The organism is Corynebacterium sp. HMSC076G08 (assembly GCF_001811515.1).
GTDB lineage: Bacteria > Actinomycetota > Actinomycetes > Mycobacteriales > Mycobacteriaceae > Corynebacterium > Corynebacterium hiratae.
In genome coordinates this window covers 324-87,758 of the sequence record NZ_KV805048.1, presented here as the reverse complement: position 1 = coordinate 87,758, position 87,435 = coordinate 324, and the positions used below count along the sequence as shown (strand labels likewise).

General features: G+C 60.3%; 82 protein-coding genes and 5 tRNA genes. 40 read left to right on the top strand and 47 right to left on the bottom strand.

The window, feature by feature from the left end; genetic code table 11:
* Positions 1–81 precede the first annotated feature (81 nt).
* From HMPREF2806_RS06610 to HMPREF2806_RS06595, 4 genes are all read right to left on the bottom strand, one after another.
* A tRNA-Cys gene (locus HMPREF2806_RS06610) sits at positions 82–152 on the bottom strand.
* A 31-nt stretch (positions 153–183) separates the two neighbouring features.
* Positions 184–259 (bottom strand) — tRNA-Gly (locus HMPREF2806_RS06605).
* Positions 260–297: 38 nt separating this feature from the next.
* A tRNA-Val gene (locus HMPREF2806_RS06600) sits at positions 298–369 on the bottom strand.
* A 61-nt stretch (positions 370–430) separates the two neighbouring features.
* A tRNA-Gly gene (locus HMPREF2806_RS06595) sits at positions 431–506 on the bottom strand.
* A gap of 288 nt (positions 507–794) precedes the next feature.
* Here HMPREF2806_RS06595 and HMPREF2806_RS06590 point away from each other — a divergent pair.
* The 5 genes from HMPREF2806_RS06590 (at position 795) to msrB (ending at position 4,352) form a co-directional block, all read left to right on the top strand.
* Positions 795–869 (top strand) — tRNA-Val (locus tag HMPREF2806_RS06590).
* 269 nt (positions 870–1,138) lie between these two features.
* Positions 1,139–2,026 (top strand): TDT family transporter, encoded by an 888-nt coding sequence (locus HMPREF2806_RS06585; protein ID WP_070516908.1) that lies wholly within the window; start codon positions 1,139–1,141, stop codon positions 2,024–2,026.
* A gap of 57 nt (positions 2,027–2,083) precedes the next feature.
* Positions 2,084–2,734, top strand: a complete 651-nt coding sequence (locus HMPREF2806_RS06580) for a dihydrofolate reductase family protein (RefSeq protein WP_049157483.1) — start codon at positions 2,084–2,086, stop codon at positions 2,732–2,734.
* Positions 2,735–2,745: 11 nt separating this feature from the next.
* The gene (locus HMPREF2806_RS06575) at positions 2,746–3,942 is read left to right on the top strand and encodes a glycosyltransferase family 87 protein (protein WP_070516907.1); all 1,197 of its coding nucleotides are present in this window, start codon (positions 2,746–2,748) and stop codon (positions 3,940–3,942) included.
* Positions 3,939–4,352, top strand: a complete 414-nt coding sequence (msrB, locus tag HMPREF2806_RS06570) for a peptide-methionine (R)-S-oxide reductase MsrB (protein ID WP_070516905.1) — start codon at positions 3,939–3,941, stop codon at positions 4,350–4,352. The genes HMPREF2806_RS06575 and msrB overlap by 4 nt, the downstream gene beginning before the upstream one ends.
* Positions 4,353–4,386: 34 nt before the next feature.
* Here the strand turns inward: msrB and hemQ are convergent, their stop codons facing one another.
* The gene (hemQ, locus tag HMPREF2806_RS06565; protein ID WP_049157489.1) at positions 4,387–5,088 is read right to left on the bottom strand and encodes a hydrogen peroxide-dependent heme synthase; all 702 of its coding nucleotides are present in this window, start codon (positions 5,086–5,088) and stop codon (positions 4,387–4,389) included.
* A 125-nt stretch (positions 5,089–5,213) separates the two neighbouring features.
* Here hemQ and HMPREF2806_RS06560 point away from each other — a divergent pair, with 125 nt between their 5' ends.
* On the top strand, positions 5,214–5,879 hold the full coding sequence (locus HMPREF2806_RS06560) for a DUF3000 domain-containing protein (protein WP_049157491.1): 666 nt from the start codon (positions 5,214–5,216) through the stop codon (positions 5,877–5,879).
* A gap of 1 nt (position 5,880) precedes the next feature.
* Entirely contained in the window at positions 5,881–7,128 is a 1,248-nt protein-coding gene (locus HMPREF2806_RS06555) for an HRDC domain-containing protein (protein WP_049157492.1), read from the top strand.
* Here HMPREF2806_RS06555 and dxs read toward each other — a convergent pair.
* The 5 genes from dxs to dut form a co-directional block, all read right to left on the bottom strand.
* Positions 7,109–9,037 (bottom strand): 1-deoxy-D-xylulose-5-phosphate synthase, encoded by a 1,929-nt coding sequence (gene dxs, locus HMPREF2806_RS06550; protein ID WP_070516982.1) that lies wholly within the window; start codon positions 9,035–9,037, stop codon positions 7,109–7,111. The two genes, HMPREF2806_RS06555 and dxs, sit on opposite strands and share 20 nt — an antisense overlap.
* Before the next feature lie 113 nt (positions 9,038–9,150).
* Positions 9,151–10,467 (bottom strand): class I SAM-dependent RNA methyltransferase, encoded by a 1,317-nt coding sequence (locus tag HMPREF2806_RS06545; protein WP_070516903.1) that lies wholly within the window; start codon positions 10,465–10,467, stop codon positions 9,151–9,153.
* Positions 10,454–11,152 carry a DUF3159 domain-containing protein gene (locus HMPREF2806_RS06540; RefSeq protein ID WP_070516979.1) on the bottom strand — a complete coding sequence of 233 codons (699 nt, stop codon included), beginning with the start codon at positions 11,150–11,152 and terminating at the stop codon, positions 10,454–10,456. The genes HMPREF2806_RS06545 and HMPREF2806_RS06540 overlap by 14 nt, the downstream gene beginning before the upstream one ends.
* A gap of 182 nt (positions 11,153–11,334) precedes the next feature.
* Positions 11,335–12,252, bottom strand: a complete 918-nt coding sequence (locus tag HMPREF2806_RS06535) for a DUF3710 domain-containing protein (RefSeq protein WP_070513160.1) — start codon at positions 12,250–12,252, stop codon at positions 11,335–11,337.
* 39 nt (positions 12,253–12,291) lie between these two features.
* Positions 12,292–12,768: a dUTP diphosphatase gene (gene dut / locus HMPREF2806_RS06530; RefSeq protein WP_070516901.1), complete on the bottom strand. Its 477-nt coding sequence runs from the start codon at positions 12,766–12,768 to the stop codon at positions 12,292–12,294.
* A 124-nt stretch (positions 12,769–12,892) separates the two neighbouring features.
* Here dut and HMPREF2806_RS06525 point away from each other — a divergent pair, with 124 nt between their 5' ends.
* The gene (locus HMPREF2806_RS06525) at positions 12,893–13,429 is read left to right on the top strand and encodes a DUF3093 domain-containing protein (RefSeq protein WP_070513157.1); all 537 of its coding nucleotides are present in this window, start codon (positions 12,893–12,895) and stop codon (positions 13,427–13,429) included.
* Between the two features lie 44 nt (positions 13,430–13,473).
* Here HMPREF2806_RS06525 and HMPREF2806_RS06520 read toward each other — a convergent pair whose 3' ends face one another.
* A complete protein-coding gene (locus HMPREF2806_RS06520) occupies positions 13,474–13,764 on the bottom strand; it encodes a DUF4193 domain-containing protein (RefSeq protein WP_070513154.1) in 291 nt (96 codons plus the stop codon).
* Between the two features lie 321 nt (positions 13,765–14,085).
* Between HMPREF2806_RS06520 and ppgK the strand changes: the two genes are divergently transcribed.
* Entirely contained in the window at positions 14,086–14,883 is a 798-nt protein-coding gene (gene ppgK / locus HMPREF2806_RS06515) for a polyphosphate--glucose phosphotransferase (protein ID WP_046648180.1), read from the top strand.
* A gap of 202 nt (positions 14,884–15,085) precedes the next feature.
* Positions 15,086–16,558: an RNA polymerase sigma factor gene (locus HMPREF2806_RS06510; RefSeq protein WP_070513148.1), complete on the top strand. Its 1,473-nt coding sequence runs from the start codon at positions 15,086–15,088 to the stop codon at positions 16,556–16,558.
* A 92-nt stretch (positions 16,559–16,650) separates the two neighbouring features.
* Here HMPREF2806_RS06510 and HMPREF2806_RS13785 read toward each other — a convergent pair whose 3' ends face one another.
* From HMPREF2806_RS13785 to HMPREF2806_RS06470, 8 genes are all read right to left on the bottom strand, one after another.
* Positions 16,651–17,037 (bottom strand): hypothetical protein, encoded by a 387-nt coding sequence (locus tag HMPREF2806_RS13785; protein WP_141745900.1) that lies wholly within the window; start codon positions 17,035–17,037, stop codon positions 16,651–16,653.
* Positions 17,038–17,157: 120 nt separating this feature from the next.
* On the bottom strand, positions 17,158–17,868 hold the full coding sequence (dhaM, locus tag HMPREF2806_RS06500) for a dihydroxyacetone kinase phosphoryl donor subunit DhaM (protein ID WP_070513142.1): 711 nt from the start codon (positions 17,866–17,868) through the stop codon (positions 17,158–17,160).
* 3 nt (positions 17,869–17,871) lie between these two features.
* Positions 17,872–18,537: a dihydroxyacetone kinase subunit DhaL gene (gene dhaL / locus HMPREF2806_RS06495; protein WP_070513139.1), complete on the bottom strand. Its 666-nt coding sequence runs from the start codon at positions 18,535–18,537 to the stop codon at positions 17,872–17,874.
* A gap of 10 nt (positions 18,538–18,547) precedes the next feature.
* Positions 18,548–19,549 carry a dihydroxyacetone kinase subunit DhaK gene (gene dhaK, locus HMPREF2806_RS06490; protein ID WP_070513136.1) on the bottom strand — a complete coding sequence of 334 codons (1,002 nt, stop codon included), beginning with the start codon at positions 19,547–19,549 and terminating at the stop codon, positions 18,548–18,550.
* Between the two features lie 124 nt (positions 19,550–19,673).
* Positions 19,674–21,302: an MFS transporter gene (locus HMPREF2806_RS06485; protein ID WP_070513133.1), complete on the bottom strand. Its 1,629-nt coding sequence runs from the start codon at positions 21,300–21,302 to the stop codon at positions 19,674–19,676.
* 2 nt (positions 21,303–21,304) lie between these two features.
* On the bottom strand, positions 21,305–21,751 hold the full coding sequence (locus tag HMPREF2806_RS06480; RefSeq protein ID WP_070513130.1) for a DUF2871 domain-containing protein: 447 nt from the start codon (positions 21,749–21,751) through the stop codon (positions 21,305–21,307).
* 162 nt (positions 21,752–21,913) lie between these two features.
* The gene (locus tag HMPREF2806_RS06475) at positions 21,914–23,704 is read right to left on the bottom strand and encodes a DEAD/DEAH box helicase (RefSeq protein ID WP_070513127.1); all 1,791 of its coding nucleotides are present in this window, start codon (positions 23,702–23,704) and stop codon (positions 21,914–21,916) included.
* 102 nt (positions 23,705–23,806) lie between these two features.
* The gene (locus HMPREF2806_RS06470) at positions 23,807–24,058 is read right to left on the bottom strand and encodes a DUF3039 domain-containing protein (protein WP_046648196.1); all 252 of its coding nucleotides are present in this window, start codon (positions 24,056–24,058) and stop codon (positions 23,807–23,809) included.
* 48 nt (positions 24,059–24,106) lie between these two features.
* Between HMPREF2806_RS06470 and HMPREF2806_RS06465 the strand changes: the two genes are divergently transcribed.
* The 6 genes from HMPREF2806_RS06465 (at position 24,107) to galE (ending at position 29,840) form a co-directional block, all read left to right on the top strand.
* The gene (locus tag HMPREF2806_RS06465) at positions 24,107–24,568 is read left to right on the top strand and encodes a DUF3099 domain-containing protein (protein WP_118779511.1); all 462 of its coding nucleotides are present in this window, start codon (positions 24,107–24,109) and stop codon (positions 24,566–24,568) included.
* An 85-nt stretch (positions 24,569–24,653) separates the two neighbouring features.
* Complete coding sequence (locus HMPREF2806_RS06460) at positions 24,654–26,195, top strand: DUF7782 domain-containing protein (RefSeq protein WP_198531325.1); 1,542 nt, start codon at positions 24,654–24,656, stop codon at positions 26,193–26,195.
* 77 nt (positions 26,196–26,272) lie between these two features.
* The gene (gene dtd, locus HMPREF2806_RS06455) at positions 26,273–26,749 is read left to right on the top strand and encodes a D-aminoacyl-tRNA deacylase (protein ID WP_070513120.1); all 477 of its coding nucleotides are present in this window, start codon (positions 26,273–26,275) and stop codon (positions 26,747–26,749) included.
* A 139-nt stretch (positions 26,750–26,888) separates the two neighbouring features.
* Positions 26,889–27,884 (top strand): sigma-70 family RNA polymerase sigma factor, encoded by a 996-nt coding sequence (locus HMPREF2806_RS06450; RefSeq protein ID WP_046648202.1) that lies wholly within the window; start codon positions 26,889–26,891, stop codon positions 27,882–27,884.
* A 287-nt stretch (positions 27,885–28,171) separates the two neighbouring features.
* Entirely contained in the window at positions 28,172–28,852 is a 681-nt protein-coding gene (locus HMPREF2806_RS06445; protein ID WP_046648203.1) for a metal-dependent transcriptional regulator, read from the top strand.
* Between the two features lie 4 nt (positions 28,853–28,856).
* Positions 28,857–29,840 (top strand): UDP-glucose 4-epimerase GalE, encoded by a 984-nt coding sequence (galE, locus tag HMPREF2806_RS06440; protein ID WP_070516899.1) that lies wholly within the window; start codon positions 28,857–28,859, stop codon positions 29,838–29,840.
* On the opposite strand, the gene HMPREF2806_RS06435 is transcribed toward galE, so the two are convergent.
* Positions 29,797–30,945, bottom strand: coding sequence for a DUF4192 domain-containing protein (locus HMPREF2806_RS06435; RefSeq protein ID WP_070516897.1), 1,149 nt, complete (start codon positions 30,943–30,945; stop codon positions 29,797–29,799). The two genes, galE and HMPREF2806_RS06435, sit on opposite strands and share 44 nt — an antisense overlap.
* A gap of 335 nt (positions 30,946–31,280) precedes the next feature.
* Between HMPREF2806_RS06435 and HMPREF2806_RS06430 the strand changes: the two genes are divergently transcribed.
* The 5 genes from HMPREF2806_RS06430 (at position 31,281) to HMPREF2806_RS06410 (ending at position 37,444) form a co-directional block, all read left to right on the top strand.
* The gene (locus HMPREF2806_RS06430) at positions 31,281–32,300 is read left to right on the top strand and encodes a PAC2 family protein (protein WP_070516895.1); all 1,020 of its coding nucleotides are present in this window, start codon (positions 31,281–31,283) and stop codon (positions 32,298–32,300) included.
* Positions 32,301–32,402: 102 nt separating this feature from the next.
* Positions 32,403–34,976, top strand: a complete 2,574-nt coding sequence (locus HMPREF2806_RS06425; RefSeq protein ID WP_070516893.1) for a DEAD/DEAH box helicase — start codon at positions 32,403–32,405, stop codon at positions 34,974–34,976.
* A gap of 82 nt (positions 34,977–35,058) precedes the next feature.
* Positions 35,059–36,183 carry a PTS sugar transporter subunit IIC gene (locus HMPREF2806_RS06420; protein ID WP_070516891.1) on the top strand — a complete coding sequence of 375 codons (1,125 nt, stop codon included), beginning with the start codon at positions 35,059–35,061 and terminating at the stop codon, positions 36,181–36,183.
* Between the two features lie 28 nt (positions 36,184–36,211).
* Complete coding sequence (locus HMPREF2806_RS06415; RefSeq protein ID WP_049157524.1) at positions 36,212–36,589, top strand: hypothetical protein; 378 nt, start codon at positions 36,212–36,214, stop codon at positions 36,587–36,589.
* Positions 36,590–36,733: 144 nt separating this feature from the next.
* Positions 36,734–37,444: a VIT1/CCC1 transporter family protein gene (locus HMPREF2806_RS06410; RefSeq protein WP_070516890.1), complete on the top strand. Its 711-nt coding sequence runs from the start codon at positions 36,734–36,736 to the stop codon at positions 37,442–37,444.
* 132 nt (positions 37,445–37,576) lie between these two features.
* Here HMPREF2806_RS06410 and HMPREF2806_RS06405 read toward each other — a convergent pair whose 3' ends face one another.
* Together HMPREF2806_RS06405 and HMPREF2806_RS06400 are read right to left on the bottom strand one after the other, a co-directional pair.
* Entirely contained in the window at positions 37,577–38,110 is a 534-nt protein-coding gene (locus HMPREF2806_RS06405) for an alkylhydroperoxidase, AhpD family (RefSeq protein ID WP_070516888.1), read from the bottom strand.
* Positions 38,111–38,154: 44 nt separating this feature from the next.
* Entirely contained in the window at positions 38,155–38,748 is a 594-nt protein-coding gene (locus HMPREF2806_RS06400; protein ID WP_046648222.1) for a peroxiredoxin, read from the bottom strand.
* A gap of 173 nt (positions 38,749–38,921) precedes the next feature.
* Here HMPREF2806_RS06400 and HMPREF2806_RS06395 point away from each other — a divergent pair, with 173 nt between their 5' ends.
* Positions 38,922–39,881 carry a hydrogen peroxide-inducible genes activator gene (locus HMPREF2806_RS06395; protein WP_070516885.1) on the top strand — a complete coding sequence of 320 codons (960 nt, stop codon included), beginning with the start codon at positions 38,922–38,924 and terminating at the stop codon, positions 39,879–39,881.
* 164 nt (positions 39,882–40,045) lie between these two features.
* Here HMPREF2806_RS06395 and HMPREF2806_RS06390 read toward each other — a convergent pair whose 3' ends face one another.
* Positions 40,046–41,128 (bottom strand): hypothetical protein, encoded by a 1,083-nt coding sequence (locus HMPREF2806_RS06390; protein ID WP_070516883.1) that lies wholly within the window; start codon positions 41,126–41,128, stop codon positions 40,046–40,048.
* Positions 41,129–41,238: 110 nt separating this feature from the next.
* On the opposite strand from HMPREF2806_RS06390, the gene hrpA reads away from it, so the two are divergent.
* Positions 41,239–45,114 (top strand): ATP-dependent RNA helicase HrpA, encoded by a 3,876-nt coding sequence (gene hrpA, locus HMPREF2806_RS06385; protein WP_070516881.1) that lies wholly within the window; start codon positions 41,239–41,241, stop codon positions 45,112–45,114.
* 4 nt (positions 45,115–45,118) lie between these two features.
* On the opposite strand, the gene nrdR is transcribed toward hrpA, so the two are convergent.
* Positions 45,119–45,577 (bottom strand): transcriptional regulator NrdR, encoded by a 459-nt coding sequence (nrdR, locus tag HMPREF2806_RS06380; RefSeq protein ID WP_046648225.1) that lies wholly within the window; start codon positions 45,575–45,577, stop codon positions 45,119–45,121.
* A gap of 777 nt (positions 45,578–46,354) precedes the next feature.
* On the opposite strand from nrdR, the gene lexA reads away from it, so the two are divergent.
* Both lexA and HMPREF2806_RS06370 read left to right on the top strand, forming a co-directional pair.
* Entirely contained in the window at positions 46,355–47,077 is a 723-nt protein-coding gene (gene lexA, locus HMPREF2806_RS06375) for a transcriptional repressor LexA (protein WP_046648227.1), read from the top strand.
* Positions 47,078–47,449: 372 nt separating this feature from the next.
* Positions 47,450–48,232, top strand: a complete 783-nt coding sequence (locus tag HMPREF2806_RS06370; protein WP_046648229.1) for a DeoR/GlpR family DNA-binding transcription regulator — start codon at positions 47,450–47,452, stop codon at positions 48,230–48,232.
* A 105-nt stretch (positions 48,233–48,337) separates the two neighbouring features.
* Here the strand turns inward: HMPREF2806_RS06370 and ptsP are convergent, their stop codons facing one another.
* On the bottom strand, positions 48,338–50,032 hold the full coding sequence (ptsP, locus tag HMPREF2806_RS06365; protein WP_070513104.1) for a phosphoenolpyruvate--protein phosphotransferase: 1,695 nt from the start codon (positions 50,030–50,032) through the stop codon (positions 48,338–48,340).
* A 236-nt stretch (positions 50,033–50,268) separates the two neighbouring features.
* Between ptsP and pfkB the strand changes: the two genes are divergently transcribed.
* The 3 genes from pfkB to HMPREF2806_RS06350 are packed head-to-tail and all read left to right on the top strand — an operon-like array spanning position 50,269 to position 53,676.
* The gene (pfkB, locus tag HMPREF2806_RS06360) at positions 50,269–51,240 is read left to right on the top strand and encodes a 1-phosphofructokinase (RefSeq protein WP_070513101.1); all 972 of its coding nucleotides are present in this window, start codon (positions 50,269–50,271) and stop codon (positions 51,238–51,240) included.
* Between the two features lie 23 nt (positions 51,241–51,263).
* A complete protein-coding gene (locus tag HMPREF2806_RS06355; RefSeq protein WP_070516879.1) occupies positions 51,264–53,348 on the top strand; it encodes a PTS fructose transporter subunit IIABC in 2,085 nt (694 codons plus the stop codon).
* Between the two features lie 58 nt (positions 53,349–53,406).
* Positions 53,407–53,676 (top strand): HPr family phosphocarrier protein, encoded by a 270-nt coding sequence (locus HMPREF2806_RS06350; protein WP_010190265.1) that lies wholly within the window; start codon positions 53,407–53,409, stop codon positions 53,674–53,676.
* A 364-nt stretch (positions 53,677–54,040) separates the two neighbouring features.
* Here the strand turns inward: HMPREF2806_RS06350 and HMPREF2806_RS06345 are convergent, their stop codons facing one another.
* Complete coding sequence (locus HMPREF2806_RS06345; protein WP_012715094.1) at positions 54,041–55,321, bottom strand: uracil-xanthine permease family protein; 1,281 nt, start codon at positions 55,319–55,321, stop codon at positions 54,041–54,043.
* A gap of 34 nt (positions 55,322–55,355) precedes the next feature.
* Positions 55,356–56,834 (bottom strand): GTPase HflX, encoded by a 1,479-nt coding sequence (hflX, locus tag HMPREF2806_RS06340; RefSeq protein ID WP_070516877.1) that lies wholly within the window; start codon positions 56,832–56,834, stop codon positions 55,356–55,358.
* 122 nt (positions 56,835–56,956) lie between these two features.
* On the opposite strand from hflX, the gene HMPREF2806_RS06335 reads away from it, so the two are divergent.
* Positions 56,957–57,739, top strand: a complete 783-nt coding sequence (locus tag HMPREF2806_RS06335) for a hypothetical protein (protein ID WP_070516875.1) — start codon at positions 56,957–56,959, stop codon at positions 57,737–57,739.
* 21 nt (positions 57,740–57,760) lie between these two features.
* Positions 57,761–58,294, top strand: coding sequence for a hypothetical protein (locus HMPREF2806_RS06330; protein ID WP_070516873.1), 534 nt, complete (start codon positions 57,761–57,763; stop codon positions 58,292–58,294).
* 18 nt (positions 58,295–58,312) lie between these two features.
* Here the strand turns inward: HMPREF2806_RS06330 and dapF are convergent, their stop codons facing one another.
* Genes dapF through HMPREF2806_RS06315 form a run of 3 tightly spaced genes read right to left on the bottom strand, consistent with a single transcriptional unit; the run spans position 58,313 to position 60,719 of the window.
* Complete coding sequence (dapF, locus tag HMPREF2806_RS06325) at positions 58,313–59,149, bottom strand: diaminopimelate epimerase (protein ID WP_070516871.1); 837 nt, start codon at positions 59,147–59,149, stop codon at positions 58,313–58,315.
* Between the two features lie 11 nt (positions 59,150–59,160).
* Complete coding sequence (gene miaA / locus HMPREF2806_RS06320) at positions 59,161–60,087, bottom strand: tRNA (adenosine(37)-N6)-dimethylallyltransferase MiaA (protein ID WP_070516869.1); 927 nt, start codon at positions 60,085–60,087, stop codon at positions 59,161–59,163.
* The gene (locus tag HMPREF2806_RS06315; RefSeq protein ID WP_070516867.1) at positions 60,087–60,719 is read right to left on the bottom strand and encodes a hypothetical protein; all 633 of its coding nucleotides are present in this window, start codon (positions 60,717–60,719) and stop codon (positions 60,087–60,089) included. Before HMPREF2806_RS06315 ends, miaA begins: the two co-directional genes overlap by 1 nt.
* Before the next feature lie 131 nt (positions 60,720–60,850).
* On the opposite strand from HMPREF2806_RS06315, the gene HMPREF2806_RS06310 reads away from it, so the two are divergent.
* On the top strand, positions 60,851–62,167 hold the full coding sequence (locus tag HMPREF2806_RS06310; protein WP_070516865.1) for a DUF349 domain-containing protein: 1,317 nt from the start codon (positions 60,851–60,853) through the stop codon (positions 62,165–62,167).
* Positions 62,168–62,181: 14 nt separating this feature from the next.
* Positions 62,182–63,258 carry a GNAT family N-acetyltransferase gene (locus tag HMPREF2806_RS06305; RefSeq protein WP_070516863.1) on the top strand — a complete coding sequence of 359 codons (1,077 nt, stop codon included), beginning with the start codon at positions 62,182–62,184 and terminating at the stop codon, positions 63,256–63,258.
* Here the strand turns inward: HMPREF2806_RS06305 and HMPREF2806_RS06300 are convergent.
* Genes HMPREF2806_RS06300 through miaB form a run of 3 tightly spaced genes read right to left on the bottom strand, consistent with a single transcriptional unit; the run spans position 63,240 to position 66,572 of the window.
* Positions 63,240–64,328: an alkene reductase gene (locus tag HMPREF2806_RS06300; RefSeq protein WP_070516861.1), complete on the bottom strand. Its 1,089-nt coding sequence runs from the start codon at positions 64,326–64,328 to the stop codon at positions 63,240–63,242. The two genes, HMPREF2806_RS06305 and HMPREF2806_RS06300, sit on opposite strands and share 19 nt — an antisense overlap.
* Before the next feature lie 28 nt (positions 64,329–64,356).
* The gene (locus HMPREF2806_RS06295) at positions 64,357–64,989 is read right to left on the bottom strand and encodes an Rv2732c family membrane protein (protein ID WP_049157551.1); all 633 of its coding nucleotides are present in this window, start codon (positions 64,987–64,989) and stop codon (positions 64,357–64,359) included.
* Positions 64,990–65,009: 20 nt separating this feature from the next.
* Positions 65,010–66,572 carry a tRNA (N6-isopentenyl adenosine(37)-C2)-methylthiotransferase MiaB gene (miaB, locus tag HMPREF2806_RS06290; protein WP_083295550.1) on the bottom strand — a complete coding sequence of 521 codons (1,563 nt, stop codon included), beginning with the start codon at positions 66,570–66,572 and terminating at the stop codon, positions 65,010–65,012.
* A 138-nt stretch (positions 66,573–66,710) separates the two neighbouring features.
* Here miaB and gluA point away from each other — a divergent pair, with 138 nt between their 5' ends.
* The 4 genes from gluA to HMPREF2806_RS06270 all read left to right on the top strand — a co-directional run bounded on the left by gluA (position 66,711) and on the right by HMPREF2806_RS06270 (position 70,092).
* Positions 66,711–67,439, top strand: coding sequence for a glutamate ABC transporter ATP-binding protein GluA (gene gluA, locus HMPREF2806_RS06285; protein ID WP_046649369.1), 729 nt, complete (start codon positions 66,711–66,713; stop codon positions 67,437–67,439).
* Between the two features lie 68 nt (positions 67,440–67,507).
* Positions 67,508–68,392, top strand: a complete 885-nt coding sequence (locus HMPREF2806_RS06280) for a glutamate ABC transporter substrate-binding protein (protein WP_070513069.1) — start codon at positions 67,508–67,510, stop codon at positions 68,390–68,392.
* A gap of 75 nt (positions 68,393–68,467) precedes the next feature.
* The gene (gluC, locus tag HMPREF2806_RS06275) at positions 68,468–69,154 is read left to right on the top strand and encodes a glutamate ABC transporter permease GluC (RefSeq protein WP_046649360.1); all 687 of its coding nucleotides are present in this window, start codon (positions 68,468–68,470) and stop codon (positions 69,152–69,154) included.
* Positions 69,154–70,092: an amino acid ABC transporter permease gene (locus HMPREF2806_RS06270; RefSeq protein ID WP_046649359.1), complete on the top strand. Its 939-nt coding sequence runs from the start codon at positions 69,154–69,156 to the stop codon at positions 70,090–70,092. The genes gluC and HMPREF2806_RS06270 overlap by 1 nt, the downstream gene beginning before the upstream one ends.
* Before the next feature lie 6 nt (positions 70,093–70,098).
* On the opposite strand, the gene recX is transcribed toward HMPREF2806_RS06270, so the two are convergent.
* The 3 genes from recX to HMPREF2806_RS06255 all read right to left on the bottom strand — a co-directional run bounded on the left by recX (position 70,099) and on the right by HMPREF2806_RS06255 (position 72,602).
* Positions 70,099–70,692, bottom strand: a complete 594-nt coding sequence (gene recX, locus HMPREF2806_RS06265) for a recombination regulator RecX (protein ID WP_070516857.1) — start codon at positions 70,690–70,692, stop codon at positions 70,099–70,101.
* 9 nt (positions 70,693–70,701) lie between these two features.
* The gene (recA, locus tag HMPREF2806_RS06260; protein ID WP_046649357.1) at positions 70,702–71,835 is read right to left on the bottom strand and encodes a recombinase RecA; all 1,134 of its coding nucleotides are present in this window, start codon (positions 71,833–71,835) and stop codon (positions 70,702–70,704) included.
* Positions 71,836–72,092: 257 nt separating this feature from the next.
* Complete coding sequence (locus HMPREF2806_RS06255) at positions 72,093–72,602, bottom strand: hypothetical protein (protein WP_141756286.1); 510 nt, start codon at positions 72,600–72,602, stop codon at positions 72,093–72,095.
* Positions 72,603–72,713: 111 nt separating this feature from the next.
* Between HMPREF2806_RS06255 and HMPREF2806_RS06250 the strand changes: the two genes are divergently transcribed.
* The 3 genes from HMPREF2806_RS06250 to HMPREF2806_RS06240 are packed head-to-tail and all read left to right on the top strand — an operon-like array spanning position 72,714 to position 74,603.
* Entirely contained in the window at positions 72,714–73,286 is a 573-nt protein-coding gene (locus HMPREF2806_RS06250) for a biotin transporter BioY (protein WP_070516853.1), read from the top strand.
* A gap of 5 nt (positions 73,287–73,291) precedes the next feature.
* Complete coding sequence (locus tag HMPREF2806_RS06245; RefSeq protein ID WP_070516851.1) at positions 73,292–73,984, top strand: energy-coupling factor ABC transporter ATP-binding protein; 693 nt, start codon at positions 73,292–73,294, stop codon at positions 73,982–73,984.
* Between the two features lie 4 nt (positions 73,985–73,988).
* Positions 73,989–74,603, top strand: coding sequence for an energy-coupling factor transporter transmembrane component T family protein (locus HMPREF2806_RS06240; protein ID WP_070516849.1), 615 nt, complete (start codon positions 73,989–73,991; stop codon positions 74,601–74,603).
* A 3-nt stretch (positions 74,604–74,606) separates the two neighbouring features.
* Here HMPREF2806_RS06240 and HMPREF2806_RS06235 read toward each other — a convergent pair whose 3' ends face one another.
* The 4 genes from HMPREF2806_RS06235 to pgsA all read right to left on the bottom strand — a co-directional run bounded on the left by HMPREF2806_RS06235 (position 74,607) and on the right by pgsA (position 77,015).
* Positions 74,607–75,443, bottom strand: a complete 837-nt coding sequence (locus HMPREF2806_RS06235) for a PspA/IM30 family protein (protein ID WP_070516847.1) — start codon at positions 75,441–75,443, stop codon at positions 74,607–74,609.
* 106 nt (positions 75,444–75,549) lie between these two features.
* On the bottom strand, positions 75,550–75,897 hold the full coding sequence (locus HMPREF2806_RS06230) for a helix-turn-helix domain-containing protein (protein WP_049157573.1): 348 nt from the start codon (positions 75,895–75,897) through the stop codon (positions 75,550–75,552).
* A gap of 45 nt (positions 75,898–75,942) precedes the next feature.
* Positions 75,943–76,428 (bottom strand): nicotinamide-nucleotide amidohydrolase family protein, encoded by a 486-nt coding sequence (locus HMPREF2806_RS06225; RefSeq protein WP_049157575.1) that lies wholly within the window; start codon positions 76,426–76,428, stop codon positions 75,943–75,945.
* Complete coding sequence (pgsA, locus tag HMPREF2806_RS06220; RefSeq protein WP_198531099.1) at positions 76,425–77,015, bottom strand: CDP-diacylglycerol--glycerol-3-phosphate 3-phosphatidyltransferase; 591 nt, start codon at positions 77,013–77,015, stop codon at positions 76,425–76,427. Before pgsA ends, HMPREF2806_RS06225 begins: the two co-directional genes overlap by 4 nt.
* A gap of 47 nt (positions 77,016–77,062) precedes the next feature.
* On the opposite strand from pgsA, the gene HMPREF2806_RS06215 reads away from it, so the two are divergent.
* Entirely contained in the window at positions 77,063–77,353 is a 291-nt protein-coding gene (locus HMPREF2806_RS06215; protein WP_010190299.1) for a YciI family protein, read from the top strand.
* 17 nt (positions 77,354–77,370) lie between these two features.
* On the opposite strand, the gene HMPREF2806_RS06210 is transcribed toward HMPREF2806_RS06215, so the two are convergent.
* The 7 genes from HMPREF2806_RS06210 to dapB all read right to left on the bottom strand — a co-directional run bounded on the left by HMPREF2806_RS06210 (position 77,371) and on the right by dapB (position 87,200).
* Positions 77,371–78,489, bottom strand: coding sequence for a TerC family protein (locus HMPREF2806_RS06210; RefSeq protein WP_070513055.1), 1,119 nt, complete (start codon positions 78,487–78,489; stop codon positions 77,371–77,373).
* Positions 78,490–78,668: 179 nt separating this feature from the next.
* Positions 78,669–81,899: a DNA translocase FtsK 4TM domain-containing protein gene (locus HMPREF2806_RS06205; protein ID WP_070516845.1), complete on the bottom strand. Its 3,231-nt coding sequence runs from the start codon at positions 81,897–81,899 to the stop codon at positions 78,669–78,671.
* Between the two features lie 77 nt (positions 81,900–81,976).
* On the bottom strand, positions 81,977–82,615 hold the full coding sequence (locus tag HMPREF2806_RS06200; protein WP_070516843.1) for a TIGR03085 family metal-binding protein: 639 nt from the start codon (positions 82,613–82,615) through the stop codon (positions 81,977–81,979).
* Positions 82,616–82,658: 43 nt separating this feature from the next.
* Positions 82,659–84,722, bottom strand: a complete 2,064-nt coding sequence (locus HMPREF2806_RS06195) for a ribonuclease J (protein ID WP_083295551.1) — start codon at positions 84,720–84,722, stop codon at positions 82,659–82,661.
* 2 nt (positions 84,723–84,724) lie between these two features.
* Positions 84,725–85,633, bottom strand: a complete 909-nt coding sequence (gene dapA, locus HMPREF2806_RS06190; protein ID WP_049157584.1) for a 4-hydroxy-tetrahydrodipicolinate synthase — start codon at positions 85,631–85,633, stop codon at positions 84,725–84,727.
* 71 nt (positions 85,634–85,704) lie between these two features.
* Positions 85,705–86,454, bottom strand: a complete 750-nt coding sequence (thyX, locus tag HMPREF2806_RS06185; protein WP_070513046.1) for an FAD-dependent thymidylate synthase — start codon at positions 86,452–86,454, stop codon at positions 85,705–85,707.
* A complete protein-coding gene (gene dapB, locus HMPREF2806_RS06180) occupies positions 86,454–87,200 on the bottom strand; it encodes a 4-hydroxy-tetrahydrodipicolinate reductase (protein WP_070513043.1) in 747 nt (248 codons plus the stop codon). Before dapB ends, thyX begins: the two co-directional genes overlap by 1 nt.
* Positions 87,201–87,435: the final 235 nt, after the last annotated feature.

Here is an 87,435-nt window from a genome sequence, read left to right as displayed (position 1 = left end):
AGTGACCTCTTCCGTGTCAGGGAAGCGCTCTCCCGCTGAGCTAAACGCGCTCGCAGCGCCCTGTTTGGGCGCCAGCATTTGAGGTGGAAACGGGAATCGAACCCGTGTGCACGGTTTTGCAGACCGTTGCCTCACCACTCGGCCATTCCACCGTGGCGATACCGCCTCACACACTACATGTGCTGGAGCGGATGACGAGACTCGAACTCGCGACCCTCACCTTGGCAAGGTGATGCGCTACCAACTGCGCTACATCCGCATTCGAAACCAGGCCCGGTTTCTAGGACAAAGTCCTTGTGCGCGATACTGGGATTGAACCAGTGACCTCTTCCGTGTCAGGGAAGCGCTCTCCCACTGAGCTAATCGCGCATATGTATTTATCAAGACCCTCCACTCACTTATGCCAAAAAGTTTGGCGTCAAGAAAGTCTTGGAGCGGATGACGAGACTCGAACTCGCGACCCTCACCTTGGCAAGGTGATGCGCTACCAACTGCGCTACATCCGCATTGCACGTTCCCGGCCGGTATGCCGTGGTGCGAGAAGAAACTTTATCGTGCGCCGCCGTAGTTTCCAAATCCGCAGCCCACGGCACTAATCCCCAGACTCCCCAAAGCCTGCGGATTACATCAGTGTGATTGAGACTGCAGTTACAGCGAGCGGCGGCGATGACAACAAGAGACCCCCTACCGATTCCACCACGACAGCCAGCGCCCACACATACAGCTTAAAGCGCGTTTGAGCTGGACGATTAGGGGGTTACTACACGCGCGGTGTACCTTAAGTGCTGCACCAAGGTTCTATAGCTCAGTGGGAGAGCGTTCCGTTCACACCGGAAAGGTCGCTGGTTCAATCCCAGCTAGAACCACCATCATAACTGCAGGTCAGAGACCTGCAGCATGTGGCACAAGCCTTCGCGTGGATACTATGTGGATTATAAATCTACATTAATGGTTTCTCGCGGGGGCGTTTTCTCATTGTGCCTCATCTTGGCCACAAGGGCTAGACGAAAACCTCGACGCGTTGGGGACACGGCACGGTTACACAAGACTGCATGACATTGAACCTGTCCCCCTCGCACACTTATCCGATTGCTCCATAAGGGTTCGATAGCAACAAGTGCAGGAATAGGGTGATTTTATGCGGTTGCCAAAGTGCGGCCCGGCCTGGGCCGGTGCCTTGATGGGTACCTCGATTGCATCGACTTTGTCGGGGTTGCATGGTTTAGGCGTAGCGCAGTTCGTCTTCGCTTTTATCGCAGCGGTGCTGCTGGTGATTGTTACCGCGGGGACGAAGAATGAGCCTCCCCGGCACCAGAACATGGCGGCGTGGGGCATGTACACGATGGGGCTGCTGGCGTGCGGCTCGGCATGGACCGCGCTTACCGGAAGCGATGCCTTCCAGTTGGCAAGTTGGTGGATTGGTGCACCGCTATCGGTGGTGGTCTGTTTGTGGCAGCTATGGGGGTTGTTCGAACAGCCGCACCTCTACGACAAGCCCGCTTTTCCTTGGGGCCTGGCACTTGTTTCTCCCATGGTGGCGGCGACCTCCGCAGGTCAGTTGGCTATCAACCACGGGCAGTTCTACCACTTTGCCGGCGAGTTATGCTTCTTCCTCACGTTCATCACGGCAATTCCACTCTTCGCCTACTGTTACTGGTCCCTTGCACAACGCCGAGATAGGCCGCGCGGGGCAGCTGCAGGGACAGCGTGGATCCCGCTCGGCGTGGTTGGACAGTCAACGGCGGCCTCGACACTGCTTTTTGACGCCCACCTCTACGGCATCATCATGTTCATCATTGGAGCACCCTGCGTCGCATTCGCAATGTACTGCTTCTACCGAGCGGTCTTCGAGTGGACTCCCTACAGCCCCGGCTGGTGGGGCTCGACCTTCCCGGTCGGAACACTGTGCCTAGGTTCATGGGATGAAGGCTGGCACCGGTTGTCCTTCGTTCTCTTGGTGCTCTTATTGCTTCATTGGGGAGCCTGCGCGCTGCGCTTCAGCGCTTGGCGGCTCCAGCGCCCCTAATGGCATGAGATCCACCTCCCCAGGCGGTAACCGCCCTTTGAGGTACCGTGGGGCGCCATGAGTGAGACTGCGCTGACAGAACGCCTACTGGGGCCAGACCGAGAAGGAATCCGCTTGATTGCGGTGAGTACGCTCCACGGCTCCGCCACCATCGATGGCACTTCCGGCCCCATGGGTAACGACACTGACGCCGAGCTCTTCGCGGCTTTACGCGAGTGGGCCGATATTGCCGTCGTCGGCTCAGCCACGGTGAAGGCGGAGGAATATGGGCCGTCGACAAGCACGCGCCTCGCCGTGCTTAGCCACTCCCTCGAATTTGCCGGTTTCGAGGATTTCATTGCCGCAGGCCCCATCGTGCTTACCCCGGCAGAGCGCGCGTCTTCGCCCGAGGCACAGCGCTTGGCCGACGCCGGCGCCGAAGTCATCAGCACAGGTACCGGAACCATGAGCGAGGCTGTTTCAGCTCTTCACGCTCTAGGCGCGCGCCGCATCAGTTGCGAAGGTGGCCCATCCGTTTATTCCGCCTTTATCGCAGAAGGCCTCGTCGACCAGCTTTATCTGACGCTCGATCCGCACCTTTCCCCTTCCGTCGAAAAGCCCGTCGTCGACGGCGAGGCCACCTCCCCCGCGCTCAAGCTCGAGCTGGAGAACGTCGACACCGTCGACAGCACGGTGTTTCTGCGCTACCGGCGCGCACAAACCCCGTAAACTTTGCTGCCGTGACTTCTCCGGCTCCCTCATTCCCAGCTTCCGCGCGACTGTGGACGGCCGCCGCGTGGCCCGCCGCCATCGTCTTAGTCCTTCACCGCGTGTTCGTGCTCGCTGTTAACGGCTCGGTGACTGATGACTTCGGCACCGTCTACCGCGCGATCCGGAGGTTGTGGGAAGGCAACCCGGTTTATGAACAGAACTATTCCTTCGTCGAACCGCTTTATCTCTATAACCCTGGGGCCACCGTCTTTCTGTCCCCCTTGGGGCTTATCTCCGAAGAACACGCGCGCATCGCCTTCATTCTGGCCAACGCCGCCGCCATCGTCGCTGCGCTAGCCGTGTTGACCCGCTTCGTAGGCCACAGCCTGCGGGGCCCGCTGTGGCCGGTCAGCATCGCCGCAGCCTTCGCTACCGAAACAGTCATCAACACGTTGGTCTTTACCAACATCAACGGTTTGTTGCTACTCGCGATGGTGGCGTTCCTAGCTTTGTTGGATAAACACGGATGGGCCGCTGGACTCTGCATCGGGCTGGCAATCTTGGTCAAGCCGCAGTTTGCCCCGCTACTCTTCCTCGCACTGGTGCGCAAGCGCTGGCTCACCTTAGGTCTGGGTGTAGCTGTACCGCTGGTAGCCAACCTTGCAGCTTGGCCGTTCGTCCCCGGCGTGGAGGGCTTCCGCGCCAACCTTCTTCCTTACCTGTCCACCACGCGCGATTATGCCAACGCCTCATGGCCAGGTGTGCGCGCCTACTTCGATCTCCCCGGCGTCATCTACTACCCCATCTGGATCCTTTTCGCGGCGCTAGCCGCAGTGGCGATCCTCGGTCTGCTGCGCTGGCGCGACAGCGAGCCGACCTTCTGGGCGCTGAGCACCAGTGGCGCCATCATGGTCGGCATCTTCTTCCTTTCCTCCTTGGGACAGCAGTACTACTCCATGTGGCTTATCCCAATGCTGTTTACGGTGGTGCTGGGCCGCTCGGTCTTCCACACGTGGGGAGCATGGTTGGCCGCATTTTTATTCTTGGCGCCGCTCGAGTGGACGTCGTCCAGCATGCCCACCGCCGCGCACTGGATGAGCGTGTTCATCGCCACCATCGGGTGGGGCCTGCTCATCGTCGTGACCGCTGCCTCCGTGGCCGGCTGGTGGAGCGCGGAGCGAGGCACTAGCCCCAAGCCTCAGGCGAGCGATAAACTCCCTGCATGACTGATTTCAAGCTCATTGCCGATACCGAATGGCGCCAGCGCCTGAGCCCTGAGGAGTACCACGTCCTGCGCGAGGCCGGCACCGAGGCACCGCACGTCGGCGAATACACCAACACCACCACCGAAGGCGTGTACTCCTGCCGAGCCTGCGGCGCCGAGCTCTTCCGCTCCACGGAAAAGTTTGAATCGCACTGCGGATGGCCGTCCTTCTTCTCCCCTTTGGCTGGTGACGCCATCATTGAGCGCGAAGACAATTCACTGGGCATGCGCCGGATCGAGGTGCTGTGCGCTAACTGCGAGTCCCACCTCGGCCACGTCTTCGAAGGTGAGGGCTACGATACGCCGACGGACCTGCGCTACTGCATCAATTCCATTTGCCTCAACCTAGAAGAAAAGCCGGTCGAGGACTAAACCCTCAACCGGCTTCCGGCGCTATAGCGACCCTTTAAGGCAAAATCGCGATGAGCTCAGCCACATCCTTCACGCGGCGACCGGTGTGGAAGGGAATCTCCTCGCGCACGTGGTGGCGCGCCTCGGTGTAGCGCATGAGGTACATCAGATCCACGATGCGGTGCAGCTCCGGGGCCTCAAAGGCCAGGATCCACTCGTAGTCACCCAGCGCGAAGGCCGGCACGGTGTTCGCGCGCACGTCCGGATAATCGCGCGCCTGCATGCCGTGCTCCATGAGGATGCGGCGGCGCTTTTCCTCGTCCATGGTGTACCAGTCGTAAGAGCGCACGAAGGGGTAAACGGAAATCCACTCGCCGGGCTCTTCGCCCATAATGAAGGACGGCAGGTGGGACTTGTTGAACTCCGCCGGGCGGTGCAAGGCATTGCCCACCCAGGTCACCTCGGAGACCTGGCCAAGGACGGTGTCGCGGCGGAAGTCCGCGAAGGCCTTCTGGATGTCGGCGAATTCCTCAGCGTGCCACCAGATCATGAAGTCAGCGCTCTCCCGCATTCCGGACAGATCGTAGATACCGCGCACGGTAACCACGCCTGCTTCCTCGAGCTCCGCGAAGAACTTCTGCGCCTGCGCGACGATCTCCTCGCGCTCGGTGCCCAGCGCTCCCGGGATGACCTGGAACACCGCGTGCTGCGAGTAGCGCTGGACCTTGTTGAGCTCGGCGAAGTTGACCTTCGACATGCCTCTCTCCTTTTTTCAACCGACAAAGTTTCTTATCCATCATAAGTTGGAGACGCCCTCGCGCGCCACTAGCCTTTCGGCGCGCCTTCCACCGCCACACGGGCGGAGCTTATACCTTGATCCCCGTGAGCAATTCCGACGTTTCTTCGCGCAACCTTGCAGGGGCACCGACCAACCTGCACGATCGCGCCGCCGCCTCTCCCGCCGAATCGCGCCCCGCAGAACCGAGCACTCCGGCTGCCTTCACGGAGGCCGTCGAGTCCCTCCACGCTGCGCAGCTGCGCCCAGAAATCACCTTGGGCACCATCCGACCCCCGCAGCGACTGGCCCCGTTCAGCCATGCCATTGGCCTGGAGGTTGAGCGTCACGAGCAGGAGGAGGCTATCCCCACCGACTCTGAGGGTGATGCCTTCGGCCGCCTCATCCTGTTGCACGACCCAGGCGCTGAGGAAGCCTGGGAAGGTGCGATGCGCCTGGTGGCCTACATCCAGGCAGACTTGGAGGATGCCGTAGCCGGGGACCCGCTGCTTCCCGACGTCGCCTGGGAGTGGCTCACCGAATCCCTCGACGTGCGCGAGGCAACACACACCAACCTCGGAGGTACTGTCACCTCGACTGCTTCGGTGCGCTTCGGCGAGATCGGAGGCCCTCCGCGCGCCTATCAGTTGGAAATGCGCGCGTCCTGGACTGCAGCCGGCCTGAATCTTGCTCCACACGTCGAAGCTTTTGCACAGGTGCTTTCTCTCGTCGCAGGCCTGCCGCCCGAAGGCGTCACCGAGCTCGGGCGCTAACATGAGCGAACTGCGCCAGGTCCCCGTCGACGGCACGCCAAAAGTCCTGCTTTCTCCCCGTGAGTTCCAGGCGGGTGCTGCGCGCCTAGCCGCGGGGACTGGACCCTTCGCCATTGATACCGAACGCGCGTCGGCCTACCGCTTCGATGACCGCGCCTTTCTAGTGCAAATTCGCCGGGAAGGCGCAGGCACGCTTTTGTTTGCCCCGGAGAATCGTCGGCATGAACTGAGTTCCGCGCTAGCGCCGGTGCTCAACGGCCAGGACTGGGTAGTCCACGCCGCCCCTTCCGATCTCCCCTGTCTGGCCTGGCTGGGGCTACACCCCGGAACACTGTTCGATACCGAGCTTGCCGCCCGCTTCGCCGGTTTTGCGCATCCCAACCTGGGGGCGATGGTGCTGGAGCTGTTCGACGTCGAACTGGAAAAGGGTTACGGCGATTCCGATTGGTCCCAAACACCCATTCCCCGGACATGGCGCAACTACGCGGCGCTCGACGTGGAGCTGCTCAACGAACTTGCTGTGACGTTGCGAGACATCCTTGCGGAAGAAGACAAACTCGACTGGGCCTTTGAAGAATTCGACCGGATCGTCGACGAGCATGCCGGGATTACCGGCCCTGAGCCTCGAACGTGGCGGGAGCTGAAAGGTGTGTCTTCGCTACGCACACGCGAACAGCTCGCCGTGGCTCGCGAGTTGTGGCAACGCCGCGAATCCATCGCACGTTCCCAGGACATCGCCCCCAACCGGGTGCTGCCGCACCGCGTGCTCGTGGACATAGCGCGCCGCGTGCCTCGCACCCCGCACGACATCAATCAGATTAAAGGTTTCCCCCGCCGCCGCGGTGGGGCTACGTTGCGCTGGCTCGATGCCGTCACGACTGCGCTGGATAGCCCGCGCCAGGAGTGGCCAAAGCCGCTGCGCAGCCCCCGCCCGGTGCCCTCCAAATCAGTATTTAACCGGGATTTTCCCGAGCTGTGGCAGCTCTACTGCGAGATCCGCCATGACTTCGAGGACCTCGGTGACGAACTGCGCATGAGCTACGAGCTGATCCTCAAACCCAGTCTGATACGTACAGCGGTGTGGGCAGCGTTCGGGCCCGAAGGCGGCGTCGCGGGGGAGATCGCAAAAGATGCCGATATCCCCGATTTCCTGCGCTCCCAGGGCGCGCGCGACTGGCAAGTCGAGCTGGCCACGCCGCTCCTGCAGCGCGGGTTAGCCCGGATGCGCCCTACTCCCCCGCGCTCTTAGCAGACTCCTCAGCATCGCGTGCAGCTACCCACTCACGTACTGAGTTCGCGATGCCTTCCGGGGTCAAGCCAAAGTCCTCGAGGATTTCTCCACGGCTGGCATGCTTGGGGAAGCAGCCGGGTACGCCGAGCCTGTGTACTGGAGTGTCCACATCGGCGGCGTCGAGGGCCTCGGCCACCATGGACCCCACACCGCCCCGCAGGATGCCATCCTCCACCGTCACCACGAGATCGTGATCGGCCGCCAACGCGATGATGGATTGCGGTACCGGTACCGGCCAGCGCGGGTCCACGACGGTCACGTTGAAGCCTTGGGCTTCGAGCAGCTCAGCTGCACCCAGGGAACGCGCGCTCATGGCACCGATGGCGACGATAAGCACATCAGTAGCCTCCTCCGTAGCGGCAGCAGCATCGGAATAGCTCAGGATGTCTACCCCGTCATCGAGCCGCTTGAGTTCGTCGCGGTCATCAAGGAGGTTGCCCTTGGGGAAGCGCACCACGGTCGGGCCATCCTCGATTGCGATGGCTTCGTTAAAGAGTTCCCGCAGGCGGGCACCATCGCGCGGGGCGGCGATGCGCATGCCGGGGACGATGCTCATGAGCGCCATATCCCACACACCGTTGTGTGAAGCGCCATCAGAGCCCGTGACACCGGCGCGGTCGAGGACAATGGTCACTGGCAGCTTGAGCAGCGCAATGTCCATGATGACTTGGTCCACCGCACGGTTGAGGAACGTAGAGTACACCGCCACCACCGGGTGCATCCCGGCCAGCGCCAGACCGGATGCAGAAGCCATGGCATGCTGCTCAGCGATGCCGACATCAAAAAAGCGCTCCGGGAACTCCTCTTGGAAGGGGGTTAGCCCCGTCGGCCCAGCCATGGCGGCAGTAATGGCAACGATGTCCTCGCGGGCGTGGCCCGCCTTGATCAATTCTTCCGAGAACGCCGCGGTCCACCCCGGTTGCTTCTGTCCCTTAGATACACCGGTGACCGGGTCGATGGCGCCGGTGGAGTGCATCTGGTCCTTCGGCTCGTTGACCGCAGGAGCAAAGCCATGCCCCTTCTCGGTGACCGTGTGCACGATGATGGGACCGTCATAGTCGCGGGCGTAGCTCAGCGCCCGCACAACTGCCTCAATGTCGTGGCCGTTAATCGGGCCAATGTACTTGATGCCCAGCTCCGGGAACATCTCCGTGGGCATGACGGTCGACTTCACACCCTCCTTGACCGCGTGCAATGCATCAAAGGTGCGCTCGCCTACCCAACCCATGGACTTGAGGCGCTTCTTGCCCAGCGCCATGAACTCGTCGTATCCGTGCTGCGCACGAATGCGCCCCAGATTCTCTGAGAGGCCACCGATCGTCGGCGAATAGGAACGCCCATTGTCATTAACGATGATGACAACGTTGCGGTCCTTGTCGGCAGAAATGTTGTTGAGGGCTTCCCAGCACATGCCGCCGGTAAGGGCGCCATCGCCCACGACCGCCACGGCATTGCGGTGGGATTCACCCCGAATCTTGAAAGCCTTGGAGAGCCCGTCCACCGTGGATAGCGCTGCCGAGGCGTGCGAGGATTCGGTCCAATCGTGTTCTGACTCTGCGCGATCCGTGTAGCCGGACAAACCGCCCTTCTGACGCAGAGTATCGAATTGGGAGGCGCGGCCCGTGAGCATTTTGTGCACGTAGGACTGGTGTGACGTGTCGAAGACGATGGGATCGCGCGGGGAATCGAAGACGCGATGGATCGCCACCGTGAGCTCCACGACGCCCAGGTTAGGGCCTAGGTGGCCGCCTGTAGCGGACACCTTCTCAATAAGGCGCTGACGGATTTCCGCCGCGAGCTCAACCAGTTGCGTCTTGCTCAGGGCTTTAAGATCGCCTGGTGATTGAATGGAATCCAGAATGCCCATAGAGCTTGCCTTAAACCCCTTCATCGATCGTTTTCTTCTTTACCACCGTACCCGTTGACACGCGTGACGCGTCAATCATTGCCCGACCACTCCCGCGGCGCCCCCTGTGCGCCCTAGGCCAGTGGAACCAGGAGTGCCAGGGTTTCAAAGTGATGCGTTCCGGGGAAAGCATTCACCATGGCGAGGCGCTTCGCGCGGTAACCATGCTCCGACCAAGCAGCCAAGTCCCGGGCGAACGTAGCGGGATCGCAACCGATATGCAGGATGCGTTGCGGCTTTGCCGCGGCGACAGCGGCCACCACGTCGTTGCCAGCACCGGTACGCGGCGGATCCAAAATCACCGACGCCGGCTGCGGAAGCTGGCTGGCCACCTGCTCCACCTTGGCGGTGCGGAAGTGCACGTCAATGCCTGCGAGCCCCGGCTGCGGCGCCGCTGCTGCGGGCGAATAATCGACGGAATACACGGCCGTGTGCCCGCCCTGGGGTGTGGTGACATCTGCGAGCGCGGGAACGAACAGACCAACGCCGCCATACAGATCCCAGGCCACTGCATGTACAGCGGGCTCGTCCGCTGCCTCAGGTTCACCGCCGTTCCCGTGGCCTTCTGCGCCGAGCCACTCGCGTGCAAGGCTGGTGTAAACGTCCGGTGCTCCGACGTGCGCCTGCCAAAAAGCGGTGGGCGGGAAGCGGAACTCGTGGCCGTCAGCACGCTGCACCACATTCTCAGTTGGCGCCTCGATGACCTCTCGAATGGTCTCGATTCGCCGCCCCCGCGGCGCCTTCCGGGTTTCCACGACGTGCCTATTGCCGTCGCTATCCATGACCGCGATTACCTCTGCACCTGGATTAAAGGTACGGGCATCAGGCCCCACTAGGCCGTCGACGAGCCCCGGAATCAGCTGGCTGCACGCAACGTCGGTGACGAGCTCCGTGGAGCCACGCTTGCGCAGACCAGCACGGCCCTGCTTGTCGACGCCCAACCGCACCCGCGTACGCCACCCGCGATGCGGTGCCACATCGATGGTCTCGACGTCGGGAGCATCCTCGATGTGAGCCACGCGGCGCAGCTGATCGAGCAAGACTGCGACCTTGATGTCTGGCTCCGCCGCGGGATCGAGCTCAGCGAAGTCACAACAGCCGGCGCCACGCTGCGCGGCCGGGCACACAGACTCGACACGGTAGGGCCCAGGTTGTACGACGGAACTCAGCGCGGCTTCCACAAAGGACTTCTTCACCTTGGTCGCAGTCACCGTGACATGGTCGCCGGGGAAGGCACCCGAGACGAAGCACACGCGTCCGTCGGGGGCCGCCCCGATTCCGACACCGCCGTGCCCCATACGTTCGATGGTGGTGTCGAATGACTGCCCTTTGCTCAGGCTTCCGGCAGCGGCGCTCTGATCTTTCGCAAAGTTGTGATCAGTCGCGGTCATGGATCTTCTCCTTAGAGTTGTCGCCGCCCTGCGACGTAGTGTCGCTGCCCTGTGCTTCCTCCACGGCGGCATTCGCGCGGCGCACCATCCAGATAGTGAGGAGGGTGACAATACCCGTTAACGGCCAGCCCATGAGAATGCGGACGATACCAAGCGTTGTGGTGGCATCGGCATCGTAGAGCGCGCGTTGCACCGCAAAACGGGCGATGAACACCGTCGCCCACCCGGCGGTGGCATAGGCATAGGAGCGTCGCGCCCGTGGCACTGTGCGCCACCCCATGTCCTCACCGTTGAGGCCTTTCCATACCACGCCGACAAGCGGCCAGCGCAGAATAATGGAAACGATCGCGACGATGAACAGCACGAGCGACATCCAAATTCCGTAGAGGAAATAGCCTTTGGCATCCCCGGTAAACCACGCGATTCCGGCGCAGATGGCCACGCCCAGCAGACCAGAAAAAGCTGGTTGCAGGGTTTCCTTGCGGGCAAGGCGCCACAGGCTGATAGCCAGCGCCACGCCCAGTGCCGCAACAAGCGCCGGCCCCAACCCCCAGACGTTGTTGACCGGGATGAGAACCAGCACGGGCAGGGTCGCAGACACGAGCCCGGTCAGCCCACCCATCTGGTCGAGCAACGACGGCTCCGGATCAGCTTCTGGCGACACCGTCGCTTGTCCTGCCGCCATGTCGGCGCCAGGATTCGAGGATGGCTCAGGGGCAGGTTCAGTAGCGCGCTCGGTGGTATCGGGGTCATGCGCAGACGCCGGGGGGCGGTAAGGCTCGCGCTCTTCGGGAGTAGGGCTGGTCACGTGCTTAAGGGGTCCTTTTCGGTAGTGCCGGAGGGGTCTGGCCGGCAGGCTGAAGTGCGCTACTTGTTCTCGTTGTCTTCGAGGTCGCGCAACTGCTCGCGGGCCTGGGACTCCGCGGTCTTTTCTGTTTCCGTGGCCGTGTCCGCTGGCGCTGCACTATCCGCGCTGGCTGCCTGCGCGGCCTGCTGCTGGCGTTCCTTCAGCGCCTGCTGAACTTGCTCAGCCAGCTGCTGCGGAAGCGTGACAGGCAGGGAGCTGCCAGCCAGGATGGGATCCTCACCGCGGTAGACAAAGGTGCGGGCAACGACTTCGCGCCCTAGCTGCGCCAATTCCTCTTCCTTGCCGGCAGGTGCGGCCAGGGTCAGGCGGTACATCCACCGCGGCCCCTCTACACCAATGATGCGTATGCCGCCTTTCTCGCTGCTGCCAACGATCTCAGAACCCCACGGGCCATCCTCCGGGTGGGCAGCGAAACCATCGGCTTCCAAGCCTTTGATGATGTCCTCCGCAGACTCCGCCCACTGCCCCGGCGTGCGCGGCGCGGCAAAGGCCACTGGGGTCATGCGGCCGTGTGGGGTGAGAATGTGGAGCATGCGCGGGCCTTCCTGGCCCATCTCCACCTGGACCTGTGAGCCCTTCGGCAGCGGGATGCGCAGTGAGCCCAGATCCAACAGGCCTACGGAGAAGTCCTCAAAGTTAAACTCAGCGATGTCGACATTATCGCCATCGTAGGGACCCATGTCGCCGTTGATGGCATCGTGAGCCACAGCCTTCACGGCTAGAGAAGCTTGAGCATCATCTTCATCCTCACGGACAAGACCAGTGGTTGGCTCGGGAGCGGCCTCAGTGGCGCCATCGTTTGCGTTCTCCGCTGCCGGGTTCACTGTGGTGGTGTCCTCGGCCACGGCCTCGGTAGCCGCCTCTTCCTGGTGGACGGCAGAGTTCTTCTTCTTTTTTCCAAAGGGCCACATCGCCATAGTTTAAGCCTTCCTCATTCCGTGTCTGCTTTGTTGAACTTAGTTAACGCCGGTTGATCCATACCCGCCGTCGCCACGAGCGGTGTCATCAAGTTCCTCGACTTCCTGGAAGCCCACCAGCTCCACGCGTTGGACAATCAACTGCGCGATACGCATTCCCCGCGTGACCTCAAAGGTCTCCTCTGGGTCGTGATTAATGAGGCATACTTTAATCTCACCGCGATACTCGGCGTCGATGGTGCCGGGGGTATTCACGACGGAGATGCCGTGCTTGGCCGCCAGGCCCGAGCGCGGGTGGACCAAGCCTACCGTGCCCATCGGCAGGGCAAGGGCAATGCCCGTACCGACAAGAGCGCGCTCGCCGGGCCGCAAAGTAACGTCGTGAGCAGCGTAGAGATCCGCGCCCGCATCGCCGCCGTGAGCGCGATGCGGTAGCGGAAGCTCCTTATCAAGGCGCTTGACCTGAATGTCGCCGAAGGGACTAACTGGATCTACGAGAGGGTGTTGCTCATTCACGCGGCCCAGCCTACCTTGTCCCCTCCATCCCCAACCGTCAGGGCTGGAAGCCGCGTCAGCCTGGCAGCCGCGCCTACTCTGCGTGTTGGGCTCTCCCCTTCCCCGACGGCTAGACTCGAAGGTCATGACTTCGAGTTCTTCGTCTGCTTCCCCCTCGGCACCAGCCGCTTCCCCAGTGATCCTCTACCGTGAGCGCCAATGGGTGCCGTGGTACTGGTGGCTGATGACGGCCTTTGTTGTAGCGATCTCCACCGCCACAGTCAGCCTCAACCGTGGAATCATGTGGGTCATCGTCCCCGCCATCCTGCTCAGTGCCATCGCCGCGTGGGTCCTGCTGACATGGTCCAACACGGTGGTGCAGGTGGAACAGGATGCCGACGGCACACGGTGGCTCACCGTCAAGGACGCGCAGCTGCCGAACGATGTTGTCGCCCGCAGTACCGCGGTGCCGGCCACTGCACGCCGCAACGCGCTCGGTCCACAGCTCGATCCGGCTGCCTTCCTCGTCACACACGGCTGGGTACCCGAACACGTCATGCTCGTCCTCGATGACCCCGAAGATCCAACGCCCTACTGGCTCATCGGATCCACCAACCCCGAAAAACTCCTCGCAGCCTTTGTCCCCGAGCAGGCCGCAGCAGCTACAAGGCGCAGCAATTAAGGCTTGAATTAAGGCCTCAGCCACGCCTCGGTGAAACTGGCCTACTAGGCGCAGTCCATGCAGATTGGCTCGCCGTCCTCTTCATGGTCAAGGCGCTTGTTGGACTGCACCAAGAAACATACAGAGCAGGTGAACTCGTTTTCTTTGCGCGGAACGACGGTGACGTTGAGCTCTTCACCGGTCAGGTCCACTGACGGCGGTTCGAAGGCCTCGACGATTTCTCCATCGTCATCCATGCCATTGTTATCGCTTTCAGCCGCCTTCAGGCCCTCGAGGGAATCGGCCTCGAGGTCGTCTTCAGCGCGGCGACGCGGTGCGTCATAATCCGTGGCCATAATGCTTGCCCCTGTGAGTCAGATCGATAGGTATGTGTATTTATCGACGGCATCCTAAACCAGACTGGCCTCTGTGTCACACTCGCCCCGCCGTGGGGGCACCAAACCCTGCACTATCCTACCCCCTATTACTCCTCCTTCACCCCTGTGACCTGCTGATTCCAGCTCTATAGCGGGCCGCAAGAATTTCATCACAGTCTGTGCTTACCGCCAGCCCAAAAAGCGCGTCACGCACCGCAAACCGCACGGCACTACCGCTACTGCCCTTTTCATCCCTCGGATCATGCCGCATCATCGCGCGGGCCCACATAGACTGTCGGTATGACCGCCCATGAATCACAGCACCAGGACACGAAACCGAGCCCGCAGCACGAAGGCCACGCCTTCGGCATCGATGTTGGAGGCTCTGGCATCAAGGGTGCCGAAGTCGACCTCGCAACGGGAGAGTTCGTTGGTGACCGCCTCAAGATTGCTACTCCCCAGCCCGCAACGCCGGACGCCGTCGCCAAGGTGATTGCCCAGATCATCGAAGAGAAGAACTGGGACGGTCCCGTCGGCATTACCATGCCAGCGGTGGTAAAGGACCAGGTAATCCGCAGCGCGGCAAACATTGATAAATCCTGGATCGGCACGGATGCACAGGAATTGTTGAGCTCATACCTCGACGTTCCTTTTACCGTGCTTAACGACGCCGACGCGGCCGGCCTCGCCGAGGTGGCTTATGGCGACGAGATTGCGCGCTCCGGCCCCGTCATCTTCCTCACTTTGGGCACTGGTATTGGTTCCGCTTTCCTGCTAGATGGCCAGCTTTTCCCCAATACGGAGATTGGGCACCTCATCGTTGGCGAGAAGGAGGCGGAGCACCAAGCTTCTTCAGCCGTCAAGGACCGCGAGGGGCTCAAAACCAAGCAGTGGGCGAAGCGCGTCAACCGCGTACTCCACGAGTATGAGGCCCTGTTTAACCCTTCAGCCTTCGTCATCGGCGGAGGAATTTCCCGCAAGTTTGACAAGTGGGGAGAGCACCTCCGCATCGAAACGCCCGTCGTTGCAGCTCAGCTTCGCAATCGCGCCGGTATAGTAGGCGCAGCCATGGCAGCACAAGAAGGTATTCGCCCATAAGGCAACCGGGGGCCAGCATTTCCGAGTTGACCCCAGTCACCGCCTAGTGCAAGAAATGATCTATACTGGGCTGTCGATTATCCAATATCCAGCGGCGCGCCTCCCCTGCTCATCTCGGAGGCGGGCTAGCATCGGGGACTAGTCGCGACTAACTTGCGCGTCCCCATAGTTTCCACTCAGAGAGCAAGTCGAAAGGGCGTACGTGGCAGCCACTGATTCTTCAGACCAGGTACTCGGCGCGGGCGAGAGCACCTCCGAGGCATCTGCACCTGCACAGAAGACCGCCAAAAAGACGGCAAAAAAGACCGCTAAGAAAACGGCCAAGAAAACCGCGAAAAAGACAGCCAAAAAGACAGCCAAGAAAACGGCTAAAAAGACGGCCAAGAAGGCAACAAAGAAGACCACCCGCAAGTCTGCACAAAAGGCCACAAAAAAGGCGGCCAAGAAGACTGTGCGTAAGTCAGCAGCCACAAAGGCAACGTCGCCTGAAGCTGCCAAGTCTTCCGAGGATCTCGCCGAGGATCAGACCGACGAGTTGGACGCCGACACCACTGACGATGCCGATATCGATTTCGATCCGGACAACGCCGAGATGGATGATGAAGACGAGTTCGGCGACGACGATGATGACCTCGAGGGCGACGACGCTGATGAGGACGAGGACGATGGTTCCTCGGTCTGGGACGAGGATGAGTCCGCAGCCCTGCGCCAAGCCCGCAAAGATGCGGAGCTGACCGCGTCGGCAGACTCTGTCCGCGCCTACCTGAAGCAAATCGGTAAGGTCGCCCTGCTCAATGCCGAGCAAGAGGTCTCCCTCGCCAAGCGAATCGAGGCTGGCCTCTACGCTCAGTACCGCATGGATGAGATGGAAAAGGCCCGTGCCGAAGGCGACAAGGCCGCCAAGCTTTCCCCCATGGAAAAGCGTGACATGCGTGCCATCGCTCGTGATGGCCGCAAGGCGAAGAACCACCTTCTCGAGGCAAACCTGCGTCTCGTGGTGTCCTTGGCCAAGCGCTACACCGGCCGCGGCATGGCCTTCTTGGATCTCATCCAGGAAGGCAACTTGGGTCTCATCCGCGCTGTTGAGAAGTTTGACTACACCAAGGGCTACAAGTTCTCCACGTATGCCACCTGGTGGATCCGTCAGGCTATTACCCGCGCGATGGCAGACCAAGCACGCACCATCCGCATTCCTGTGCACATGGTCGAGGTCATCAACAAGCTGGGCCGCATCCAGCGAGAGCTGCTGCAGGATTTGGGCCGCGAGCCCACGCCGCTGGAGCTGGCGAAGGAAATGGACATCACCGAGGAAAAGGTGCTGGAAATCCAGCAGTACGCTCGTGAACCCATCTCCTTGGACCAGACCATCGGTGATGAGGGTGACTCCCAGCTGGGTGACTTCATTGAGGACTCCGAGGCCGTCATTGCTGTCGACGCGGTCTCCTTCACCTTGCTGCAAGACCAGCTGCAGGACGTGCTCACGACCCTGTCTGAACGTGAGGCGGGCGTGGTTCGTCTGCGCTTCGGCCTCACCGATGGCATGCCGCGCACTTTAGACGAAATCGGCCAAGTCTATGGTGTCACCCGCGAACGTATTCGCCAGATCGAGTCCAAGACCATGTCCAAGCTGCGCCACCCTTCGCGCTCCCAGGTGCTGCGAGACTATCTCGACTAAGCCCGCGGACACGACAGTGGCGGCGAGGAAATCTTTTCCTCGCCGCCACTTTTCTTTCTGTATGTTCCAGGGCTCTGGGTTTCCTAACAGCTCTAGGGATTGAGTCCCATGACCACCATCATGGCCATGGGAACGAACGGTGCGATGCAACTCCAGCAGAATCCGATGATCATCCCGGACACTGTGATGCCGGTTCGCCTATGCTCCGGGCTTCGCCCTGATCCGAGGATGAGCGCCACGATCCCCAACCCCACCGCGCACCATCCGGTAAAGATCGTCAGCATCGACGACAAGAATCCCACTGCACCCCACAAGAGTGACAGTACGATGATGACGAGTGGCGGAAGCACCGCCAGCCCCAGTACCCACGGCGCGAGGGGATTCGGCGTGGAAGGGTGTTCTATCGGCGGCGCGTGCGAGCCCGCAGAGGAATAAGGGGAAGTATTCGGATAAGCCTGTACGTAATCGGGCTGGTTCATGGATTCCCCGCTTTCAAGAGAACTCAACTAGGACGCTGCCTTTACCTTATTCGAAGGCAGTGGAAGCGTCCTTTCATGCGGGGGACGGTGCCCGCACGCCGCACCATTCGGGGCACGCTTCTAACCGTCGAGCCCCAGCTCGATGGCCGTGGCAATCCGGTCGATGACTTCCTTATCGGAGACATCTCCGCTAATGGTCACCGATGCACCCTGGCAAGCACCGAGCGACATCAGCATCATCGCGGAGTCTGCCTCTACTGCCTCACCGTTATAGGTAAGGACGATATCGCCCTCTGCTTCAGCCGCCATTTCAGCGATCTTGGACGCGGGACGGGCATGGAGTCCTGCTTCATCGGCAATGGTCACAGTCAGCGAGTATCGATGTGGATCTTCCTCTTGGTCTTGCTCGCGCACAGTCCCGGGAGCAGCAGGCTGCTGAGGAGTTAAAGCCTCGATAGCTCGTCTAGCGGCGTCAGCAACTGCCCCCAGATCATCGCCTTGCTGGGCGGCGGTTGCCGCAGCGATAGTGGCCTCGACCAGTGGGGCATCAACGAACAGTGCTTGCTCTTCGTCCAGAAACTCCAGAACCGATTCGACGGTCATCGTTGCCGAGCCCAAGTCCGTGAGCACAACAACGCTGAGACCTTGACCTATGGCGTGGCTGATAGCGCCTTCGATGAAGTCATAGGACGTTCCGATACTGCCGTCTTCCAAGCCACCTGCAGGAAGGATGGTGACATCAGCGGCCATCTGGGCGGCGAGCTCAGCCAATCCTTCTGCGAGCTTCGCGGAATGCGAAACGAGAACGAGTCCAACGCGCGGCTGTGCCATGCTCTACGCCCCCTTCCCAGTAGTGTCGGCGGCGTCAGCAGCCGCAGCGAGGAAAAGCGCCGAGGAGGCGGCACCCGGATCCTTGTGCCCGGCAGAACGCTCGCCCAGGTAGGAAGCGCGTCCCTTAGTCGCAACCATCGGGATAGTAGCGTCCGCGCCGGCTGCGGCCGCGTCGGCAGCCGCGCGCAAGACCTCGGCGGGGCTCTGTGCGGCATCGGCGGCGTCGCGGGCAGCGCGCGCCGCTGGCGCCCAAGCATCGACCATGGTCTTCTCCCCTTCCGTTGCTTTGCCGCGGGTCATGATTCCCTCGAGGGCGGCCTCAATAAGCGCAGCCGTCGTAGAAGCATCAATGTCACCGGTGCCGGCGGCCTTCGCCGCACGCAAGAAGGCGGTGCCCAACAATGGGCCGGAGGCTCCGCCGACGGTGGACATGAGAGTCTTCGCGGTTAGTTTGAGTACATCAGCGACCGTTGAGTCATCCGAAGAGATATCCGCAGCAACCTTGTCGACGACGGCGCGGAAACCACGGTCGACGTTTTCTCCATGGTCGCTATCGCCGATGGCACGGTCGAGCTCGATGAGCTCCTCACGGTGTTCACGCGCGGCTTCGGCACAGCTTTTCATCCATTCCTGTGCCCACGCGCTTGAAAGAGTTTCAGAATTCGTCATAGTTAGATTGTTACATTCCTTGGCGTAGTGCGGAGGTGTGGCAGGGAGCGTCGAAAAGCGCGAGGTCCTCGTCGTCCGCTCGCATGACGGTAACAGAGCACCCAGCCATGTCCAGGCTGGTGACGAAGTTACCCACGAGGGAGCGCTCAATGGCGATGCCAGCCTGCTGGAGACGCTGGGCCACGCGGCGGTAGACCACGTACAGCTCAGAGGCCGGGGTGGCGCCCATGCCATTGACGACGACGATGGTGCGCTCCCCCTCGCTCAGCTTAAGATCTGCCAAGACGGGGTCGAGTAGGTGATCAGTAACGTCATCGGCAGAAACCAGTGGAATTTCCTTGCGGCCCGGCTCGCCATGGATACCCACGCCGAGTTCGACTTCGTCTTCCCCAAGGTCGAAGGAGGGCTTGCCCACGTGCGGCACCGTGCAGGCGCTCAGTGCCGCGCCCATGGTCGCGGTATTCTCCACTACCTTCTTAGCCACCGCTGTCACCGCAGCAAGATCATCGCCGCGCTCGGCTGCGGCACCTGCCAGCTTCTCTACCAACAAGGTTCCTGCCACGCCGCGGCGTCCGGCGGTAAACGTAGAATCCTCCACCGCGACATCATCGTCGACGATGACCTGGCTGACCTCAATATCATCGAAGTCAGCCAGCTCGGCTGCCGTATCAAAGTTGAGAACATCGCCGGTATAGTTCTTGACGATGTAAAGAACGCCCGCCCCAGCACTTACCGCTTCGGTGGCTGCTTGGATTGCATCCGGTGTAGGCGACGTAAACATGGCGCCCGGCACCGCCGCGTCCAGCATGCCGTAACCAACGAAACCCGCGTGCAAAGGCTCGTGCCCAGAACCACCACCGGAGACAATAGCCACCTTGCCGTGTTCTTTCTTCTGTGCGCGGGCAACAAACAGCGGTTCCGTGTTGCGAGTCACAATGTCACCGTGGGCTAACGCGAAGCCTTCTACTGATTCGGCTACTACGTTGTCCGGCGAGTTGACGAGCTTTTTCATCATCCATCTCCTTAGGTTGTCTTTGGCCTAGAGCACTCTTCTCACAATGCTGCCGAGCCTACCCTTCGCTGCTGGATGTTTCGCTGAAACCGTTGCGCCAACACCGTGGGCTACGCCCCCTTGCTTAGCCCTGCGCTGCTTTGCGGACCTGCAACGCACCAATAAAACCGAGCCCTAAGAACGCAACTGCGGTCAGCAATGACCAACGCGCTGCATCACTCATACCGTCGCTGAGTGCTCGGACCAACACGGCAGTCTCCTCTCCGAAGGGACTGGCGGCACCCTGCGCACGCAGCCCAGCGATACTCGACCCAGCCGATTGACGCGCTGCTTCCGCTATTCCTTCCGCAGCCGGACCATCGAAGCCAATGGTATTAAGCGCCTTCGGCAGAGACAGCGCTAGCGAGACGGAAAAGACCGAACCGGAAATCGCGGTTCCCAGGGAAGAACCAATTTGACGAACTGTGCTCTGTGTCGCGGAAGCTTGGCCCGAGTTTTCCACGGGGATGTCACGCAAGACGGTTCCGGTTAACTGCGCAGAAGCGAATCCTAGGCCCACTCCATAGATCACAAGCGGCAGCGCGATGAGCCATCCGCTGGTGTCGGGACCGAGAATTTGCGCGAGTATGAGAGCACCGACGACCTCGAGGCTCAGGCCGATGAGTACGGTGCCAGGGGCGCCGAAGCGCCCAGCGACGTGGCGTGCGGCTGCACCTGAAATGAAGGCTCCGACGGCCATCGCCGCGAGCACAAGGCCGGCAGACATTACGCTTAAGCCCAACGCATTAATGAGGTATAACGGCAAGACGAAGATGATGGCGAACTCCCCGATGGCTACCGCACCGGCGGTGGTATTTCCCCACGAGAACGTCGGATAGGAAAATAGCCCCAAGTCCAAGAGTGCGGAGCGCTGAACCTTTTCGCGGTGCTTCTCCCAACGGATAAACAAAGTGAATCCGACCGCGGCGATGAGTAGCGCCACCGGCACAGCGGATACCGACGCGGTGGTAGGCCACGTCCACCCGAACACAGTCAGCTCCGCTTGCGGTGTCCACCAGCCAAGGCTGGGCCCCTCGATGACAGCGAAAACAAGGGCCCCAAAGGCAATCGCGCTCAGCTGCGCGCCGTCGACGTCGACTCCAGGGCGAGTCTCTGGGTTGCGGGTTTCCCGGACGGTAAGGACCGCTCCACCGGCCACGAAAAGGCCGATGGGGACGTTGACCAGAAAGATCCAGTGCCAGGACACCCACTGAGTAAGCGCGCCGCCGGCTAGAGGGCCTACGGCAGCAGCGCCTGAGATGACGGCGCCCCAGACGCCGAATGCGGCCGCACGATACTTCCCGCGGAATACGGCGTTCACGGTGGACAGGGTGGAGGGCATGATAAAAGCCGCGCCCACTGCCTGCACGGCACGTGCCGAGATGAGAATTCCCGCTGTTTCGGAGAAACCAGCCCACACGCTGCCTGCTACGAATACGGCGAGGCCGAGAAGGAAAGCTCGTTTGCGGCCCCAACTATCCGCGATTTTTCCTGTGGACAGTAGCAGTGCGGCAAGCACCACCGCGTAGAGGCTGTTGACCCACTGTGCCTGGGTAATATCCAGGTTGAGGTCCGTGATGATGGCGGGCAATGCCACGCCGACGATGGTGCCGTCGAGGACGATGAGGCCCAGACCTACCGATAAAACCGCAAGGCTTATCCAGTCACGGCGGGTTGGTGCCACCGTGCTGGATTCTGTTGTAGCCGCGGGCATAGCTAGGCGCTCACAGAAGTTGCGGCGGCAGGGTTAGCGGGCTCGTTCAATGCGCGGCCAAGTGCGACGAGGAAGAGTGCCAGACCCACCGTGATGAAGATGTGTCCGAGGCCGGCGATTCCGGCGATCATCGCGGTCGATTCCTCCCCCAGCACAGTTAAGCTACCGTGCCAGATGAGCATTCCAACGGTAAGCACAACGCCAATGTTGTAGAACCAGAAAAAGGAGTTAAAAAGCTTCGTGTTGCGGGACACGGCGAAGACCTTGTCCACCACAAGGAAGATGAGGAACATCATGAACCCCAGCGCCAAGAGGTGGGTATGGGCCACTCCTAGCTGGGTGAACTGTCCCTCCGGGAAATCGTTCGCGCGCGTGAACTCGCGGTAGAACACGCCGGCGCTCAACCCCATGACAAGGTAGAAGATGGCTGCTCTATAGAGGGACTGCATTGTGTGTTCCTTCCTAGCCACGCTGCTGTGGCGATTGCGTCGAGGATGGTGATTGGCCTTTAGACCATCTGCTATCCATCCTGCTTCGCGCTCACAGCGTTTCCATCGCGTAGCCGGTTGAGTTTCTCATCAACCAACTAGTTGATAGCGCGGCCGCGCCGGCTACCACTTGCGCAGGTAATCGATGCGCTCCCGCAGCTGCTCGGCGTCGCACAACGCAGTCGGCGGGCCACCGCAGGCCTTGCGGGCTTCGGTGTGGATGGCACCATGCGGGCGCCCGGTGCGTTGGGCGGTGATAGACACCACCGTGTTGAGCTCTTTGCGCAGCGCGGAAATCTCATCCACCACGCCTGGCTGGGAACCAGCACTGCTTGACGACGCCTCTGCCCCACGCTTGGGTGCATGTGGGGTGCCGTAGAGCTTGCGGCGTTGTTCCTCCGCTGCTTCCGCAGCCCGGCGCGCCTTCTCTTCTGCCTCGCGGCGGTCCAACTCTTCGGACTGCTTTTTGCGCAGGAGGTCCTTGACCTGGTCGGCGTCGAGAAGCCCGGGGATTCCGAGGAAGTCTTCCTCTTCGTCCGTGATATTGCCCGTCGTGAACTGCGAGCCGTTATAAAGCAGCCCGGAAAACTCTGCCTCCGCTCCGAGGGACTCGTAGGAAGGCTCGAGCATATCGGGCTCGGTCTTCTTCTGGTTAGCGTCCTCCAGAAGCTCGTCGTCCCAGCCTTCCTTGTCGGGGTTCTTCTCCCCTCCCAGGACGTGGTCGCGCTGCTTTTCCATGTTCTCGGCAAGGCCCAAGAGCACCGGCACGGAGGGCAGGAAGACGGAGGCCGTCTCGCCGGGCATGCGGGAGCGCACGAAACGCCCGATGGCCTGAGCGAAAAACAGCGGGGTCGAGGCAGAGGTGGCGTACACGCCCACGGCGAGGCGGGGAACGTCGACGCCCTCCGACACCATGCGCACGGCCACCATCCACTCGTCGGTGGATTCAGAGAACTCCGCAATGCGCGCGGAGGAGCCTGGGTCATCGGAGAGGATGACGGAGACTGGAGTATTGGAGATCTGCTTGAGGATCTTGGCGTAGGCGCGCGCGGTTGTCGTGTCGGTAGCAAGTACCAGACCGCCGGCATCCGGCATGTTGCGGCGCATCTGCATCAGCCGCGTGTGCGCCGCCTGCAAGACGGTGGGGATCCACTCGCCTTTCGGGTCGAGGGCCGTGCGCCAGGCGCGGGCTGTCTGCTCCGGATTGAGAATATCGCCGAGCCGGGCCGCATGTTCCTCACCGGCGCTATCACGCCAGCGGGATTCGCCGGAGTAGCTGAGGAAGACCACGGGGCGCACGACACCGTCGGCAAGCGCATCGCCATAGCCATACGTGTGATCAGAGCGGGATACGAGGTGGCCTTCCCCGTCCTCCTCATAGCGCACGAAGGGGATCTGCGAGTCATCGGAGCGGAAGGGCGTACCAGTCAGTGCGAGGCGGTGCTCCGCATCATCATAGGCTTCCCGCACGCCATCGCCCCAGCTCTTGGCATCTCCGGCGTGGTGAATCTCATCAAGGATCACCAGGGTGCGCCGCGCTGAGGCAACCGCGCGGTGCTTGTACGGGTGCATGCCCACCTGCGCATAGGTCACCACGACACCGTCCATCGCGGGGTTGACTCCCGAGGAGTTTGTGAATTTGGGGTCGAGCGCTAAACCTACGCGGGAGGCGGATTCCGACCACTGCACTTTGAGGTGCTCGGTGGGCACCACCACGATGACGCGCTCTACGGTGCGGTCCGCCATGAGCTCTGTGGCCACCCGCAGGGCGAAGGTGGTCTTACCTGCGCCTGGCGTTGCCACCGCCATGAAGTCCTGCGGCTTGGTGGCTAGGAACTTATCCAAAGCCGCGCGTTGCCACACGCGCAGCGAACCATTATTGGCAAATCTCTGTGCTGGAGTCTGTGTAGACACGGTCAGCGACTTTCCCCCTCTAGTTATCCCAACATCCCGCTTCTGTGAAGTTTTTCGTACGTTTCGTTTTACGCCGACGCAGGATGAGCGTCGACGTCGGACTTAACGGCGGCGCAAGCTCTTGTATATGCGCTCGCAGTCTGGGCACACGGGTGAGCCGGGCTTCGCTTGCTTGGTCACCGGGAAGGTCTCTCCACACAGGGCAACGACGTACTTGCCGTTGACCGCGGAATCGAGGATCTGGTTCTTCTTCACGTAGTGGAAGAACTTCGGGGTGTCGTCGTTGGTCGACGTATCCTCGCGGACATCAGGGCGTTCAATAGTCTTAGTCGTCGTACTCACGCCCCCTATCATGCCGCATCGGTATCGAAGTTGGCGAGTCCTGCAGCTACGCTTGTAGGCATGACCCCTTCGAACTCGCGCGATAACGCCCGCCATACCCCACGTTCGGGGCAGCGGCGCGGACGCCGATTCGGGCGCGAAACGCACCTCATCACGACTGCCAAGCTCGCCCCGGGTCAAGACCGGTATCGCCGCGAGATCATTTACTCCATACTGCAGTTTTTACGCGTTCCATCCCTCCTGATAGCCGGGGCCATGGTTTATGTTTGGCAGTGGTGGATCCCCGCTGCACTCGTCGTGGCCGTCACCTTCCCCCTCCCCTGGATCGCCGTGGTCATTGGCAATGGCCGGGGTCAAAAGAAAGACAAGCGCGAGAAGGCTGTTTATAAGCCCGCTATGGCTCGGCAAATGGCGCAGGCCCAGCGCGAGCAACTGACAAGCCGGTCCCATGGAGCGCTTCCCGGCGCGCCATCATCACACGACGATTCGGCGAAGCACAACACCATCGACCACGAAGACTAGACGTTAACCGTTTACCGTTTCCCTCCCGAAGCAATGTAAGGACACTTTTGTGAGTACACAACAGCCTTCTCCTTTTGGCCCGGCGATGAACCCAGAGAACCCCGTCGCGGATGTTGCGGCCGACCTCGCCCGTGTCTTTGCTGACGCGGGATTCAGCGCGGACGGCATCGCGGGACACTTAGGGCCGGAGTACACCGAAGCCCTACATCGCGGGGAGCCCGAGGCCGTGGCGCTGGGTGCTAGCGGCGACTCCCGTCTCGACCGCCTCATCCGCATCTTTGTGTTGCACGAGCACGTGCCGGCCACGCTGCTTTCCGACGTCCTCGGTGCCCGCCTAGCCACCCAATTGCTTGACAGCGGTGTCGCGCTTACCGACGATCACGGCACTGTCTACGTGGCATACGACATTCGGCCGCACGTCATCGTGGGCAAGAATCGCGTGGTGTTTTCCGATGTTGATGCTTCCCTCGTGGACCACGTTCCTGGTCCCGAGCACGTCTTGGGTGTCGGCTCTGCCAGCCTTTCCCTACTTCATTCGACTCCCACTACTCCGGTGTCATCGGTGCTGGATCTGGGCACAGGCTCTGGCGTGCAGGTCCTGGGGCAGCTGGATTCTGCAGAGCGCATCGTCGCTACTGATGTCCATGAGCGAGCCCTCGAGCTCGCCCGCGCTACCGTTGCTGCAGCGGACGCAAAGGAACGGGTCGAACTGCGCCAGGGTTCGTGGTTCGAGCCGGTACAACACGAGCGCTTCGACCGCATCGTGGCCAATCCTCCATTCGTGGTGGGCCTTCCTGAGGTCGGCCATGTGTACCGAGATTCCGGTCTCAACCTCGATGGTGCTAGTGAGCTCGTGGTGTCCCAAGCCGTGGAACACCTCACCCCTGGAGGAACCGCGCACGTGCTCGCCGCGTGGGTTCATCAAGGCGAGGAGTCCTGGCAACAGCGGGTTGCCTCGTGGTTACCGGACACCGGTGTAGCCGCATGGATCATTCAACGCGACGTGGCAGATCCTGCCCTGTATGTGTCCACCTGGTTAAGCGATGAGTCCGTGGATGTTCGTAGCCCTGAGGGAAGGGAGCGTTCGCGCCGTTGGCTCGAGCACTTCCGCGACCATGAGGTCACCGGCATTGGGTTTGGTTTCGTAGCCATCCAGCGTATTGGGGACGACGAGCCCTCGGACATTCTGGCGGAGACAATGTCACAGCCGCTCATTGATCCACTCGGACCAGAAGTAGAAGAGTATTTTGCGCGCGTCGAATGGCTGCGCGCTTTGGTGCCGGGAGAACTGGAGACCAAGCACGTTCAGCTGCGCCCCAGTGTTGCTCGGGAGGACGTGGCCCTGCCAGATGCTGAGCTTGGCATGGGCTTTGAGCGCGCAGCGCTCCGATTGAGCCGGACCGACGGTCCGCGCTGGCAGCATGATGTCGACGAGCACCTCGCGGCTATCGTCGCCGGGCTTAATCCGCATGGGTTGAGCATCGGCGAAACCATCGAGCTTTACGCCGCCGCACAAGGCTTTGATGAGACCGCACTGGTGAGTGCTGCGCTTCCTGCCATCGTGGATCTCATCCGCCATGGTCTGCTGATCCCCACGGAGCTGCTAGCTTTTAGCAACACCGAGTAGTTCGCGTTAGCTATATCCTCATCAGCCTCATTGCGTACTGAAAACTTCTCCACAAGAAAGGTTGTGTATCCCCGTCCATGCGTGCTGTTCTCACCCGCGTTTCTGAAGCTTCCGTCACGGTAGAAGGCGACGTTGTCGGTTCCATCAGCTGTCCCGACACCGGCGGCATCCTAGCGCTCATTGGTGTATCTCGTGACGATGTCACGGCAGGCGCCGAAGCTGGTCCTGCCGACGGGCCATCCTTGGAGGAGCGGATGGACACGATGGCACGCAAGATCGCTGAGCTGCGCATTCTCGAGGGCGAAACCAGCGTGGTTGACAGTGGAGCTCCAGTGCTAGTGGTAAGCCAGTTCACTCTCTACGGGCGAACGGCGAAGGGCCGCCGGCCATCGTGGTCAGATGCCGCACCCGGGGACGCGGCGGAACCGGTGATCCAAGGGGTTGTCGCTCGCCTGCGGGAGCGCGGGATCACCGTGGAGGAAGGTCGCTTCGGAGCCATGATGCAGGTCTCCTCCGTCAATGAAGGGCCGTTTACCGTGCTCGTTGAGGTGTAGCCTCGGCGCGCCTCCCCCAAAATGGCCTAAAACCCACCTCGCAGACCGGGGTGCGTGAACATTTTTCAAACCGTGGGAACTATCTGCGCCGAAGGTCCGTTGTAGGAGATGAACCAAGCCGCAACTTAGGAGGCATGAGATGGCCACATCATCCGCTGCTAGCGTCCAGGACGAGGACGGACAGGAAGTTGACCGCGGCTCACGCCGTAACCAGACTAATGACAATCCCTCCGCGGACTTGGTCCGCGTTTACCTCAACGGAATCGGCAAGACTGCGTTGTTGAGCGCCGAAGACGAAGTTGAGCTCGCACAGGCAATCGAGGTGGGCCTGTACGCCGAGTACAAGCTCGCCAATGCCGAGAAGCTGACCCGCGCCGAGAAGCGCGACCTCAAGATTCTCGCCCGCGAAGGCAAGAAGGCACGCTCCCACCTCCTCGAGGCTAACCTGCGCCTCGTGGTCTCCCTGGCTAAGCGTTATACCGGCCGCGGCATGCCGCTGCTGGACCTCATCCAGGAAGGAAACCTGGGCCTGATTCGCGCAATGGAGAAGTTTGACTATGCCAAGGGCTTCAAGTTCTCCACGTACGCCACGTGGTGGATCCGCCAGGCCATTACCCGCGGCATGGCTGACCAGTCCCGCACCATCCGCCTCCCGGTGCACCTGGTAGAGCAGGTCAATAAGCTTTCCCGCATCAAGCGCGAGATGTATCAGTCCTTGGGCCGCGAGGCTACGAATGAGGAGCTGGCCGAGGAATCCGGCATCGAAGAGTCCAAGATCGAAATGCTGCTGCGCCAGTCTCGCGATCCCGTCTCCCTGGATATGCCTGTGGGCACCGATGAAGAAGCACCGTTGGGTGACTTCATTGAGGATGCCGAGGCAACCGATGCGGAAACCGCCGTGGTGGCATCCATGCGCCACTCTGATATCCGCTCCGTCATCGGCTCCCTCGAGGAGCGTGAGCAGGATGTCATCCGCCTGCGCTATGGCTTGGACGACGGTGTTCCGCGCACCCTCGATCAGATTGGACGCAAGTTCGGTCTCTCCCGCGAGCGTGTTCGCCAGATTGAGCGCGAGGTCATGGCCAAGCTGCGGGAGGGCAACCGCGCCGATCGTCTCCGCGAATACGCGCTTTAAGTTCTGTTTCATAGCTTGGCGCTAGCCATCGAGGTTCATCCCTCCTGCCCACCTAAATTGTTGGCTGGGCTCGGGGAGGTCGATGCTCGGTGGCTTTCGTCATTTCTCGAGGGCCGTGAATCTCTTTGTCCATATCTTCCTATTCACCCCGCGCAGCGTGCAGCGCTGCGTGCGCTAAGCCCTGAAAAAATACGCTATTGTTTAAGATATTCTCTTAATACACTCCTATTACCGCGCCTAAACCTATGTGGCTACGGACCGCCGACAACGCAGAAAGGTAAGCCCACGTGAGGGATCTAGTTGACACCACGGAAATGTATCTGCGAACCATTTATGAGCTCGAAGAGGAAGGAATTACCCCACTGCGTGCTCGCATTGCAGAGCGCCTAGAGCAATCTGGGCCGACTGTGTCCCAGACTGTGGCTCGCATGGAGCGCGATGGCCTGCTCCACGTGCGCACGGACCGCAGCCTCGACCTCACCCAGCAAGGTCGCGAACTGGCCACCAATGTCATGCGCAAGCACCGCCTCGCTGAGCGCTTGCTCACGGACGTCCTGGGCCTCGATATTCACAAGGTTCATGATGAGGCCTGCCGTTGGGAGCACGTCATGAGCGAAGAGGTAGAGAAGCGAGTCATAGCCGTTCTTGAGGATTCTTCCCGCTCCCCCTTCGGCAACCCCATCCCAGGTTTGGCGCAGCTTGGCATGACCCCCGCGGAACTCGACCTGGGGACTCGCGCCATCGATCTTCCCACCGGGCAAAAGACTGCAGCCACCATCGTCCAGATCAACGAGGTTTTGCAGGCGGATAACTCGACTTTCCACGAGCTTTACTCGTGCGGTATTCAGGTTGGTTCGAAGGTTACCGTGGTCAATGAAAGCGGAACGATTACGCTGACCACGGAGTCGGGCCACACCGTCGAGCTTGTCGACGACCTCGCGCACGCTATCCGAGTCAAGGAGGACTAAGGCGATGAAGCTACTTGTTACTGGCGGTGCCGGCTATGTCGGCAGCGTGTGCGCGGCCGTCCTCGTGGAGAAGGGGCACGACGTCACCATCATCGATAACTTTTCCACCGGCAACCGCGAAGCTATCCCAGAGCAGGCCCGCCTCGTCGAGGGTGACGTGGCCGATGTCGCTCGTGAAGTGCTATCTGAAGGAGGCTTCGACGGCGTTGTGCATTTTGCCGCTCGCTCCCTCGTTGGCGAATCCGTTGAGGCTCCGGCTGACTATTGGCAGCACAATGTCGTCACGACGCTGCAGTTGCTCAACGCCATGCGCGAATTCGGCGTCACCAACCTTGTGTTTTCTTCGACCGCGGCAACGTACGGCGAGCCTGCACAGGTTCCGATCACAGAGACGATGCCTACGAAGCCGACGAATCCTTATGGCGCATCCAAGCTCGCAATCGACTACATGATCACCTCATATGCCCAGGCCTACGGCTTGGGGGCGACGTCGTTGCGCTACTTTAACGTCGCCGGTGCCTACGGCAGCATTGGCGAGAACCGCGAGGTGGAAACCCACCTCATTCCGCTTGTATTGCAGGTAGCACTTGGCCATCGCGACAAGATCTTCATTTTCGGCGATGACTACGACACTGCCGACGGCACCGCCGTCCGCGATTACATCCACATCCGTGACCTGGCCGACGCTCATGTGCTCGCGCTTGAAAGCAACGCTGCGGGTACACACCGCATCTATAACCTCGGCTCCGGAGACGGTTACTCTGTCAAGCAGGTCATTGAGGCCTGCCGCGAAGTCACCGGACACCCCATCCCCGCTGAGCTGGCGCCCCGCCGCGCAGGAGATCCCGCAACCCTCGTGGCCTCCTCGGACAAGATTAAGTCCGAGCTCGGATGGGATCCGAGCCGCACCGACTTGACCACCATCGTGACGGATGCGTGGAACTTTACCCAGCAGCTCGGCGAGCGGGCGCACTCCGCTCAGCGTTAGCATCACCCTCCTGGGCCGCATCCCCTACCGCGTTGTCAAAAGCTTTGCGCGCGCCCGTGTGGATCGAAGCGCGTATCTTTTCGTGCAACCCGTGGCGATAAGCCTGGCACAACAACGATCCTAAGCGGTGACTAGGGAACTCTTCCGTGACGAGCTGCAGTGCCGGTCCAGCCAGGATGTCCCACTCCTGTTCCATGTGTGCCAGGGCAAACAGGGTCAGAGCATTCGCCCGTAATTCTTCGCCGAATGTGCGTGCTGCTGCTAGGAGAAGGTACGCACCGGTTTCGCCAGCCTCCGCACAGATGCCCACCACGAGGTCGCGCGTCCACGTCGTCGACAGCCACACGGCGCATGATGCCAACAGCTCTACATCTTCTTCGGCTTCCTCCACAGACGCCACCTGGTGAAGCGCCCACTGAGCATCATCCACAAAGTGCTCAAGGAGTTCCTTGCGCTTCTTCCCTTTCGCCGCGGCCACCTGGGCGCGAAACTGAGTCGCGGTATCGCGTGCTTGCCGGCTCAGGGCTTCTGCTTCGGCAGAATCCAGGTGTGGGTTTCCCGGCGCGAAAATGGCAAAGAATTCTTCCCTATTGAGCTCTGGAACAACATTGTGATTGACGCAGGAGCGCATCGAGGAGGCGTCGGTAAGCGCCGGTATAGTGCCTTCTACCCACTTTTTCATCGGCCCGCTCCCATCTGCGTTGACGGTTCCGTGCAACAGAACGTAGGGCTCATGTTTGGTGATTTCCTTGGCGTACCAGGCCGCGTCAATCTCCAACCCGTCACAGGAACGATCCAGGCCGTAGAGCCAGTGGGTCACCTCCCGTAATTCAGTAAGCGGGCGCTGCGAAATGAGGAAGGCGAAGACGCCTTCGCGGGCATTCTCTGCCAGCATCGCCGCGATGTCTGGCAGGGCTCCGGCGGCATCGGGGATATCGACGCGGGCGAGCGGACCCATGGCCGGGCCGCGCGGGGTGGTGTCAATGGCCATGAATACCACCGATTCGGTGGGATAGAAGCCAAGGAGTCCGGGGATGTTAGCAAGGAGATGACCAGGTGTCGTAATCGGTGGGGTGTTATCTGTGTGCGTTGAGAATGTGCTCATACTTGTACCCTGAACCAGGGCTGCCACAGGACGCTAGGGGGATCACGCCACACACGGAGAATCTGTGGATAACTAGTCCGGACTGGTCTGCAATCCGAGGGAAAGAGCCAAGTTATTCACACCCACCAACTCGACATGCTGGCACAACGGATGGCCATGTGGCATGCTTGAACGATCATCACCAGTGCCCATGATCAATCCCAGCTCGGCTTGGCAAGGAACGCACAATCGCAGCTGGGAATAGGTAGTAGCCCTACAGCGTTGCACGGCACAGAACGCTGATTAAGTCCGTACGCTTCTAAAGAAGCGCACGGATAGAAGGAGGAGTCACAATCATGCAGGAAGAACAGGGCCGCATGTATGAGCTGGAGTATCCCGCACCAGTGGTCAAGGACGATTCCGCCCCAGACAATGGCCCTACGATGATCGTGGCCATGAATGGCTATGCCGATGCGGGCCAGGCCGTCGAAGCCAGTGCTGATCACCTCAAGGCCGCGTTAGAGAACCGCCAGCTGGCTTCGTTTAATAATGACGAGCTTATTGACTACCGCTCTCGCCGCCCCGCCGTCACCATTGACCACGACCGCACGGTAGAGATTGAAAACACCGATCTGGGCATCAAGGTGCTGCGGGATAACTCCGGCACACCTTTCCTGCTGCTTTCTGGACCGGAACCGGACTTGCGCTGGGAAGCATTTACGGACGCGGTGGTGAACTTGGTAGAAAAGTTCGATATCAAGAACACCATCATGCTGTACTCGGCCCCTATGCCGGTGCCGCACACCCGCCCCACCGTGGTCACGGCGCACGGCAATGAGCCAGAGCTCCTAAACTCCATGGTGCGCATGGAATCCACCATGATGGTCCCCGGCGCCGCCGCCCTGTATATCGAGCGAGCCTTGGATAAGAAGGGCCGTCGCGTTGCTGGATACACCGCTCATGTTCCGCACTACCTTGCGGCGTCCCCTTACCCGGCCGCCACGCTACGGCTGCTGGATTCGGTCGCCACGGCAGCTGACCTCAACATTCCGCTGGGCAGCCTGGAAGCGGACGTTGCTCGCATCAACCAGCAGTTGGAGGAGCAGGTTACCGATTCTGAGGAGATCGCTGGCGTCGTGCGCCAGTTGGAAGAGCAGTACGATGCCTACATGGAGCGCTACCGCTCCCGCCACCCGCAGGCCATCATGCCAGGTGAGGAGCACATGCCCACCGGCGAGGAGATCGGTGCGGACTTTGAGGCCTTTCTTGCTGGCCTCGATGACAGCTCGGACATTCTGTCCGAAGATATCGATGACCGCGAAGACAACTACGGCCGCGATGAAGGCCCCGGCTTAGACATGGATGACGACGTCTAAGCATGTCTTGCCCCGGCTGTACGGCAACTGGCAAGGCGGTGAAGTTGGGGCGCAGGGCCGACGCGCTCTGCTCTATAGAGCTTTTCGCCTAAGGTGGGACGGGTGAACCTTTCTCAGATGTTGCCCGATCTCGCCGAAGTCCCCGAGTCGATGGTTGATGAGGCCATCTGGGACACATTTTTGTCTTGGACTTCCGGCCGCGGTATCTCGCTTTACCCGGCGCAGGAAGAGGCCTCCCTTGGCGTTCTCGCCGGGGATAACGTCATCTTGGCCACCCCCACCGGTTCTGGTAAGTCCATGGTGGCCAACGCCGCCCACTTTATTGCATTAGCCCGCGGCCAGCGCAGCTTCTACACCGCTCCCATCAAGGCCTTGGTGAGCGAAAAGTTCTTCGCTCTCTGCGAGATTTTCGGCCCCGAGAACGTCGGCATGATGACCGGCGATGCCACGGTCAATGGCTCCGCCCCGATTATCGCCGCCACCGCTGAGATCGTGGCCAATATTGCGCTACGCGATGGCGCGGAAGCCGCCATCGATCAAGTGATCATGGACGAGTTCCACTACTACTCCGAGCCCGATCGCGGCTGGGCCTGGCAGGTACCGCTCCTGGAGCTACCGAAGGCCCAGTTCCTGCTCATGTCCGCCACCCTGGGTGATACCGCCTGGCTGGAGAAGGATTTGACGGAGCGTACCGGCCGCACGACGACTCTGGTAGCGGGAACAACTCGCCCAGTGCCCCTCGACTTCTCTTATGTCTTTTCCGCGGTCCACGAAACAATCGAAGAATTGCTCGCCGATGGCAAGGCGCCCATCTACGTCGTCCACTTCTCCCAACGCGAAGCCTCAGAGCGTGCGCAGGCGCTCACTTCGTTGTCGAAGATCATCACTGCCGAGGAGAAGGAGGCCATTGCCGCGGAGCTCGCGGGCTTCCGCTTCACCACGACGTTTGGCAAAGACCTCTCTAAGCTTCTGCGTAAGGGAATCGGTGTCCACCACGCTGGCATGCTGCCGAAGTACCGGCGCTTGGTTGAGCGCCTGGCTCAGAAGGGCCTTCTCAAGATTATTTGCGGCACCGATACTTTGGGGGTGGGCATCAACGTCCCCATCCGCACAGTGCTGATGACGGGTTTGGCCAAGTACGACGGGACCCGCCAACGCATTCTAAAATCCCGTGAGTTTCACCAGATTGCCGGGCGCGCGGGACGCGCGGGTTATGACACGGAAGGCACCGTCGTCGTGCAGGCGCCGGAGTATGAGATTGAGAACGCCAAGGCGCGGCGCCGTGTGGGCGATGACCCAGCAAGGCTCAAGAAGCTGAAGAAGAAGTCCGCGCGCGACGGTGAAGTGTCATGGTCGGAACAGACGTACGCACGGCTTATCGACGCCGAACCGGAGCAACTGACCTCCCAGTTCCGAGTGTCCAATTCCTTGTTGCTCAACGTACTTGCGCGCCATGGCAACGGTTATGAGCATCTCAAGCACCTGCTCCGCACGAGCCATAACACGCGTGCCCGCCAGAACGAGGACATCCTCACAGCGTTGAGTCTGTTCCGTGGCCTCCTTAATTCGGGCGTGGTGCAAAAGTCTACGAAGGGACTCGACATCTACGGCCGCCCCTACCACGTGGTGCGTGAGATGCCGCGCGATTTCGCCCTCAACCAGCCTTTAGGGCCCTTCGCGCTGGCGGCGCTCACCTTGCTGGATCCCGAGTCCGAATCCTATGCCCTCGATGTCATCTCTGTCTTTGAATCGGTGCTGGATGATCCACGCCAGGTGCTCATTGCCCAACAGAAGCAGCGGCGCGGTGAGGAAATCGCGGCGCTCAAAGCTGAGGGCGTGGACTATACCGAGCGCATGGCCATCGTGGAAGACATCACGTGGCCAAAGCCCCTAGAAGAGCTCCTCGAACAATCCTATGAGACCTTCTGCCAGACCAACCCATGGGCCAAAGAGTTCGAGCTGCGGCCTAAGTCGGTGGTGCGCGACATGCTGGAGAGCGCCATGACTTTTTCCGATCTCGTCGCCACCTACGGTCTTGCCCGCTCGGAAGGCGTCATTTTGCGCTACCTCACCGATGCGTGGCGTACTCTCAAGCAGTCCATCCCCGCGGAATTCCTCACAGAGGAACTCGAGGACATCATCGTCTGGCTCGGAGAGCTTATCCGCCAAGTCGATTCTTCGCTTGTCGACGAGTGGGCTGAGATGGCTGGCGAGGACTCCCCCATTTCCCAGGAGGATTTGGACCGCGAGTTGGCCTTCGGAGTCGAGGATCCCACCGCCTTGACCGCTAATCAGCGGGCTTTCAGCATCATGGTGCGCAATTACTTCTTCCGCCTTGCACAGCTCTTTGCGTTGGAGAAGGAAGAGCGCTTGGCAGACCTGTTGGACTACTTAGAGGAGATTCCTGACTTTGGCCGTGCCCTCGATGACTACTTCGATGACTACGATGACATCGACACTGGGCCAGCGGCTAGGGGGCAGGAATACTTTGTCTTAGACAAGGGCGACACGGGCTCGGGCGCTCGTGGCGTTGGCGGCTCGCGGTCGTGGACCGTGCGTCAGATTCTTAAGGACCCAGAGGGCGATAACTCCTATCAGCTCGTTGGCACCGTAGATCTCGATGCCTCCGATGAAGCCGGGGAAGTACGGCTATCTGAGCTGAGCGTGGAGTACTAGGGCGCATAAGCAGGGAATATTAATACCCCCTTGCCTGCATTAATATTTTCTACCCATCGCATATTATGCGTATGATTGAGGGATGACCACGCCACAGCAGATAGACGAACGCAAGCTTTCCCCTATCCCACACGCCAGCGCTGCCCCCGCGGCCGAGCGCCTCACACCCGGTTCCTTCACCATGAAGGTCCTCAACGGCATCTCCATCGCCGTCGTGGTGTCACTGGTTCCGCAAGCCCTACTGGGCGAACTGGCCAAGGCACTGCTGCCCTTCTGGTCTGGTGCCGCCACCGTCATGGCCCTCACCGGTTTGGCCGCTAGCCTTTTGCCCGTCATGATCGGCGTCCTCATCGGCATCGAATTCAAGATGACTCCCATCCAAACCGCCGCGGTGGGTATTGCCTCCTTCTGCGGCTCCGGCGTGGCCACAGTGAATCCCGAGGGTGGCTTCTTCCTCAAAGGCACTGGCCTTGTGATCAACTCAGGACTTACCGCAGCCATCGCGGTGGGACTGCTTCTTTTTATCGGTGACAAGCTCAAGAACTACTCAATCTTACTGCTCTCCACCATTGTGACTCTGGTCGCGGGCACGATTGGATGGGTAGTCACTTTCCCCGTTGTTAAGGTCTTCACCCTGTGGTTGGGCAACTTGGTCAACGGCGCAACCACCTTGCAGCCAGTCCTCATGGGCGTGGTCCTCGCTATTCTTTTTGCCGTCATGATCGTCTCCCCAGTCTCCACCGTTGGCATTGCCACTGCCATCTTCATTGACGGCGTTGCCTCCGGTACCGCCAACCTGGGCGCCGTGGCCGCCGGATTTACCCTCCTGGTTGCTGGTTGGCGCGTCAACGGCTTCGCCACCTCCATCCTGCACGTCCTCGGTTCCCCCAAGGTGCAGATGGCCAATATGCTGTCCAAACCAGTGACCTTCCTCCCGGTAATTTGTTCCGCGGCCGTCTTGGGCGGCGTCGGCGGCGCCCTAGGGATTTCCGGTACCCCGATTTCCGCTGGCTTCGGCATCTCCGGCCTCATGGGCCCCTTGGCCGCCCTCAACTACGAAGGCTGGGGCTGGAGCGCTGGCAACGTAATGATCATCACCTTTGTATACCTCGTCCTGCCACTCGCCCTTGCGCTGCTCTTTTGCTGGCTCTTCGAGAAGGTCCTGCATCTCACCAAATCTGAATACTTTTCTCTCGATTTCAAGTAGTGGCATGGGGAGTACAGTGGGTGGCGCTATGAATACTCCAGACTCCCCAGCCACCAGTATTCGCCTCGCAGGCGTTCACTTTGAAACGCAGGATGACGCCGTCACGGTCCACTGGCTTCTCGGAGGCCTTCCCCACCACCGTGACGTCGTGTTTAAGCTACACACCCTCGATCTTCAACTCATCATCCACTTTGAGCAAGACCAGCTCGCCTCCATGGAAATCGCTTCCTTTGGTGAGGACACCAGGGATGCCCACCGGCCCGTCGATTATCACTACATCTACACCCCCGAAGAGCTCGTAGTCACCGTGCCAACGGCTCATTTTGAACTCACCGACCAGGTTTTCACCATGGGTCTGTCTGTGGACGGCGCGCCGTGCGGCGAGTGGACTGGAACTATTACCTAAGCCTCCACTTTCCCACTTGAGCTAAGCCTACACACGCTTTACAGGACGTTGACCAGCAACAATACTGGAGAATAGAAAGTTCTCTAGACAATTGCGAGAGCCCTAGAGCACGATGCGGACACCCTAGACTTCGAGGAGCTGGCAATGCCCCACCATGGCAACGAACCCCACGGATCTTCGCACAACGCACGTCTCAACTCTTTGCGGGCAGGCGTTCTCGGCGCCAACGACGGTATCGTCTCCGTCGCCGCGCTTCTACTCGGAGTGGTGGGCTCGGGGGCGTCGGCAAGCGCCATCCTCACCGCAGGCTTGGCTGCTACCGTGTCCGGTGCCGCCTCCATGGCGCTCGGAGAATACGTCTCGGTGTCCGCGCAGCGCGACTCCGAGCGGATGATGATCGACAAGGAGACCCGCGAGCTGGCGGAAATCCCCGAACAAGAACATGCTGAGCTCGTCTCCATGCTTGCCAGCTACGGCATGGGAACTGATACCGCAGACACCGCAGCGCGCGAAATCGCCGCCGAGGATCGGCTGCTGGAGGCACACCTCCGACTTGAAATGGGCATCGACGGCGAGGATCTGACCAATCCCTGGCATGCGGCTTTCTGGTCCGCAGTATCCTTCCTCGCCGGCGCTGCGCTGCCCCTTCTATCTATTTTCCTCGCGCCGATGGACAAGGCGGTAATCGTTGTGGCCATCGTGACACTTTTTGCCCTTGCCATCACAGGCTACGTCTCCGCCCGCCTCGCTGACACGAACACCGGGCGCTCCGTCCTCCGCCTCGTCATCGGTGGCGCACTGGGCCTGGCCGTCACTTATGGCATCGGCGTCGCTATCGGCGGGGTCGTCGGCTAGGCAGAAAAGAGCCGCCCGACGCGACCTCTACGCACCGACGCCCCTCCCCGATGGGCCAAAACAGAAAGCCCCACCTCCCGCCTAATGCGGGCAGTGGGACTCTACGTTTAGCTAGAAAAGTGCTAGCTGGTTTTACTCAGCGGTGCGCACGGCCTCGGCCTGCAGCGCCTGGGCCACAGCCTCGATGACGCCAGCTACCTTGATACCTTCCCAGATCTGCTCCTTGGTCACGCCCTCTTCCAAGAGAGTGTTGGCGTGAGCGGACAGGCAGTGCTCGCAGCCGTTTATGGCGGAGACCACGGTGCTCCACAGCTCAAACGTGGCCTTCTCCACGCCAGGCTTAGCGATGATGTTCATGCGAAGACCGAACTTGACCTGAGCAAAGTCATCGCCCAACCAGCTCTTTGCGCGGTAGGCCACATTGTTCATAGCCATCACCGTGGCAGAGCCGAGAGCTGCGTCAATTGCCTCTTCGCTGAGGTGCTCGCGGGCTTCCTCAAGAATCTCCGACAGTACCAAGTCATTGCGGGTAGCGGCCGCGGCAGCAACCAAGCTTCCCCACAACTGCTCCTCGTTCAGTTCGGTCGTACGAGTAAGGGTACCGATGTTGAGCTTCTGATCCTTGGCATATGCCGGAAGCGCGGACTTCAGGTTTTCGATGGACATTGATGTAACTCCTTTAAGGTTGGACGGTTGTGCTTAGTGCTGCTTTACAGAGCGGACTGAACAACCTCGAGCTTGTCGATGTTCTTGGTCGGGTCATTAGCCTCCCAGTTGCAGGCACAGACCTCTTCGGACTGCAGGGCGTCCAGCACACGCAGAACCTCATCCACGTTGCGGCCGACAGCATCCGGAGTCACGGACACGAACTGGATAACACCGTCCGGGTCGATGATGAAGGTAGCGCGGTCAGCAACACCGTCGGCATTCTCCACACCGAGGGCACGGATCAGGTCGTGGCGAATATCAGAGAACATCGGGAACGGAACTTCCTTCAGCTCCGGGTGGGTTGCACGCCAGTTGAAGTGTGCGAACTCGTTATCGGTGGAGCCGCCAAGGACCTGGGTATCGCGGTCCAAGAACTCCTCATTCAGCTTGCCGAAGGCCGCAATTTCAGTCGGGCAGACGAAGGTGAAGTCCTTCGGGTAGAAGAACACAACCTTCCACATTCCCTGGTACTTGTCCAGAGATACCTGCTCGAAGTAGTCCTCCGGCTGGTTAGCGTTAACGTCGTGGAGGTCACCGCCCTTCAGTGCGGTCAACTCGAACTCTGGGAACTTCTCGCCAACGGTCAGGATAGGCATTAAAGGCTCAACTCCTTATAGTGTCACAACAATGCATAACTGTGATGCAACTCTCTACAACCACACACCAATCTGCCTTTTAGCAGGTACGCGGTCGCTCACCTGCCAAGTATGCCACGGAAGGCTTCGCGCGTCAATAGGACCGACGAATTAGAAGTGTTACAGTTATAGGCATGAACAATAAGGAGTATCGTCCGACCCTCGCCCAGTTGCGTACCTTCGTCACGATCGCAGAGAACAAGCACTTTGGCTCCGCGGCCGCCAAGCTCGATATCTCCCAGCCTTCGCTCTCCCAAGCCCTCGTCGCGCTCGAGCAAGGACTGGGAGTGCAGCTCATTGAACGCTCCACCCGCAAGGTCATCGTGACGTCCACCGGCGAAATGCTCCTGCCCTATGCAAAGGCGGCCCTCGAAGCCTCCGATGCCTTCCTGAGCCAAGCCCGCGGCGCCAACGGCACACTCACCGGTCCCCTCACCATCGGCATCATCCCGACCATCGCGCCCTATATCTTGCCGGGTCTGTTGCGATCCATCGATGATGCTTACCCCGATTTGGAGCCCCGCTTCGTCGAGGAGCAAACCCAGCATCTTCTGGATAAGCTGCGCGAAGGAAACCTTGACTTAGCCGTTGCTGCACTACCCACTGAGGCTCCCGGCATGGTGGAGATCCCTCTCTACACCGAGGCCTTCACCGCAGTAACTCCAGCGGCGCATCCACTCGCAGGGCGCGATGACCTCACGCTGTCGGAGCTCGAGCATCTCGATTTGCTCTTGCTTGATGACGGCCACTGCCTCCGCGACCAAGTCCTCGACCTGTGCCGCCGCGCGAAAGTGAACCCCTCCGAGGCCACCAACGCCGTCACGCGCGCCTCGTCATTGACCACTATTTTGCAGCTTGTCATGGGAAACCTCGGCGCCACACTCGTACCTGAATCCGCACTCGTTACGGAATGCCAGAACCCGCAGCTTGCCGTTGCTCGCTTTGCCCCTTCGGTAACAGCAGAGCGCCAGGTGGGGCTCGTTTTTCGCTCCTCTGCCGCCCGCGCCGATGAATACCGCACTTTCGGGACACTGGTCACCAGCGCATTTGAGGACGCCGTCGAGCGCTCTCGGGACCTCTTTTCGTCTCCCTAGTCAGCTCCCTCTGATCAACACGCGTGCCCCAGCGCGACACTCAAAACGCCAAAGCCGCCACTGACCGGCCTCCTTGTCTAGGCCCTCCTCTGTGAAAGGGCTATCCGAAGAGGACAGTCAGGGCGGCGGCGCGCGTTAAATGCGCTACGTGTGGCCTTTAGTGTTTAGGCTGCGGGGGCATAACGCCCTTGACACTGGCGGCACAGGTGCGCGGTTGCCAGCTGCATAGCCGGTGCGATGACTACCAGCGCCAAGCCCAACGTGATGAAGGACGCGGCAAACATGAGAGCCGTAAGAACGATGAACAGCAGGATGTGGCTGTAATTCTGTTTGCCTAGCTTGAGCCCCTGCGAGAACGCCTCACCGATTGAGGAGGTATCCGCTGCCAACCAGGGCATGAGGGTAAAGAAGGGCTGGATGAATAGCCCGATCAGCATGAGCACGGCGAGAATACCGAAGATGGAACCGACGAGCGCGAGAATCTCCCCGTCTCCGAGGTTCTCGACGTTCTGCATATCCATTGCAGAGGCCCCGCCGAAGCCCACAGCAAACACAATGACGACAACAATCACGAGGGCTATAGCGCCAAGAATACCCAGGACCAGGTTCACCACAAGCGGCGACACCCAGCGAACACCTTGGAAAAGAGTGCCCCACGTGGGGCTTGGCTTATCGATCTCGCGATAGGCCAAGCGGTACACAATCAAAGAGATAACGATGGAGAGTATAGACACGGCAAAGGAGAAGAAGCTCACCATGACGCTCGCGCCCGTACCATCGGCGTTCTGCTCGCCAACGCTGATGCCAATTTGTGGAATAACCTGAATAAAGAACACCACGACAGCACCCAGCACCCACAGCATCGCATTACCCAGCGCAGCCTTGAAGCCCCATTTGATCGCCTCTAGGGCGCTGACTGGGCCCGTGTAGGCAGGGCCGGCGCCCGGACCAGGGCCCTCATATCCGGAATCGCCTCCGTAGCTTGCCCCGGCGTATCCCGGCTGACCGGCGTTGTAGGCGCCATAGGAATTGCCACCATAGGGCTGAGCGCCGTAGGACTCGCCACCGTAATTGCCATAACTGCCGGACTGGCCGAAGCCAGCCTGATCCTCTGGGTGCGTGGTGGGTTCATACCGCGGCAGGCCGCCATTGTTTTCCGAGGAGTTATTGGCGTTGTTTCCCGGATTGTTGCCGAACCCGCCGTGGGAGCCGTTGTCATCCGGTTTCGGATCAAAAGGATTGGTCATACACTTCTGCCCTTCTTTAATCTCTTTTCACACGGTCACCACGAGAGTACCAATTTCTCCACCTCGACCTGTGAGCGAAAAGCACTTCCGAGTAGACTTCTAGGTCGATTATGACTGCTACTCGCGAAGACCTCTACAACGCCCTCACGACAGTTTCCTCGAGTGATGAGCGTGCTTTCCGCCGCCGCCTCCGCAAGGCTCGCTCCCCCAAAGCGCTTGCAGCTATCGGGGCTGATATTGCATCTGCCCAGGAAAAAGTGAGCGCCATCGACGTAAACGTGCCGTCGATTTCCTACCCCGAGCAGCTTCCCGTTACCGGACGGCGGGACGATATCGCCGAGGCCATCGAGAATAATCAGGTGGTCATCATCGCCGGTGAGACTGGGTCGGGCAAGACCACTCAAATTCCCAAAATTTGTCTAGAGCTCGGCCGTGGACGCCGGGGTCTCATCGGCCATACCCAGCCGCGACGACTCGCAGCACGGACCGTCGCCGAGCGCATTGCAGAAGAGCTTGACCAGTCCATCGGGGACTCGGTTGGCTATGCCATCCGCTTCGATGACCGAGTCTCCTCCACCACCGCTGTGAAACTCATGACGGACGGCATCTTGCTGGCAGAAATGCAGCGTGACCGCTTCCTCAATGCCTATGACACGATCATCATCGATGAGGCACACGAGCGTTCGCTCAATATTGACTTCCTTCTCGGGTACCTCAAGAGGCTGCTCCCCAAACGCCCAGATTTGAAGGTGATCATCACTTCCGCCACCATTGATCCGGAACGCTTCGCCAAGCACTTCGCTGACGCTAACGAAAAGCCAGCGCCGATCATCGAGGTCTCCGGACGCACCTACCCCGTGGAGATCCGCTACCGCCCGCTCGAGGTCGAATCAGGTGGAAAGACCATCGACCTCGATCCCTTGGACGCCCTCTGCGAAGCCATCGAAGAACTCATGGCCGAAGGCGAAGGAGATATTCTGTGCTTCTTCCCGGGCGAGCGCGATATCCGCGACGCCATGGAAGCCATCGAAGGGCGCCATTGGCGCAACGTGGAGGTCACTCCGCTCTTCGGACGCCTGTCCAACCAGGAGCAGCATCGCGTTTTCCGCTCACACCGCGGTCGCCGCATTGTGCTCTCTACCAACATCGCTGAGACCTCATTGACGGTGCCTGGCATTCGCTACGTCGTCGACACAGGCACCGCACGCATCTCGCGTTATTCCACCCGCACCAAGGTGCAAAGACTGCCCATTGAGCCGATCTCCCAAGCAAGCGCTAACCAGCGCTCAGGCCGTTGTGGCCGCGTGGCCGATGGCATTGCCATCCGCCTCTACAGTGAACAGGACTTCCTCTCCCGGCCAGAATTCACCGACCCCGAAATCCTGCGCACCAACCTGGCCAGCGTCATCCTGCAAATGATCTCGCTGCGCCTCGGTGATATCGCCGACTTCCCCTTCGTTCAATCCCCCGAACCGAAGGCCGTGCGCGATGGCCTTCTCCTCCTCCACGAATTGGGCGCACTCGAGGGCAAAGAAAAAGATGGGCTGCCGGTCCTGACACGCATCGGGCGGGATCTCGCCCGCATCCCCGTAGATCCGCGCATGGCCCGCATGCTCGTCGAAGCCAACACCTCCGGATGCCTCCACGACGTCATGGTCATCGTTGCCGCCATGACAATCCAGGATGTGCGTGAGCGCCCCATCGACAAACAGGCACAAGCCGACCAGACCCATGCTCGCTTTAAGGACAAGTCCTCAGACTTTATGGCGATGCTCAACCTGTGGGACTTTGTCCAAGAAGCTCGCGATGAGATGAGCGGCAGTGCTTTCCGCAAACGGATGAAAGCCGATTTCCTGCACTATATGCGCATCCGCGAGTGGTTCGACCTGGTGCGGCAGCTGCGGGACGTCGCCAAGCAGCTCGGTTGGAACGCTCAAGAGGGCACCGAGCGGCGCCCCGATGACATCCACATGTCCCTGCTGTCTGGCTTGCTGTCCAATATCGGCGCACGCGATGGAAACTCTAAGGAGTTCATTGGCGCCCGCAATACCCGCTTCCTTGTTTTCCCGGGATCAGCGCTGGCAAAGAAGCCACCGGAGTTCCTCATGGCAGCCGAGCTCGTGGAAACCTCGCGACTGTGGGCACGCGATGTTGCCGCCATCGACCCGGCTTGGGTGGAAAAACTGGCGAAGGCTCTGTTGAAACACAACTATTCCGATCCAACATGGTCACGCAAGCGTGGCTCAGCGGTAGTTACCCAACGCTCGACGTTGTACGGCGTCACCGTGGTGGCCGATCGAACCGTTCCCTACCATCGCGTCGATCCCGTTGCGGCACGTGACATGTTCATCCGCAATGCGCTTGTCGACGGCGACTGGACCACCCACCATAACTTCTTCCACGACAACAAGCGCAAGCTTGCCGAGGCTTCCGAATACGAAGAAAAAGCACGGCGCCGCGGTCTCGTTGTAGACGAGGACACGCTTTTCGACTTCTACGATCAGCGCATCCCGGAATCTGTGACCACTGCCCGACACTTCGACTCGTGGTGGAAGAAACAGAAAAACAAGCATTCTCTGGACTTCGACCCAGAAGCACTCCTCGAGGATGACCACGATGTCACTGAGGACGCCTTCCCGGATCGGTGGTTGAAGGGAAGCATCGATTACGACCTGTCCTATAAGTTCGAGCCAGGTGACCCGCTTGACGGCGTCACGCTCAGGGTTCCCGTTCCACTGCTGGCCGGATTGGATACTGAGGGATTCGACTGGCTCGTGCCGGGCCTGCGTCTAGAGCTTGTCACTGAGCTGATCCGCTCGCTACCGAAAGCGCTGCGCCGTACTGTGGTTCCGGCCCCCGAGTTCGCTGAGCGGGCCTTGCCCAAGCTCCTTCCCTATGAAGGAGCGCTCATCGACCAGCTCGCAGCTGTGTTACGGGACATGGGCGGCCAGGGCATCAACGCGGCTGACTTCCGCCCTGATCAGCTCCCGCCCCATTTGCGCATGAACTATGCCGCAGTGGACAAGCGGGGCAAGATCATCGATTCCGATCGCGATTTGAAGGCGCTCGTGCAACGCCAAGCCGGGCATATCTCGTCCTCCGTGTCGCGCGTCGGCCGCGCCGCCGAATCCGCTTCCGTCAAGGAATGGTCGGAAGACACGCTGGGCGCTATCGATGAGGAAGTGACCACGGTGGTTGATGGGCATGAGGTCACCGCTTATCCTGCACTTGTCGCTACGAAGGAGGGCGTGGCGCTGAAGGTGCATCCAACCAAGGCGGCTGCCGACGCCTCCATGATCACCACCACCCTGACGCTGCTACTCCGAGAGATTTCCGTGAACACGCAGCATATGGTCAAGGGCCTGCCCCTGCAGCAGCGGGTTGCTGTCGACGCCTACCCGCACGGCGGGGCCGAAGGTCTCGTCAACGATGCTCGGGTCGCCGCAGTACGCGACATCATGATGGAGAAGGGCGGGCCGGTACGAAGTCCTGGTGAATTCACCACTCTTCTCAACGCGGTTAAACCGGAGGTGCCAGGCCGCGTCCGCCAGGCGGTGGTCGCGATCGCCCCAGGCTTGGCAGAGTATTCGAACCTCAACGCTGAGCTCAATCAGTGGGAGGGGCCGGCAATCGATGATATTCGCGGTCAGCTGAAGTTCTTGTTGCCCCCGAATGCGATCACTATGCACGGCATGCAGCACCTTCGCCACCTGCCGCGTTATATCCAAGCCGCGCGCATCAGGCTCGAGGACATGAATCTAGACCCGGATCGGGATGCCGACCGCCAAGCCGATGTCGACGAAGCGAAGGCATATCTGAACAATCGTTTGCGCACGCTGCCCGCCGGCCGCGAGAAGACCCGTGAGGTCAAGGACATCTACTGGATGATCGAGGAGTTGCGCGTATCGCTCTTCGCACAACGCCTGGGTACCGCGCATGCGGTGTCCGTGCGGAGAATCCAAAAAGCCGCGGACAAGCTGCGCTAAAACGTTAGAAGCTGTCGCGGTCGCGCCGGCGCATGAGGCGAATTTCGGATTCAAAGTCGTCGGCGCTCTCAAAAGACTTGTATACCGAGGCGAAGCGAAGATAGGCCACCTCATCGAGGTCACGCAGGGGTTCCAAGATAGCAAGGCCGATATCGTTGGCGTTGACTTGTGACGATCCGTGACTGCGCACGGTTTCCTCGACCTCTTGCGCAAGCTTTTTCAAGGCATCATCGCTAACATCCCGCCCCTGGCACGCGCGCTTCACGCCGCGGATTAGCTTGTCCCGGCTGAAAGGCTCGGCCAAGCCATTACGTTTGACCACCGACAAGACAGCCTTCTCGATGGTGGTAAACCGGCCTCGGCATGCAGCACACTCGCGACGTCGGCGAATTGACGTTCCACTGTCGATCACTCGGGAGTCAATCACTCGTGACTGTTCGTTGTGACAGAACGGGCAATACACTGTGCCGTATCCTTCCTCTCGACCGCTGCGCAGACGCCTTCCGGCCCCTCGGGAAGTCTAGCGCGAAGAAACAACCGCTGTGGCTGATGCACCGCTAGCGCTAGGGGCCTCACCATCAATACTAAGACCACCCCACACGGTGCCGATAAATACCGCTGCACCGAAAACTGCTCCAAGAACATAGTTACCTACGTTCGAGCCGCTACGGCGAGGTAGGGACGCAGCACGCTGGTATGAAACTGAGGAATCCCCTATTCGATCTGTGCGCCCCTGTGTTCTATCTCTCGGCTCGAGCGTTCGAACACGCGACAAACCACTTTCACGCGTTAACGCGAACGAGTGACACCGCTCAGGTTCCCACACGGCCGCGGGCGGGACGAGCACAGGACCCTTTCCGGACTTCTCGGGAGTTACTCCATGCAGAGCAGAGCTGGTATTAAGTGCAATGGCCATGACAGTTCCTTTCCAGGACTTCTTCTTCATTGTGGTGATGCCTGAAGTGTAAGAGCGAGGTTCGACATCGTCGAACACTTCCATCGACCAACCGTTCGATTTGGTCTGTATGTTCGATTTATAGCAGGCGCTCGAAAGTTTGTCCACATCCAAGCGGCGTTAGTCGAACATTTTTTCTTTACGTGCTAAAAAGGAAACGGAAACACCAATACGGCGCACGCCACGATGAGCAACCAACGAGACGTCACCGCGATGCCCACCAGCGTCCTGCACGCCTCAACCCGACGCGCTGTTTTGCGCACACCGATAGCCCTAGGAGTAAGAATGCCCCGCAAGCCGAAGCGAAGCGACCAACCTACCCTCGACTCACTTTCCGCCCGTCAGCGCCGCATCTTGGAAGTCATCCATGACGCTGTCATGCTGCGCGGGTACCCGCCAAGCATTCGAGAAATCGGCGATGCAACAGGCCTACAGTCCACGTCTTCCGTGGCCTATCAGTTGAAGCAACTAGAGGAGAAGGGCTTTCTTCGCCGCGATCCAAACAAGCCGCGCGCCGTTGATGTGCGCCACTTCCCCGGCGCCGACGATCCAAAGAAGCCGGGCCGCAAAGCCGGGCAGGCCAACACCACAGCAGGGCAGTCCACTCCCGACGTCCCCGAGGATGCAGCAACGCCGAACTACATCCCAGTAGTCGGCCGCATCGCCGCGGGCTCTCCTATCACCGCCGAAGAAAACATCGACGGCTACTTCCCCATGCCAGGTGAGATCCTGGGAAGCGGCGAGCTTTACATGCTGCAGGTCGTCGGCGACTCTATGCAGGACGCCGGAATCCTCAATGGCGATTGGGTTATTATCCGCTCCCAGTCCGTCGCCGAAGAAGGCGAATTCGTCGCTGCACTCCTCGAAGGCGAAGAAGCAACTGTAAAGGAGTTCCACCGCGATTCTTCTGGAGTGTGGCTCCTCCCCCACAACGACGCCTACGCTCCCATCAAGGGCGATGAGGCCGAAATCATGGGCAAGGTTGTATCGGTGTTCCGCAAGCTTTAGGCACCCCTAAGCCACAACTATCCCTCCCCCAACCGGTTGCCCACGCCACCGCTTATTTCCACTCGGTGCGGGCGAACTGGAGGGAGGGATTTTTTCTTTTTACCCCCTTGTGTGTGTACATGTCCGAATCGCGCCGTTTAAGCGTCCGACATCACACATTTGCAAACATGCAGTATAAACATTGTTTTTCTCGCACGTTTGCCGCCAGCAATGTGAGCTTTTATTTGTTTGGTTCCGTTTTGTTCGCATTCAGTGGGACAATAGAAGCATCGCCGCAACATTCGTTGCTCTCTTCGCTCACATGCCCCGGCCCCACTTATTATCACCGCCGGGCGCAGCGACTACCACAGGCAAACTTCACTGGGAGGAACTATGTACGCAGAAGAGCGTCGCCGACAAATTGCGTCATTGACCGCCGTCGAAGGCCGAGTCAATGTCACTGAGCTTTCCGAACGCTTCGATGTTACCGCTGAGACGATTCGCCGCGACCTCGCGGTCTTAGACCGGGAAGGAGTTGTCCACCGCGTTCATGGCGGTGCGGTTGCTTCCCAATCGTTCCAGACTGCAGAATTTACACTCGATACTCGTCAGCGTTCCGCCACGGGCGCGAAAATGGCTATCGCCCGCGCCGCACTAGAGCAGCTTCCCGACGGGGGCAGTATCTTCATCGACGCTGGAACTACCACCAACGCCCTCGCTGACCTCATCGGACAGCGCTATTCTGCTGGCCAGTTCAGCATTGTGTCGAATAGCCTACCGATCGCCCTCTCGTTGGCCAGCAATGGTGTTTCCGAGGTGCAGCTCCTAGGCGGCACGGTGCGCGCGATCACCCAAGCCGTCGTCGGCGATACCGCCCTTCGCACCATGGCGCTGATGCGCGCAGATGTTGCTTTCATCGGCACCAACGCCCTGACCATCGACCATGGGCTATCCACGGCGGACTCACAGGAAGCAGCTATCAAGTCGGCCTTTGTTACCAACGCGCATCGCGTCGTCGTCTTGTGTGACTCGTCGAAGCTCGGCAATGACTATCTGGTCAGCTTTGCCTCGCTCGATGAGATTGATGTCGTCATTACGGACGCCGCTGCTCCAGCCGCCTACGTCGAAGCCCTGCGCGAGCACGGCATCGACGTGATTATCGCTTCGGAGAAATAGGCGGTTTCATCCCACGACCGCGTAAGGGCGGTGTGGTTCCCCGAGGGGCCTCTCGGGGAACCACACCTCCCTGTTTCAGCAGCGGCCTAAACCAAGCTAGAGCTACTAGGCAGTCTGGTATTCCTCCAGCAGCGCAATCACTGCGGATCGCGCATCTGCTGGGCTTTCGGCGTTGATAGCCGCCTCCGCCATCTTCTGGCACTGCTCGAGTGTGAGCTCAGCCAGCTGTGCACCAACGCCCGCAACTGCGGTCGACGCTGCGGACAGTGAGGTGACTCCAAGGCCAGTCAGCACGCAAGCGAGCATGGGATCGGCGGCGGCCTCACCACAGACACCAACCGGCACATTGTTATCGCGACCCACCACGCACGTGTGCTGGATCAAACGCAGCACGGCCGGCTGCCACGGATCGGTCAGGTAGGCCAGCTGCGGCGACAGGCGGTCCGCGGCCATCGTGTACTGAGTCAAGTCATTGGTACCGATGGACACGAAGTCGAGGTGCGGCATGATGGTATCGGCCATCAGGGCCGCTGCAGGCACCTCAATCATCGCGCCGGCGATGAGCCCGCGCTCACGACACAGTTCAGCAAACCACTTCGCCTCTACTGCCGTGGCCACCATGGGCGCCATGACCCAAGTGGTAGCGCCATCAGCACGCTTTTCCGCGGCCTGTGCGATGGCGTCGAGCTGACGGGTGAGAAGCGCCTCGTTGTTTCGGGCGATGCGCAGGCCGCGCACACCCAAGGCCGGGTTCTCCTCAGAGTCCAACGTGGCGTAGGAAATCGGCTTATCCGATCCGGCGTCGAGCGTTCGAACGACGACCTTGGATTCGGGGAAAGCGTTGAAAACCTTGCCGTAGATGCGTGCCTGCTCCTCCACGGTCGGTTCTTCGCTGGCAGAGAGGAAGGAAAGCTCCGTGCGGTACAGGCCGATCCCCTCTGCCTGCGAATCCGAGGCGATGCGAGCTGCGTTCCCGTCGGCCACGTTGGCCAACAGCTGCACGCGGTGACCGTCCTTGGTCTGGGCAGGGCCACGCCACTCGGCCACTCGCGCTGCCTTCTCGCGGTATTCCTCAACTGCCTTAAGTGAGGTGTCACGATCCGCGCCAAGGGACACCGTTCCCACGGAACCATCGACGAAGATCTGGGTTCCCGCTTCAATCGAGCGGAGATCAGCGCCAACTGCGACGATGCACGGAAGGTCCAGCTGGCGGGCGATGATTGCAGTATGGCTCGTCGGCCCGCCGAGCTCGGTGACCAGTGCCTTGATATGCGCAATGTCCAAGGTAGCGGTATCCGCTGGAGCGAGGTCATCCGCCAGCAGTACCGCCTCGCCTTCGACCATGGGCAGGCCCGGTTCCTGTTCACCGCGTAGCTGTGCAATCACGCGATCGCGCACATCCTTAAGGTCGGTTGTGCGCTCTGCCATCACGCCGCCGGCGGCCTCAAACATGGTGACGAACCTGTCCGTTGCGCCGACGACCGCATACTCGGCGTTCTTGCCGCTACGAATACCCTTGCGTACAGCCTTGTGCCAGCCTCGGTCCTTCACCATTCCGGCGGTAGCACCGAGAACCTCAGCAGCCTGGCCTTCGGCCCCAGCTGCCCGCTGCTCAAGGCGGCTGGCAACAATGTCCGCCGCTTCGAGGAAGCGATCGTACTCAGCATCACGCTGCTCCTCCGGCACGGTTTCTCCCGCCGTGGGCAGTTCTGGGCGTGGGCGGACCCACACCGCCTCAGCGTATGCAACGCCGGCGACGACGCCGGTGCCTTTAATGGTGGATGGGGATGCGTTTTCCATGACACATATCCTTACGGAGACGATGTTTTCTCTATCCAGATCATCACAAGTCGGTCAAAAATGCAACGAAAACCACAGTGATTCCGTTGACATTCGGACACATACGGGCAATAATCAACATTAAGCAACATTAGTTTCACGCTGACCACGGGCAATCTGCACCGAAGTTCTTGTTCGAGCCGCCGCGGCGCTTTTGCCCCAATATACGCACTCCGCGAAAGGGGACATTGTCCACGATGATCCTTACTTTGACCCCCAACCCGAGCATCGACGCCACAGTGCGCCTGAACGAGGCGCTCGACCCCGGTGCTGTCCACCGCGCCGAGTCTGTCTCCAGCGTTGCTGGCGGTAAAGGCGTCAACGTTACGCATGCCGTAACGCTCGCCAACGTCGACAGCTTGGCGCTGCTCCCCGCCGCCCCCGCTGATCCTTTCTTGGCCCTTGCTGATGACGCGTCCATCCCCGTACATGCAGTACACACGGCCGGCGCGGTGCGCACCAATACCACTCTGACCGAGCCAGACGGCCGGACGACCAAACTCAACGGTCCCGGCCCCACGCTCGATGAGTCAGTTCAGCAAGACGTGGCACAGGCCGTTGCTGAACACTGCGCCAACGCCGAGTGGATCGTCATGGCAGGCTCCCTGCCCAAGGGGGTTCCCACCGACTGGTACACGCAGCTCATCACTGTCGCTCGCGAGGCGAACCCCAACATCCGTGTAGCCGTCGACACCTCCGATGCCCCTATGGTGGCTCTCGGAGAGAACCTCGAGGTAGCCAGCCCCGATCTCATCAAGCCCAATGGCCTTGAGCTTGGCCAGCTAGCCAACGTTGATGGCCAGGCCCTCGAAGCTGCCGCAGAGAACGGTGATTTCAGCGGTGTGGTCGAGGCCGCGAGGGTCGTCGTCAAGCGCGGCATTCCTGAGGTTCTCGTCACCCTAGGTGGCGCTGGCGCAGTGCTGGTCACCACCGATGAAGCGTGGGCCGCTACTCCCCCGCCCATTACCCTCCGTTCCACCGTGGGTGCCGGCGATTCTTCGCTCTCCGGCTATATCCTCGCCCGCCGCAGCGGTGCCTCCTACCCCGAAGCGTTGCGTCAGGCCGTGGCCTACGGATCGGCTGCCGCAGCGCTCCCAGGAACCCAGATACCAACCCCTGAAGAACTCGATATTAAACACACGACGGTTCAGGCCGTCACCGACCTTTAGCAGTACTGAGGAGTACTTACCCGATGTCATCAGAACTCATCACCACCGACCTTGTGGCGCTCGACGCCGACTTCGGTGGCAGCATCGAATCAGTCATTACCAACCTGGCCACGCTTGTCCATGACACCGGCCGCGCCACCTCCATCGAAGAGCTGGCCGGCCCCGCCATCGAGCGTGAAGCCAAGGCCGGCACCGGTGTTCCCGGCGGGGTTGCCATCCCGCACTGCCGCTCCGCCGCAGTGTCTGAACCCACCTTGGCCTTCGCCCGCCTCTCGCGCGGCGTGGACTTTTCCGGCCCCGATGGTGACGCCCACCTGGTATTCCTCATTGCTGCCCCGGAAGGTGGCGGTAAAGCACACCTGAAGATCCTCTCCAAGCTTGCCCGCGCGCTGGTGAAGAAGGACTTCCTGGAGGCTCTGCGCACCGCGCAGACCAAGGAGGAAATCGTCTCCCTGGTACTCGACGTGGTTAACGCCGAAAAGCCGAAGAAGAAGGCGACGTCCAGTGAATCGGCACCTGCCGCTGCGGCTGCAGCGCCTGCCTCGACCAAGGCTGTGGACTCAAAGAAGACTCACATCGTGGCCGTCACCGCATGCCCGACCGGCATTGCCCACACATACATGGCGGCCGACGCCCTCACCCAGACCGCCGAGGAGCGCGACGATGTCGAGCTCACCGTAGAGACCCAGGGATCTTCCAATAACACCGCTGTTTCTGCAGACACCATCGCGGCTGCCGACGCCGTCATTTTCGCCACCGATGTCGGTGTTCGCGACCGGGAGCGCTTCGCCGGCAAGCCCGTCATTGAATCGGGCGTCAAGCGCGCCATCAACGAGCCGGGTGTGATGCTCGATGAGGCTATCGCTGCGTCCAAGAACCCTAACGCGCACAAGGTTGCGGGCACTGCAGGCGCAGCCTCCTCTAGTTCCGCGGAAGAAGGCGAAGGACTGGGCTGGGGCAAGCGCATTCAGCAGGCCATCATGACCGGCGTGTCCTACATGGTTCCCTTCGTCGCCGCCGGTGGCCTCCTCTTGGCCTTGGGCTTCCTCTTCGGTGGCTACGACATGGCAAACGGCTGGCAGGCCATCACCACCGATTACTCGCTGACCAACCTGCCGGGCCATGACGTCATGGTTGATGGCGAAATGATGACCTTCCAGAAGGCAGGATTCGCCCTATACATCGGCGCCGTGCTTTTCGCTATCGGTCAAGCGGCGATGGGATTCATCGTCGCAGCGCTCTCCGGCTACATCGCCTTCGCACTGGCAGGCCGCCCGGGCATCGCGCCGGGCTTCGCCGGCGGTGCTATTGCTGTTACCTTGGGCGCCGGCTTCATCGGTGGTCTGGTCACCGGTCTCATCGCGGGTTTCGTGGCCATGTGGATTGGCAAGTGGAAGGTCCCGCGCTGGATCGGTTCCCTCATGCCTGTCGTTATCATCCCGCTGCTCGCCACGATGATTACTGGCCTGCTCATGTACCTGGTTCTCGGTGCCCCACTGGCCGCCATCATGGAAGGCCTGCAGAACTGGCTGGCCTCCATGTCCGGATCCTCCGCTGTCCTTCTGGGCATCATCCTCGGCCTGATGATGTGCTCCGACTTGGGTGGTCCGGTCAACAAGGCTGCCTACCTCTTCGCCACCGCTGGTCTGTCCACGGGTGATGAGGCTTCCATGAAGATCATGGCCGCCGTTATGGCCTCCGGCATGGTTCCGCCGATTGCGCTGTCCATCGCTACCTTCGTACGCAAGAACCTGTTCACGCCCGCGGAGCAGGAGAACGGCAAGTCGGCCTGGCTGCTGGGTCTGTCCTTCGTCTCCGAAGGTGCTATCCCGTTCGCCGCTGCCGACCCGCTGCGCGTTATCCCTTCGATGATGCTCGGTGGCGCCGTCACTGGTGCTCTATCGATGTCCCTGGACGTCATGTCGCGCGCCCCGCACGGCGGAATCTTCGTCATCTTTGCTATCGAACCTGCGTGGGCCTACTTCGTGGCCATTCTCGCCGGCGTCATCGTGTCCGCCATTGCGGTTATCGCGATGAAGCGATTCTGGCCCAACAAGGCTGCTGAAGAGGCTGCTGCGAAGGCCGACATGGCCGAGGCTGCCGCCTAGCACCTAACCCGCGTACACTTGTAAGCACGAAATACCGTAATTCGAAAGGATTATCATCATGGCTTCTAAGACCGTCAAGGTTGGCTCCTCCGTCGGACTGCACGCACGTCCGGCCTCCATCATCGCTGACGCCGCCGCTGAGTTCGATGAGGACATCTTCCTCACCCTCGTTGGCGATGAGGACGAGGATGAGACCGATGCCGCTTCTTCCCTCATGATCATGGCTCTCGGCGCCGAGCAGGGCGACGAAGTCACCGTGACCTCCGAGAACGAGGCCGCTGTGGAGAAGATCGCCGGTCTCATCGAGCAGGACCTCGACGCTTCCTAAAGCACTTTCCGTTTATAGAACGGCAGAGCTCCCGCCTCCCTCTTGTACTGAGGGTGGCGGGAGCTTTCTGTTGCTTGGTTGTCTAGCACAAGGTTCTAGTCATCAGGCTCTACTCAAACGGTTCTGTTGGGGGCAAGGAAACCATATGGAGGTGCCTAGAAGGTTCATTTGACCTCAGGAGAACCTTCTGACCCAAACCGTTTGAATGGAACCATGTGTATGCGCGTCTTCATGCCGCAGAGGGACCGAAGCAAACGCACCTTATACAGATTTCTGCACGCAATCACCTGGGGTTTGCGTAAATACGCGTCCAGATGGTGCCTTTACTCCGGTCCCTTATCCTCGCTAGTCGGCGTAAGCGCCTCTAGTACTTCGCGCCGCGGCCCTCACCAATGGTGCCGTAGAGCTTCTTCATCACCGGGTAGAGCACGATGATGCCGACAGAGCCCCAGGCAATACCTTCCAGCGTCACGCCGAAGACGTCGAGGGTGAGGTTGCCAATGCCCGCGATGAGCGCCACCGCCGCCGCAGTGAGGTTGACCGGGTTGTTGAAGTTGACCTTGTTGTCCATCCAGATGCGCACGCCCAGCATGCCGATGAGGCCGTAGAGGACAATGCAAGCACCACCCAGCACGCCGGTGGGGATGGTAAAGATGAGCGCGCCAAACTTCGGGATGAAGGCCAGAGCGATGGCTGTGATAGCAGCTACCCAGTAGGCGGCCGTGGAGTAGACGCGGGTCGCGGCCATCACGCCGATATTCTCCGCATAGGTCGTTGTACCGGAGCCGCCGAAACCACCAGCCAAGGAGGTAGCCAGGCCATCGGCAATGAGAGCGTCGCCGGCTAAATCATCGAGATCGCGCTTAGTCATCTCCGAGACCGCCTTGACGTGGCCGACGTTTTCCGCAATCAGCACCACCAGCACTGGAAGTGCTGCCGCGATGGCGGAGACGTGAAACTCCGGCGCATGGAACTGCGGGAAGCCAATCCAGGCTGCTTCGCGGATGGACTCCACGGCCCCCTCGCCCAGGTTGCCCGTGGCCGCCGCGAAAGCCCAGCCGACGACGACACCGATAAGAATCGACAGACGCGAAACCATGCCGCGACCGGCCACGGTGGCCAGGATGATGACCGCCAGCGTCACCGTGGCAACTAGAGGCTGGCTCGAATAATTGCTGGCAGCATTGGGTGCCAAGTTGAGGCCGATCAGTGCCACAATGGCGCCGGTCACGGCCGGCGGCATGACGGCGTCAAGAACCTTGCGGCCCGCTGCCTTCACCGCGAAACCAATCGCCACCAAGACCAGGCCAGTCACTAAGACGGAACCTGCCTGCGCGCCAATGCCGTACTGCTGGGAGGCGCTCAACGGTGCAATGAACGCGAAGGAGGATCCCAGGTAGGAAGGCAGGCGGTTGCGGGTAATCAGGAGGAATAGGATTGTTCCCAGGCCTGAAAACAGCAGCGTCGTATTGACCGGGAATCCGGTCAGGGTGGGCACGAGCAACGTCGCACCGAACATGGCCACCACGTGCTGCATGCCGATGCCGATGGTGCGGCCCCAGCTCAATCGTTCTTCGGGTGCGACAACCGCGCCCGGCTTAATCGTCTTTCCGTCCCCGTGGACGGCCCAGCCAAAATTACTCACGAACCATAATTATGGCTCACGCGAGCACCGAAACCTAAGCGTCCTCACCAGTCACGCGAAATTCGCTGAGTTCGGCGGCGATGGAGGCGGGCAGGCGGACGTCGACAAGCGTGCCCTCCCCCGTGTACTCCTCGCTGCGCACCGTACCCTGAGTATGGATGCGATCGACCACGTCCCCGCGAGTAAACGGAATGAGCAACTGCACATGCTCGTCCTGGGAATTGAGGAAGAGCTCCACGCGCGTGGTGAGCTCATCGATACCCTCCCCCGTCTTGGCGGAGACATAAACCACGTTGTCACGGTCGAGGGCGTGGCGAAGCTCCGCCAGCACCAGCGGATCGGCCTGGTCTATCTTGTTGATGACGATGATCTCCGGCGGGGCCTCCTCGCCGGTTTCCTTCACGATGTCATAGATGACCGCATTAACCGCCTCAATTTGCTTCAGCGGGAAGGGATCTGAGCCGTCCACGACGTGCAGCATCAAGTCTGCTGCGAGGACCTCCTCCAAGGTGGACTTGAAGGCCTCCACCAACTGTGTGGGAAGGTGGCGGACGAAACCAACGGTATCGGTGAAGACGACCTGGCGGCCATCAGCAAGCTCGGCGCGCCGGGTGGTGGGGTCCAAGGTAGCGAACAGCGCATCCTCCACCAGCACGCCAGCGCCCGTCATTGCGTTGATGAGCGAAGACTTGCCGGCGTTGGTGTAGCCAGCAATAGCGATCTGCGCAATCGTTGAGGATGCGCGGCGCGAGCGCTTGATCTCGCGTTCCGTCTTCATCCCTTTAAGTTCCTTGCGCAACAGCGCCATCTGCGTGCGGATGCGGCGGCGGTCCGTCTCAATCTTGGTTTCACCGGGTCCGCGCAGGCCGACACCGCCGTTGGATCCGGCTCGACCACCCGCCTGGCGCGAGAGGCTACCGCCCCAACCGCGTGTATGGGTGTAAAGATACTCCAGCTGTGCGAGCGAGACTTGGACTTTACCTTCCTTGGACTTGGCGTGCTGCGCGAAGATGTCCAAGATGAGCATGGTGCGGTCGATAACCTTGGTGTTGAGCGCTCGTTCTAATGCCGTGAGCTGGCCCGGGGTAAGTTCGCCATCGCACACCACGGTATCCGCGCCGGTGGCAGTCACGATATCCTTGAGCTCTTTCACCTTGCCGGAACCGATATAGGTTCCAGGATCCGGCTTGTCGCGCTTCTGATACAGGGCTTCGATGACCTCTGCACCCGCGGTCTCCGTCAACGCGACAAGCTCCGCCATCGTGGCCTCAACCTCGGCCACGGTACCTTCAGTCCACACGCCCACCAAGATCACTTGCTCAAGGCGGAGCTTGCGGTACTCCACCTCGTAGATGTCCGTGCTGTCTTCTGAGCGGATCGTGGTCTTACGGTTCACTCGCCGGAAGGCATTGCGCTCCGCGAGGTCGAAATCACCGGTGGACGGCACCTGTGGCATGGGCGCGGGCTCACCAAAAGCCTGCGCGAGGAGATCATCATGGGTTTCTTGTGTCATATGTTTTCTATTCTTGCACGTCACGCCTCTTAACAGAGAATCTCCGTTGCACACGACCTTGCGCCGATCCCGGCGGCAAGGCTCACCGACAACATTTTTGAGTCATCGCGGCGCCAGATACAATGGGCCACATGACCGTCAAAGAGACCACCCACCCAGAGATGCAGGCCATTGGCCTCAACTACGAGCGCTGGCAAGACGCCGTCGAAGCAGCCATTTCCACCAACCAGCTGGCAGTCACCGGGGAGGTTCGCGGAGGACAACTCATTCAGTTCTCGGATCCTTCCGGGGCGCAACTCAATATCCTTGCCGTCGAGCCTTTCGCCACCTTCATCGGCTTCGAGGGCGTTACTCAAGGCTTCGCTCACGTCTCTATGATCAATGATGTCTTGGCTTACCTGGACATCATCGATCCTTTCGGAAACGTGCTCGCGCAAGCAACGGCAAACCTGGCGCAGGGCCCGCTCCTTGTCGACGAGGACACCCAGCAGTGGCAACAGGTAGAGCTCACCGCGATGGGTCTTGACGTCACCGTCTTCGGCAGCACTGAAGCCTACAAAGCCGAGAAGGGTGCCTACCCAGCCACGTTTGAATCCACTGGCGCGGCAATTGTTGCGGCCGGTTCCGGCGCCGAATCCCCCACCCCGGGCTGCACTTTTTCCGCACGGGTCATGGAATCCGAGTGGCGCCACAACCAGCTCACAGGTGAGCGCTTCATGCACCTCGTCATGGATGGCACCTTCCCCTTCGATCTGTGCCTGCCGGAGAGCTTTGGTGAGCTGCCGCCGAAGGATTCCGTTCTTGCGGGCTCGGCGATGCTGACCGCCTCGATTGCGCTGCCCACCGGTGGTTGTGGTGGCGACGGCGGCTGCGCCTGTGGCTCTGGGGGCTGCGGCGGCCACTAGGCATACCGTAGAGTCGTAAGCATGAGTTTTTCCGCATCTCAGCGTCAGGGTTTTGCCCTGCTCCTTGCCGGGGTTACCGCTACGGTACTGGTTCTGACGCTGAAGCTGCCGGGAGTTATTCTCGCCGTCTTTATCTGCGGGGCGCTATGGCTCTTGGCCGGCGCCCGCCCCGATGCCTCGGAACATGCGGCGCTGAGGGCTTCCATTGCGCTCACGGTGGAAGACATCACGGGCGTCCTCGAGGACTACGCCACGTTTGCTACGAGCGACGATGCTGAAGCACTAGCGGACCGCACGCTTCACCGCCCGGCGCTTGCCGACGTCGACTGCACGAACCCCACTATCGAAGCGTTCCACTACAAGATGCATGGCGCGCAGCGTTTCTTGCGCCGCCTCGATGCGCGGGTTAATTCGCCAGATACTGGCACCAGCGAACTCGAATCCTTGCTCAAGGTGGCCGATGATCGGGCCGCCGAGCTCAAGGAATCCTGGCTCGCCGCCCGCCGCGCCGCCTTGGCCTTGGGCACCAACTACAAAAAGGGGGACGGGCGCTAAACGCCGTCCCGAAAAGCCCTATAGTGAGGTTTCGCCTGTTGCTACGATGCGCGAAGGCCCCGTCAGCGTGGAGCCATCTTCGGTGATTTCCACCTCTACCTCGCCGCCCGGAACGATGACGCGGACGTGGCCGGTGGTGTGGGAGGAATCGGCAAGCGCGGCGCACGCTGCCGCTACCGTTCCGGTGCCGCACGAGCGGGTCTCCCCTGACCCGCGCTCGAAGACGCGCATGTGAATCACACCATCGCGCAAAGGTGTCACCAGCTCTACGTTGACGCCTGCCGGGAAAAAATCAGTATCGAAGACGGGCTGCTCAAGACGCTTGCCAGCCAGGGCCTCTGCGCTAAGCCCCGGGATAACGGCCGCCAAATGGGGGTTTCCCACATCCACTCCTAGCCCGGCGAAGCTCTCTCCTGCCATCGAGGCGGTGGAAACACCGAGCACCTGTGCTGGTCCCATCTCCACGCTGACCTCTGCCGCGGTCTCATTGAAGGAGTGGACGGTGACCTGCTTGGCCCCAGCGCGCGTGCCGACGGTGAAAGTATCGGTGTCCACCAACCCCCGGGAGCGGACCCAATGCGCGAAGACGCGGGTGCCGTTGCCACACATTTCCGCCACGGAGCCATCCGCGTTGCGGTAGTCCATGAACCAGTCATCGGCGTTAATACCCGGCGCGAGCTCATCGATTTCTCCAGAAGCGAGCAGTTCACCGGCGCGGATGACGCGCAGTACACCGTCGGCGCCGATTCCCGCTCGACGGTCACACAGTGCCGCTACCTTTTCCGCTGGTAGCGGCTCGGTTCCCTCCACAATGACGAAGTCGTTCTCAGTTCCGTGGCCTTTAGCAAAGTTCATAGCAGTAGAGTCTAACGCCCTTCGAGGACACGCAAAGCCTGCGTTCTCGTGTCAGCCGCAGCATCCAACCAGTGGATCCGCTTATCGCGGTTAAACCAGGCGCGCTGGCGGCGCACATAGCGGCGGGTTCCGGTGATAGTGCGCTCCACTGTCTCCTCCCATGTCAGCTCTCCGCGCTGTGCTTGGAGAACTTGGGCATAGCCAATCGCCCGCCCGGCCGTAGACTCAGCCTTCAAGCCGCGGATTTGGAGGCTCTCTACTTCCTCCACCAGCCCCTTGTCGAACATGAGGCGGCTACGCAGCTCGATGCGCGGGTTCAACCAGCTGGCTTCCGTGCGCAACCCGAGGATTCTCGTGCCCCACCGGGGCGGGGCGTTCTTCGGTGGCTGGCTGGCTTTGAAAGGCTTGCCTGTAAGCTCGATGACTTCCAGTGCGCGCACGGTACGGCGCGGGTCCTTATCTTCGATGATGGCCGCGGCTGCCGGGTCCACGCTGGCAAGCTCTGCGTGCAAGGCATCGGTACCAATCTCTTGGCGCCGGGCCTCCCAGCGAGCGCGCACCTGCGGATCAGTGGGTGGGAATTGCCAATCATCCACGAGTGATTGGACATAGAGCATGGAGCCGCCCACCAAGATCGGGGTGTTGCCACGCGCTCGAATACTCTCGATATCCGCGATGGCAGCGGACTGATAGCGCGCTACCGACGCCGTTTCCGTCACGTCCCACACATCGAGCTGATGGTGTGGGATACCTTCGCGCTCCTCCAGCGTCAGCTTGGCCGTGCCGATGTCCATGCCCCGGTAAAGCTGCATCGAATCGACGTTGACTACTTCCCCGTCGAGCTCGTGCGCCAAGGCGACTCCGAGTGCTGATTTTCCGGAGGCCGTCGGGCCCACGACGGCAATCGGGGTTGGGCCGCTGCTGAGAGTCTTAGGCATTAGCACTGCCACCCCGCCACATAGCGCCCTACCCCGAGGGTTGAATCCGCTGCCCGAAGCTCCGCATGCCGTGGATGCACGCCTGCCAGCTGTGCCCACAGTGCCGTTTCGAGCACTCCCGTCGAATGGAGCAGCTCTTCGTTACAGTCTTCCTCCGCGCCGGCCAGCACGCTTTCGCACCACAGGTGAGTGTCCCGTGCACCCTTGACGAGGGCGAGCGGCGCGCGCTCCGTCAAGCCTGCAGAGCCATCAACGCACACTATTGTGAACCGTCCGGAACGCACCTCCCCTAGGTCGGCGCGGGAGTCTTCCACCGTGAAGGCGCGGTGACTGCTTTCTGCCCCGAGCGCGCTAGTGAGTACGTAGCGGGCCATTATTTCGGGCAGGTAGTTTCCGCCGCCGACGTCGACCTGGGGTGCGCCCCACGCTCTCAAACTTCCTGTGTGCTCGGTACGCCAGCGCGCATCGCGCGATCCCACGATATCGACCTTAAGCGGTGCACTACCGTTGACGCGTGCGGCATCACGCGTGAGCTCGCAGGCGGCGCTAAGGAGCGCGCGCGACGCGTCATCGCTGGGTGACAATTCTTCCGCCAAGGCCGGTGAGGCTGGCATAACCATGAGATTTTGCATCAACTCCCATCCTATAAGGTTAGTTTTTCGGGGTTAACACGCGGCTGCGCGGCGGAAACGGTAGTGTTGTGTCACATAAGTTCTGGCAGCCGTGTCGCGCGGCGCGATAATACCGAAGGTGGTTTCTTAGCATGTCCGCTATTCCTTCCCCTGGAGCCATGCCTCGCAAGGGCGCTCGTCCCGGCCCGTCTTCCTCTGCCCCGGCCGCACGTCCCGTGCAGCCCGCAAAGAATGATCCCGCCCAGTGGGGCCGCGTTGATGCTGATGGGTCGGTATTCGTCAAGGCCCCCGAAGGCGAACGCAAAATCGGCGAGTGGCAGGCCGGCACCCCGGAAGAGGGCTTGGCGCACTTTGGTGCACGCTATGACGATCTGTCCACCGAGATCGAACTACTAGAATCCCGCCTCACAGCCCATCCGGGCGATGCCGCGTCGATCAAGACGACTGCTGCGGAACTGCGAGAGTCCCTACCTACACAGGCAGTAATCGGTGATATCGCGGCATTGGACAAGCGCCTAGCCACGATCATCGAGCACTCCGTAGAAGCCGGTGAGCAGGCACAGGCTGACAAGGCTCGTCGCCGCGAAGAGGCCATTGCCAGAAAGGAAAAGCTCGCCGCCGAGGCCGAGGACATCGCCGCCAACTCGACGGAGTGGAAGGCCGCCGGCGACCGTATTCGCGCTATCTTGGAGGAATGGAAGCAGATCCGTGGCATCGACCGCCAGACGGATGATGCCCTGTGGAAGCGCTACTCTCGCGCCCGTGACTCCTTCAACCGCCGCCGCGGCTCCCACTTCGCCGAACTGGATCGCAACCGCGCGGCCGCCCGCGCCAAGAAGGAAGAGCTGGTAGAGCGCGCAGAAGCAATTAAGGAGTCCACCAACTGGGGCGAAACGGCGCGCGCTTACCGTGATCTCATGACGGAGTGGAAGGCCGCTGGCCGCGCCCCTCGTGAGATCGACGACAAGCTCTGGGCCCGTTTCCGCGCCGCCCAGGATCATTTCTTCAACGCTCGCAACGCCGTCAATGACGAGCGGGACAAGCAGTTCGCGGAGAACGCCGCCGCCAAGGATGCGCTCATTGCGGAGTATGACTCCCTGATTGACCCCTCCAAGTCCATCGACACGGCAAAAGCCAAACTGCGGGAGCTGCAGGAAAAGTGGGAAGAGATTGGTTTCGTCCCGCGCAAGCAGGTGCGCGAGTACGAGGCCAAGATCTCGGCGCTGGAAAGACGCGTGAGCGACGCCGAGGATTCACAATGGCGCCGTACGGACCCGGAAGCCCAGGCCCGCGTGGCCCAGTTCCAGTCCAAGGTTGATGACTTCACCGCGCAGGCAGAAGCTGCCGAGGCCAAGGGCAACACCAAGAAGGCGGAAGATCTGCGTGCCCAGGCCAAGCAGTGGCAGGAATTCGCGGATGCCGCAGCGGCTGCTGTCAACGACAAGTAGCACCCTCGGTCTGAGTGTTCGTTCAGATTGTCGCGCCACCGGGTTCGGCCTCAGCTGAGCCGGCGGATTGCCTGCGCAGCTTCGTTTTCGACGCCAACCTCGCCGCCCAAGAGGCCAGTGGCGATCCCGCTGCCAGCGGTTCCCCGCGCCGTGTGCTTCAGCGCCTGCAAGGCTCCACAGAGTCTCGCACCTATCTCTTTGGGCTGACTGACTCCGCCTTGGGGCGGGCTGGTGAGCTGGGTCTACCCGTTATCTCAGCGGCAGAGCCCAGCCCCGAAATCGATTTCGATGGCTTCATCCACATCTCCCTTCCGCTCTTGGAAGAAACGGAGAACGCCGATATCGAATGCGTCCTCGCCGCGGATCTCCTGCCCCTGCCTGGGGAGGAACTAGAGCCAGAGGCTCTCGACGTTACCCGATCCCTCGCCCGCGAGGCACTCCGGCTTACCCGCCAGCTGGGCCGCACGACTGCCCAGGTTGGCATGCTGTACCCGCCAGACGCGGACCATACCTATGACCCGATGTCGCAGGCTTACCTTGAGCTCGGGTTTCATTGCAAGCACGCCGAGCGCCAGATGTTCGTCGAGATTGCCCCCACTCCCCCAGTTGTTGGTGCACAGGTGTGGCCCGACTACGACATCCCGGAGGAGCTGCTTGATGATGTCCTGCACCTGCTCACCCTAGCCTCCACCGACGCGGTCTACGGTGACTTAAGCGTCGAGCCCATCGTGTGGACACGACAGCGCCTGAATGAAGCGCACGCACGGCTGCGCTCCCGCAAAGCACATACGCTCCTCGTCGGCATTGTCGAACAGGGACGCGTCGTCGCACTTACTGAACTCTCCCGCCACGGCGATGCGGACCCTGAGGTATGCGAGTGGACTCTTACCGTGACAGACCGCGAACAGCGCCGGCGTGGCTTGGCTACACGCGCCAAGCAGCATGCCCAGTACGCAGTGGCGCACCACTGGCCCGACGTCCGCCGGGCTTACTGCTCAGTTGCCCAGGCGGATCCGGCGATGAATGCGCTCTACGCGCGTCTCGGCGCGCACGTCATCTCGGCGAGCAGTGCCTACGAGCTAACCGTATAGAACGGGTAATCGGTGTAGCCGTGCGCTCCACCCGTATAGAACGTGGCCTCATCCGGCGCAGTGACAGGAAGCTCCTCCTGCCAGCGGCGAACGAGATCCGGGTTGGAGATGGCCAACCGGCCCACGGCCACGGCATCACCGTGGTGTACTAGTTCCTCGGCTTCCGCGCGCTGGGTCACCTGTCCAAACCCCGAATTCAGGATGACACGGGTACGCCCGTTAGCACGCGCTTCGGCGCTCAGCTCAGTAATGAGCTCACCCGTAGGCGCTGCATGCAGGAAGGAGACGTAGGCCAAACCAAGGTCTGCGACAGCGCGCAGCAACCTACCATAGGTGGCACGCACATCCGCAGCGTCGGTTTCCTCAATGCCCTGAATATTGTGCTGCGGGGACAGGCGCAGCGCTACGCGGTCGGCTCCGATCTCCTTCGCCACGGCACGCAGGATCTCTACTACCAGGCGGTAGCGCTTCTCCGGGGTTCCGCCGTAGGCATCCTCTCGGTGATTCGAGCTCGGAGAAAGGAACTGGTGCAGCAGATAACCGTTCGCACCATGAAGCTCCACGCCATCCATCCCCGCATCGATGGCATTGCGGGCAGCTTGGCGGAACTCATCGACAATGCGCGGTAGCTCCTCGATGTCGAGAGCGCGGGGCACCGGGCACTCCTTGCGGGATTCGAAATCTCGGACCGCAGTGCCCGATGCCAGCGCAGAGGGTGCCACCGGTTCTGCACCCTCGAGGAGGCTGGCATGAGAAAGGCGCCCGCCGTTCATCATCTGCATGAAAATGCGTCCGCCAGCTTCGTGGACGGAATCGGCCACTCGCCGCCAGCCGGAAATCTGTTCTGGAGTTTCGATACCGGGCTGGCCAGGGAAAGCGCGGCTGGTCACTGCGGGGAATACGCCCTCCGTCACGATAAGACCCATGGAAGCGCGCTGCGTGTAGTACGTCTCGTGCAAATGCGTGGGGACGCCATCGCGACCTGCCCGTGAGCGGGTCAACGCTGCCATGGTCACGCGGTTTGGCAGGGTCAGTCGTCCCATTTCAAGTGAGTCGAAGAGTGTAGTCATGCACTCCACAACACGAATCTCGTAGCGCTTATTCCTCGTCCTGCTGGCGCCGGTGGCGGGAGGCCGCGCGGGAGCGGCGGTCGTCGATAAGCAGCGGATTCTGTTCTGCCGGCAGCTCGGTAGCGGCTTCGGTCTGCAGGACTCCCACGTGATCGAGCTGGCCGGCGACTTCCCGCACGCGTTCTGCGGCGGCCAACTGCTCAGGACTGCGGCGCAGTGCTACCTGGCAGTACACAAGAAAGGCGACCAACGTTGAGAAGACGCCCACGTACATACCTATGGCAGCGCCATCCGAGGCGCTGTCCCTGTACCAAAATCCCCACAGGTTAGCGAAGAAAGAGATCGTCGTCATCATCCACGCTACGAGAGCCAGCTTGGTCCGGCGAGTGATAATCGTGGCGGTGGTTAAGATCCCCACTCCACCCAGCGCTAGCCATGCGCTGACGGTTTCCATGAGGGAGATACGCACGCCCTCGGCCGTTCCACCGACGAAGAGAGCTTCCCAGCCGCGGGCATCACCGGCATAGGGCAAAACCAAGTAAGCAACCCACGCCACGACGGCCACGATGAGCGCATATTTATGCTTTCCCAATTCGAGAGTCTGCGCTGCGCGCTTCTCAGCAGCAACGGCATCGTGAACGGACTTTAAGTCATCACTCATAAAACGGAGCCTACCCCCTTTTAGCAGCCGCAGGAATCGGCAGGAGCACTGGGCTTGCCGACGCCCGGCAGACCCAGACCCACCCCAATCGGTGCCGTCGTGGGCGTCTGCCCCGCCGCCGACATATCGCCGGCCTTCGTGCGACGGTGCTCGCTCACGCCGGAATCAGCCACCAGGAAAAAGGAGCCTGCATCCGTCACGGTAGCGTGCACAACATCACCGGGGCGAATCTCCGCAGAGATGTCCTTGCCCGCGGCATCGACTGGTGCAAAGTGAACAAGGCGACCATCACGCGCGCGTCCGGTGAGGCGGTGGGTCTCGGCGGCCTTGCGGCCGCCTTCCGCCTGCACCAACAGCTCTACATCAGTGCCGACAAGCTTGGCGTTTTCTTCTGCCTGAATGGAATCCTGCAAGGCGACGAGGCGCTCGAAGCGCTCCTGCACAACTTTCTTGGGGATTTGGTTATCCATTTCTGCGGCCGGGGTGCCGGGGCGCGGCGAGTACTGGAAAGTGAAAGCGGAGGCGAAACGTGCGCGGCGAACCACGTCCATCGTGGCTTCGAAATCCTCCTCGGTCTCGCCTGGGAAGCCCACGATGATGTCGGTGGTAATTGCCGCGTGTGGCATCTTCTCACGGACCTCGTCGAGAATCCCCAAGAACTTTTTCGTGCGATAGGAACGGCGCATGTCCTTGAGGACCTTGTCAGATCCAGACTGCAGCGGCATATGCAGCTGCGGGCACACAGCCGATGTCTCCGCCATGGCATCAATAACGTCGGAGGTGAACTCGGCCGGGTGCGGCGAGGTAAAACGCAAGCGCTCGAGACCCTCAATCTTGCCTACCTCGCGCAGCAACTTGGAAAAGGCGAAGCGATCACGCGGCAGGTCTGGGTCCGCGAAGTTGACGCCATAGGCGTTGACGTTCTGCCCCAATAGGGTCACTTCGGACACGCCTTGATCTACCAGGGCCTGAACTTCTGCGAGGATATCGCCGGGGCGGCGGTCTTCCTCTTTGCCACGCAGCGAAGGGACGATGCAGAAAGTACAGGTGTTATTACAGCCCACAGAGACCGAGACCCACCCAGCATAGGCGGATTCGCGTTTTGCCGGCAGTACGGAGGGGAAAGCCTCGAGGGCATCGACGATTTCCACCTGCGCTTCATTGTTGTGACGTGCACGCTCAAGCAGTGCCGGCAGCGCCGCCATGTTATGGGTTCCGAAAACCGCATCCACCCACGGCGCGTGGTCCAAGACGGTGTCCTTATCCTTCTGCGCCAAGCAGCCGCCAACCGCGATCTGCATGCCGGGATGGTTTTCCTTCGTCTTCTTCAGCGCACCCAGGGTGCCGTACAGGCGCTTGTCGGCGTTCTCGCGCACGGCGCAGGTGTTAAATACGATGAGGTCAGGCTCGGCGCCATCCGGCGCCGCCGAGTAGCCGGCCTCCTCGAGCAGGCCGGAAATGCGCTCGGAATCATGAACGTTCATCTGGCAGCCAAAGGTCCGCACCTCATAGGTGCGGGGCTGGTTATTAGTTACGGGGGAGCTCACGTGGGGACATTCTAACTGGACGACCCCACTACTCATAATGCCCCGACCGCATATAAGAGTTATGGATTTGTTACACAAACCTCCCCGCCTCCACTATCCACACGCCTATTGTTCTACATATGATTCAGCTCACTCTATCTAAGGAGGTGTGATGTGACCGACCATTCCGGCCCGATGATCAAGATGGACGGAGTCAATAAGTACTTCGGTGACTATCACGCGCTCCGCGATATCAACTTGGAGATTGGCCGCGGCGATGTCGTCGTTGTTCTCGGTCCGTCCGGCTCCGGCAAGTCCACCCTGTGCCGCACCATCAACCGGCTTGAAACCATCGACGAGGGTTCCATCGCGATCGACGGCACTCCCCTTCCTGAAGAGGGACGCGAGCTAGCCAAGCTGCGTGCGGACGTGGGCATGGTGTTCCAGCAATTCAATCTCTTTCCACACAAGACCATCAAGGACAACGTCACTCTGGGGCCTATCAAAGTCCGCAGGATGAAGAAGTCCGAGGCCGAAGAGCGTGCGATGCAACTGCTTGACCGCGTTGGAATTGCTAATCAATCAGAAAAATACCCTGCACAGCTCTCCGGCGGCCAGCAACAACGTGTCGCCATTGCCCGTGCCTTGGCTATGCGCCCGAAAGTCATGCTCTTCGATGAACCTACCTCAGCTCTCGACCCTGAGATGGTCAACGAGGTGCTTGACGTCATGACGGATTTGGCCAAAGAAGGCATGACCATGGTCGTGGTGACCCACGAGATGGGCTTCGCCAGGCGCGCGGCCGACCGCATCCTGTTCATGGCCGACGGGGCCATCGTCGAGGACACCGACCCGGAATCCTTCTTCACCAACCCACAATCAGAACGAGCAAAGGACTTCTTGGGCAAGATCCTGCAGCACTAAACGGTTACCAGTTCACCTCTTTTCTCTACCTTCATTCATTTTCCACTCACCTCATCAAGGAGAATCTCATGTCCCGCACTTTCAACCGCATTACTGCCACCGCCGCCGCCATCGCCGCATCCAGCGCTCTGCTCGTTGCGTGTGGTGATTCCTCTGACTCCGCCAGCGGAGGCGAGGGCCTTCTCGGCGCTATCGAGTCTGGCTCTGTCACCCTAGGCACCAAGTTCGACCAACCGGGTCTGGGCCTGCGCGAGGGCGATGGTTCTATGACCGGCCTCGACGTTGACATTGCCACCTACGTGGTCAACCACATTGCCAAGGATAAGGGGTGGGAGGAGCCGGAGATCGAGTGGCGCGAGACTCCGTCCGCGCAGCGCGAAACTCTGATCGAAAACGGCGAGGTTGACCTCATCACCGCAACGTACTCCATCAACGCTTCCCGCGCGGAAAAGGTCAATTTCGCTGGTCCGTACCTCATCACCCACCAAGCGCTTCTTACCCAGGCTGATAACAAGGAGATCAGCGGGCTCGAGGGCCTCGACGGCAAGATCCTGTGCTCTGTCACCGGCTCCACCCCGGCACAGAAGGTGAAGGAAGCTCTGCCCAGCGTGCAGCTGCAGGAGTACGACACCTACTCCTCCTGTGTGGAGGCACTGAGCCAGGGCAACGTCGACGCCATGACTACCGACGCGACGATTCTTAACGGCTACGCCGCTCAGAATCCTGGCAAGTTCCAGGTCGTCGAGTTGGAGAAGGACGGCAAGCCCTTCACCGATGAGTACTACGGCGCGGGTCTGAAGAAGGATGATCAAGAGGCGACAGACGCTGTCAACAAGGCCCTGGAAGAGCTTCATTCCTCCGGCGAGTTCGACAACCTCGTAGCCAAGAACTTGGACAAGGGCGAGGGCATCGACGAGGCCACCGTCGGTGACCTCTCCTTCCTCAACTCCTAAACGCTCGATTAGCCCCCACCTAGCCTGCGCCGAGGACATTCAGCCTCGGCGCAGGCCCGTTAGTAGGAGATTTCTATGGAATCCATGTGGGCCGCACTAGGCCCCGAACTATGGCCAGCCTTTTGGCTCACCATCCAGCTGACGTTCTGGTCTGCCATCGGCGCAATGATCCTCGGCACCATCCTCACTGCCATGCGTGTCTCCCCCGTAAGAATCCTGCGGTGGATTGCCACGACGTACATCACGACGGTGCGCAATACCCCCTTGACTCTCATTATCCTGTTCTGTTCTTTTGGCCTGTACCAGAACCTAGGGCTCACGCTTGCTAGCCGGGACTCTTCGACCTTCCTAGTGGATAACAACTTCCGCCTCGCCATCGTCGGATTCATCTTGTACACCTCGGCATTCGTTGCGGAATCCTTGCGCTCGGGAATCAACACCGTGGACTTCGGTCAAGCCGAGGCCGCACGATCGCTGGGTTTGAGCTTCTCACAGACCTTTAGCACGATCGTCTTCCCTCAGGCGGTACGTGCGGCAATCGTCCCCCTGGGAAATACGCTCATCGCGTTGACCAAGAACACCACGATCGCCTCCGCAATCGGAGTGGCAGAAGCTTCCCTACTGATGAAATCCACCATTGAGATGCATGCGAGCCAGCTCTTTGTCATCTTCTTTATCTTCGCGCTGGGCTTCATCATCCTGACCTTGCCCATGGGCTTAGGCCTAGGCAAACTCTCCGAAACTGTGGCGGTGAAGAAATAATGGCTGTACGCGCAACCGTGCTTTACGACGCCCCCGGCCCCAAGGGCAAGCGGCGCAATCTCATCTATACCGTCATCACCGTCGTTCTCTCGCTAGCTGCACTGTATTGGGTGCTGTCTACATTGGGTGAGCGCGGGCAACTCGACTCCGCGTTATGGACCCCTTTTCTTAACAGCCAAACGTGGACCACGTACCTGCTCCCTGGCCTGCGCGGAACGATCCTTTCCGCTGTAGCATCCATCATCTTGGCCATCGTGTTCGGCGTCATCTTCGGCCTAGGCCGATTGAGCGAGAACGTCATCGTACGCGGCGTGTGTGGTGTGGTCGTGGAATTCTTCCGCGCCATCCCCGTCCTGCTGCTCATGATTTTTGCCTACCAGCTTTTCGCCATCTATAACGTAGTTCCGTCGAAACAGCTGGCGTTTAGCGCCGTGGTCTTCGCGTTGACCCTCTACAACGGCTCTGTCGTCGCAGAGATTCTGCGCTCCGGAATCAAGTCGCTGCCCAAGGGGCAAACTGAAGCCGCTCGAGCGCTGGGCCTTTCGCATGGGCAAACGATGCGTACCATTCTGCTCCCGCAAGCAGTAGCCGCAATGCTTCCGGCCCTCATCGCCCAGATGGTTATTGCGCTCAAGGACTCTGCGTTGGGCTACCAGATTGGCTATGTCGAGGTGGTGCGCTCCGGTATCCAATCGGCGTCCTACAACAAGAATTACCTGGCCTCGCTCATCGTCGTTGCGATCATCATGATCCTCATCAACTGGGGGCTGGGCCTCCTGGCCGAACGCATCGAACGTCAGCTTCGAGCGGGCCGTGCGCGCCGGAACATCATCGCTAAAGTTCCGGAGCAACCAGACCAAGGCTTGGACACCAAAGACCAGGTCAACGTTGATTGGCACTCAGAAAGCTATACAGAAATCCGCAACCCGGACGAATAGAAACAGCTAGGAGAGCTCGGCGATGCGCGCATCCAGCACTTCGATGGAAATACGCATCACCAGCTCCTGGCGATAGCCGCGCCGCGCGAGTGTTCCTACAATGCGACGCAGGAACTTGTCCCTCTCATGGCGGTCGGCGGGAACACTCTTCAAGGTTCGCGCCTTCTTCTCCGCTACGCGGCGCGCTACGGCCTCCTCAGATTCCTCGGTAATCTGCTCTAGGGCCGCTGCGCGATCGGCGGCCTCAACGCCCTTCTCCTTGAGTTCCACATTGAGGGCACGGGCCGACTTACCGCGCCGCGCGTGACGCTGGCGCACCCACTCCTTGGCGAAGGTTTCATCATCAACGAGCCCCACCCCTGCAAGGTCATCGACCACGTCCTCGACCACATCGGGCTCAAAGTCCGCCGCGACAAGCCGGTCACGCAGTTCCTTGCGGGAACGTGCACGTTGATCTAGCAAGCCTAATGCTCGGGAGCGCACGGGCGCCTTCGCTGCTTCAGCATTCGCATCAACAAGCTGCCCACCGGCGTCGCCCGCCTCGTAGGCTTCGAGAGCTTGACGTAGCTTCTCTAGCTTCTCTGGTGAAGGTTGTGCCATTGCGCCTGTTTAGTCGTCGTCGAAATCAACGTTCGGTACCAGATCCACAGCCTCATCCGTCAGCGGATCGTCTGCACCCGGCACATCCATGGCGACGTCCTCACCAGCTTCGGCTGCGGCAGCACCCACGCCGAGCTTGACGAAGATCTTCTTCTCAATCTCATCCGCTAGATCGGGGTTGTCCTTGAGGAAGTTGCGGGCCTTTTCCTTGCCCTGCCCCAGCTGATCGCCTTCGTAGGTAAACCACGAGCCAGATTTCTTAATGAACCCGTGTTCGACACCCAAGTCAATGATGGAAGACTCGCGCGAAATGCCTTCTCCGTACATGATGTCGAACTCAGCGATCTTGAACGGCGGGGACACCTTGTTCTTCACCACCTTGAGCTTGGTGCGGTTACCGATGGCATCCTGGCCGTCCTTCAAGGTTTGGATTCGGCGGATATCGCAGCGCACAGAGGCATAGAACTTCAGCGCCTTACCACCCGTGGTCGTTTCCGGTGAGCCAAACATCACGCCGATCTTTTCACGCAGCTGGTTGATGAAGATGGCGGTAGTCCCGGAGTTGTACAGAGCACCCGTCATCTTGCGCAGCGCTTGGGACATGAGACGGGCTTGGAGGCCAACGTGGCTATCTCCCATCTCACCCTCAATTTCCGCCTTGGGCGTCAAGGCGGCTACGGAGTCAATCACGATGATGTCGATGGCGCCAGAGCGCACGAGCATATCTGCGATTTCCAGAGCCTGCTCACCGGTATCCGGCTGGGAAACCAAGAGGTTATCCGTGTCCACGCCAAGCAGACGCGCGTACTCAGGATCGAGCGCGTGCTCCGCATCGATAAACGCCGCGATGCCGCCGTTCTTCTGCGCCGATGCGATGGCGTGCAGAGCAACGGTGGTTTTACCCGAGGATTCAGGTCCATAAATCTCTACGATGCGACCGCGCGGGAAGCCACCGACGCCCAGCGCAATGTCGATGGCCGTATTCCCGGAGGAAATGGCCTGGATTGGCGGGCGGTCATCGTCACCAAGACGCATGACGGCTCCTTTGCCAAAATCCTTCTCAATCATCGCCATTGCGGCATCGAGGGCTTTCTGACGATCATCGCCCTTGCTAGCCGCCGAGGACTTCTTCTTCGTAGCCATTTATTTCCTCACTATCGTGCGTCAGTTAGTGTGCAGTGCTGTATGTCATTAAATGGGGGCACCTAGTTAGACTGCCATGAAGCAACTTCGGTTCCCAGGCCCGTCGCATTGTGTTTCCGGCATCGTCCCGGTTCCATCACATGCCACGAAAGTACCCTAACGTTTCCACCAGACCACAACCCACAATACACACACAAGTGTTCGATTGCCCATTCGAGCAACGCGCGTGTCTGAGACCTAATCCAACGCCTCGCCGCCTAGTGAAGTTTCCACGGACCGCCCTGCTCTGTACGGACGAAAGACACCTGCTCATCGGCAGGCAGTACGGCAACTACCCCGCCCAGCGCGCTACAGACATCCAGCTCATCAAGAGAGGCCCTGCTGCTCACATACTTCGACGCTCCACGCCCCTGCGCATCCCGATAAATCTCAACACTCCCCGAGCTTGGCGGCACCCATTCATCATCCTCGTCGGTACCGCCCTGCCAGGTTCCCCCACTAGCGTTTATGACATCCTCCTCGACAGCCCCAGGACAGATAAAGATCACGCGGTGATATTCGGAATCGAAGATGTCGCCGACGCGCATGTCGACGCTGCCAGACTCCCCTTCCTCCACCCCGGCCGCTTCTTCGATATTTTCGATGACATTCGCGGAACCTATCAACGAACATCCAGCCACGCTCCCCAGCGCGATACCGGAAAGAAGCGCTACCACACTGACACGAGCAAGCCCTAAGACATGCTCCATCTTCTTTCTATTTGCCATGCCTCTAGATTACCCCGTTCGGGGTAGTTTCAAGGCCTAAAAGCCGTGCTTGAACACTGTTCAAAAGTGCCTATTTGCTGCATCATTAAGCTACTAGATAAACTTTGGCCCATGAAAAAGAATTCCGTCGCGACTGATATCGCGTACGTCGCGGTCTTCACCGCGCTCATCATAGTCTTTGCGTTCGTCTCTATCCCTACGCCTACCGTGGGCGTGCCCATCGTTCTTCAAAACGCCGTCATCATCCTGGCTGGCCTCGTCCTTGGTGGCCGCCGTGGCTTTTTCGTCGGTCTACTCTTCATAGCTCTCGGCCTCGTCGGCCTTCCCATCCTTGCCGGCGGCCGCAGTGCCCTGAGCGCCATTGCCGGCCCCACCGTGGGCTACCTTGTCGGCTACGTCGTCTCACCCGCCATCGCCGGCCTCATCGCCTACCGCGCGCCGAGAAGCAAAGGAGGCATGACGGTAGTCCTCGCCATCGCCGGCGTCGTCGGCCTGGCCGTGCAGTACTTGTGCGGCATTGTTGGCCTGATGGTCCGCTCTGACATGTCCTTCGGGGCGGCCGCCGTGGCTCAGGGCCCGTTCGTCATCCCCGATCTCATTAAGGTCGCCGTGATGGTTGTCATCGCCGTCGGTGTCCACGCAGCATTCCCCGACCTGATGGGTCGCCGCACCAAGGCAAAGTAGCACCAGTGCCGCAGATTGACTTCCGCAACGTTTCCGTCACCTTCGACGAAACACCGGTGCTCAAGGATATTTCTCTCTCATTAAACGAACAGCGCATCGGCATCATCGGTGCCAATGGTGGCGGGAAATCCACTCTCGTCCGGCTCATCAACGGTCTTGGTGAACCTTCACGTGGTGAGGTCTTGGTGGATAACGTGGACGTCGCCAAGCACGGCAAGGAGATTCGCCGCCAGGTGGGCTTCGTGTTTTCTGATGCGGAGAACCAGATCGTCATGCCGCACGTGCGCGATGACGTGGAATTCTCCCTTCGCCGGCTCAAGCTGTCTCGTGAGGAGCGCACCGCGCGCGTCGACGCCGTTCTCGAGCGCTTCGGCCTGACGCCGCTAGCTGAGCAGTCCCCGCACACTCTCTCCGGCGGGCAGAAGCAGCTCCTCGCGTTGGCGGCAGTGCTTGTCATGGAACCCACCGTCATCATCGCTGACGAACCCACGACCTTGCTAGATCTGCGCAACCGCGATCGCATTCGCCGCGAATTTGCGCAGCTCGAACAGCAACTCATCGTGGTTACCCATGACCTTGACTTTGTCTCTGATTTCGATCGCGTTCTGTGCATCGATAACCACCACGTCGTAGCCGACGGATCTCCCGACAAGGTCATTTCCTTCTACACCGAACTCATGAAATCCCGCCCGCTCTAGAGTCATGCCTAAAAACATCCCCCTCGGCTACTACGTCGACGCCGATACCATCATTCATCGCATACCGGCCGCGGTGAAATTCCTCGTGCTCATCGGCTTCATCCTCGTGACCTCGCTCGCCGTGCACACGCTTCCTTGGGCGTCGGCCAGCCTCTTCCTCCCACTAGTGCTCTTTCCCGTCGCCCGCATCCCGTTTCGCGTCGCACTCGGACAGCTTGTTCCTCCGCTCTACCTCCTCGTTGCGCTCGCAGCTTTTCAGTGGTGGCAGAAGGATTTGCTGTCGGCCGCGATCATGTTTCTCACCATCTACGCAGCCATCAGCGCGGCGGTGCTGCTGACGCTGACAACGAAGGTGTCGGAGATGATGGACTCCCTCGATCGGGCCCTCGCGCCACTGGGGCGCCTCGGGGTTCCGGTTGAGAACATCACGCTGGCGATGTCCCTGACAATTCGTTTGCTCCCCCTCATGCTGGGGACCGTGGTCGAGGTGCTTGATGCACGAAAAGCCCGGGGTGCCACGGCATCACTGACCGCTTTTGGCACCCCGGTTATCATTCGCTCAATCCGCCGAGCACGCGCGATGGGTGAGGCGCTTCAAGCCCGCGGCGTCGGCGACTAAACCTTATTCTCCGCGCAACTCGCGTAGGCGAGCCTGGACGGCATCCTCCTGCACGTTCGGCTGACCCTTAGCCTCTGCCGAACCGATTGCCTGCTGGGAGTTTCCCTCCACTGCCTTCGGGTTATTCATCTCCGCGCGGATCTGCTCGAGACGGGAGTGGCCAGCCAGTTGCACGCCAGCCTGCTCGATCTCCTGCATGCGGTTAGACACTGAGTTCTCGGCGAGCTCTGCCTGGCCCAGGGCCTTGGAGTAGCGGCGCTCAATCTTGTCACGCACAGCATCCAGAGAAGGCGAGTTACCGTTTGCGGAGAGCTCGTTCATCGAGTTGAGGGACTCGGAGACCTTCTCCTGCATCTTGGCCTGCTCGAGCTGCGACAGCAGCTTGGAGCGCTCGTTGACCTTCTCACGAAGCGCCATGCCGTTGCGTTCAACGGCCTTCTTGGCCTGCTCCGCCTGCTGTAGAGCCTGATCGTGGAGCTTCTTAGTGTCCTCAACAGACTGCTCAGCGGTAACCAGCTGGGCAGCGAAGGCTTCAGCCGCGTTTTCGTACTCGGTCGCCTTCTGTGCATCGCCTTCGGCACGGGCCTTGTCCGCAAGGCTCAGGGCGTTACGGGTATTCTGCTGCAGCTTTTCAATCTCACTCAAACGACGGTTCAGCTGCATCTCCAGCTGGCGCTGATTACCAATGACCGCAGCGGCCTGCTGTGACAGCTCCTGGTGCTGGCGCTGCGCCTCCTCGATTGCCTGCTCAATCTGAACCTTCGGGTCGGCGTTCTCCTCGATCTTGGAATCAAAGAGAGCCATCAAGTACTTCCAGGCTTTTACGAATGGGTTCGCCATAACAGGAGGTGCCTTTCTCAGCAGTTCGTTGTGTCAATAAGGTGTGTAACAAGAATATTTCCTGCCTGCCTAATAGTAGCGAAGCAGACAGTATTCCGTTGCGGTTCTATAGTTCCGATGCAGCGGGTGCGGTGGATGCGAGCTCCTCATCCATCGACGGCAACGCCATGTAGCCGGCCGCCTCAATGAGGACATCGGAGACGCTGACATCGAGTGCATGGCAGACAGAGGCCAGCAGCTCGGAGGAAACCTCCTTGCGGCCACGCTCCAGCTCCGAAAGATATCCCGGGGAAACACGCGCCACACCGGCGAGTTCGCGGAGGGTCACGCCTTTATCCGCGCGGAAGGCGCGAAGCGTTAATCCGAGGGCCTCACGCAGCAGCGGTTCAGGAGTCCGCGTCGACCGCGCCGGGGACTGGGTGGGTTTATCGAGTAGTGCAACTGAAGTGTTCATCACCCCGTACAACGGCTCAGCAGTCGTACTTGTTCCCACAATCAACTAATTTTCTTCAAGAGTTGATAGGAGAAGACTCAATGCCGCCTCAATGGCAGCGAAACGAATCGCGTTGCGCCCCTCAGCAGGAAGCTCATAAAGGACGCCGCGCTTGGCGACGCCCCCGCCACCCCTCCCGCATAACCCCACGTACACCGTGCCCGCGGGTTTGCCTTCCTGGAGGTCCGGCCCGGCTACACCAGTCAGCCCTACCCCCCAATCTGCACGCGTTTCAACGACCGCCGCCTCAGCCATCTGCGCAGCAGTCGCAGCAGACACCACGCCTTGCTCCTCAAGTTCTTCCACGGTGGTGTTGAGAAAATGAGCCTTGACCTCTGTCGCATACGTCACCAGCCCACCCCGCAGCACCGCCGAGGCTCCCGGGATGCACGCCACAGTCGCAGCGGCTAGACCAGCAGTAAGGGACTCACAGAACGCCACAGTTTCACCGCGTTCGCTGAGCGTGGATACTAGTTGCGCCTCGATGCTCATTGGTTCTCCCTATGGCCATCAATGAGGTACTGGATGCCGGTCAGGACGGTAACGAAGGCGGCGGCCAACATAACGAGGAGGCTCGGAAGGTCCATCCACCCTGGCAGCGGACAAAGATACAACGCCACCGCCACAGTCTGCAACGCTGTCTTGAGCTTTCCGCCTTGGGAAGCCGGCACCACCTTCCCTTGACGCAGCAAGAAGAAGCGCCAAATCGTAATGCCGAATTCGCGAAACAGAATCAGCACGGTGATCCACACCGGCAAAGCCCCGGTGATATTGAGGCACACGAGGGCCGCGGTCATCAGGGCTTTATCCGCGATCGGGTCCGCAATCTTGCCAAAGTTAGTGATGAGTCCCCGCGCGCGTGCAATATCGCCATCCAACTTATCCGTGAGCATCAAGAGCGCGAAGCAGAGGAAAGCCCACCATTCATGGCCGGCGAGCACCAGCCAGGCAAACAGGGGGATAAAGAGGATGCGCAAACTAGTCAGGATGTTGGGCAGGTTCCAATTGGAGACCTCGGGGTTTACATCCGTGGTTCGAGATTGGTTGCGCGCAGCCTGAGAATCATTCACGCTCTTCATCCTACCGTGGCCTCCCTGCCACTCGAGCGAGCACTACCATGGTCGGTATGAAGTATTTCGCAGTTTCCTATGAATACAATCCATCTAACCCGGTTATTGCTGAGGTTCGCCCGAAGCACCGCGAATTCATCGGCGCACTCCACGACAAGGGCCAGATCTGTGGCTCTGGCCCCTACACCGATTCCAAGGGCGGGGCGCTCATCGTCCTGCAATTTGAGGATGAGTCCGTAAAGGTGGCCGATGTCATCGCCCTCATGGACCAGGATCCCTTCTACACCGAAGGCGCTGTTACTGGGCGCGCTTTCCGCGAGTGGAATCCCGTTATTAATTCCTTCTAAATCCCCGCGGCCCGAGTTTAAGGCAGCTCGGACTTGGGAAGTTCGTCCGCCTTGCCGACGAGCTCGCCCTCCTTGTTGCGAACGATCTTGTTGCCATAATCGTCCCAGTCGTAGTGGTTGTGGGAAATCACCACACCACCCTGGGCTTGGTCGCGTTTGTCCTTCCACACCGACAACAACACCGTCACGAAGAGGACGCCAACGATGACCAGCAGCGACACCATGGTCGTAATTTCCGGTACCGCACTGACATTCTCGCCGCCGTTGATGAAGGGCACGTTGTTCTCATGCAAAGCGTGGAAGAGCAACTTGACACCGATGAACAGCAAGATGATACCCAGGCCATAAGGCAGGTAGACCAGGCGGTCCAACAGGCCATCAATGAGGAAGAACATTTGGCGCAGCCCCATGAGAGCGAAGGCATTGGTGGTGAAGACGAGGAAAGGCTCCGAGGTAATGCCGTAGATAGCTGGGATGGAGTCGAAGGCAAACATGACGTCGATCAGCCCGATAGCCGCCAAAGCAACGAAAAGCGGCGTCAGGGCGAATTTGCCCTTCTTCTCACCGGATTCCTCACGGTGGGTGAGCTTGTCACCGTGGTAGCGCGGGGTCACATGGATCACTTTGCGCAGCCACTTGACTACCAGCATGTCGTTGGGGTCGGTCTCGGGCGTCCCGTTGATCTCATCGATGAGCAGCTTGACTGCGGTGTAAATAAGGAAGATGGCAAACAGGTAGAAGACATCCGACCATGCCGCAATAATGGCCGCGCCCATCAAGATGAAGACAAGGCGGAAAACCAGCGCTAGGACGATACCGATGAGCAATACCTTCTGCTGATACCTGCGGGGAATCTTGAAGGAGCCCATGATGAGCGAGAACACGAATAGGTTATCCACGCTCAAAGCCTGTTCCGTCACCCAACCGGTGTAGAACTGTGCCGCGTGTTCGCTGTCCCACAGCACCCACACAACTCCGCCAAAGACAACGGCCATCGCCATGTAAAACAGGGTCCAGCCGCCGGATTCCTTAATGGTCGGCTCATGTGGTGAACGAACATGACTGTAGAAGTCGAAGATGAAGAAGCCTAGGATCACCGCGATGGTGATGGCCCAGACCCATAGTGGCACATGCATAATGAGTTATCCCTCCGGTCGACACGACAATAAAGACCGGAGGTCTCCCCCGCTAGCAAGCCGATGTCACAGCCTCGCTAGCCGACGCGACCGGGAACTGTACCGCAGTTGCCGTGTTGACGATCGACGCCGTGGATTGGGGTACTCCCCTCCAAGACTCGTCCTATCCTACACGGAACTTAGAACGCACCTGTGGAGGGGTTAGCGGAGATTTCAACGGTGCGGGTATCGGCTTCAGCGTCGTCTACCCCGCCGGCACCTTCGGCGTCTTGGACCTCCTTCGGGGCCTCTGCTGGGTCAGCGCCCTTGATCATCCAGATGATAGTGTCGAGCTCCTCCGGCTTGACCAGAACCTCACGTGCCTTGGAGCCTTCGGAAGGCCCGACAACACCGCGCGACTCCATGAGGTCCATGAGTCGACCGGCCTTGGCAAAGCCGATGCGCAGCTTGCGCTGGAGCATCGACGTCGAGCCCAACTGGGAGGTGACCACAAGGTCGACGGCCTCCAAGAGATCGTCCATATCCTTGCCGATCTCCTCGTCGATCTCCTTCTTCGCCTCCGAGGCCTTATCGTCCGTCACGCCTTCCGTGTAGTTCGGCGAGCCCTGTGCCTTCGCGGCGTCGACAACCGCCTGCACCTCCTCGTCGGAGACGAACGCACCCTGCATACGCACCGGGCGGCCGCCCTGCGGGATGAAGAGGCCATCGCCCATACCGATGAGCTTCTCGGCTCCACCCTGATCCAGGATGACTCGAGAGTCCGTAAGCGAGGACGTCGCAAAAGCCAGACGAGAAGGAACGTTGGTCTTAATAAGACCGGTCACAACGTCCACGGACGGGCGCTGCGTTGCCAGCACCAAGTGGATACCGGCCGCACGTGCCTTTTGAGTAATGCGAACGATGGAATCCTCAATTTCCTTCGGCGCCGTCATCATGAGGTCCGCGAGCTCATCCACGACGCACACGATGTACGGGTACGGGCGCATCTCTCGTTGGGAGCCGGCAGGAGCCTGGTATTCGCCACTGCGGACCTTCCGGTTGAAGTCCTCGATCTTGCGCACGCGGGCAGCCTGCATGTCCATGTAGCGCTGCTCCATCTCCTCCACCAGCCACTGCAGGGCCGCCGCAGCCTTCTTCGGCTGCGTGATGATGGGGGTGATGAGGTGCGGGATACCTTCGTACGGGGTGAGCTCCACCATCTTCGGGTCGACGAGGATGAGGCGGACGTCTTCCGGAGTCGCGCGGGTCAACAGCGAGACCAGCATGGAGTTCACGAACGCCGATTTACCCGAACCGGTTGCGCCGGCCACGAGCAGGTGCGGCATCTTCTTCACGGAGAAGGAGGTGTACTCGCCTTCGATATCCTTGCCCAAGCCAATCAGCATGGGGTCATGGTCGGCACGCAGTGCCGGGGAATCCAGGACGTCGCGCAGACGCACCATCTCTCGGTCCGCATTGGGCACCTCAATGCCGACTGCGGACTTGCCTGGAATCGGGGTGAGCAGGCGCAAGTTATCCGTCGCGACGGCGTAGGCCAGGTTGGACTGCAGGTTCGTAATCTTCGAGACCTTGACGCCAGGGCCCAGCTCGATCTCATAGCGCGTGACTGTCGGACCACGGCTAAAACCGGTGACCTGGGCATCGACTTTGAACTCCTCGAAGACCTCGGTGATGGCCTCGATGATGCGATCGTTAGCCTCCGTGCGTGCCTTCGCAGGTTTGCCGGCGGTGAGCAGGTCCGTCGTCGGCACATCGTAGCCGCCGCCCAGGGCAGTGTCTTCCGCACCACTCGGGGCTGCGGGTGCTTCTTCGGCTACGCTCTGGGCTTCATCCTCAATCTTGGCACCCGTTCGCGCATCACGTCCGGATCGTTCCTGGAACATGCGCACTGCCTCGGAATGAGCGGCGGAGACCACGTCCTCTCCCGCTGAGCCAGCCGACGCTGCGCTTGCCGACGCCTCGGCAGCCGCCGCTCCCAGTGCTGCACCGGCGGCACCGCCGACGTCCACGCGGGGACGCTTCATCGGTGTTGGCTTGGGCTCTGGCTTTGGTTCGACTTTCTGCTCCGGTTGCGGAGTTGGCTGCGGGGCTGGCTCAGGATCCGGTACGACGGGGAACTCGTCGGTATCATCCGCGCGGCTATCAAAGCTCGGGCGGCCGTGCTGTACGGGCTCCTGGCTTACTGGCTGAGCTGCCGAGTCGAAAGAGACGGTGGCATTGTCATCCAGAATCTGCTTTGGCATCGGCTTCGGTGTCTGCTTCGGGCGCGGTCGCGAAGTGTATGCCGGGCGCACAGGACGCTCACGCCCCTCGGCGATGGCGTCGATGTCATCGCTGACGTAGTCGTAGTCGTCCGCGGGGGCGTCGTCAAGCAGCTCCTGATCTGAACGATTCTTCCTGTCACGCAGGCCGCCGACGAGCGCCGCACATTGCGCGGCCACAAAATCATATGCTTCACGCAGGGTGATGCCCGTGATATTGAGTGCCCCATACACAATGAGCAAGAAAAGCAAAGGCACCGCGACATAACTAGAAAAGGCCGCCACCAGCAGCTCGCCGACTCCAAAGCCGATGGCACCGCCTGCCTCCCCGGCGGCGTTGTTATTCCAGGTCAGCTTCGGAAGACCGGCAAAGATGTGAATGAGGCTCAGCATGCACACGACGATGAGGGCCGTGCCGCCCACCACTCGTGGCTTGAAATGGCCCGCCGGACCGGACAGATCCATCATGAGCGCAATGGCGACGGCGACCAGCGCAACGGGAAGAACATAGGCGCCCGCGCCAATCACATAGCGCACAGCGTTGGTGAGGTACTCACCGATAATGCCGGCCACCTGGAACCACGTCGCGCAAGCAAGGATGATGGCCACGCCGATAAGCACAAGAGCCACCGCATCTGGATTGGAGACGCGGATGCTCTTCTCAGTGTGAGCTGGACGCCCCATGACCGTCGTCGGCATCTCACTGTCGACGTCGCGTGCTCGCGTTACCTTGCTCTTTGCCGGAACAGCGCTATCGGCCTTGTTGCTCTTTTTCTTGTTCTTCGCGCGTCCAGAAATTTCCCCTGGCTCCCTCAACTCGTCGTAATCATCGTAGGCACCCTCGTCATGAGCAGCATCGTAGGCGGAGTCATAGAGGTCGTCATCTCGACTCCCCGCATCTACCGGCTTGAGACCGGCAAGGCCGTGCCCGACCCCTCGCGCCATGCTTCCCACGCCTCGGGCGGTAGCGCCAAAAACGGTTCCCAGTCCTCGGCCAACGGCGCGAAAGGCGCTGCCGGTCCTCTCTTCGGAGGTCTCGGCAGCGCGGGTTGCGGAGGTCAGCGAATAGCTTGTGCGGCCGGACGGCCGCGACCGATTGGCGGTGCGACCTCGGCCGGAGGCGCGAGACGGAGCGTTCTTGACAGACATGCCTGCCACTTTAGTAGCAAACACACCATTAACAACATGCGCCACACGCGTGCACTGAAGATTTTAGACAGTTCAGCCTACAGACTTGACCTAACGACGGCGGATGAATCCCCGTCAATCTCAACGCGAGCCGCCTCGCGGCCGAACGCCCATAGGAGCAACTCGGAAACTGCCCCACGGACCCGCACCACGTTGTCCCCCTTCGCTGCCACACGATGTTTATCCGCCGCGACGAGTGGCGCAAACCCAGCCGGCTCCAGCACTACCGGGAGGCGAGAGTGCGCCAACAGCCTTAACCCGAGAAACTTTAGCGGTGCGAGCAACTCCTTCTGCACCGCTAGCGAGAAATCACGCGGTTCGCTGTGCGCATTGGCCCGGCGTAGGTCTTCGTGGTGCACAAAATGCTCTGCGGTGTTGAGCACTGAATCCACGTAGCGCAGAGGGTTGAGCTTTCCCAATCCCCTACCCCAGTCATCCACCAGTTCCTCAAAATCTCGCGCACGGACTTCCTCCATGATGCTGTCCGCATGGGAAGTCAGCGCTGGAACAAAAGAACTGATGACGACGTCGGGCCGGTTTTCGCGGATCCAGAGGTGCGACACGAGGTCGCGGGCCGTCCACCCTTCGCACAACGTTGGAGCATCGGGACCAAGTTCACGGAATAACGCCACCATCTTGGCGCGTTCTGCTGAGGAAAACGACATGCGCCCCAGCATACCTACCAGAAGCAGGAACGCTGGGGCACTGTCTACCTAGACGTTAGAGCGATTCACGGGAGGCGTGAACTTCATCGTCGTCAGGCATCAGGACATCCGAGTTCGTCGGCACGATGGTCGGCAGAATGACCGGCTCGCGCTTGTACTTGGAATCCATGAGCTTGGATACCTTGCGGCGCAGCTTCTGCACCATGCGGTAGGTATCGTTCTCGCCCTCAGCGGCGAGATCGTTCATCGTGGACTCAACCAACTTGGCAACCTCCGGCACGATGCCGCGGTCATCGTCAGAGAAACCAGTGGTGGATACAGCCGGATGCTCAAGCAGCCGGGACGTGCGGTTATCAATCACACAGGTGATGGAAACGACGCCGCCAGAGCCGAGGTTGGTGCGGTCTGCCAGGGTATCTGCGTCGACGTCACCCATGGAGACGCCATCGACGTAGAGGTTACCCACGGTAATCTGGCCAACAACCTCTGCACGGCCGTTGCGCAGATCAACGACAACGCCGTTCTGTGCCAGAACCACGCGGTCGCGGTCAACGCCAGTGGAGACTGCCAGTTCCTTGTTTGCACGCAGGTGACGCCACTCGCCGTGGACCGGCATAACGTTCTTCGGACGCGCAGCGTTGTACAGGAAGAGCAGCTCGCCGCCGTAGCCGTGGCCGGAGGCGTGAACCTTGGCTTCCTTGTTGGTGATAACTTCAGCACCAATCTGGGAGAGCATGTTCATGACACCGTAAACGGCCTCTTCGTTGCCCGGAATCAGGGACGAGGAGAAGATGATGAGGTCGCCGTCGCGGACGGTGATCTGACGGTGCTCACGGCGTGCCATGCGTGACAACGCAGCCATTGGCTCGCCCTGGGTACCGGTGGTGATGAGCAAGACCTTGTGCGGTGCCATCTTGGCAGCCTCGTCGATCGAGATGATGGTTCCGCGCGGAACCTTCAGGAAGCCCATCTTCTCGGCGATTTCCATGTTGCGCATCATCGAGCGGCCGTTGAAGGCAACCTTGCGGCCAGCATAAACGGCGGCGTCGATAGCTGCCTGTACACGGTACACGTTGGACGCGAAGGTTGCGATGATGACGCGCTGCTTAGCATTGGACACCAGGCGGCGGAAGGTAGCCGGGATATCTCCCTCGGATGCGGAAACGCCCGGGATGTTCGCGTTGGTGGATTCGCAGAGCATCAGGTCGACGCCCTCATCACCGTAGCGAGATAGCGCCGGAAGGTCGGTCGGACGGTTATCCAGCGGGGTCTGGTCCAGCTTGATGTCACCGGTGTGGATGATATTGCCAGCCGGGGTGCCCAGCATGATGCCCAGTGCATCCGGAACGGAGTGGTTAACTGCCCAAAAACGGCAGCGGAACGAACCGTAGTTCACATCCGACTTCTCGTTGACCTCAACGAACTTCGGCTTCTGGCGGTGCTCCTTACACTTCGCCGCAATCAGCGCGATGGTAAAGCGCGATGCCACGATTGGAATATCCGGGCGCAGCTTCAGCAGCCACGGGATAGCACCAATGTGGTCCTCGTGAGCGTGGGTTACAACGAGAGCCTTGACCTTGTGAATCTTCTTCTCGATCGGGCCAAAGTCCGGCAGGATCAGGTCAACGCCAGGCTCACCGGAGGACGGGAAGAGCACGCCACAGTCGATGATGAGCATCTCGTCCTGGTACTCGAAGACGGTCATGTTACGACCGATCTCAGAAATACCGCCCAGGGCATAAATACGCAGCGAATCCTTCTGCTGCTTCGGCGGCTCCGGCAGACGCTTCGTCAGATCCGCGCCCTGCATGGACTTGGGAACGTTGCGGCGGCCACGGTTGTTATTACGGTTGCGATTGTTGTTGCGGCCACCGTTGTTGTGGTTGTTGTTGCCGCCGCGACCGCGACCACGGCCGCCACGGGAACCACGGGAGCGAGAACGGCGGTTGCCGTCCTCAGAATTCGAGTTATTAGACTCGTTCGAATTATTGCCGGATGCAGCCGATTCGTTCGGCGCTTGAAAAACCGGCGAAGCCGCCTCATTCGAGGCGGTCTCAGTCTCCGAAGGCGGACCCGCCTTACGGGTTACCTTGCGGGAGCGATTACGGGATTCAGTCATTCTTAAAGGACTCCAGCCTTTTCCAAATCGTGGCGGAGAGCCTCGATCTCCTCCGCGTCAGCCGCGGTAACTGGGAGACGAGGTTCTCCAACTTCAATACCCTGCAGACGCAGGGCAGCCTTAACAAGAGTTGCTCCTCCGAGGCGGCCTTGCGCCTCGACGAGCGGGGACAAAGTTTTCGCGTTAATCTCTCGTGCACGTGCAATATCGCCTTCATCGAAGGCCACGTAGAGATCAGCCAGGGCGCGCGGAGCGAGGTGACCAATCACGGAAATAACGCCCGAAGCACCGAGGGCCAGCCACGGCAAGTTCAGTCCGTCATCTCCGGAGTACCATGCCAAACCGGTTTCCTGGATAAGCGGTGCGGCTGCTACAAGGTCGCCCTTGGCGTCCTTAACAGCCTTGATGTTCGGCACCTCCGCGAGGCGAAGAAGGGTCTCCGTCTCAATCGGAATGCCCGAGCGGCCAGGGATGTCGTACAGACAAATGGGGAGGTCCACGGCGTCAGCCACAGCAGTAAAGTGCGCGTACACACCAGCCTGGGAAGGCTTGGAGTAATACGGGGTCACGACCAGAAGGCTGTCTGCTCCCGCATCAGCGAAAGCGCGCGCGGCCTCAATACTGGTGGCGGTGTTATTAGTTCCCGCACCAGCGCACAACTTAGCGCGGCCGCCTACCTCTTCCTTTACAGCTGCGAACAGCTCCAGTTTCTCATCCAACGACGTCGTCGGTGATTCGCCCGTGGTCCCAGACAAAATGAGCGAATCAACGCCGTTATCAACCAAATGAGCTGCTAGGCGACGACCAGCGGACACGTCCAAGGCGCCGTCCTGGTCAAATGGAGTGACCATAGCTACGCCTACGCGTCCGAAGGTGTCGACGCCTGCCTGTGCTGTCATACCTGTGCTCATAGGCGTCAAGATTACCTGCTTTCGCCCCTATTGGCCGCATCGGGGTCGTGCGCGAGTCTCCTGCAAAGCCTTTAAGCGTACGGGCTCGAAGCCATTTCGGTGCCGTCAGCCAGGGTGGTGATATGGAAGTCGTCGAAAAGCACCGGCGATTGCTCCCGCAACAGCTTCAAGCACGTGACGGCGAGCTGGCGCATCTCTGTATCGGCTTGTTCAGTCGCCCGCGCGCCAATAAAGTGACGCCACGCGCGATAGTTTCCCGTCACGACGATGCGGGATTCCGTGAGATTAGGTAATACCGCACGCGCTGCTTGTCGAGCCTGTTTCTTGCGCAGCAATGCATTTGGCTCCTCTTCCAACTTGGACTCGAGAGCGTCGAGGAGCTCCTCGTAGACAAACCTCGCTTCGTCGGCCGCCTGGAGGGTCAACCGCGTTAGCTGTTCATCTTCCGCAATGAATTTGGGCAGGACTACCTCCGCCTCCTCGGAATGCACGAAACGTTGCGAGAGCTGCGAGAAGGAGAAATGACGGTGGCGAACCAGCTCATGCGACGCCGACCGCGATAGTCCCCGTATATAGAGCGTCGCCGTAGCATGCTCCAGCAATGCATCGTGGCCTACCTCCAGAATGTGGTGCAGATAGGCCTGATTTGAGGCGGTACGGGGATTCGGCTTGTCGAAGGACTCATAACAGGCGCGTCCGGCAAATTCGACTAGAGCCTCGCTTTCCGACGCCCCCTCATCAACCTCCCAGTCCACTCCTCGCGGCGCATGGAATGCGGTTGCCGCAATGAGCTGGACATCAAGCTCAGAGACCTTTGCCATTACAGCCCCAAGTACTTCTCAAGTCCCACGGTCAAGCCTGGGTGGGATGCGATTTCTCGTACACCCAGCAGAACACCGGGGGTAAAGGAAGAGCGGTCATAGGAATCCTGACGGATGGTCAAGGACTGGCCTTGAGTGCCGAAGATAACTTCTTCATGAGCCACCATTCCCTGCATACGGACTGCGTGGACGTGAACACCATCGACGTCTGCGCCGCGCGCTCCATCGAGAGACTGCTCGGTCTTGTCCGGCATAGCGTCCAAGCCTGCCTCCTGGCGAGCCTTCGCAATACCCTGCGCAGTGTGAACCGCGGTACCGGACGGCGCATCGAGCTTGTTCGGGTGATGGTATTCAACTACCTCGGCACTGTCGAAGAACTTCGCCGCCTGCGCGGCAAACACCATGGTCAGTACAGCTGAAATAGCGAAGTTCGGGGCAATGAGAACGTTGCCGGCGCCCTCTTTCTTAGTCCACTCCTCCACCTTGGCTAGGCGTCCTGCATCGAACCCCGTGGTACCCACAACAGCGTGGATGCCATGTGCGATGCAAAACTCTAGATTGTCCATGACCGATGCCGGCTGGGTGAAGTCGACGGCGACCTCGGCACCCGATTCAACCAGCTTCTCCAACGGGGTCTCGCGGTCGATGGAAGCAACTAGCTCCAAATCCTCTGCCGCATTAACGCCTTCCACGATTGCTTGGCCCACGCGCCCTTTAGCCCCCAAGACGCCTACCTTGATAGTCATTGACAATCCCTTCATACGTGTTCGTGCGGTTAACTGTGCCCAGTCTATCCCTGACACCGGCGAGGTTTCAGACAGGGCTCATTCGGTTGCCTGAGATCCGTAACTTTCCTTCTCTTCGCTACGTCCTTGAGTAGAACCCTTCAACTGGAGTCCATCGAATGTGCTGGCCAATGTGCGGTGGCTACCCCCATTTATAGTAAGGACTTGACACGAATTTAACGCAGGCTATGGCCAT

Excerpts from the sequence above, each read along its gene's own strand:
- HMPREF2806_RS06585 (WP_070516908.1), top strand. The coding sequence starts at position 1,139 with ATGCGGTTGCCAAAGTGCGGCCCGGCCTGGGCCGGTGCCTTGATGGGT.
- HMPREF2806_RS06580 (WP_049157483.1), top strand. The coding sequence starts at position 2,084 with ATGAGTGAGACTGCGCTGACAGAACGCCTACTGGGGCCAGACCGAGAA.
- msrB (WP_070516905.1), top strand. The coding sequence starts at position 3,939 with ATGACTGATTTCAAGCTCATTGCCGATACCGAATGGCGCCAGCGCCTG.
- hemQ (WP_049157489.1), bottom strand. The coding sequence starts at position 5,088 with ATGTCGAAGGTCAACTTCGCCGAGCTCAACAAGGTCCAGCGCTACTCG.
- HMPREF2806_RS06555 (WP_049157492.1), top strand. The coding sequence starts at position 5,881 with ATGAGCGAACTGCGCCAGGTCCCCGTCGACGGCACGCCAAAAGTCCTG.
- dxs (WP_070516982.1), bottom strand. The coding sequence starts at position 9,037 with ATGGGCATTCTGGATTCCATTCAATCACCAGGCGATCTTAAAGCCCTG.
- HMPREF2806_RS06545 (WP_070516903.1), bottom strand. The coding sequence starts at position 10,467 with ATGACCGCGACTGATCACAACTTTGCGAAAGATCAGAGCGCCGCTGCC.
- HMPREF2806_RS06540 (WP_070516979.1), bottom strand. The coding sequence starts at position 11,152 with ATGGCGGCAGGACAAGCGACGGTGTCGCCAGAAGCTGATCCGGAGCCG.
- HMPREF2806_RS06535 (WP_070513160.1), bottom strand. The coding sequence starts at position 12,252 with ATGGCGATGTGGCCCTTTGGAAAAAAGAAGAAGAACTCTGCCGTCCAC.
- HMPREF2806_RS06525 (WP_070513157.1), top strand. The coding sequence starts at position 12,893 with ATGACTTCGAGTTCTTCGTCTGCTTCCCCCTCGGCACCAGCCGCTTCC.
- HMPREF2806_RS06520 (WP_070513154.1), bottom strand. The coding sequence starts at position 13,764 with ATGGCCACGGATTATGACGCACCGCGTCGCCGCGCTGAAGACGACCTC.
- ppgK (WP_046648180.1), top strand. The coding sequence starts at position 14,086 with ATGACCGCCCATGAATCACAGCACCAGGACACGAAACCGAGCCCGCAG.
- HMPREF2806_RS13785 (WP_141745900.1), bottom strand. The coding sequence starts at position 17,037 with ATGAACCAGCCCGATTACGTACAGGCTTATCCGAATACTTCCCCTTAT.
- dhaM (WP_070513142.1), bottom strand. The coding sequence starts at position 17,868 with ATGGCACAGCCGCGCGTTGGACTCGTTCTCGTTTCGCATTCCGCGAAG.
- dhaL (WP_070513139.1), bottom strand. The coding sequence starts at position 18,537 with ATGACGAATTCTGAAACTCTTTCAAGCGCGTGGGCACAGGAATGGATG.
- dhaK (WP_070513136.1), bottom strand. The coding sequence starts at position 19,549 with ATGAAAAAGCTCGTCAACTCGCCGGACAACGTAGTAGCCGAATCAGTA.
- HMPREF2806_RS06485 (WP_070513133.1), bottom strand. The coding sequence starts at position 21,302 with ATGCCCGCGGCTACAACAGAATCCAGCACGGTGGCACCAACCCGCCGT.
- HMPREF2806_RS06480 (WP_070513130.1), bottom strand. The coding sequence starts at position 21,751 with ATGCAGTCCCTCTATAGAGCAGCCATCTTCTACCTTGTCATGGGGTTG.
- HMPREF2806_RS06470 (WP_046648196.1), bottom strand. The coding sequence starts at position 24,058 with ATGATAGGGGGCGTGAGTACGACGACTAAGACTATTGAACGCCCTGAT.
- HMPREF2806_RS06465 (WP_118779511.1), top strand. The coding sequence starts at position 24,107 with ATGACCCCTTCGAACTCGCGCGATAACGCCCGCCATACCCCACGTTCG.
- HMPREF2806_RS06460 (WP_198531325.1), top strand. The coding sequence starts at position 24,654 with ATGAACCCAGAGAACCCCGTCGCGGATGTTGCGGCCGACCTCGCCCGT.
- dtd (WP_070513120.1), top strand. The coding sequence starts at position 26,273 with ATGCGTGCTGTTCTCACCCGCGTTTCTGAAGCTTCCGTCACGGTAGAA.
- HMPREF2806_RS06450 (WP_046648202.1), top strand. The coding sequence starts at position 26,889 with ATGGCCACATCATCCGCTGCTAGCGTCCAGGACGAGGACGGACAGGAA.
- galE (WP_070516899.1), top strand. The coding sequence starts at position 28,857 with ATGAAGCTACTTGTTACTGGCGGTGCCGGCTATGTCGGCAGCGTGTGC.
- HMPREF2806_RS06435 (WP_070516897.1), bottom strand. The coding sequence starts at position 30,945 with ATGAGCACATTCTCAACGCACACAGATAACACCCCACCGATTACGACA.
- HMPREF2806_RS06430 (WP_070516895.1), top strand. The coding sequence starts at position 31,281 with ATGCAGGAAGAACAGGGCCGCATGTATGAGCTGGAGTATCCCGCACCA.
- HMPREF2806_RS06420 (WP_070516891.1), top strand. The coding sequence starts at position 35,059 with ATGACCACGCCACAGCAGATAGACGAACGCAAGCTTTCCCCTATCCCA.
- HMPREF2806_RS06415 (WP_049157524.1), top strand. The coding sequence starts at position 36,212 with ATGAATACTCCAGACTCCCCAGCCACCAGTATTCGCCTCGCAGGCGTT.
- HMPREF2806_RS06410 (WP_070516890.1), top strand. The coding sequence starts at position 36,734 with ATGCCCCACCATGGCAACGAACCCCACGGATCTTCGCACAACGCACGT.
- HMPREF2806_RS06405 (WP_070516888.1), bottom strand. The coding sequence starts at position 38,110 with ATGTCCATCGAAAACCTGAAGTCCGCGCTTCCGGCATATGCCAAGGAT.
- HMPREF2806_RS06400 (WP_046648222.1), bottom strand. The coding sequence starts at position 38,748 with ATGCCTATCCTGACCGTTGGCGAGAAGTTCCCAGAGTTCGAGTTGACC.
- HMPREF2806_RS06395 (WP_070516885.1), top strand. The coding sequence starts at position 38,922 with ATGAACAATAAGGAGTATCGTCCGACCCTCGCCCAGTTGCGTACCTTC.
- HMPREF2806_RS06390 (WP_070516883.1), bottom strand. The coding sequence starts at position 41,128 with ATGACCAATCCTTTTGATCCGAAACCGGATGACAACGGCTCCCACGGC.
- hrpA (WP_070516881.1), top strand. The coding sequence starts at position 41,239 with ATGACTGCTACTCGCGAAGACCTCTACAACGCCCTCACGACAGTTTCC.
- lexA (WP_046648227.1), top strand. The coding sequence starts at position 46,355 with ATGCCCCGCAAGCCGAAGCGAAGCGACCAACCTACCCTCGACTCACTT.
- HMPREF2806_RS06370 (WP_046648229.1), top strand. The coding sequence starts at position 47,450 with ATGTACGCAGAAGAGCGTCGCCGACAAATTGCGTCATTGACCGCCGTC.
- ptsP (WP_070513104.1), bottom strand. The coding sequence starts at position 50,032 with ATGGAAAACGCATCCCCATCCACCATTAAAGGCACCGGCGTCGTCGCC.
- pfkB (WP_070513101.1), top strand. The coding sequence starts at position 50,269 with ATGATCCTTACTTTGACCCCCAACCCGAGCATCGACGCCACAGTGCGC.
- HMPREF2806_RS06355 (WP_070516879.1), top strand. The coding sequence starts at position 51,264 with ATGTCATCAGAACTCATCACCACCGACCTTGTGGCGCTCGACGCCGAC.
- HMPREF2806_RS06350 (WP_010190265.1), top strand. The coding sequence starts at position 53,407 with ATGGCTTCTAAGACCGTCAAGGTTGGCTCCTCCGTCGGACTGCACGCA.
- hflX (WP_070516877.1), bottom strand. The coding sequence starts at position 56,834 with ATGACACAAGAAACCCATGATGATCTCCTCGCGCAGGCTTTTGGTGAG.
- HMPREF2806_RS06335 (WP_070516875.1), top strand. The coding sequence starts at position 56,957 with ATGGGCCACATGACCGTCAAAGAGACCACCCACCCAGAGATGCAGGCC.
- HMPREF2806_RS06330 (WP_070516873.1), top strand. The coding sequence starts at position 57,761 with ATGAGTTTTTCCGCATCTCAGCGTCAGGGTTTTGCCCTGCTCCTTGCC.
- dapF (WP_070516871.1), bottom strand. The coding sequence starts at position 59,149 with ATGAACTTTGCTAAAGGCCACGGAACTGAGAACGACTTCGTCATTGTG.
- miaA (WP_070516869.1), bottom strand. The coding sequence starts at position 60,087 with ATGCCTAAGACTCTCAGCAGCGGCCCAACCCCGATTGCCGTCGTGGGC.
- HMPREF2806_RS06315 (WP_070516867.1), bottom strand. The coding sequence starts at position 60,719 with ATGCAAAATCTCATGGTTATGCCAGCCTCACCGGCCTTGGCGGAAGAA.
- HMPREF2806_RS06310 (WP_070516865.1), top strand. The coding sequence starts at position 60,851 with ATGTCCGCTATTCCTTCCCCTGGAGCCATGCCTCGCAAGGGCGCTCGT.
- HMPREF2806_RS06300 (WP_070516861.1), bottom strand. The coding sequence starts at position 64,328 with ATGACTACACTCTTCGACTCACTTGAAATGGGACGACTGACCCTGCCA.
- HMPREF2806_RS06295 (WP_049157551.1), bottom strand. The coding sequence starts at position 64,989 with ATGAGTGATGACTTAAAGTCCGTTCACGATGCCGTTGCTGCTGAGAAG.
- miaB (WP_083295550.1), bottom strand. The coding sequence starts at position 66,572 with ATGAGTAGTGGGGTCGTCCAGTTAGAATGTCCCCACGTGAGCTCCCCC.
- gluA (WP_046649369.1), top strand. The coding sequence starts at position 66,711 with ATGATCAAGATGGACGGAGTCAATAAGTACTTCGGTGACTATCACGCG.
- HMPREF2806_RS06280 (WP_070513069.1), top strand. The coding sequence starts at position 67,508 with ATGTCCCGCACTTTCAACCGCATTACTGCCACCGCCGCCGCCATCGCC.
- gluC (WP_046649360.1), top strand. The coding sequence starts at position 68,468 with ATGGAATCCATGTGGGCCGCACTAGGCCCCGAACTATGGCCAGCCTTT.
- HMPREF2806_RS06270 (WP_046649359.1), top strand. The coding sequence starts at position 69,154 with ATGGCTGTACGCGCAACCGTGCTTTACGACGCCCCCGGCCCCAAGGGC.
- recX (WP_070516857.1), bottom strand. The coding sequence starts at position 70,692 with ATGGCACAACCTTCACCAGAGAAGCTAGAGAAGCTACGTCAAGCTCTC.
- recA (WP_046649357.1), bottom strand. The coding sequence starts at position 71,835 with ATGGCTACGAAGAAGAAGTCCTCGGCGGCTAGCAAGGGCGATGATCGT.
- HMPREF2806_RS06255 (WP_141756286.1), bottom strand. The coding sequence starts at position 72,602 with ATGGCAAATAGAAAGAAGATGGAGCATGTCTTAGGGCTTGCTCGTGTC.
- HMPREF2806_RS06250 (WP_070516853.1), top strand. The coding sequence starts at position 72,714 with ATGAAAAAGAATTCCGTCGCGACTGATATCGCGTACGTCGCGGTCTTC.
- HMPREF2806_RS06240 (WP_070516849.1), top strand. The coding sequence starts at position 73,989 with ATGCCTAAAAACATCCCCCTCGGCTACTACGTCGACGCCGATACCATC.
- HMPREF2806_RS06235 (WP_070516847.1), bottom strand. The coding sequence starts at position 75,443 with ATGGCGAACCCATTCGTAAAAGCCTGGAAGTACTTGATGGCTCTCTTT.
- HMPREF2806_RS06230 (WP_049157573.1), bottom strand. The coding sequence starts at position 75,897 with ATGAACACTTCAGTTGCACTACTCGATAAACCCACCCAGTCCCCGGCG.
- HMPREF2806_RS06225 (WP_049157575.1), bottom strand. The coding sequence starts at position 76,428 with ATGAGCATCGAGGCGCAACTAGTATCCACGCTCAGCGAACGCGGTGAA.
- pgsA (WP_198531099.1), bottom strand. The coding sequence starts at position 77,015 with ATGAAGAGCGTGAATGATTCTCAGGCTGCGCGCAACCAATCTCGAACC.
- HMPREF2806_RS06215 (WP_010190299.1), top strand. The coding sequence starts at position 77,063 with ATGAAGTATTTCGCAGTTTCCTATGAATACAATCCATCTAACCCGGTT.
- HMPREF2806_RS06210 (WP_070513055.1), bottom strand. The coding sequence starts at position 78,489 with ATGCATGTGCCACTATGGGTCTGGGCCATCACCATCGCGGTGATCCTA.
- HMPREF2806_RS06205 (WP_070516845.1), bottom strand. The coding sequence starts at position 81,899 with ATGTCTGTCAAGAACGCTCCGTCTCGCGCCTCCGGCCGAGGTCGCACC.
- HMPREF2806_RS06200 (WP_070516843.1), bottom strand. The coding sequence starts at position 82,615 with ATGCTGGGGCGCATGTCGTTTTCCTCAGCAGAACGCGCCAAGATGGTG.
- HMPREF2806_RS06195 (WP_083295551.1), bottom strand. The coding sequence starts at position 84,722 with ATGACTGAATCCCGTAATCGCTCCCGCAAGGTAACCCGTAAGGCGGGT.
- dapA (WP_049157584.1), bottom strand. The coding sequence starts at position 85,633 with ATGAGCACAGGTATGACAGCACAGGCAGGCGTCGACACCTTCGGACGC.
- thyX (WP_070513046.1), bottom strand. The coding sequence starts at position 86,454 with ATGGCAAAGGTCTCTGAGCTTGATGTCCAGCTCATTGCGGCAACCGCA.
- dapB (WP_070513043.1), bottom strand. The coding sequence starts at position 87,200 with ATGACTATCAAGGTAGGCGTCTTGGGGGCTAAAGGGCGCGTGGGCCAA.